Raw genomic sequence first — 115,343 nt, 5'->3', positions numbered from 1 at the left:
CGCGTTACGAATCGCTTCACGTTGCTCGTTATTAATTTGATCGAACTTGCTTGCGATTTTATCTGCTTTTTCTTTTACGATGTTTTCAATTGTATGAACTGTATCTGTTGCATTTAGTTGTAAGCAGTTCCCTTGATTGAGTTCTTCAAATAGAGAAGAGTATGCTCCATATAAATGAACAGGATTGATTAAGTCATCACTTCGATCAGCTGGGTCATTTACGATAAGGCGTAATAGCTTACGAATAGATTCAAAATCAAGTGCTGTTTTTAAATCTTCTACAATGAATAGTAAGGCTGCTTGTTCAATTGAATATTTTTTCCCTTTTTGTGGAGAGCCAATCATTTCTTTTATATCTCGTTTCACCCAGTTTTGCATAGCTGTTACTGAGAAACTTGTATTTTCAATTTGATTTCCAAGCGCAACTATTTCATTTAATGAAAAACCAACGTCTGTATCGTCAATTTTAATTAGTTTTTCAAAAATAGGTGAAAGTGCGGTAGTAATAAAAGCAGTAACGCTTTGTCCGCTTTCAATATCTTTTTTATGTGACTTCGCCCACGCTTCTTGTAAAATACCGAGAGGCTTTTTCGTATTCCATCCTCTTAGTGATAGAAGAAGGGTAGCCATTTCGTTTCGTGTGAGATGAAATGTTTCCATCTTTTCACCTCCATAAATAATAAAAGTTCTTATGAACCTATAATATGTTTTGTTTCATTTAAAGTCAATTCTGTTTTGCTTAATTTTTCCTTATGTCATAAAACTGTCGGAAGTAAATAATACTTGCATATTTCGACAAAAGTTCATATAATAAGTTCATAAGAACCTTTAAAATGTTTTTAAAATAAATCTATCATTCTACATTTACGAGAAAGATAGATTTCACATATATCTATATAAAAGGAGAATGGATATAATATGTTGAAAAAACTTGTAGCAGTCATGACAGCATTCATGGTTATCTTTGGAGCTAGTAGCTTCATGTTTGTAGATCACGCAGCAGCGAAGAGTTACAAATCTGGTAAAAAATCTTACACACCAAGTTCTGGTCAAAAGTCAAAAGTTGATTTGAACAAAAAAGATAATAACGTGAATTCACAAAAAACGACAACAGACTCAAAAACAAAAGCAACAAACACAGCACCAAAAAGTAATAAAGGAAGCTTTATGAAAGGTTTATTACTAGGTGGTCTTGGTGGTTTACTAATGGGTAGCTTATTTGCAAATATGGGAGCTCTTGGTTCTGTATTAGCGTTTATGGTAAATATGTTAGTAATGGCTGGTATCGTAATGTTAGCAGTTCGTGCATTTAAATACTTCAAAGATCAACGTAAGAAAAAGGAAGATGAAGTAGCATGGAAACAATAAAAATTTCTGAACAAGAACTTATCAATGCGCTTTGCGTATATATCGCTGAAAAAAGACAAGTCGGTCCAGAAGAAGTTTTAGTTGAACTAATGTATGACGATGACTATGGTTTCTCTGCTGAAGTAGAGGTAAATGGTCGCAAACAAATTTTAATTCAAGCGAACTTAATCGAAGCATTGCGCTTATTACTTGACAGAGAATATAATGTCAATTCATTTGCAGCAAGATTACAACTTGAATTAGATGATGAAGAAGGCATTTACGCATTAGCGAAATTTAATAATGATGAACAATAAAACTGTTAGAGCCTTATGCTCTAACAGTTTTTTATTTTGATTAATATTATTAGTATGTTTCCTTTTTTGGGATAAAATCCAATTATTAATAAACTAATGAATTGGTAAAAACATGTTATTATAAGCAGGAATATTTTATGTTAATAGGAGGATATAATGAAAAAGAAATTATTAGTAGCATTAGCTGCGGTTTGTTTATCTTTAACTGCTTGTAATTCAACAGAACAAACAAAAGATGTACAAACGAACGAAAAGAAAGATAAGAATGTGGAACAACAAACTGCAACTACTAGCCCAAAAGCTAAAGAAATTACAGAGAAAAGTACAGTAGAAAGATTATCTCAAGATAATAATGTTTCATTAGAAGGTGATGGTGAGAATTCTTCTGACTTTTTCGAATTAAAATCTGGATTTGTCATTGCTGAGGTAGAACATACAGGAGAAAGTAATGCGATTCTTGAGTTGAAAGACGAACAAGGTAATGACGCTGGTTCACTTTCAAATTTTATTGGTAATGGAAAAGAAAAAAGGTTAGTTCTCGTAAAAAAGAGCGGTAAATATTTCATCAATCCTACAGCGGATGGTCATTGGAAAGTCAATATGTCACAGTCTATTCCAATGGATAAAGTAATAACAACTCCGGGAACAATTAGTGGCCATGGATCTGATGCTGTTTTTGTAAAACTTGAAAAAGGCTTGAAAGAGTTACATGGTGTACATATGAACGGTGAAAGTAATTTTATTGTTGAATTAAATGATAGTATAGTATTTAATGAAATTGGTGCAGCTGATACAACGAAAAAAATGCCTGTAAAAGAAAATGGCATACATATTTTCACTATTCAAGCAGATGGTGATTGGACAATTGAAGTGAAATAATTTGAAAAGCTCCCCTTATTATTGGTGATAAGGGGGGCTTTTTGTTATAGAAAGTATATTAAATAATTTCTTGTTGTTTATATGAAGTATCCTTTTTAGAATGAAAATCACGCCAAATCTCATTTATCTTCCGTCTACCAACATCAACCATCGGGTTAAACTGAATGGCAGCTTGTTGACGCACAGTGTGGACATTTTGAATTGCTTGTCGCAAGTGTTGTTCAACCGAATGAGCTTTTTTATTTGCTTGTTTTACGATTGAATAACCAGCAACAGTTCCTTGTGCCATTGCGATTTTCCCGCTTTCAATGCCAGTTATATTACCCGCTACAAATAAACCAGTAAGAGGGGTTTCCATTGTTTCGGAATGGAGAGGTACGTGCCCGCCTAATTCCGGAATGTAACGGAAAGGACAACCAGCTACAGCGGCTAACTCAGCAAGAGGGTATAAGCCGCCGGCAATACAAACGAAGTCTGCCTCATATATTTGTTCCGTTCCAGTTATGATGTTTCCTTTCGTATCAATATTAGCAACACGTACACCTTCAACTTGATCTGTACCGATAATTTCAAGAGCTGCTTTTCGGAGGTGAAGAGGTGTGCCATTTATTTTCATACCGTTATTTGGATAGAAGTTTAATCCAGCTTGTTTCGCCCAATTATATTTCATCAATCGACTACCTATACGTAATAAAGGTGACGGGGCAAGGTGGGCAGCATGTAATAAAGAGTTTAAAACTTCTTCTGGTTCACCAGCCTTTTGACTTAATTCGCTTTTTTCAGGAAGTACGATATGTTCGACTTTAATACCTGCTAATTTTAATTCATTTAAAATAGCGAATGACAAAATGTTAGCACCAATAATTACTCCTTTTCGCCCAACTTGAACGCGATGTACATTTGTCATTACTTGGGCTGCTCCGATTGACATGACTCCTGGAAGTGTCCAACCAGGAAGGGGGATAGAGTACTCAGCAGCACCAGTAGCAAGTAAAACGAAAGGTGCTTCTAACGTACCGATATTCGTATGTACGAACCAAGAACTTTCATCTTTATCTAAATTATAGACGGAAATGCCACATCGAATATCAACTGAAAGTGATTTTGCTTCTTCATGAAGTCGTTTTGATTCTTCTATCCCATTCCACCATTCTCCAGTAGGTTCTTGATGTAATTGTCCTAACAATCTTCCGCCAGGCTTCATAAATTCATCAATAACAAGTACATTCAGTCCAAATCGAGCGCAAGAGATGGAGGCTGATAAACCTGCTGGTCCAGCTCCGATAATAATGACATCATTCATCGCTTTTTCACCATCTCTCTCACGATATTTGGATGCTGTTTACCACTATCAACAACCATGTTGTCTTCTACAACGGTTAAGCATGCGCGTACGTTCGTTTGATTGTTTACTGTGACGCGGCATTCAGAACAATGCCCAATATTACAGTAAATACCTCGCGGTGTTCCGCTATCTTCATGCACTCTTAATGTTCGTATTCCGTTTGCGAGTAAAGCGGCCGCAATCGTTTCATGTTCATAGGCTTCATATTGTTGCCCGTTAAATTGGAAAGTGATGCGCTTACTATTATTTAAACTCCCTAAAATAGGGTGATGGGTAATTCTATTCATTGATTTTCACCTACCGTTCCAAAGGTAACTGCGCGCACAGGTGGTTGATATTTTAATGGGATTTCATTAGTAGTTACGTCAGGATTTGCACTTTCAATCATTCGATCTATCATCATTCTACATGTGCGACCACCGCAAAATCCCATGCCAGCACGTGTTCTTAGTTTTAATTCTCTTGCCGAGCATTTATATTCAGCAATTGTCGATTGAAGTTGACCGTATGTAACTTCTTCACATCGACAAACAATTAAGTGATCTTTATTCATCATATGTATTCCTCCTCTAGTTCGGTTTGCACAAATTATTATGCAAAAACTATGCCAATATAGAGGAGAGAGACGGTTATTGTAATCCAAGCTTTTTTAAACGGTTATATAAAGTGGCTCTCGTTACACCGAGTTGTTTCGCGCACTCTAATTTATTTCCATTTAATATGCGTAAAGCCCTCTCAATGACTTTCTTCTCATGCTCATCCATCTCTTCTTGCAAAGAGAGAATCGTATGATTGTTGCTGAGTAATAGGGAATGTGCCGTAGGATTGTCTAACGTTTCGGTTGTATGAAATGGTAAATATTCTTGTTTTATAATACCGTCAGTCGCAAATACGACAAGTCTTTCAACAACGTTACGAAGCTCGCGAATATTGCCTGGCCAATTGTAATGAAGTAGCTCATGCATAATGCTGGAAGGTAAGTCACGAATTGGTCTGTTGTAATTGATTGAAAAATCGTTTAAGAAAGAATAGGTTAATTCAATAATATCCTCGCGTCGTTCTCGCAGTGGTGGAATATGCAAGCTAACTACATTTAGGCGATAGTATAAATCTTCTCGAAACGTGCCTTTTCTCATTTCCTCTTGTAAATCACGATTTGTAGCAGCGATAATGCGGAAATTAATATGAATTTCTTTTTCTCCACCAACACGGTAATATTTTCGTTCTTGTAGTACACGCAAAAGCTTGACTTGCATATCAAGCGGCATTTCTCCTATTTCATCAAGGAATAATGTACCGCCTTGCGCGAGCTCTATTTTACCTTTCTTACCTTTACTATTTGCACCAGAAAATGCCCCACGTTCATACCCGAATAATTCACTTTCAAATAAAGCTTCTGGAATGGCGCCGCAGTTAATTGAAATGAAAGGTGCCTTAGCTGCTTCGCTTGCTTCATGGATTGCTTTCGCGAATACTTCTTTTCCAACACCACTTTCTCCGAGTATTAAAACGGTTGATTTCACCGAGCAAACCTTTCTAGCTAATTGAATCGTTCTTTGTATTACAGGGCTCTTTCCATTCATCGCAAGGAAAGGGTCTGATTCATCTTTATATTTTGCGACCTCTTGTTCTAATCGGTGCATTTCATGTGACATATTAAATAGCTTTTCATTTAAAGCGACTTGATTTGTAACATCAGTTTCTGAAACGACAGCTCCGATAATTTCATCGTTACAATACACTGGATTTGAATTAATTAATACAAACAAATCTGGACGAGGCTGATGGAACTGAGCGATTATGCTTTTTCCGTCATGCAATGATTGTAAGATTTCTAAATCTTTATAGTCAAAAAAGCGAGTGATAGGTTGTCCAATAATTTCATTATGATTGACTGAAAAAATTTTTTCGGCGCCATCTGTCCAAGTTCGAACGCATTCTTTATCATCGATGACTGTAACGGAAGAATCAGTTGTTTGTATGACGGTGTTATAGAAAGATTGTAGTTCATTGTAAGACTTAACTAGAAACGGAATGATTTGCTGAGCCGTTATATAGCATATAGGCTCTTTATTTTCGTTCATTATGATAACGACTATTTTATTGGAGAATGCGTCAATTAAAGCGGTGAATGAGTCATTTTCATTTATTACTGCACAGTTATATTCTTCTGTAGTAGAAGGGCAGTAATAATACTTTTCGTTAACTTGCTCAATATATTGCATGCTGTTTGTATGATCAATGGATAAAGTTTTTAGAAATTCTTTTATTGTGGGAAATGGGAATGCCATATTGTCCTCCTATTATGTATAAAAATTTTGACAGTGATAAAAAAATAATACACCTATTTACGATAAATTTAAAATATTTTTACAAATAAAAATATTAGTTATAAAAAGTGTATATGTGTAGAGTTGGCACGTCAATTGCATAAAAGAAAGTGAGGGATTAAAAAGAAGGGAGAGGTGCTACGTGAGGCACTGTGACGTTTTAATAATAGGCGGTGGTATTATAGGATGTTCTATCGCTTATTACACATCAAAATATGGAAGAGACGTAACAATCATTGAAAAAGGAGAATTTGTCAGTGGGACGTCTTCACGGTGTGACGGAAATATTTTGGCTATTGATAAAGACCCAGGGTTTGATAGTCAAATGTCATTAGTAAGTCAAAAATTAGTAACTGATTTAAGTGAAGAGTTAGAGCACTCATTTGAATATAGGGCGCCAGGAAGTATTCTCGTATGTGAGTCGGATGAAGAGATTGAAGCAGCGCAGCAATGGGTAAATCGTCAAAAACAAGCTGGATTACCGTTTCGAATGCTTGATAGGCAAGATATAAGAGCAGAATCACAATTTTTCGCGGACGATTTATTAGGCGGGTTAGAATGCGCAACAGATTCAACTGTAAATCCATATCTTCTCGCTTTTTCACTTCTTGCAGAATCGAAGAAATTTGGTACGAAAGCATTTAATCATACGGAAGTAAAAGAAATGAAAAGAGGTATAGACGGTTCCTTTATTGTAGAAACGACAAATGGGACGTTTACTGCGAAGCAAGTGGTAAACGCAGCTGGTGTGTGGGCTCCGAAAATCGGAGAAATGTTGGATGTAAATATCCCAATTGAACCGAGAAAAGGGCATATTATTGTAGCTTCAAGGCAACAACACGTTGGTTGCCGTAAAGTAATGGAATTTGGTTATTTAATTTCTAAATTTGGCGGAAAACGAAAAGTGGATGCTTTAACTGAAAAATATGGGGTAGCTCTTGTATTTGAGCCGACAGAAAGCCAAAATTTTTTAATTGGTAGTAGTAGAGAGTTTGTAGGATTTCATACGAGGATAAATAACGAGGTTATTAAAAGTATTGCGAACAGAGCAATTCGCTTTTATCCGAAAATGGCGGATATGATGGTGATTCGTTCATACGCTGGATTACGCCCATGGACAGAAGATCATTTGCCAATTATTTCACGTGTGGAACATATCCCGAACTACTTTATAGCAGCAGGGCATGAAGGGGATGGCATTAGTCTTGCAGCAGTTACTGGGAAAGTGATTGAAGAGTTATTAAATGAAAAAGAAACAATCATTCCTATTGAACCACTTCGTTTGAGTCGTTTTACAGAAAGGGTGTTAAACGGATGAGGTCACAAAAAGTCTTTACGACCATTGATACACATACGGGCGGGAATCCAACGAGAACATTGATTAGCGGACTGCCTAAGTTAATTGGAGAGACGATGGCAGAGAAGATGTTACATATGAAAAAGGAGTATGACTGGATTCGCAAATTGTTAATGAACGAACCTCGTGGTCATGATGTAATGTCAGGAGCATTATTAACAGATCCATGTCATCCTGAAGCAGATATTGGTGTTATTTACATAGAAACAGGTGGATATTTACCGATGTGTGGTCACGATACAATTGGTGTATGTACAGCTTTAATTGAATCCGGTTTAATACCGGTAGTTGAACCAATTACTTCGTTAAAGTTAGACACGCCAGCTGGATTAGTTGAAGTGGATATCTTTGTTCAAGATGGAAAAGCGAAAGAAGTTTCTTTCTGTAACATACCGGCTTTTTTACTGAAACATATTACTGTACAAGTCGAAGGAATTGGAATTGTTGAAGCAGATATTGCGTATGGAGGAAATTTCTATGCCATTATTGATGCGAAGTCAGTAGGTTTAGAGTTAGTACCGGAAAATGCATCTACAATTATCGATAAGGCAATTCATATTAGAAATATCATAAATGAGAAATTTGAAATCATTCATCCGCAGCATTCGTTTATTAGAGGATTAACTCATGTTGAATTTTATACAGATCCTACTCATGAAAGCGCTCATGTAAAAAATACAGTTGTCGTACCGCCAGGAGGAATTGATCGTTCTCCATGTGGTACAGGAACATCAGCAAAGTTAGCTGTATTATACGCAAATCAAAAAATCGAGATGAATGAAGAGTTTATTCACGAGAGTATCGTTGGCTCTCTATTTAAAGGGTACGTCATAAATACGACAAATGTTGAAAACATTGAAGCTGTCGTAACAAAAATTACAGGTTCAGCTTGGCTTATGGGAATGCATAGATTTTTTTACAATGAAATGGATCCACTTAAAGAAGGCTTTTTGCTAATTCCGCCGATGGAACATGAAACGGAGGATGTAAAATGAACATTCAAAAAATGTATACAACAGTAGACGTACATGTAAATGGTGAAGCATTTCGTGTAATGAAAGATGTACCTTGTAAATACTACTACAGTTTAGATCAATTAAATGAACAATTTTCGGGTGAATTAGCAGAAGAAATGAAGCTTTTATTAAATGAACCGCGTGGTTTTATCGGTTTAAATGGATGTATTGTCGTTCCTTCTATTCATACGGAAGTCGATGCAGCTGTATTATTTTTTAATCATGAAGGATCTATTCCTCTTCATTATGGAGGTATTGTCGCAGTAATAACGATGTTACTAGAAAGTGGTTATTTAAAAAAGAGAGATACGAATCAATACAAAATCGAAACGTTATCTGGCATATTTTCAGTCTATGCGTATGTAGAGAATGATGAAGTTGTATCTGTTTCGTTTGAAAGTAAACTATGTTATATGATTGAGAAAAATTTACAAGTTGGTAATATAAGTTACTCTCTCATACAGGCAGATAAAGTATACGCAGTTGTAGAAAAAGGTGCGTATTCGCCAGAAATTCGTATTGAAAGCATTTCAGAATTGAAAAAATGGGGAGAAGCTACACTTCAAGCTATACAAAAACAGTCACTTATAAAAAGACTTATTTTAGTAGATTCTTCGCAAAAAGAAAAGAACCATATAAAGTCGATTACATTTCATGAAGATAACTTTATTGTACGTTCGCCGGGGTTTGTCTCCACTATTGTGTCTTTTGTTCATACATTATTTAAAAATGATTATATAGCGGATAAACCTTTTATAAATGAAAGTATATTTAATAGCTTTATAACAGTTGAAAAAGTGAAGAAGGAAGAAACGGGTTACATTTTCCGTTTTGAAAGTAGAGGATTTATTACAGGGATGCAGACGTTTCTATTAGACCCTACAGATCCGTTTCCGACAGGGTTTTTATTAAAATAAAATGGTAAAGGGAGAGATAAATATGAAAAAAATTAAAGGGGCATTTCCAGTATTAATCACACCGATGGATGAGTTGCAAGAAATTAATTGGAACGGTGTAAAACAAAACGTAAACTATTTTATTGAGCAAAAAGTAGCTGGCATTATTATTAATGGAAGTACAGGGGAGTTTGTTAGTTTATCAAAAGAAGAACGATTTAAAATGGTAGAAACAGTATTAAAAGAAGTTGATGGACGTATTCCAGTTATTGTTGGAACTGCAGCAGAGACGACGAAAGAAACGATTGAATATACGAAACACGCAGAAGCACATGGGGCAGATTGCGCATTAATTATTAACTCGTACTATTGTAAACCGAAAGAAGAGGAAATTTATTTTCATTTTAAAGAAATCTCAAACGCTGTAAATATACCAATTATGTTATACAATAATCCGTTTACATCCGGTGTTGATATGAGTACAGAGCTCATGCTACGTATTGGAAAAGAATGTGAAAATGTTACACATATTAAAGAATCTAGTGGAGATATTCGAAAAGCAAGAGATTTAGTAAGACAAGGCGAAGGTGCTTTTCAAGTATTCTGCGGATCTGAAGATTTAGTTATGGAATCATATTTAGTTGGTGCAACAGGGTGGGTTTCAGTAGCCGGAAATATCGTACCGGGACTTGTTACGAAAATGTATGAGCATTTCCAAAATGGTGAATTAGAAAAAGCTTGGGAAATTAACGATGCGATTTTACCACTTTGCGAGTTTCTGGAAGGATCAGGAAAGTATGTACAAATCGTTAAACGCTCCATGGAATTACACGGGCAAGCCGGGGGGCCTTCTCGTTATCCGAGACTTGGATTAACTGAAGAAGAAGATCAAAAACTTCAAATGCTTATTTCAAAAATCGCAGCTCATGCAGCTGTTTAACTAAGGAGGAGATCATATATGTTAAAGACAAATTTTGAGCTGAGGCCAAAAGTGAAAGCGTTTTTAAATGAAGAAATTCAAATGTTTATTAATGGTGAATGTGTTCCTTCCATTAGCGGGAAGACATTTGAGACATACAATCCAGCAACAGAAGATGTTCTAGCTGTCGTATGCGAAGCGCAAGAAGAGGATGTTGATACAGCAGTAAAAGCGGCAAGATCTGCATTTGAATCAGGACCTTGGGCAGAAATGACTACCGCTGAAAGAGCGCATCTTATTTATAAATTAGCAGACTTAATTGAAGAGCATGGAGAAGAATTAGCGCAATTAGAAGCATTGGATAACGGGAAACCATATCAAGTAGCACTAGATGATGATATTGCAGCAACTGTAGAAAATTATCGCTATTATGCGGGATGGGCTACAAAAATTATCGGACAAACAATTCCGATTTCAAAAGATTACTTAAATTACACAAGTCATGAGCCTGTTGGCGTTGTAGGTCAAATTATTCCTTGGAATTTCCCACTCGTTATGTCTTCTTGGAAAATGGGAGCTGCACTAGCAACAGGTTGTACGATCGTATTAAAACCGGCAGAACAAACGCCTTTATCATTATTATATACAGCGAAACTCTTTAAAGAAGCTGGTTTTCCAAACGGTGTTGTAAACTTTGTTCCAGGTTTTGGCCCTGTAGCAGGAGCTGCAATCGTAAACCATCATGATATTGATAAGGTAGCCTTCACAGGTTCAACTGTTACAGGGAAATATATTATGCGTCAATCTGCAGAAACAATTAAACATGTAACGTTAGAGCTTGGAGGTAAATCACCAAATATCATTTTAGAAGACGCTGATTTAGAAGAAGCGGTTAACGGCGCATTCCAAGGCATTATGTATAATCACGGCCAAAATTGTAGTGCCGGTTCTCGCGTGTTCGTTCACCGAAAACATTACGAAACAGTCGTAAATGAACTAGTGAAAATGTCGAATAACGTGAAACTTGGAGCAGGTATGGAGAAGGAAACAGAAATGGGTCCACTCGTATCTAAAAAACAACAAGAGCGTGTGCTACATTACATTGAACAAGGAAAAGCGGAAGGCGCTACTGTTGTTGCTGGTGGTGAACGTGCATTTGAAAAAGGTTATTTTGTACAGCCAACAGTATTCACAGATGTAACCGACGATATGACGATAGTTAAGGAAGAAATCTTCGGGCCAGTTGTCGTTGTACTTCCTTTTGATTCAACAGAAGAGGTAATCGAAAGAGCAAATCGTTCTTCATACGGGCTCGCAGCGGGCGTATGGACACAAAATATTAAAACCGGACATCAAGTTGCCAATAAATTAAAGGCAGGAACAGTATGGATAAATGATTATAATTTAGAAAATGCAGCTGCACCATTTGGTGGGTTTAAACAATCTGGTATCGGTCGTGAGTTAGGTTCCTATGCGCTTGATAACTATACAGAAGTGAAAAGTGTTTGGGTGAATATAAAGTAATAGAGAATCTAACTATTAATAAATAGAGTGATGAAATAATAAGAGATGCGGACAACTGGAAGATTTCATAATAGTTGTCCGTTTTCTTATATATAAAATAGCTTTCAAAAGAATGATAAGGGGGATTTGGATGGAGCAATTAGTAGAGTGGTTAGTAGGGCAAGTATGGAGTATTGGTTTAGTTGTTTTTGCATTAGGAGCAGGTGTGTATTTTACAATTGCAACTCGTTTTCTGCAAATTCGTTATTTTAAAGAGATGATTAAATTATTATTTGAAGGGAAGAGCTCGGAGACGGGAATTTCATCCTTTCAAGCATTTTGTTTAGCCTTATCAGGTAGGGTTGGAATAGGTAATATCGCAGGGGTCGCGACAGCTATTGCTTTTGGCGGGCCAGGAGCTGTGTTTTGGATGTGGGTAATGGCTCTTTTAGGAGCAGCTAGTGCATTTGTTGAATCAACATTATCTCAAGTATACAAAAGTAAAGTTGGGAATGAATACCGCGGTGGTACACCATATTTCATTGAAAAAGGCCTGAAAATGAAATGGTTTGCAGTCATTGTAGCGGTCGTTGTAACACTTTCATATGGCGTTTTATTACCAGGTATTCAATCTAGTAGTATCGCAGTTGGATTTGAAAACTCTAATGGTATTAGCAAATATATAACTGGTATATTGTTAGTCATATTATTAGCAGCGATCATTTTTGGTGGTGTAAAGAGAATTGCTGGCGTTTCGCAAATGCTTGTTCCATTTATGGCAATAGGTTATGTAATTGTTACATGTATCGTATTACTTGCGAATGTAACAGAAATTCCAAGCATGTTTGCTTTAATTTTCTCTAGTGCTTTTGGTATAAATGAAATGTTTGGCGGAATCGTCGGTGCAGCAATCGCATGGGGAGTAAAACGCGCTGTATTTTCAAATGTTGCTGGTGTTGGAGAAGCGACGTATAGCTCCGCTGCCGCTGAAGTATCCCATCCTGCAAAACAAGGGTTAGTGCAAGCGTTTTCTGTATATATCGATACAATTGTTGTATGTACAGCGACAGCTCTTATGATTTTAATAACAGGTATGTATAATGTTATACCTGAAGGAAAAAGCGCTATTGTAAAGAATATAGGGAATGTTGATGCTGGTCCAATCTATACACAACAAGCAGTTGAAACTGTTATGACAGGGTTTGGTCCATTATTCATTTCAATCGCAATCTTCTTCTTCGCATTTACAACATTACTCGCATACTACTATATCGCTGAGACGACACTTACTTATTTAGATCGTGATCTTAAACATAGATGGTTAAAACCAGTTTTAAAAATTGGATTTTTAATTATGGTTTACATCGGTAGCGTACAATCAGCTTCGCTTTTATGGAATCTTGGAGATTTAGGAATTGGTAGTATGGCATGGTTAAACTTAATCGCGATTCTACTATTAAGTAAAATCGCATTAAAAGTGTTAAAAGATTATGAAGCACAGAAAAAAGAAGGGAAAGATCCGGTATTTGATCCTAAAAATGTAGGAATTGAAAGTTTAACATTTTGGGAAGAAAGAAGTAAAGAGATTGAAAGGAAAAACTATAAAGAACAATCAGTAGTAGATGACAGCCTAAAATTGTAAATTAAATAAACTGAATATTCTTTTTATTTAAAGGGGTATATTGCCTTCTTTTCATCACATACTACAATAGGTACACATAATTGGAATGGGGGTAATAATAAGATGGAACAAGAACAACATAGTTCAGTAAATGACGTTCTACATCATTATAAAGAAGGTATCGGTAGTTTTACAAACCAAATTCCTGAAATTGCTGAAACATATAATGCATTCACGCAAGCTTGTTTTCAAGAGGGCACTTTAACAAAAAGGGAAAAACAACTTATCGCATTAGGAATTAGTCTAGCAACGCAAGATGAATATTGTACCGTTTATCATACAAAAGGTTGTCTTGATCAAGGATGCTCAGATAAAGAAATTCTGGAAGCGTGTGGGGTATCAGCAGCATTTGCTGGTGGAGCTGCAATGAGTCAAGCGGTAACTTTAGTACAGGAATGTTTAATAGAACTGAAAAATCAAAAGCATTGAATAGAAAAAACGTTTTAAACTTTATGTTTAAAACGTTTTTTTACGTGAGATTAAATTTGAGTATAAAAATTATCTGGTATGTGATGTAATAAAGTAAGAATTTTAAATTTAGTGGGAATGAGAAATCACAACTATTTATTTAGTTTTAAGATTTTCTAAAAAGTTTCAATTGTTTCATATAATCAATAGCGTTTGTTTTGTGCTTTTGTTTACATACATATTCGAATTCATTCTTATCTCTATAATAACTATTCATCATGTCTTCTGTAACAATTCCATCGGAAATAGCTTTTTTAATTGCGCAATGTGGTTCATTTGTGTGGGAGCAGTTAGAAAATTTACATCTCTTACATATCGCCTCGATATCTTCATATCCAAGATCAAAGTTATCCTCTTGATTTATTAAGTCAAAACCTATTTTGCTAATGGTTAATCCCTCCACTTTTCAAAGATTCCTTTAGAAGTACACATACAAATTCTATCGTTTTTAAGTTGTATGTAATTTAATATTCCATATTGTTATAAATCGATTTCTCTACGTCAGGAAGAACTCTATATATACTCTTACCGATTAAAGATTCTAATTCATTCTTAATTGTGTAGAAACCTTTCCAATGTAAAGAAGAATGAGGGGTTGTTCCATGTCGTAAACCAACAGAAACCAATCTTCTTTCAAGCGTAGTAAACCCATCCGCATCAGCGAGAGCGTCGCAAAGAGTAATTACTTTATTGTATAAGTCGTAGTCACTATTTTCATTTAATATTTCAATTAATCGGCTTTTCATATAATCAGGAACAAGGGCCCACTCCGCTGCTATATCTAAATGTTCATTTTTGCACGGGAATGAATGTGTCACGCAAATTATCGCGTTTCCTATATACCCTAAATCATTCATATACATATAACCATCATAGGAATGAATAACAGATTTAGTAAAACCTTTATACCTTCCTATATCATGTAGGAGAGCAGCAATATATGCTATGTCAGCATTTAAGTCATACCCATTATTAATAAGTTCTACAACTATCTTTTCAGTTGCAAGGGCAACATTACATGAATGTTCGAACCACGGACCTGGGTTTTGTTCATATGCCCACTCGAGTAATTCTCTTGCGTATGCCCTATCTAATATATATTTCATATAGATATCCTTTCTTTAAAAAATTGTACCTTAAATTATTTCATCTTAGTAACCTGTTATTCCTTCCTTAAAACTTGGTACAATGAAACAAAAGGGGGATTAGTAATGCAAAATGTAGTAATTGAAGAGATTAAGCAAATAAAAGATGATGTGGAGGAGCTTTCTACACTTTTGAAAACGGTTGTAGATGAGGGGGCGTCAATTGGTTTTTTACCTCCACTGGAACAAAAAGAATCAGCGAAGTATTGGGAAACTGTATTAGCACCAGAAGTGATCTTGTATGTTGCTAAAATAAATAATGAAGTGGTAGGGAGTATTCAATTACATTTAGTTACAAAGCCTAATGGGATTCATAGAGCTGAAATTTGTAAATTAATGACTCATCCAAACTTTAGACGTAATGGGATTGGACGTTTACTTATGCAAAAAGCAGAGGAGCGAGCAAAACAAGAAAAAAGGTCCCTTTTAGTGCTAGATACGAGAGAAGGAGACCCTTCCAATAGATTATATAAATCATTAAACTATCAAGAAGCCGGAAAAATACCAGAATACGCAATATCTCCAAATAGTAATTTAGATGCCACAGTAATTTATTATAAAGTTTTATAAGTTACGATTAAAAAACTATTATGCTCAAAATAATAAACCACGATTTTTAACACCGTCTATATTTATCTAGCGGTGTTATTTGAATTTGTTTAATGGACGAAATGAATTTGAGAAAGTTTTTAGAGGGTTCTTTTCGTTATGCTCCTCGACTTATAATGGATGTAGAGAAGATGACTAGCCAACTATAGTTATTTTCGCTTTATTATGAGAAAGGGGATGACGTGATGAAAACGAAAGGTTTACAGAAGGTGAAGAAAGTTATATTAAGTGGTGGCATATTACTTACGGGATTATTAACTTTCGGTTTTTCAGAAAAAGCTTCAGCTCATGGATATGTTGAATCACCAGCAAGCCGTTCTTATTTATGTAAGCAAGGGGTAAATGTAAATTGCGGACCAATTCAATACGAGCCGCAAAGTGTAGAAGGAATAGGTGGATTCCCGCAATTAGGACCTTCTGATGGACAAATTGCAGGAGCTGGCCATTTTCCTACTTTAGACGTTCAAACAGTAGATAGGTGGAAGAAAGTTACGTTAAACGGCGGGACGAATACATTTAAGTGGAAACTAACCGCACCTCATAGTACGAAAGAATGGAAATACTATATTACGAAAAAAGATTGGAACCCAAATAAGCCTTTAACAAGATCTGATTTAGATTTAGTGCCATTCTATGTGAAAAATGATGGAGGGGCTAGACCAGGAACTTCAGTAACACATGAAGCGAATGTACCTACTGATAGAAATGGATATCACCTTATTTTAGCTGTATGGGAAATTGCAGATACTGGGAATGCATTTTATCAAGTGATAGATGTTAACCTTGTAAATAATGGTTTGGCATCGAATTTCGAGCTAAATCATGTAGTGCAAGTTCCTACACTATTTTAAATAAAATATACATTTTGATCATCTAATTCATTTTAGATGATCTTTTTTACGAAAAACGATGAAAAATATAGAAGAAAGTGCAATTATTTATAAAAAAATGGGCTTTAAATATTGTCATATTTGCTTCTTTAAGATATCCTTTTCATGAAGAGGTGGAAAACATGGAAAAAGTACTAGTTTTCGGGCATAAAAACCCAGATACAGATGCAATTTGTTCTGCAATTGCTTATGCAGAATTGAAAAAAGAATTAGGAATGAATGCTGAGCCTGTACGTTTAGGCGAAATCAGTGGTGAAACTCAATTTGCGTTAGACTATTTTAAAGTAGAAGGACCGCGTTTTGTTGAGACAGTTGCAAGCGAAGTGGACAACGTAATTTTAGTTGATCATAACGAGCGTCAACAAAGTGCTAACGATATCGAATCTGTTCGTGTGTTAGAAGTTATTGACCATCACCGTATTGCTAACTTTGAAACAAGTGATCCTATTTACTACCGTTGTGAGCCAGTTGGTTGTACAGCTACAATCTTAAACAAAATGTACAAAGAAAACGGCGTTACAATTCGTAAAGAAGTTGCAGGTTTAATGTTATCTGCAATCATTTCAGATTCTTTACTATTCAAATCTCCAACTTGCACAGAGCAAGACGTAGCGGCAGCTCGTGAATTAGCGGAAATCGCTGGTGTAGATGCTGATAGCTACGGCTTAGATATGTTAAAAGCTGGTGCTGACTTAAGCGGAAAAACAATGGAGCAATTAATCTCTCTTGATGCTAAAGAATTCCAAATGGGTAATGCGAAAGTTGAAATCGCACAAGTAAACGCTGTTGATACAAACGACGTTCTTGTACACCAAGCGGAACTTGAAAAAGTTATCTCTGCAGTAGTAGAAGAAAAAGGTTTAGACCTATTCTTATTCGTTGTAACTGATATCTTAACTAACGATTCTGTCGGTCTTGCGATCGGTAAAGCAGCAAACGTTGTTGAGAAAGCATACAACGTTTCTCTAGAAAACAACACTGCTACTTTAAAAGGTGTTGTATCTCGTAAAAAACAAATCGTACCAGTATTAACAGAAGCATTCCAAGCTTAATTTTATTGCGTACAGATAAACAGTAAGGACAAGTAGTCGGATTGGCTACTTGTCCTTTTTCATCTATAAAAAACAGAAAATTAAAAACAGGAGGGTTGTGTATGTTTAATGATCTTGAGAGTAAATTACAGTTACTTTTAGAGCGAAATATTGCTTCTGTTTCAGAGTTAGAGCGTTGGCTTTTGGAGGAACTGCGTGTAAACGCTGAGGTAGAAGAGGAGATAACAAGTAGTTTAATCGCCATGTATAGAGATACAAATGACAGAAATATACGTGATTTACATATGTATAATCAAAATACAATTCAACCTCTTTTAAAAAGATACAATGCAAAATTTGACCAGAAATTTAGAGAGTGTATATTTTCTAATTTATTAGATGAGCAGAAATATGGATTTATGAAAAAAGAAAGATTTGTGAAGAGTAAAATGTTTAATGAAAAAAACATTGCTCTTTCCATTAAAGAGCAAGAGCTAATTACGAAATATAGAGAAATAATGTCAAACATATCTATAAATTGGGAAGGAGAGCAAAAGACGTATGCATTTGTAAAAGCAAAGTTAGATAACCCTAATAGAGCTATTCGTGAAAAAGCTTGGTACGCTTTATGTGAAGCAAGAAGTGTAGTGAAAATGGAAATAGATTGTATTATGAATGAGCTCGTACAATTACGGAATGAGATTGCTTTAAATGCAGGATTTAATAATTATAGTGAATATGCTTTTCAACAAAAAAATAGAGATTACAGTATTGAAGATTGCTATAAGCTTCATGAATCTATAGAAAAGTATGTTGTACCAATCTGGGAGCAGTTAGGAAGTCTTTCTAAAAAGAATCTCGGTGTAAAAACGTATCGACCTTGGGATCTTACTCCATGTAATTTACCAAAAGCCCCTTTCCAAAATGTCGTTGATTTATTGGATGGGGTGGAAGAAATGTTTCGGAAGACAGATTTATATTTTCATGAGAAATTTATTCATATAAGGAAAGAAGGATTCAATGACGTAGAAGAACGTGAAAATAAAGCGCCAGGAGCAGCTTGTTTTACCTTGCCTCATAGTAAAGAGGTTTATGTGTATTCTAATTTTAGTCCATCATTTTATGCCATTAATGCACTCATACATGAAGTGGGACATGCATTTCATTTTTATAAACAATTTAACAATGATAGTAGTATGCAGGAAAGGTATCTTCGTGAAGAGGTGGCTGAGCTTTATTCCCTTAGTCTTGAGTTACTAGTAATGGATAAGCTTACTATTTTTTATAAGCAAGAGGATGAATATAAAGAAGTACAGCGCGTACAATTGTATCGTGCTTTGTCTTTATTAATGTCGTCAATTGCAGGAGATGTATTTCAGCACTGGATCTATGCAAATCCAAATCATACATCAGTAGAACGTGATAAGAAATACGCTGAAATATGCAAAAGGTATCAATATTCATCAGTAGATATTGTCGGATTAGAAGATGAAATTAGTTCAAGTTGGTTAGAATCATTTCATTTTATTCAGTTTCCTTTTTATAAAATTGAATATGCAATTGCACAAATAGGAGCAATGCAGTTGTTTCAAATTTATCGAGAAGACCCAGAAAAAGCGATTGCTTTCTTTAAAGAGGGAGCGAGTGCAGATTGGAATTTACCTATACAAGTAATATATGAAAAAACGGGTGTCACGTTTGATTTTTCGGAAAAAAGGATAGAAAGTACTGTAAGTGTAATTTTGGATCTGTTAAATGAATTAAAATAAGGATAGCATTTGCTATCCTTATAACAGTTTGTTCGTAGATTTTTTCTTGTTTATATAAAATGTAATAATAACTGTAATGAGAAAAATTGGTATAGCATAAGCTTGCCCAACAAACAACTTCCAGCCAACATGATTATAGCCTGGAGATGCTGGAGCAAACATAGCGATTATGCAAACAATAATATAGAGTACTAGTGCAGGGATTATATTTTTCATTTGTTCACCCTCTTTTCATAAAATTAGCACATGTATATTTATATAATACATTATAATTTGAGGAAAGATATATGTTTTTCTAACATTTATGTAAATAAAAGGGTTATTTTTAAGTGGAATAGAATAGGTGTATGTAGAATGATATAGGGGTGTTACATATAATGAACAATATATTAAATCGAATAAAGAAAGATGTAAATATAGAATTATTGAATACGCTATGGCCAGGTTTCAATAGGACTGCATTTGCATTATATAATGATGAGCATGTGTATGTATTTCATCATCCATTATTTTTGAAAGATGATGGTGAGTATGCCGTTTTAAAGCGGGATGAACAATTTAAGGCTGATACATTTATCCTATTAAAAGATTATCCGACTGCCATCGTGAATATGAATAGGCATAGAGATTATGAAAGTTTACTTGCAGTTGTGGTGCATGAACTTTTTCATTGCTATCAATATTTGAATAAAGAAAGTAGATTTCCAAATGAATCTTTAGGATTTCAATATACTATAACAGAAGAAAATATAGAATTGCGAAATAAAGAACGAATTTGTTTATATAATGCTGTGCACTGTAAGTCACAAGCTGAGAAAAATAATTATATTAAGCAATTTATCGAATTAAGAGAACAAAGAGCTCGTTTTATAAAAGAAGAGTTTATAACTTATGAGTGTATGGTTGAAAGTATAGAGGGACCTGCTTGGTATGTTGAAATGAACGCCCACATTGCAGTATGTAAAAATAATGAAAGTGAAATATTACAAAAATATAGCGGACTTATTTTAGATACATATGATGCTAATTGTAACATTAGGAGGAGCTGCTATAGCTCAGGAATGCTTTTATGTTTATTATTAGATGAAATCCATCTTGAATGGAGAACGAACTTCTTTAATAGTGATAAATCGTTATATGCTTTTTTAAAACAAAATATTAATGTTGTTTTAAGTTTAAATAATGAATTTGTAATAAGCAAAGAAACGAAGCAAATCATTCATTTTGTTCAAAACGAAAGAGACGGGGATTTTAAACAATTTTATAAGGAAAAAGGATATCATTTGTATATTGTAGGCAATATACAATTAAATTCGTTTAATCCAATGAATGTAAAATTAAACAAAAATAAAGCGTTACATAAAAACTTTTTAAGTGTATGTATACATAATAAAACATATATGATAAATCAACCTGTTTTAGCATCTTTTGAAGAAAATTTTAAAAATATGACACAAGTTCATATTATAATGAATGAAAAGCCAATAGAAACAAATAATGGTTGGAACGTAGTGGGTGTTGGTGATATAGAAGCTGAGTATGAAGAAGAAGAGGATTCTATATTTTTATATTTAAAAAGTTAGAAGTGAGGTAAGAAATAAAGATGAAAAGGTTATGCATAATTCCATGCGGAAAAAAGAAAATTTGGGATAAGTATCCAGATTATGGGCCGATGGAGGCAAAAGATGTATATATTAGCCCGTTTGGAAAAGCATGTCAGGCGTATGCAACTATGTTTTTTGAGAATTGGGTTATATTATCAGCGAAGCATGGATTTTTAAGACCAAATGATATTGTACTAGAAAACTATGATCTTGCCTTTGATTCAAAGAGCGATGAAATTATTAGTATGGAACAATTAAATCGACAGATGATTGAAAAAGATTTGCTTCAGTTTGATGAAATTGTTTTACTTGCAGGCAAGAAGCATAAGAAAGTAGTGACACAATTATATCCAGGAGAAATCATTACGTACCCGTTAGCGGGGTGTAAAGGAATTGGGTATATGTTGCAGAGATTAAAAGGGGCTGTGGGGGAAGGGAAGGAACTATAGTCAACTTTTTGTTTGAGTTTTTCAGTTATATATATTGTGAGCGAGAAGATAGAAAATACATATAAATTTAAGGCCTAAATATTGGGCTTTTTTCTTTGGAGTAATCCCTTTAAATATATTAGGTACAACTAATAGAAAAGTATAACATTTATAATTATACTTATACTTTTAAAAACTAGAATATAGACTAATAAACAAACCTCTTTCTGCTTTTCATCATAGAATATGATGAATTCTATTTAGGAGGATGCATATTTACGGGGAATCATTGTAATTGCAGGCGTTCATTTTGGGACGATTTAATGTTTGGAAGATGTGGTTGTAAATGTAGGGATTATCACGAATGTCGTTGCAAAGAGAAACCAAAATGCGATTGTGAAAAATGTAATTGTAAAGAGAAACCGAAATGCCATTGTAAACATGAAGGGTATTAATAATAAAAAAGAGTACGTTACGTACTCTTTAATTTTATAAGATTAAATTCCATTTTGAACAGATTTTTTTACAATTTCCCACGTGTCTTGTTTTTTAATCTGTATAGCTACATTAGTTCCGGTAGACTCCGTATAAAAGATATATCCATTATTTTCATCCACATATGTCAATGGTTCACCTATGCAATCTCGCGAACAAGATGTATTAATTAACTCGATTAATGATAGTTCGCTCGGATCGGTTTTACTTGTATCTATAATAGTATCTATGTCTGTTTTACGATAACCTTGTAAATTCACATGGAAATTCTGTTCAATTTCACCTGTAATACTAGTATTCATTACTTCAACAGAATGTTTCTTTTCTTGAAGAAATCCGTTCTCATAAAGTAATTTTGTATATCCAAGCCATCCAATTAAAACTAGCATAATAAACATACTAAATATTTTAAGTGTTCGAAGCCGTTTACTAACAATCGTTTCTGAGTATTTCATTCATTTTAATCCTCCATTGTTTTTAATTTAAAGTATGCCTAGATACATACTTTTAGAAGATGGATAGAACTTAACGAATTCTGGATTCAAAAAAGAAAGCATCCGAAGTTAGATGCTTCCATTTTTGTGTATTTTTCACTATCTGTTCGTTACTTGTTTCATAAGTGGTCTAATTTCTTTAACGGGTGGTTTTTTATCATAGGCATCAACGTAAGAGAAATAGTAATTTAAGTTTCTGAGCAGACCTTTTCCTATTTTAGCGCTCAAGAACGGAAATACTTGTCCAGTATAATCATCGAGAGATTTACAATAATATTTTTCATCTAGATAAATACTGTATTTACATGTTAGTTCTACTAATGAGTTTCCTTCATCATCAATTACTTCCTTAGAATCAATAATGTCTATTAATGCGAATTTTTCATTTAGATAAACTTTCTTCTTTTTCTCGTGTTTATTTGTGAGTATAAATACGAGACCAATGGCGTTAATCAAAAGATTTCCTCCTATAAAAAACGGATATTAATAAAATATATCGATATACGTTAAATGTAAAGAGGAGAGGTGAAATTTCATTGATACAAAGTTTAATAAGCCGATTTGTTTTTTCAAATCGGCTTATTATTATTGAAACACTTGCGGGAATTGTTTTACGATTGCGTTTGTTATCATGTCGGACATTTCTAATGCTTCTTTTTCAATTTTATCGTATAGTTTTACGCTTGCTTCAAAATCTTTATTTAGGAAGGCCAGCGCTTCTGCTTTTGTTAATGCTAAATGTTCATAAAACATTTTTCTAAATTCTTCTTTTTCTATATAGGGGTTGATGCTAGTAAGAAATGCCACAATTTCATCACCGTTAGCGTACCATTTTTTCTCTATAGCAGCAGCTGCATTTTGATCACCTGCTTTAGCGGCTTTAACAAGATCCGCAGCAATGACTAAGTGGTCTTTAATTAGTGCACTATATTTTTTTACAGCCTCCTCACCATAGAATGGTTCAAGTGATAGTCCCATATGTGTTGCATTTTGAAGAAGCCGCCCAACTGTAACGTTAACGTCTGGTAAATTAAAGACAATACATATAATAGCTAATCTCGTCCAAGCAACATGTTGTTCCCATAAAGAACGCATATAACCTTTTAAAAAGTTCTCGTTTTTACTAATTCGGTAATTACGTACAGATGTATCAAAGTGTACATAAGGGTTATGATAGGGGGAGTAATACGATTGCCAATAAGAATACATAAACGGTAACACTCCTTTGAACATGTATAACTCAAAGTATGTTGGGAATTTATTTTTAGTTACGTGTCCTAGATTAATTTCAGAAATTGATGTGGAAGATGATGAAGAATTTCATTGTGGTATATATAAATAAAGTGAATATAAAGTAAAAGAGGCTCTGCAAGGGAAGTTGCAGAGCCTCAAAAGGGTATTGCCGAGATGTCGGACTCGACTAAATAATGTTATCATAAAATTCTATTAAAAAAACCTGGTAAATGTGTCCAATTGGAAGTGCATCTTTAATAAAGTAAAAGGGATCCGCTTCCCGCAGCAGATCCCTTTTACTAGATAATGTTGATGAGCAAAAACTCATCTGGAGTACTTTTATAGTAACAAATGAAAATCATTTTGTGTATTGAGAAAAAAAGAATTGGATACTGAAATGTTAAGAATTTATATGTTATCTTTTGTGATTTTCACCATTTGTTGTAAGTGGAGGATGGTTATAAAATGGAGAAAAGATTTACAAATACATCTAAAACTGTACTGAAATATACAATAATCAAAAAAGACCTGCTTTTATAAGCAGGTCAACTTAAGGGGTTTATCCAACAGAATATTTCATATGATATCAATTGTATTGTAGTAAGTCTATAAGGTTTATATTGAGAAAATTATTATGAATGATATATTTGGCACACGTATTAGCGTTTAAAAAGTTGAGAAAGAAAATGAAAAAGTTTTCTATAAGAAAATAATGGCTGGTATTTATAATATGATTCATATTTCCACGCATCATTATTCGAGAATTGGAGTGGATTCGGTACTGTTTTCTGCTTGATGGAACTAATATTCTGCTGCTTCATATAGTAACCTCCTGAATTCATATGTATAAGATTAGTAGTATTCAAGGAGATTGAATAAAATGTGTATTTATTTTGAAATTCGTTTTAATGGCTATCAACTTTTAAAACGTAAAGAAGCATAAAATAATGAAAAAGCAAGCTGTTAGTCATGTAATGATTACTTTCAAGTCACATAAGTGATGATATAATAGTAGTAAATGAAAGATAAAGAAAAGCAGGTGACTCTTTTTTGTTTACAAAAGCACAAGAACTTTTAGCGTCTTACTTCGGTTATTCGTCATTCCGAAGAGGACAAGATGAAACAATTAAAAATGTATTAGATGGGAAAGATACAGTTTGTATTATGCCTACGGGCGGTGGTAAGTCAATTTGTTATCAAATTCCCGCATTAGTATTCGAAGGAACGACGTTAGTTATATCGCCATTAATATCACTTATGAAAGACCAAGTGGATACATTAGTACAAAACGGTATTTCAGCTACTTATATTAATAGTTCTATTTCTATTACAGAAGCGAATCAACGAATCCAATTAGCGAAACAAGGCCATTATAAGTTACTTTATGTAGCACCCGAGCGGCTTGATTCAATGGAGTTTGTTGACCAACTTATCGATATGAAAATCCCGATGATTGCAATTGATGAGGCGCACTGTATTTCGCAGTGGGGACATGATTTCCGTCCGAGTTATTTACATATACACCACATATTAGATTATCTTCCAGAGAAGCCGCTCGTATTAGCATTAACTGCTACGGCTACGCCACAAGTTCGTGATGATATTTGCAACACACTTGGAATTAATCAAGAGAACACGATTATGACAACGTTTGAGCGCGAGAACTTATCATTTTCGGTTATTAAAGGACAAGATCGTCATGCATATTTAGCGGATTATATTCGTCAAAATCAAAAGGAATCTGGGATTATATATGCGGCTACTAGAAAAGTAGTTGATCAATTGTATGAGGATTTAATGAAAGCAGGAGTTTCTGTATCAAAATACCATGCAGGTATGAGTGATAACGATCGAAATGAGCAGCAAGAACTCTTTTTACGTGATGAAGTGAGTGTAATGGTAGCGACATCTGCATTCGGGATGGGGATTGATAAATCAAATATTCGTTACGTTATCCATTATCAACTGCCAAAAAACATGGAAAGTTATTACCAAGAAGCAGGACGTGCTGGACGTGACGGATTAGATAGTGCGTGTATATTGCTATATTCTTCTCAAGATGTGCAAGTACAGCGTTTTTTAATTGATCAATCGACAGGAGAATCTCGTTTTTCAAATGAACTTGAAAAACTGCAAAATATGACTGACTACTGTCATACAGAACAATGTTTACAATCATTTATTTTGCAATACTTTGGAGAAGAGCCGAAAGAAGATTGCGGCCGCTGCGGTAATTGTACGGACGACCGCGAAAGTATCGATGTGACGAGAGAATCACAAATGGTTCTATCTTGTATGATTAGGACGAACCAACGATTTGGAAAACAAATGATTGCACAAGTTTTAACTGGTTCGAAAAATAAGAAAGTTATTGAATTTAATTTTCATACTTTACCAACATACGGTTTACTATCAAATCGTAGCGTAAAAGAAGTTAGTGAATTTATTGAGTTTTTAATTTCGGATGAGTTAATCGCAGTTGAGCATGGTACGTATCCGACATTAAAAGTAACAGAAAAAGGGAAAGAAGTGTTACTAGGTAAAGAGAATGTTTTACGTAAAGAACGAGTAGAGACGAGACAAATTGTTCAAGATCATCCTTTATTTGAAATACTTCGCGAAGTACGTAAAGAAATTGCGCAAGGAGAAGGTGTACCTCCATTCGTTATTTTCTCTGATCAAACGTTGAAAGATATGTGTGCGAAAATGCCGCAAAGTGACTCTGAACTTTTAACTGTAAAAGGGATTGGCGAACATAAACTTGTGAAGTATGGTTCTCAATTCTTACAAGCAGTTCAGCACTTTATTGAGGAAAACCCAAACTATGCTGAAACAGTTAAGACAGAAGTCGTGACAGAGCGGAAAAAGTCAGGGAAAGCTTCAGCAAATTCTCATTTGGAAACGTATGAAATGTATAAACAAGGCATAGATCTAGATGAAATTGCGAAAGAACGTGGCTTATCAAGACAAACGATTGAAAATCATTTAATTCGTTGTTTTGAAGATGGAATGGAAGTAGATTGGAACAGTTTTGTTCCTTCAGAATATGAATCATTGATTGAAACTGCCGTGCAAAATGCAGAGGGTGGATTGAAATCGATTAAGGAACAACTTCCAAATGAAGTGAGTTACTTTATGATTCGTGCTTATTTACAAATTAGAAAGTAGAGACATATAAAGGGGATAGGGATATATGTATCACGTTTTCGTGTATGGCACGTTAAGAAAAGAGCAAGCGAATGCTCATTTTATACAAGGTGCAATATGCATCGCAGACGAAGCATGGACGTATGGCAAATTATTTGATACAAACGAAGGGTATCCGGCGATGATTTGTTCAAATGAAGACAAAGTATATGGAGAAGTTTACGAAGTAAATGATGATGTTCTGCAAAAATTAGATGAACTGGAAGAATACACAGGTAATGCAGAGAGTGACTTATATGACCGAATTACCGAAACGATTTATTTAAGCGATAGGGAAATACGTGCATTTGTGTATGTCGCTCAAGATAAAAAAATGCTAAAGAAAGTTATCATTTCTGGTGATTGGGTGAAGTATCAACAAGGACAATAAAGGCAGCCATAGAAACAGATAGTGGGAACATCCATTATCTGTTTTTTTGTTTTAGTACTTTAAAAATTCTTATTATTTAGATAAAATGTAAATATAGGGAAATTAAAAGGAGGATTTTTCATGGGTATCAGAAATTTAGTTTCTCACCTGTAGCAGAAAAATAATATACAGGAGGAGAATATTAATGAACGAAGTAAATGTAAAAGAATTTTATAAAAAACAATTTGAACTACTAAGCTATGATGTAAATAATGAAAATTGGTTACAGGAAGTTGCTAAAGAAGTACAAGAACAAGTTGGATATACATTTCAGTCTATGTTAGAACTAGGAGCAGGAAATGGTGGATTTGCAAGAGCGATGTCTAATTTGAATGTAAAGATGACTACAGTTGAGCTAGTACGAGAGTTAGTTATGTTTGCGAAAGAACATTCTACTAATGATATTGTTATTCACTGTGCTGACTTTTATAAAATTAATTTTGAAGAAAAGTTTGATGTCGTTACTTATTTGGATGGATTTGGTGTAGGAACGGATGCAGAACAATTATTTTTATTAAAACGCATCCATAGTTGGTTGAAAGATGATGGGTGTGCACTTATTGATATTTATCAACCTTTATATTGGGAAAAAGCAAATGGACAAGAAATGCCGATTTATTCTGCAATGCGAAAATATGAATATGATAGTGAAAATGCTAGAATGCTGGACCATTGGTGGGAAACAGATTCTTCAAATGATATTGTGACACAATCTTTACGTTGCTATACGGTAGATGAGATTAGCAATCTATGTGCTGAAGCTAGTTTAAGTATTGTAGGAATCTTCCCAGGTGGAGCATATGATTTTGAAAAACGGAAATATAAAGAATTGGCAACTTTAAATGAATGTTTGGCGTATCGAATTAAAGTAAAGAAGAGTAGGGATTAATCTCTACTATTTTTTTAATTTAGAAAATTCTTACTAAAACTATTGACTTTATAAATGGATTTTTAATACAATTGTATTTCGACTGAAAAATTAGAACGGACAGGAGGGAATCATCAAATGAACAACATTTTTGAAGAAGAGTTACAAAGGATGAAAGATACATTACGTACGATGGATGATCAATTAGAACAGCTCGAAAACATTCCGGTTTATTATGGAGATGATTTTAAAGAACAAATTCTAGAAAGTATGAGAGAATCTAATAGGCAGAATTTACGTATCGGTGTACAAGAACCGTACTTTGGAAGATTAGATTTTCAAGAGGACGGTAAGGAAGATGTTATGCCGATCTACATCGGTAAAGTAGGTGTTTCACATAAAGACACAATGAAACCAATTGTAATTGATTGGCGGGCACCTGTCGCAAGTATGTTTTATTCATTTACCGGTGGAGAAGAATTAGCATATTATCAATCGCCAGACGGATTAGTTGAAGGTGATGTCTATTTAAAGCGAAACATCTCTATTCGAAAAAGAGAACTAGAACGTGTTGTTGATACATATGTAAAAGGAAATAAAGATGTCTCGCATGCCGATGATTTTCTTCTATATCGATTAGGTGAGAATAAAGATAATAAACTAAAGGATATTGTTTCGACGATACAATCGGAGCAAAATGATATTATACGTGCGGAAAGAAACTTACCACTACTTATTCAAGGGGTTGCAGGGAGCGGAAAAACAACAATCGCTTTACATCGCCTTGCTTTTTTAATTTATGAATATCGTGAGCAGCTAGAAGCTGAGAGAATGATTGTATTCGCTCCAAATAGTCTGTTTTTAGATTATATTTCGAGTGTACTTCCTGAATTAGGTGTAGGGAATATTAGTCAAACAACATTTCCAGATTGGGCATTACGAACGTTAGATGATTCGGTGAAACTAAAGCAGACAGAAGAAAAATTGAAAGAAGCATTTTCTATTAATCGTGATGAAGAAAAGGTTATGCTCGGTAAATTGAAAGGCACGCTGGAATTTAAGTCCTTTATTGAAGAGAGAATGGTTCAATTTGAAAAAGAATTAGTACCAACAAGTGATTTTGAGGCATGGGACAAAGCTATTATTCCAGTGAAAGACATAAAAAAATGGATGCAAGTGGAATATAAACATTATCCATTAAAGAAAAGAAGAGAAAGATTAGTCGGCCGAATGAAGCGCTGGATTGAAATTGAACTAAAAAAGTATGGAGAAACAAACGAGAAGAAATTACTAAAAAAAGAAGCGACAAAGAGATTGAATACTTATATGAAGTTTTGGCCGAAAATGAGCTCACTTTCCATTTATAGTTCAATATTGAAAAGTAAAGAAATATTCGAAGTATTGCCTGAAGAACTTGTGAAAGAAACTGAAAAGAGTTGTCGTAAAAAAGAAGTGTATGTAGAAGATTTACCAGCTTTAATTTACATACATCACCACATAACAGGTATTGAAATCGGACAGAAATTCCATCACGTCGTTATTGATGAAGCGCAAGATTTCTCGCCATTCCAAGTTTATGTATTAAAAGAAATTACACTAGGTAACTCTTTCACTATATTAGGTGATTTATCTCAAGCAATTTATGATTATCAAGGGATTGAAGATTGGGGTGCTTTTAAGGAAGTATTCCAAGAAACAGGTTATTATGAACTGACGAGAAGTTATCGCTCTACAAAAGAAATTATTGAATTTGCGAACGAGATTATTAAAAATGCAGAAATTCCAGTTGGGCTCGCAACACCAGTTTTTCGTAGTGGTGAAGATGTTAAAGCAATCCAAACAGAAGATCAATTTAATGAGATAATGAAGACGTTAAAGCATCTACAAAATGAAGATGTGAAAACAATTGCGGTAATAGGAAGAACAGACGATGAATGCCGCGATATATATGAGAAATTAACAAATGCAGGACTGGCTGTAAACGTCATAGAAGCAGATCAAAGTAAATATGAAGGTGGTATTTCAGTAGTACCTGTATACTTGGCGAAAGGGCTAGAATTTGATGCGGTTCTACTAATTGACGTTGATGAAGAACATTACAAAAATACAAAACACGATGCGAAGTTATTGTACGTCGGATGTACAAGGTCGCTTCATGATTTATGGATTTTCCATAGCGGAGAAGCATCGCCTTTAATTAAAGGATTAAAATAAATACTAAAAACAAGAGGCATTTCTAAAAACAAAAGGAAGAACCTCTTGTTTTTCTATATAAAGACATGGAGAGAAAAAAACTATGATTACAAAGGTAATAATAAAAAGAAATTGGGAAATCGCAAAGGTAAATGGAGAAATTAATGAAGCTTCACTAAAAGAGGAGGGATTTATTCATTGTTCATTTTTAAAACAAGCTTTAAAAGTTGCTGAAAAACATTTTAGTCATGAAGAAGATGTTTTATTACTGACAATTGATCCATCCTTAATAAAAGCAGAAATAAAATATGAACTTGCTTCTAACGGTCAAGAATATCCGCATGTATATGGTGTAATTCATATTGATGCGATTGTAGATGTTACCTCATTGCGATCGAGATAAAATTTTATAAAATACCCCAGAACGAAATTTTGTGCTAACTTGTAACAAAATTTCGTTCTGGGGAGCAACTAATCCTATTACCTGATTTGAAATTAAAAATATAAACCTTTGCCTACTGGCTGAACAGTTTCTAGCACAGTATCAACCATTTCCTCATTAATTAGGGTTCTTATGATCCAAGCTGAGAGATCTTTAGCAGCAAAACAACCCGCAGCAGTCGAGATATTTCCTTCGTTTACGAAACTTTGTTCAATAACATCTACATCAAATTCTTTAAGCTGTTCTACTACGGATGGATATGTAGTTGCTTTTTTTCCAGTTAACAATTTTTTAGCTCCTAGTAGTAGTGACCCAGAACACATAGATCCTATTAATTGTTTTTGAGGGTCTACATGAATGCTATTTATATACTCTTGATTTTTATATAAATCTTGTACACCCTTTCCACTTGCAAATATTACAGCGTCAGCATAAGGGATGTCAGATATACTTCCTGTCATAGGAATATGTAAGCCGGACATGGATATATGAGTTTTTTTCGTTCCTAATAGTTGGACATTCCAATCAGAAATACCGCCAACTAAACGTACACGATTTAATAAATCCCATGGCAGAAAAACATCTATATCAGTAAAGTTATCGAAACAGACTATTGCAATTTTCATTTTCTTCACCCCGTAATTATAATATTTAAAATATTATAATTATAACAATTTCAACTGGCGGTATCGAGAATAAAATTATTAATAAATGGGTATCGCTCCATCGCATCAAGTTAAAAAAATGTATCAGTAAAATGAAAAAAACGCTATTTTTTTGTAGAAATATACAGGAAGGGTAACGTTTTTGATAAGGTTTCATTGATTTCTTAGGAATTACAGCAACATATGCCAGCACACGCCTGAAGTAGTTAGCTAAAAAGCACAAAATATATAGTTTGTGCTTTTTTATTATCTATTTTTTGGTAATTAATTATTGTTTTTATCACATTAATACTGTATGATACATAGTATAAAACACATACTGTATGACATATAGTAATGAAAATGAGGTGAGTGAATGGATGCTTTATTAAATTCGTTAATTACTGAACTAAGAAGAGGAACCTTAACATTAGCAGTTTTAAGCCAGTTAAGAGCGCCGCAGTATGGGTATTCACTTGTCCAATTATTGGAGCAATCAGGGATTACAATCGATCAAAGCACTTTATATCCACTACTTCGCCGATTAGAAAAGCAGGAGCTAGTGACGAGTAGTTGGGATAAAACAGAGAGTAGACCGCGTAAGTATTATGTTTTAAGTGAATACGGATTAGAGATATTTTTGCAGTTGAAAAAGGAATGGATAAAAGATTCTAAGGAACTTTATAACTTATTAAAGGAGGAGGACAAGAATGAATTTGATTGATATTTATGTCGAGGAAGTAGCGAAGAGATTACCTGAAAAAAATCGTGAAGATATTATTCTTGAATTACGGTCAACAATCGAGGATATGTTACCTGATGATTATAATGAAAATGATGAAAAAAGAGTTCTTGAAAAATTGGGGAGTCCAGTTTCATTGGCAAATGGGTACTTGGATAGACCGATGCATTTAATTGGACCACGTTATTTTGATGTATATACGACATTATTAAAAATGATTATACCGATTGCAGCTGTTATCGCACTCATTGCAATGGTTGCAGAAAATTTTGTTGGATATAATGGTGAGCAAGCGGTATTAAATGTTATTTTAAATGTGATAGGTAAAGGAATTGGGGAAATTATCGAAGTAGGCCTCCATGTATTTTTCTGGTTGACACTTGTATTTGCAATTTTAGAAAGAACTGATAAAGACAAAGGTACTCAACCGTTGACGACAAGTTTAAAAAAATGGACGCCTGATGATTTGAAAAATACTTCGTATGTTCCAAAGAAAAAGTCGATCTCAAAGTTCGAAGTATTTGGCGGGTTAATGTGGACGGCAATATGGGCAACACTTTATTTTTATGCGAACCATCTTGTAGGTGTATATCATGGTACAGAAAGCGGATTGAAGTTTGTCGCGCCAACCTTTAATCAAGATGTGTTACTTCAGTATTGGCCAATTGTTGTAATTATGGTTGTGTTTGAAATAGGTATATCTCTTTATAAGTTAGTACAAGGACAATGGACGAAAAAGTTGGCAATCGGGAATGCTATCCTTCAAATAGTTGGAACAATAGTATTCATTGTAATCGTAGTAAATCCGCATTTATTTAATGAAGGATTTATTACGTATGTGGCAAATGTGTTTACTACTTCTCCAGAGGAATTTAAAAATTGGTTAATTAGTGGAGGTATTATCATTTACATTTTGTCTGCTGCGTTAAATATATTTGATGGTTTCCGAAAAGCTCGTATTCGTATATAGGAGTGAAATTAGAGGAAAGGAAGAAAGCGATGATAAGGGAAGCAAGGAAACAAGATGTAACATACATTTTAGATATTTATAATGATGCTATATTGTATACAACGGCCGTATATACGTATAAACCTGTAACCCTTGAAAATAGAATAAACTGGTATGAACAAAAAAAGACTGAAGGTTATCCAATTTTAGTATATGAACTAGATAATAAAATAGTAGGATTTGCGACATTTGGTCCGTTTAGAACTTGGCCTGCCTATAAATATTCAATTGAGCATTCTGTGTACGTTCATAAGGAATATAGAAAGAATGGGATAGGAACTTCTTTAATGAAAGCATTGATTGCAATGGCAAAAGAAAGGGAATATATGACTTTAATTGCTGGAATTGATGCACATAATGAGAAAAGTATTGCCTTACATGAAAACTATGGATTTATTCATGCAGGGACAATCAAAAAGGCTGGTTATAAGTTTAATAGGTGGTTAGATTTAGCTTTTTATCAATTGGAGCTTAATGGTCCTAAAACACCTACGGAAGAGTAGATGTTTGCGTTATGTGTATTATTTATTTTAGAAAGGTAGCATGGGAAAATTTCATGCTATCTTTTTTATTGTATGCATAAATACCTAATAACAAAAAAGGTTTTTAATATTCTATATCGAATTTTGAGAAGATGATAAAACTATATAAAAAGAGGTGCGAATATGCAGACTGTCATTGAAAAAATAAAAGAAATACAATCTGGTCAAGTTGGAGTAATTGTGTACTCAACAAAATATGAAAATATAATTGCCTCCTATAATAATGAACTGCATGTCCCTTTAGCATCAGCAGTAAAAGTGGCAATTGGATTTGCAGTAGCAAACATGGTAAAAGAGAAACAAATTAGTTGGGATCATATACTTCACCAAATTAAATTTGATCCGAAAGAAGATAGTGCACAATTATATCCGCATGTGCAAGGGAGAGATACATTATCACTTAGTAAAGCAGTTGAAGTGATGATAGCGTGTCATGACAGTTTTATTGCAAAGTCGATTGTAATGCACTGTGGAGGATGGAACGCTATTAGAAAGTATGTTTCAACGTACTTCCCTAACATATATGTTCAAGAAAACCCTAGAGATGAACAAAATGTTGGAGAGCTAAATGAAGTACATTCACTTTTAGTACAGGTTTTTCGTGGTTATAAAAGTGAGCCAGAATTATGGGAACCAATAATAAATGGAATGCTAAGGCAGCAAGGAGAATATGAGGGCATACCGCACAATCATTTAGCCCATATGACAGGTGGATTGCCAAAAGCTATAATAAATATTGGTATACTAGGAGTATTTAATGAATTTCCACTTCTTTATGTTATTGGGGGGGAAGATTTACCGAATCGAAGTGAAAATAAAGAAATAGATGAAGTTTTTGCAGTAGCATTGAAATACATATATGAAGAATATAGTAAAAGCATGTAAGGGGTGAGTGATTGAAACATTGGCTTTTCATGCTTTGTTACTTGTGGTGGTTTCGTATTTATTAGTTTATTAAAAAAGAAAAAAAGATAGCTTACTAAGTTGAAAGGAAGAAATATATGAAACAAATAGAGAATGGTACTCGCGCTGAAGGAGAATACATAAAAAATAAAGTAATTCAATATAACATGTCTATTTTATCAGATGAAGTAAAACAGCAGATGGAACAAGTAAGTTTTGTAGTGAAAGATGAGAATGGGAAAATCTTTGGCGGGGTAACAGGAACGATGTATTTTTATCATCTGAATATTGATTTTTTATGGGTTGATGATTCAGTTCGTCATGATGGTTATGGTAGTCAACTGCTACATAAAATCGAAGATATTGCGAAGGAAAAAGGTTGTAGATTAATATTATTAGATTCATTTAGTTTTCAAGCGCCAGAATTTTATAAAAAGCATGGCTATCAAGAATATGGTGTTGTTGAAGATCATCCTAAAGGACATAGTCAACACTTTTTAGAGAAAAGATTATAGGAATCGTCTTTTTGTTCTACAAGAAAAGTGGGTTTTAAAAGCATCACCAACAAGGTGATGCTTTTTTAGTTTATAGTAACTAATCATTTTGATGCAATGTTGGGAATGAAAAGTACGATTCGTATAACAATGATTTTCTTTTTTTATGGAAATGAGTTACTGTCTTTGTAGATGACAATTGTCGTAATTACTATATGAACTAACAATAACTGTTGAATTTTTAGAAGGGGAAGAGCAAGAAGACGAGCTCTGAATATAATAATGATAAAGGAGGTGTTATGCAATGGGTTATATTGTAGATATTTCGAAATGGAACGGTAACATTAATTGGGATGTAGCAGCTCCACAACTAGATTTCGTAATCGCTAGAGTACAGGATGGTTCAAATTATGTAGACCCTTTATATAAAGATTACGCCCAAGCAATGAAAACTAGAAATATTCCTTTCGGTAACTATGCATTTTGCCGCTTTATTTCAATTGCTGATGCGAAGAAGGAAGCACAAGATTTCTGGAATCGTGGTGATAAGAGAGCTACAGTTTGGGTTGCTGATGTAGAAGTGAAAACAATGGATGATATGAAAGCTGGTACACAAGCATTTATCGATGAATTACACCGACTAGGTGCTAAAAAAGTTGGATTATATGTAGGCCATCATATGTATGGACCTTTCGGTATGGCAAACGTAAAAAGTGATTTTGTATGGATTCCTAGATATGGCGGTAATAGACCAGCATATCCTTGTGATATTTGGCAATACACTGAGACAGGTAATGTACCAGGGATCGGTAAATGTGATTTAAACCAATTGATAGGAAATAAGCCACTTTCTTGGTTTACTGAATCGGTACCAAAACAAGAAAATATACAAGCGCAAGTTTCTAAACAAAATATCATTCAAACTGGAGCCTTTTCACCTTATGAAACTCCAGATGTTATGGGGGCGTTAACTTCTTTAAAAATGACTGCTACTTTCATTTTACAATCAGATGGCTTAACGTATTTTATTTCCGATCCAACTAGCGATGCACAATTAAACGGTATGAAAGGTTGGCTTGATCGGAAAGGCTGGTGGTATGAAGTTAAATAATAAAAAATAACTAGCTTATGTATGCAAAAAAAGAGCCATCCAACAGGAGGGCTCTTTTTTCTATTCAAATAGCTTATTCATTAAATCTTGGATTTCATGTCTTCTTTTATCTGTTTCGTTCTTATCAATTGTATACGTATCATCCTCGATTATAAGAACATCACCTTCTTTTGCAGTAGAGGGTAGTTTGGATTTAGGTACATCAATTGTTACGTTATTTACTTCAATAACTGCTAGTTCACCTTCAAAACGGTCAATAATACCTTTTTTCATAATTATCTCTCCGTTCTTACAGAAATGTTTGAACCGTCACTATTAATAACTACAGTTCCATTTAAATCGGTTCTATATACATTAACAGACATTGCATTTAACTTTGCTAAAGTTTCCTGTGTAGGATGACCATAGCGGTTACCTGCACCAGCACTGATCACAGCGATACTTGGTTTCACTGCATCTAAAAATGGCTGAGAAGAAGATGTCTTACTTCCGTGATGGCCAGGTTTTAATACATCAGATTTTAGGTTGGAACCATGTGTTGCAACCATATCTTTCTCACTTTTAGATTCAGCATCACCAGTAAATAAGAAAGATTTGCTTCCATGTGTTACTTTTAATACAGCACTCCACTCATTTAGATCGTTACCGTATTCTTTCACGGGAGCTAAAAATTGTGAGTTTAAACCGTTGATTGGTAAAGTTACTCCAGCTTTTGCTTCTTTAATTGTTAATCCTTTGTTAGCTACTGCAGTTAGGAAGTCTTTAAACGTTTGAGTTGTATGGCTTACTTTAGGTGCATATACGTTTTTTACATTCATAGCATAAAGTACTTCATCTAATCCACCTACATGATCAGCATCAGGGTGAGTAGCGATCATATAATCAATAGATTGGTATCCTAATCCTTTTAGATAATTTGCTACTACTTTACCTTTTCCGTTGTTACCAGCGTCAATAAGGATCGTTTCTCCACTAGGAGATTTAATAAAAGTAGCATCACCTTGTCCAACATCAATATAATGAACCTCTATGTTACCTTTAGGCTTAGGAAGAGCTGGGCGGAAATTTGGTTCTAATACACGAGCTAAGAATGCAGCGAATTGCTCACGAGTTACTTTGACATCTGGACCAAATGTACCATCAGGAAATCCAGCAGTGATATTATTTTGAGCTAAAATTTTGACATAATTGTAACCCCAGTGATTAGATGGAACATCAGGGAAATTCACAGCGGCACCTGTAGGTTTCAAATCAAAAGTTTTAACAAGAACTACTGCCATTTCCGCACGTGATAATGAGCGATCCGGGAAGTAGTTTGTTTCACGTTGTACAATGTTGTTGTGTGCTAACTTATGTACAGAATCGTAATAATAGATACCTTTAGTTACATCAGAAAAAATATGATTATAACTAGATGGCTTTTCTAATCTTAAGGATAAATCTAGCATTAAGGCCATTTGCCCACGCGTTACATTATCACTTGGCTTAAAATATCCTTCTGGCGTACCATTAATAATACCTTTATCCGATAAATAGTTAATTTCTTTAATTGCCCAATGATTAGATTGGACATCAGGAAAAGCTTTAGCACTTGTAAAATTAGGGATGAATAACGATAAGATTATGACAAATGCTGTTAGTAATAAACTAAACTTTTTCAAAAAATCGCCTCACTTTGTGTATTTTTTACCTAATTAACTTTACCAGTTCTTGAAAGAAATTCAAGTTTTCATAGTTAAATAGTATATGAGAAATGTTTTTGGTATTATATTCACTAGTTTTCTTTTATTCTGTATATTTAATATGAGGAATGTAAAGGGAGGAGTAACGATTGCAATTGTAAAATTGATATTATAAATTAATCTTATGAAGGTTTTAATAACAGTTTGAATTCTATAGTTTTTATATTGAAAGAAGTAAAACAAGACAAAATAAATATAATGAGCAATTTGATGGGAGAAAGAAAATGTACACGTATAAATTGCAACATGAACAACCAATCTGCGTAGAAAAAATAAAAAAGCTTTACGACTCTGTCGGTTGGTGGTCAGAAAGAAAAGAAATCGATATGCAAAAAATGTTAAAGAATAGTATAGCGATTGGGGTATGGGAAGAAAATGAATTAATCGGATTTGCTAGAGTTGTTTCTGACGGTGTTTTTCGAGCGTACATAGAAGATGTTGTTGTACATGAAAGTGTAAGAAATAAAGGCATTGGAGAGAAAATGCTAACAATATTACTTCAAGAAATATCTCATGTTCATATTGTTAGTTTATTTTGCGGAGAGAAATTAATAAAGTTTTATGGTGAACAGCAATTTCATGCGACGAAACAAATTGTAATGCATCGTAATCAAATCGTGAAAGAATAAGAGGTGCCAATTAAAATGGATGCAACTAGAACATATTGTTTATCAAAAAGAAAAGCGACTGAAGACTCTCCTGATGGTTGGAATGCAACATGTATGAGGCTTAATAATAAAATATTTGCGATAGTAAACCATGAAGAAGGAGAAAAAGCTGCGATTACATTAAAATGTGATCCAGAACTCGCACTAAGATTAAGAGAAGAGTATTCAGAGACAATCATTCCGGGGTATCATATGAATAAAAAACATTGGAATACAGTGTATATACATAAAGATGTAGAGCAGGAGCAAATTAATAAGATGATTGATTGGTCATATGATTTAGTTCTACAGTCATTTTCAAAGAAAAAGCAGCAAGAGTTATTAGATTAGTATGTATAAGGGGTGGATGATTTGAAAGACAGGGTCAAAGTTACATATGATAAATTAGCGAGTACATATAAAGAAAACCTAGATGTGGCCAATCCATATAACAGCTATTACGAAAGGCCAGCGATGATGGAGATGATTCCAAAGAATTTAGAAGGGAAGAGTATATTAGATGCTGGATGTGCAGCTGGGTGGTATACTTCTCAATTTGTAGAAAGAGGAGCAAACGTTACTGCAATTGACGTAAGTTCTGAAATGGTGAAATATGCAAAGGAAAGTACGGGCAATAAAGCAACGTTTCTTTGTCATGATTTGCAAGAAGTATTACCATTTGAAGATAATACTTTTGATGTTATTGTAAGTTCATTAACGCTGCATTACTTAGAAGATTGGAATAAAGTATTTCAGGAGTTTCATCGAGTATTGAAGCCAGGTGGTGAATTTATTTACTCCATACATCATCCTTTTATGGATTTTACAAAGTTTACTAGTAAAAATTATTTCGAAAAACATTTATTGGTAGATACTTGGGTTAAACCAAATATTACAATAGAGGTTAGCTTTTTTAGAAGGTCACTCCAAGACATAATTAATGAAACAACAAATTATTTTGTGATTGAAAAAATGGTGGAACCGAGGCCAGTTGAAAAGATGAGAGAAGTAAACGAAAAATCATATCATTACCTAAATACAAGTCCACATTTTCTTATTATAAAAGCCATTAAAAAATAGGTAGTAAAAGAATTATATTTTACTACCTATTTACAATTTCAAATTACATATTAGGAGATCTTGTAATGAAAACGAAACGAAATAGATTATTATATGCGCTATTTACTGTAGTTATAATTATGTTAGGTCTTTGTTCTAGGAAATTTGCATTTGCTTTACCTCATTTACTAAATGAGTACTTAGGCGATGCTTTATGGGCACTTATGATTTTTACAGGGTTCGGATTTTTATTTCCTAAAATAGAAACGAAGAGAGTCGCTTTTATTAGTTTGTTATTTTGCTACGGGATTGAAGTGAGCCAATTGTATCATGCTGAATGGATAGATAGCATTCGTGCAACGACTTTAGGTGGACTCGTATTAGGTTACGGATTTTTGTGGAGTGATATAGTGGTTTATACAATTGGTGTTGGGATTGGAATGTTTTGTGAGTTTATGTTACGAAAAAAATAAAAGATTTAAAAAGGGGTATTTATGAAAAAAATAATATTAATAGGTTCTGGTGGTTCAGGAAAATCTACATTAGCAAAACAGTTAGGAAATAAATTAAATATTAAAGTGCATCATCTTGATGCGTTATTTTGGAAACCGAATTGGGAAGGTGTACCGAAAGAAGAGCAAAGAAAGGTTCAAAATGAATTAGTTAAAGAAGATGAGTGGATTATTGATGGGAATTATGGCGGGACAATGGATATAAGAATTAACGCAGCTGATACAATTATCTTTCTTGATATTCATAGAACAATATGTATTTATCGTGCTTTTAAAAGAGTTGTACAATATCGGAATAAAACAAGGCCGGATATGGGGGCTGGATGTGAAGAAAGGTTTGACTTGCAATTTTTCAAATGGATATGGGAATACCCTAAAACGAAACGACCTTCAATTTTAAAGCGGCTAAATCAATTGAGTAAAGATAAAGGTGTTATTATTTTAAAATCTTCAAATGAAGTAAGACTATTTTTAGAGAAGTACGATACTATAAATAGTTAGATTATAAAAAGAAATAACATGGGGGGATAGAATAGATTCATTGACCCGGTTAATTCTATAATGATGAAAAATTTATATTTATAGGTCAGTAATAAATGGAAGATTATACATGAGAAGAGTGTCTATATGAAATGATATAGACACTCTTCTTTTATATGAAGCGGAGAATTCGTTGTTTTAAAATGTTAAATATTCTGTTTTATAAATTCGGACCATAGTTTTACGTGTTACTAATGTTTTCATCATTTCTGCACAACTTCTGCACATGCTTTAATGGTTTCTATGTCATGATATATTCATCAAGTGAAATATTTCACAAGAAATGAAATATATTTTCACTGCGATGTATGCATAATTAACACATACATCGATACAAGTTTGTCTCTTGTTATTCTTTTACATCGAAGCCCACATTGCACTACAAAGTATAACAAGAAGGGGACAGGAATATGAATAATCGATTATTAAAACAACTACAAAACATGAAAATGAACAAAAAAAGTCTAGGAGCTGTTGCATTAACAGCCGGAATTATTGGCTCGACACTTATTCCTCAAAATGCATACGCGCACGGTTTTGTTGAAAAGCCTGGCAGCCGATCTGCTTTATGTAGTCCAACTTATGGCGCACTAAATGTAAACTGCGGAAGTGTTATGTATGAACCGCAAAGCTTAGAAGCACCAAAAGGATTCCCGCAAGGTGGCCCAGTTGATGGACAAATCGCTTCTGCAGGCGGAAAATTTGGTGGTATTTTAGATCAACAAACTGAAAATCGTTGGTTTAAAAATACAATCACAGGCGGAGAAAATAGTTTTACTTGGAAATATACAGCGCCTCACTTAACGAGTAAATGGCATTACTATATTACCAAAAAAGGATGGAACTCAAATACAGCGCTTACAAGAGCGGATTTTGAACCAATTGGAACTGTACAACATGATGGTTCTGCAGCCTCAAATCATTTAACTCACAAAGTTAATGTACCTACTGATAGAAGTGGATACCATGTGATTTTAGCAGTATGGGATGTAGCTGATACAGCAAATGCATTCTATAATGTAATTGATGTTAATCTTATCAATGATGTGAAACCAGATATAGAAGCTCCAAGTAGTCCAAATGGAATTCAGGCACAAAAAGTAACAGCGAATAGTATAGAACTAACATGGAACCCTTCTACGGATAATATAGGGGTAAAAGGATATCAAATCTTCCGTAACGGAGAGATGATTGACACAGTACCAGGAACTCATTTTATTGATAAAAAATTAAAACCAAGTACAGACTATTCATATACTGTAAAAGCAATTGACGCCGCTGGAAATGTTTCGAAAGAAAGTGCAGCGCTTACAGTAAAAACAACAGTTGAGGCTCCTGATACAGAAGCACCAACACAACCAAAAGGATTACATAGTATGGGAACGACAGCGTCAAGTGTAGATTTAATGTGGAGTCCATCTGATGATAATATTGGTGTAGACCATTACGATATTTATAGAGAAACAGAAGGATCAATGAAAAAGATTGCAACATCCAATACGACTTCTTATAAGGATAAAAATTTACTGCCTAATACTACTTATAAATATGTAGTGAAAGCTGTTGATGTAGCTGGAAATGAATCTGTAAAAAGTGATATATTTAAAATTACTACAAAAACTGAAAGCGCTTCATATGAAGAGTGGGATGCAAAGAAAGCATATGAAAAGGGAGATAGAGTTCTACACGAAGGAAAAGTATATGAAGCAGTCCAGAGCTATCAAGGAAATGGGGATCCAAATTGGATTTATGCTTTATCATTATGGAAAACAGTGTAAGCTATACTTAAGTATGAACTGAGAGATAATGGGCTTTGATGCAAAAAGAAATCTTGAGAATTCACTTTTCTATTAATATAAAATGGTAGTATATGAATACATAAAATAGTTTCATATACTACCATTTTTATTATGATAATACTTTCGTCATAAGAACGTGCGGAATACCGTCTTCCATAAATACATTAGAAGAAGTTTGATAACCTAATTTTTTATAAAATCCTTCAGCTTGTGTTTGACCGTGTAGTTTTACTTTTGTAGTTTCTTTGTCACAAGCTATTTCTTCCAACGCTTGAATTATTACTTTTCCTAATCCATATTTACGATAGTCTTTTAAAATACAAATTCGCTCTAATTTTCCTGCGCCGTTAACAAACCGTATACGACCTGTACCTACAGGAAGTTCATTATAATAAACTAAAATATGTTTACATGCCTCACCGATTTCATCGAATGTATCAAATTCATCTTCAAGAGGGACATTTTGTTCTTTTACAAATACTTCTTTTCGAATATGAAAGGCAGTTTCTAAATCTGTAAGTTCTATTATGAGTTTGGAGTGCAAATTGTTCAGCCCTTTCTGGTGTGATATATGCTTTTGTTTACATAGTATATCATAATGATACGCAATAAAGAGAAAATATAAAAAGCTGACTGTAAGAGTCAGCCTTCATTATAATTCCTTTATCCCATTTTTTGTTCCAATAATCGCCTTATTAGTCATATTAATAAACAATCCTGTTTCAACTACACCTGTAATCATTTTTAATTGCGTGTGTACATTGGCAGGATTCGTTATGTTATGAGGGAATACACAATCAATAATTACATTATTGTTATCGGTAATAAACGTTTCATTATTTTTTAAACGTAACGTTGTTTGACAACCTAAAGATTGAATTTTCCTTTTCGTTTGTTTCCATGAAAAAGGTATAATTTCAACAGGTAATGGGAAAGTACCTAAATGTGTTACAAGTTTCGATTCATCAGCAATAATAATTAATTCTTTGGAGGAAGTGGCAACGATTTTTTCACGAAGTAATGCGCCGCCACCACCTTTTATAAGTTGTAAATTTGAATCAATTTCATCTGCACCATCGATTGTGAGATCGAGTATATCAATTTCATTTAAGGAGATTAATGGAATGGATAGTTGTTTAGCTAATACTTCCGTTTCTTTTGACGTTGGTACAGCTTGAAATAATAAGCCTTCTTTTACACGCTCACCTAATTTTTGTATCGTCCAATATACAGTAGAACCTGTACCAAGTCCAACTTTCATCCCATCTTTTACAAAGTTAGCAGCATATTCACCTGCGAGCTGTTTGAAATTCAGCATATTATTCTGCTGGACGTGGGCCTGCATCAAGACCTGAATTTTCTACTGTAAGTATAGGACGAACGACTATATCTTTATGTACGTGCATTTGGCATGATAAACGTAAGTGATCTTCAATTCCTTTTTCCGTAATCGCATTTTTTTCATCAGAATTTGCTTCACAAAACTCACCTGCGATTATTTCAACTCTACAAGTTGTGCAGCGGGCTTTCCCGCCGCAGCGATGGAGAATGTTTATACCGTTATCTTCAATCGCTAATACTAACTTTGTGCCTTCTTTTACATCAAAAGTTCCCGCACCTTCAATTGTTAATTTTGGCAAATTTGTTCCTCCTCACGTAAAATTGTACATAACATATTTATGACCGCGAATTATTGAACATAAACATAATTTTTTTATATGCCCCGTAACTTTTTTGTTTGTTGAATCGTTAATTAAGTAAGCGCTGAAAAGGAGTGGTTATTTTGTGCACAAAAGTAACTCATATTTTCAAGAATCATATCGATATAAATCATTCAAATATAAACTTTTTAATTGAGCAATATGGAGAGTTGAAAAGGTATTGTACATTTTTAACGAAAAATAAATGGGACGGTGAAGATCTCGCCCAAGAAACAATTTGTAAAGTTCTTCAAAAATATAGTAATAAAGATATTTGTATGACGCTTGTATATAAAATAGCTCGAAATCGTTGGATAGATCAGATGAAATCAAAATCAGTTCATGAAAAAATAAAGGAACAAATTACTTTTGAAGAACCACAGGAGAACATTGCAGATTTGCATGAAATGGTAGGGAGAGTATTATCGTCACTCAATGTACAGCAGTCCACAATTTTGTTATTAAAAGATGTTTTTCAATATAGTATCGCTGATATTGCTAAAGTATGTTCCGTATCGGAAGGTGCAGTGAAAGCTTCTTTATTTCGAAGTAGAAATAGGCTAAAAACTGTAAGTGAAGAAGGGATTGAGATAGTCGAATTCACAGATGATATTGAAGTTGTAGTAACGTCTATACGTGAGGAAAAGCCAGAATTGTTAAGAAAGCTTCTTCCGACAATAGATTTTACTAAGTTACCATCTACACAGCCAGTCTTATTATTTAATGCAAAAAATCCTTCTTCCTACAGTTGTATGCTTTGCGTTGCATAACAATTATTGGAGGGATATAAAATGACCGCAATTCCATATGTAGTAGAACAAACGAAATTAGGAGAACGTTCCTATGATATATATTCACGGTTATTAAAAGACCGCATAATTATTATCGGTTCAGAAATTAATGATCAAGTAGCGAGTAGTGTCGTAGCTCAATTATTATTTTTAGAAGCGGAAGATGCAGAGAAAGATATATTTTTATACATTAATAGCCCAGGCGGATCAACGACAGCAGGTTTTGCCATATTAGATACGATGAATCTCATTAAACCAGATGTACAAACGCTATGCATGGGATTTGCAGCATCATTTGGTGCATTGTTATTATTATCAGGTGCAAAAGGAAAACGGTTTGCACTCCCTAACAGTGAAATTATGATTCATCAACCGCTTGGTGGTGCAAAGGGGCAGGCGACGGAAATTGAAATCACAGCCAAAAGGATATTGAAGTTAAAGCATGATATTAATAAAATGATTGCAGAAAAAACGGGGCAACCAATTGACAGAGTAGCACATGATACAGAAAGAGATTATTTTATGACTGCAGCAGAAGCGAAAGAATATGGGATAGTAGATGATGTTGTTACGAAAAAATAAGATAAACAGGCTAGTGGATATGTTAATCCTCTAGCCTGTTTTATTAATCATTTACCCATTCATCAACTAGCGCTTGATTCTTTTTAATCCATTTTCGCGAGGCTTCTTCGGGATCTTTCGTTTTATTTAACTCGACCATTAATGTACCAAGCTGTTCATCGTTCATTTTCCATTTGTCAAAGTATTTTATGATATCCGGATGATCTTTTTCGAAACCTTTACGAACAGAGTAATAAATGTCATCTTTTTCACCATATACTTTCTTAGGGTCTTTTAAATATTTTAAGTCAAATTCTGAAAAGCCCCAATGAGGATTCCAAAGCGTAACAGCGATTGGTTTCTTTTTCGTATATGCTTTCTTTAATTCACTCATCATCGCAGCTTCGGAAGATTGGACAAGTTTTAGTTTAATATCATATTCTTTCATTGCTTTATTCGTTAAATTCATAAGACTACTACCGGGTTCGATACCGACAATTTTATTGTCTAGTTCATCTTTATGGGCATTTAAATCTTCGATACTGTTTATGTTTTTCACATAAGAAGGGACGACTAGGCCAAGTCCAGTACCTTCATACCATTTTGATTTTAAGACAATATCATCTTTATAACGATTGTTTAGTGGTTTATCCGTAACGGGTAGCCACACCTCTAAATTAGCATCAACATCACCGCGAGCAACGCCAGTCCAAATTGCCGCTTTTTCTAAATACATGAGCTCAACTTTATAGCCTTTTTGTTCTAATAGAACTTTCCACATGTTTGCTGTTGCAATATTTTCTTTCCAGCTTGTTACACCAAGTTTAATTTTTCCTTTCGAATTTGCATTTGTTGCATTACATGAAGTGAAAATCATAGTAATAAATAATGCAAGGCATATAAACCAAATTTTCTTTCGCATCGAAAACCTCCTAAGAAGCATTTGCCTCTTTAAATAAATGTATAAGTAAGCATTCTTATTATGAACGGAAACGAGAATTTTAAAGAAAGCTTATGAATGTAATTTTTATGTAATATTTCTTTGCAAAATCGCAACACTAAGTGAATAGATGGGTAGAAAAGGAGTAGTGACATGGATAATACAAAGGTGCGTGTTGAAAACGTAACAAAAGTATTTGGGAAACATCCGCAAAGAGCGCTTACCTTATTAAAAGAAGGAAAAAGCAAATCGGAAATTTTGAAAGAGACAGGAATGAATGTTGGTGTAAAAAAGGCAACATTTGAAGTATACACTGGAGAGATTTTCGTTATTATGGGTTTGTCTGGTAGTGGGAAATCTACGTTAGTTCGTATGTTAAATCAATTAATTAGACCAACAGCGGGACATATATACATAGATGGTGAAGACATCGCAACGATGGGAAAAGAAGAGCTACGAAGAGTGAGAAGAACGAAGATGAGCATGGTCTTTCAGAAATTCGCTCTATTCCCGCATCGTACTGTTTTGCAAAATGTTGCATATGGATTAGAAATACAAGGAGTTCCAGTAGAGGAACGAGAGAGAAAAGCGTTAGAGTCTTTGAAATTAGTTGGATTAGACCATCATAAAGATAATTATCCAAGTCAACTTAGTGGTGGTATGCAGCAGCGTGTCGGCATTGCGAGAGCGCTTACGAATGACCCAGATGTTTTACTTATGGATGAGTCATTTAGTGCATTAGATCCACTGATTCGAAAAGAAATGCAAGATGAGCTGTTAGAGTTACAAGATAAAATGGAAAAAACAATTATTTTTATTACGCATGATTTAGATGAAGCTCTTCGGATTGGTGATCGAATTGCGCTAATGAAAGATGGAGAAGTTGTCCAAATTGGAACGCCGGAAGAAATTATGATGAGTCCTGCCAATGAATTTGTAGAGAAGTTCGTGGCAGATGTGAATTTAGGAAAAGTAATTACGGCGGAATCTATATTAAAACGACCGGAGACTTTATTAATTGATCGTGGACCACGTGTAGCACTTCAAATTATGAGGAACGCCGGCGTTTCAACTGTATATGTTGTTAACAAAAAGTATGAGTTTTTAGGTATATTAACTGCGGATGATGCAAGTAAAGCCGTTCAAAAACAGTGGCCAATTGCCGATTTATTACTTACCGATATCCCGCACGTGTATGTAGACACTTTACTTGAAGAAACGTATGCAAAAATGGCAGAGATGAAATATCCGTTACCAGTAATTGATGAGAAGAAAAGGCTGAGAGGAATTATTAAACGTGAAAGTGTCATTCAAGCTCTTGCAGGTAACATTGAGGAAGAGGTGAAAGACGATGAATAATATACCACGTATTCCTTTAGGGGAATGGGTCGACTCATTTGTTGCAAGTTTATATGAGAACTTTGAAGGCTTATTCCGAGGGTTCTCTTATATTATCGGCGGATTCGTTGATTTACTCACTAATTTTTTAATAATAATACCAGCTATATTGATGATTATTATCCTTTGTTTCCTTATTTGGTACACAACGAGAAAAGTATCTTTAGTTATTTTTACATTAATCGGTTTATTATTTATTTTGAATATTAACTACTGGGCACAAACGATGCAAACATTAGCACTTGTACTTACGTCTGTTATTATTTCAATTATTGTCGGGATTCCAATTGGTATTTTAGCATCTCAAAATGAACGTTTCTCAAAAATTTTAAAACCGACATTAGATTTTATGCAAACAATGCCGGCATTCGTATATCTTATCCCTGCGATTACATTTTTCGGAGTAGGTGTAGTACCTGGGATTATTGCATCAGTAATCTTTGCAATGCCGCCGACAATTCGTTTTACTGACTTAGGAATTAGACAAGTTCCAGAAGATTTAATAGAAGCAGCGAATGCGTTTGGCTCTACCGCATCACAAAAATTATTTAAAGTACAATTACCACTCGCAACTGGAACAATCATGGCTGGTGTGAACCAAAGTATTATGCTTTCTTTATCAATGGTAGTAACGGCATCGCTTGTAGGAGCACCGGGACTTGGCGTCGATGTATATCGTTCTGTAACACAAGTAAATATCGGAATGGGATTTGAAGCTGGACTAGCTATTGTTGTCATTGCAATTATATTAGACCGTATTACACAAGGATTTCATCAAAAAAGAAGATAACAAAAAAACACACTTTATTATACAAAGTGTGTTTTTTTGTTCGAAAAGATTACATACGAACAATAACAGAACCACCAGCTGGTGCACAAATTTGGTTTTGTTGTTGATCCATTGACTTAATTAAATGATTATTTTCTTCGATTAATGAGATTAATTTCGCTAATTGGCTTTCAAGACTTGCGATACGTTGCATCATATATTGTGAATCTTGATGCAACGTATTTCTTACAGGATGGGGGGAATAAACATATTGTTGATTTATATTTGGATTCCAATGAGGATGCATTTAAATCGTTCCTCCTTCAATAAATTACGAAGCTTTCTTATAGTAAATGCCTATGTATAATTAATGGTTACTTGGAATTTTTTTATTATAAAAGGAGTATGTAAAGAAAATGGAAAATATTATATGTGAAGTTAAAATGAATTTTTTGGAAATATTCAAGTGAGATAGTGAATATATTAATACATTCAAGTAAATGTATGTTATTTATGGAGAAACGATGGGAGGCGATGCAATTTTGACTAAAAATAAAAAAAGAAATGATGCATTGGCGATAGGTGTCGCTATAGGGGTTGTAATTGGTGTGTTTCAAGGGGTCTTTACTAGTAATTTAGTAATTGGAATTGTGATAGGGATCGTAATTGGCGTTGCATTTTTGAAGAAATAATGAGTTTGTAAATTTATTTAAAAAATCTCTTTATTAAAAGAATGAATTTTCGGAATATAAATCCTGTTTTTCCTTTTTTTACGATATTATAAATAAAAAGGATGGTGATGGATATGTCAACAAACAATCAAGTAGAACAAAACTGCTTTATTTGCGAAAAACATATAGGAAACATTACAGTTCCAGGTGGAGCTATTTACGAAGATGAACTCGTTTACGTTGGACATGTCCACTGGGATAGTGAAGAAACATACCTTGGTTATGTAATGATAGATATAAAAAGACATGTACCTGGTCTTGCTGAACTAACAGATGAAGAAGCGAAAGCGTTCGGACTTATAACAAGTAGAGCAAGTAAAGCGCTAAAAGAAAGTGAAGGTGCGGAACATATTTACACTTTTGTTTCAGGAAATGGTGTACCACATATGCATATGCACATCATACCGCGTTATGCAAATACACCAAAAGAGTTTTGGTCACCGACTGAAGTAGCGAAATGGACCGGTGCGCCTTATGGTGACGCAGAAAAAATCAAAAAACTATGCGAAAGAATACGAAAGTATATGGTGAGTGAATATGCATACAACAAATAATAGACATTATTCATGGGTTGGAAATACAGAAATGTGTTTAGGAGAAATTTCAGTTAAACAATATGGTGACATTGTACTTGGAAAATACGGCGGGAATATAAGCGCCGGAGCAAAAAAGAACGAAGATGGTGCGTTAGTTTGGTCGAATGGTGATTGGGAATTTGCAGCTATTTTAGATGGACATAATAGTGTGGAAAGTGTTGATTTAGTAGTAAATACAATCCAAAAAGAATATGAAAATATAAAAGTAATGATGAATGAATCGATTGATACAGTATTTCGATCTGTTGAAAATCACATACTGACAATATTTCAATCCTCTTCATTTAAGGAAAAGTGCCAAAGAATTAAAGGGGAAACAGCTTGCTTAATATGTGTAAGAAAAGAAAATTATATATGGTGGTTGTCTATTGGAGATTGCCTCATTTATGTATTTCATGAAGAGTTACATAAGTTAGGACAATATGCATTAAATCAACGTCATTTTTATGAATGGATTGGAAATGTAAACACATTTAATTTACCAGTCCCCTGTTATTCAACAGGCATTCGTGAATTACGTACTGGGAAGAATCGTATTGTAATGGTTACAGATGGAGTATTAGAATGCGGGGAACGTCATTATGAAACACCATTTAATCTATATAATGATATGAATAGAAATAATATAGAACTTGACGAAAGTGTTCATCATGTATTAGAGCACGTTCATCATCAATTCGGACGAGATAGTGCGACAATTATTAGTTGGGACGTTGAAAACAAAGAGAATGCTACATATCCGAGTGATCAACCGGATAAAAGGTAAAGGAGGAGAAATCACTGCTTTTAGTTAAAGGGATTTTATTAGTATTATGGATCATATTATTAGTTGTTTTGGAAAAAGTAGTGAGAAAAAAATTAAATATACCGAAACAAACTGACTGGAATAGTAAATATGTAAACAACGCACATAAATGGGGGACTAGGGGTCTTATCATTTCTTATATAATTGTTACGATGATATGTGCCACTTTAAATCCTATTTATATTAGTAATTTACCCATTTTATTTTTAATAACTTTATACTGTTTTCAATCATATATGGAATGGAAATTTGATAAAGAATCAAGGGAATATGTCATTTCTTTAGGAACGGTGCCATTTTTAATAATAACAGGAATTATGCTTAATCTTTTCTTTTATAGCTATTGGATTTAATCCTATGTGGAATGGACGGGGAAACAAAATGAAAAATCCTAAATTACGTGCTGAAGTAATGATTTTAAATGAAGATCATTCTAAAATACTTGTACAATGTGATTTAAGTGAAATATTTTATCGTTTTCCAGGCGGTTCTATTGAATTTGATGAATCAGCAACAGAAGCAATAATGCGAGAATTAATGGAAGAATACGATTTGAAGATTGACGTTCAAGAGTTAGTTGTTGTAAATGAGGATATTTTCGGGTGGAACAACGGAAAAGGACATCATTGCATATTGATACATAGGGGAACTGTTCAAGAGAGAATTACAAATGAAATAAGACATAAAAAATATGAAGATATTAAATTAACTTGGAAAAGTATAAATGAATTAAAGGAGAAGCCCACATATCCTGAAGGGATTGCAAGTTATTTAGAAGAGGATAACCGTAATATAGCCCACTTTATTTCTAAAAATAAATAAAGTAATAGGAGGTGAAGTAATGGGAACTTCTACTTTTTGGATTATAAGTATTATTTTTTGTATAGCTGTCTATTTTTTTGATAAGTTTTTAAGAAAAAAATTGAATATGCCAAATAGAGTTTTTTTGGGATATAAAAAACATGTAAATAGTTTACACAAAAAATTAGAAATAGGACTATTGTTTATTTATTTAATAACTAGTTTTATTTTCATCGTTAAATTCGAAAGCGTTAATATTGCTTATGTCATTTTTACTTATTTAGGCGGAACGTTAGTATTAAGAGCATTGATGGAATGGAAATTTGATAGAGAATCGAAAGAATATATATTTTCGATAATCGGAGTATTTACATTTGCTTTTATGACTTCGATGCTTTTTTACTTCTTTCCATCTGCCGCATAAAAAAATGATTGTTGGTGGTATAAATAATGAGATGACTTGAAAGGAATGTAAGTTATTTACAAGAAGATAACTGTCATGTGATCCACTTTATTTTAAATAATGCAACGTAGTAGGAGGGGATTGAACATGTGGAATTCTACAGTTTGGATAATAATTATAGGAATTGCTATAGGCGGATATTTTTTAGAGCAGTTTTTAAGAAGAAAGTTGAATATGGAGAAGAGGGGTTTCTTTGGATATAAGCATGTAAATAGCTTGCATGTAAAATTGGAAATTGGATTATTTATTATTTATTTTGTAAGTAGTATAATTTATGTTAATAGCGATGAAAATGCAAACATAGGCTATGCCTTTTTCATTTTTTTTGCAACGTTATGGATGTTACGGGCATGGATGGAGTGGAAATATGATAGGGAATCGAAAGAATACATTCTTTCGATAATCGGCTTATTTGCATTTATGGTTATGATTTCATTGCTACTTTACTTCGATCCGTTATCAGCGTAAAAGCAAGTCTATAGAAATAAATAAAACGAGGGGATGAAAAAGTTTGGAGTTAAATAACATATTAGAACGAATTCAAGTGAAATTTGCAGAGCAATCACTATTAATAATAGGTATTGATGGTTGTGGTGGTGCAGGAAAAAGTACGTTAGCTAATAAAATAAAAAGTAAATTTTCTACTGTAACGATTGTTCATATGGATGATTTTTATTTACCATCTTCACAAATTGTAAATGAACATCCTACGAATAAATCGATTGGTGCAGATTTTGATTGGAAACGCCTTTTACAAGAAGTTTTAGATCCAATCAGTAATAGCATTGAAGGATGTTATAAACGTTACGATTGGGAAACGGATTCTTTAGTAGAATCTCATACTGTCCCTGTAAACGGAATTGTTATTATAGAAGGTGTATATGCAACACGTCAGGAGCTGGCGGAAATGTATGATTTGAAAATATGGGTGAATTGTCCTCGTGAAACACGGATAAAAAGGGGAATTGCTAGAGACGGGGAAGCAGCGCGCGATATGTGGGAAAACAATTGGATGATTGCTGAAGATATGTATGTAGAAAGTCATATGCCACATGAATTTGCAGATTTTATAATTGATGGTACAAATAATGAAATAACTATTAAATAAGAAACCATTTACTACTAAATGGTTTCTTATTTAAATTTATCATTTATTTTAGCTAAAATAGATGTAACGAAATTTGTTTTATCCTCTGCATATCGATGTTTATCATTAGGATTAGCTTGTGAAAGTTGAATTTTTAACTGTTCATACTGTATACGAGAAGTTTTATTGTTTATTAAGTAATCTCTAAATTGTAATTGTTCTATTAAATATGTATTCCTTTGTTCATACATATGAATTTGATGAGTTCGTGGCTCGCCTTTATTAAAATAGTATCGTTCAGGCAGTACATCTTTTCTGTACTTATAATTTAGTAGTTCTAACTTTTTAATACATTTTATACCGTCCTTATAATCTTCTAATTCGATTGCAATATCAATAATTGGTTTTGCACTTAAATGTGGAATAGAGGTACTACCAATATGGTGTATCGCTAAAATATGTTTTCCAATTTGTTCTTCAATGAATTGTTTCTCTTTCATAAATTCAATTTGTCATTGTTCAGTCCATGGAACTAAAAATACTTTTCCATATGGTAAACCTAACATTTAATTCGCACCTCTTTCAAAATGGATTTCAAAAAGTCTATTACATTTTCTTAAAGGTTCTCAATACAAGGTATTCCCACAATCTCCAAGGAAGAATCTTCTTCGCAAAGATCATAAAATTTACACCTTTTCCAATCGGATATCGTAAATTCGTACGCTTAGATTCAGCAATTTTTACGATTTTATTAGCCACATCTATCGGATTACCAAATGTATCACTGCCGCTATTAATATGTTTTTGTATTTTACCCATATATTCTTTGTAAGGAGAAGATGTATCAGATTGGTTTGTAGCTAGTTGTTTACCAACTTCCCATATATTCGTGTTATAAGAACCAGGTTCAATTAAAGCAACATCTATTCCGAACGGTTGTACTTCTAAACGAAGGGATTCACTCCAGCCTTCTAATGCATATTTTGAAGAAACGTAAGGGGATAGACCAGGGAATCCAACTTGACCACTAATGCTGCTTATATTAATGATTTTTCCACTTTTTTGTTCTCTCATATAAGGTAATACAAGTTGAGTAATTGATATAGCTCCAAAAAGGTTCGTTTCCAATTGTTTACGGTATTCCTCGACTGGAATTTCTTCTACAAAGCCCCCAGTTGCATATCCTGCGTTATTAATAAGTAGGTCTACTCTGTTTATTTCTTTTATATATAATTGAAAGTTATGTATAGAGTTTTGATCGGTTACATCTAATTGTTGAACTGTTATGTTCTGCTGCAAGTTGAGTTGAGTAGCTTGAGATATTAAGTTTCCTTGTTTTTCAAGGTTCCTCATTGTAGCGATAACTAAATACTCTTTTTTTGCGAGTTCAAGTGTAGTTAATAGTCCAAATCCGCTTGAGGCTCCTGTAATAATTGCGATTTTTTTATTCATTTTCTGCCAGCTTTCTTTTTCCTTTATCATAACGAGTTATGAAAAGAAAATCTATTATTCTTACATTCGTTTTGAGTGCAATACCGTTAATTCTATTTTAAAAGAGGGAATCATACGGACTCAGCGTATATAAAGAAGTGAGTATAAATACATTAATGAAATGAGGGAATAAAAATGGCGCATGTGAAAGATGTATTAGCAGATCAATTGTTGGCGAATGCAAACGATCCTAGTTGGTATATTCCATTTTCAGATGCAGTGAAAGATCTACCTGAGAGAGAAGCTTTCTGGAAACCGAATGAAGAGAGTAATAGTATAGCTGAAATTGTACAACATTTATTGTATTGGAACTCAACGTGGCAAACTAGGTACAAAGAATCGAATGTGAATGCCGTGCCTGCTATTGGTGATAATAACAAAAGTTTTATGCTTTCAGATAATCAATCTTTCGATGAGTTAAGAGAGAAACTACTAGAGAAACTATTACAATGGCAAAAGCTTATAAATGAAGAAAAGGTTGAAAGTGATGTAGTTGGATTTCCTGTTTCTGCAAAGTGGTGGGAAGTATTAGCAAATGTAACAACTCATAATGCTTATCATATTGGTCAAATTATTTACATCCGGAAGTTACAGAAGAGTTTTGATAATGAATAAGATTATAATTCTCAAATTAGGTGAACAAAAGTGGACAAAACGAGACAAGTGTCTCATTTTGTCCACTTTTTTATTTTGAAAGAATAGAGAAAACCTATGAAATCAAGGATTAGAATTTGGCACAGTATTTGCAATATAAAAGATGAACAAGAAAATGGGAGGGCTGGACATGTTAAAAACAACTGAAAGTAAAGGGAATGAAATTACGAAAGAACAAGCTCGTTGGATGTATGAAAAAATGTTAGAGATTCGTAAGTTTGAAGATAAGGTACATGAATTATTCGCGCAAGGTGTTCTGCCAGGTTTCGTTCATTTATACGCAGGTGAAGAAGCGGTAGCAGTTGGTGTATGTGCCCACTTAACGGATAGTGACAGTATTACAAGTACGCATAGGGGACATGGACATTGTATCGCAAAAGGCTGTGATTTAAATGGTATGATGGCTGAACTTTTTGGGAAAGCGACAGGGTTATGTAAAGGTAAAGGCGGTTCCATGCATATTGCCGATTTAAATAAAGGAATGCTTGGTGCAAATGGGATTGTAGGCGGAGGTTTTCCACTTGCTTGCGGCTCAGCATTAACAGCTAAATATAAAGGTACGAAAGATGTAAGTGTTTGTTTCTTCGGTGACGGAGCAAATAATGAAGGAACATTTCATGAAGGGGTTAATTTAGCGGCGATTTGGAAGTTACCAGTTATTTTTATCGCAGAAAATAACGGTTACGGTGAAGCGACGACATTTGAATATGCTTCAAGTTGTGATTCCATTGCAGATCGAGCGGAAGCTTACAATATTCCAGGTGTTCAGGTAGATGGAAAAGATTTACTTGCAGTGTATAAAGCAGCTGAAGAAGCGGTGGAGCGCGCACGTAATGGCGGTGGGCCAACAATAATTGAATGTATGACATATCGTAATTACGGTCATTTCGAAGGTGAAGCGCAAACATATAAAACTTCAGAAGAAAAAGAAGAACATTTAAATGAAAAAGATGCCATTGTGAATTTCCGTAAGCATTTAATTCATGAAGCTTTATTAACTGAATCTGAGCTTGTGGATATGGAAAAGGCAGTAGATGAAGCAGTACAAAAATCAATTGAATTTAGTGAAAACAGTCCATATCCAGAGGATGAAGAATTATTAAAAGATGTATACGTTTCTTACAAACAAGAGGAGGGTGAAAAATAATGACTAGAACAGTAAGTATGTCAACTGCAATTAATGAAGCGATGAAAATCTCAATGCGTCGTGATGAAAACGTAATTTTAATAGGAGAAGACGTTGCAGGTGGTGCACAAGTGGATCACTTGCAAGATGACGAGGCATGGGGCGGTGTACTCGGTGTTACGAAAGGACTTGTACAAGAATTTGGGCGAAATCGTATTTTAGATACACCAATTTCAGAAGCGGGTTATATGGGAGCGGCGATGGCAGCTGCGGCAACAGGTTTACGTCCGATAGCTGAATTAATGTTTAATGACTTTATTGGTAGTTGTCTTGATCAAGTATTAAACCAAGGTGCAAAGTTCCGCTATATGTTCGGTGGTAAAGCGAAAGTGCCAGTTACAGTACGTACGATGCATGGTGCTGGTTTTAGCGCAGCAGCGCAGCATTCACAGAGTTTATATGCGTTGTTTACGAGCATTCCAGGTATAAAAGTTGTCGTTCCTTCTACTCCGTATGATGCAAAAGGCTTATTATTAGCGGCAATTGAAGATGATGATCCAGTGATCTTCTTTGAAGATAAAACACTCTACAATATGAAAGGTGAAGTGCCGGAAAGGTACTATACAATTCCATTAGGGAAAGCAGATATTAAACGTGAAGGTTCTGATGTAACAATCGTCGCAATTGGAAAACAAGTTCATACAGCACTTGCAGCTGCTGAGCAATTATCGAAAAAAGGACTTGAAGTAGAAGTAATCGATCCACGCTCTTTGTCACCGCTTGATGAAGATACGATTTTAGCATCTGTTGAAAAAACAAATCGTCTTATTGTTATTGATGAAGCAAATCCAAGATGTAGTATTGCAACAGATATTGCGGCAATTGTAGCGGATAAAGGATTCGATTTGTTAGATGCACCTATTAAACGAATTACAGCACCACATACACCAGTTCCGTTCTCGCCACCACTTGAAAAGTTATATTTACCAACGCCGGAGAAAGTAATTGAAACTGTATCAGAAATGATCGGAGACCACTCTTTATTACATGTGTAATGAAACGATGAGAAGGGAGAGAGAAACATGGCTGTAGAAGTTGTAATGCCGAAGTTAGGTATGGCGATGAAAGAAGGTATTATTACGAGCTGGAATATTAAAGCAGGTGATAATGTAGAAAAAGGTGAACTAATTGCTAGTATTAACTCGGAAAAAATCGAAACGGAAATAGAAGCACCAGCGGATGGAACTGTTCTTGATATAGCTGTAAGTGAAGATGAGGGAGTTCCGCCGGGTACTGTAATTTGCTATATTGGTAAACCGAACGAAAAAGTAGACGTAAATGAAAGTACACAAGTTGTAGAAGAAAAAACACCGAATTTAGAGCCGAAAAAGGTCCAACATCCAGAACCATATGCGATAGAGGTGACGAAGCAAAGAATCAAAATTTCACCTGTAGCGAAGAAAATTGCAAAGTCTGAAAATCTGGATATCAAGGCATTAGTTGGTACAGGACCTGGCGGAAGAATCACAAAGGTAGACGTATTAAAGGCGCTAGAAGAAAGAGTAGCAATTCCAGAAGTACTTGAACAAGAAGAAAGTAAAGTCGTTCCTGTTACTGGTATGCGAAAAGCAATTGCGAACCGTATGCATGCAAGTTTACAAAATAGTGCGCAATTAACATTAACAATGAAAGTAGATGTTACAGATTTAGTTGCTTTACATAAAGACATAGCGGAAGTTGTACAAAAACGATACGATAACAAACTAACTATTACGGATTTCGTTTCTCGTGCTGTTGTATTAGCGCTTAGAGAGCATAAAGAAATGAACAGCGCTTATATAGATGATGCCATTCATCAATTTGAACATGTCCATTTAGGCATGGCGGTCGCGTTAGAAAAAGGACTAGTCGTTCCAGCTATTCGCTTTGCTAATAATCTATCTTTAGTAGAGTTATCTCAAGAGATTAAAAACGTTGCACAAAAAGCAAGAGAAGGTAGTTTAAGTAGTGATGATATGCAAGGAACAACCTTTACAATTAGTAATTTAGGTAGCTTTGGGATTGAATATTTTACGCCAGTATTAAATACACCTGAAACTGGTATTTTAGGTTTTGGAGCAATTGAACACGTTCCTGTATATAAAGGAAAAAAATTAAGAAAAGGAAGTATGTTACCTTTAAGTTTAACATTCGATCATCGTGTATTAGATGGTGCACCAGCAGCTGCATTTTTACGCACAATTAAACGTTATTTAGAAGAACCTATAACAATTCTTTTATAAAGAGAAGGTGAGAGAATGAGTAAATTAGTCGTTATTGGAGGCGGACCTGCTGGCTATGTAGCGGCAATTACCGCGGCTCAAAATGGAAAAGATGTCACTCTTATTGATGAAGCGAATCTTGGCGGGACTTGTTTAAATGTTGGTTGCATGCCTACAAAATCATTGTTAGAAAGTGCAGAAGTGCATGACGTTGTGAGAAAAGCGAATCATTATGGAATTACACTTAACAATGGAAGTATATCAATTGATTGGAAGCAAATACAGGCGAGGAAATCACAGATCGTAACGCAGCTCGTCCAAGGAATTCAATATTTAATGAAGAAAAATAAAATAAAAGTTATACAAGGTAAAGCGAAATTTGAAACGGATCACGGTGTGCGAGTTACAAACGGTAATAAAGAAGATGTAGTAGATGGAGATCAGTTCATTATAGCGGCAGGCTCAGAACCGACTGAATTACCTTTTGCTCCATTTGATGGGAAGTGGATTTTAAATAGTAGCCATGCAATGTCCCTAGAAAACATACCGAAATCATTATTAATTGTTGGCGGTGGTATAATAGGGTGCGAGTTTGCAAGTATTTATAGTCGCCTTGGAACAAAAGTTACGATTGTTGAAATGGCACCGCAATTATTACCTGGTGAAGATAAAGATATCGCACAAATATTAAAAGAGAAACTAGAAAATGATGGTGTGGAAATATTTACAGGAGCAGCTTTAAAAGGATTAAATAATTATAAGAAGCAAGCTTTATTTAAATATGAAGGAAGCATCCAAGAAGCCAATCCGGAATATGTTCTCGTTTCTGTCGGCCGAAAACCACGAGTACAAGAATTAGATTTAGAAAAAACAGGTGTTCAATTTTCAAATAAAGGAATTTCAGTGAATGAACATATGCAAACAAATGTATCACATATTTACGCAGCAGGTGATGTGATTGGTGGAATACAACTTGCTCACGTTGCTTTCCACGAAGGAACGACAGCAGCATTACATGCGAGCGGAGAAGATGTGAAAGTAAATTATCATGCTGTACCTCGCTGTATGTATACAGCGCCAGAAATTGCAAGTGTTGGTTTAAACGAAAAAGATGCAAGAGAGCAGTACGGTGACATACAAATTGGAGAATTTCCTTTTACAGCGAACGGAAAAGCACTTATTATTGGAGAACAAACGGGTAAAGTAAAAGTTATTGTGGAACCTAAATATCAAGAAATTATAGGGATTTCAATTATCGGTCCTCATGCCACCGAACTGATTGGACAAGGCACCGTAATGATTCATACGGAAGTTACTGCCGATATTATGAGAGATTATATTGCAGCGCATCCAACTTTATCTGAAGCGATTCATGAAGCGTTATTGCAAGCAATAGGACATGCTGTGCATGTTTAAATGAAAATTAAATAAACGACTATTCTCTAGATTAGAGAATAGTCGTTTGGATATTTTATATTAGTAATAAAATATCCAATTATTTTTTAATTTCGATAGCTGAAGTAATATCATTCCAATCAGCAGCTAAATTAGCAGTTTTACCATACCAATCAGCGTGTTTAAATAGAACACCTTTTCCATATCCTTGTGTTGAAGTATGCTCCCAAAGCGTCGTTGAATAACTTGCAGAAGGTGAAGCTGTACTTACAGAAGAAATTCTGTCGTTCCAGCTAGAAGGTAAGTTTTTAAAACCGCTGCTCCAGTAAATATATTGTCCGCCTTTATTTTTATGTTCATAAAAATCAGTACTACCAGCACCACTGCCTAAAGTATTAATTTGATTTTTAAGTGCTTTTTTATCCTTTTCAACATAAGCATCCAATGTTTCTCTACTAGTAAAACCGTAAGCTAACCAATCTCCATTTTCATTTTGCTCAGGTAATACCATAGTAATTTGGATGTCTTTCTTATCCTGATCATTTAATTTTGCAAATGAACTAACATTTTGTTCATCCACTTTTAAATAATCAAATGATTTAATTGTGTTACTTTTTTCTTCAGCACTTACTGCACCTAGTCCTCCAGTGAATGCAAATCCCGCTACTAATGTCCCTGCTACTAATTTCTTCAACATATAACCATCCCTTTTTGTTTAAATTTTTGTACAAGTAAATCTTTGTACTAGTAAAATGTATTCTAAAAATAAATAATTGTAAATATTCTGAAGTTTTAGAAATAAAAGGCGGAATATTTACAGTTTTGCATTTATTCTTTAGAAAAAATAGTTATTGGAATGATATAATAAATAGATATATCGCTTTTGTTGGATGTTAAAATGTTTTAGGAGGAAAGCTATTGAAATATTTCAATAAAGATTGGTATAAAGAAATGCAAATTATAGAATTTGTAAGTTTTATAGAGTCTATAAAAGAATGGTCAGAAATGGATATACAAAGTTTAATTGAGGAAATAAAGGAAAGGAAAACAGATTTATTAAAATTCCTTCCTGAATCCATACATCCATTTATTCATAGCACCACAATTAATTCAGAGTATCCTTCTAGTGAATTGAAAAAACTTATGAAAGAGTGGATAGGGGATTGTGAGAAAAGAAGGGCTCATTTAGATCGATTCTATTTAGAGCACTTCCATTCAATTAAGAAAAAACTCCCAACAAATGTTATTCAGTTACATGAATACTCACTACATGACAGTGTAGTCAAATCAGTAGAGAGAAGATCAAAAGACACGCTAATCATTACTTTAGATTGCAGTGGTACGTTCAGTGAATTTGATAAACTGCAAGTAACTTTTACAGGGGTAACGAAATGTTCTATTCCGGAAGATTTTGAAGGTGCTTGGTGGTTATGTCATGAAATAGATCTTACGAATGAATGGTTCGAATTGGGTGTTTTATTTGATTGTCCATTTGAAGAAGTGACGATTTGTGCAAAAGATGTATTGCTTGAGATTGGTAACTAGTAAACTTTATTAGTGGACATAAAAAAAGATGGCTCCGATTGAATATCGGAACCATCTTTTAAGCGTTTGATTTTTCAGGGCTTTTTTATTAAACTGTCCATTTTAATTGTGAGTTTTTTATTTTAATATATATCAGATAGAATATATATCCAATCATACAAGATATTTGATTCAATATTACATCGTCTATATCCGCAGATCCTAAATAAGTTATATATTGTGTGATTTCAATTGTAATTATGATAATTAAGCAGACTAGCATAGATTTTAGGGACTTTTTTTAGATGGGAATACAATTGGAATTAAGAACCCTAAAGGGATAAAAGGAATAATATTTCCAATTATATTAATAAAACTAGATCCAATGCCCATAGTAGAACTATAAGAGTTTATAGTTCTAAATGGAATGAAATTAGATATAGATCCACCGAGCCTGTGTACATTCTCATAATTATCATGAGCCATATTTATGACATCTTCCACATTACCAAAAAATTTAAACACAACGAAGTTAATCAATAGTGCAATGTAAATCTAAAAAGTAATCTTCCAAAACCTAGATAAATTCATAATGGAATTCCTTTCGAATAAAAATATATTAATTAATTTTAACGCATTGATATTAGAATGTTATCAGTTGTGAAAAATAATGTACATAACGTTCACAGGATCGTTCTTGTATCTGCTAAGTTATATTTTTTCGCGTTTCTATGAGGGAATATCAATATGGAATGGTAGGATATTTACAGGTCGTGGATGTAAAGCACGTATGACAATCTCTTTATAAGAGACATATACCTTTATCAAATATATATGGGGGTGGGAAAAATATTTGAATTAAATGGTATAAAAAGTGGGAGAAAACTGTATAAAACAGAGTGAATAAGAATTGAAAATATTGTAAAACGGAAGAGACATGCATATAATTAAAATAAAGATGAAATTTCAGAATCTTCAATAACGGCGGTGGGTACATGTTTACTGAAGAGCGTAGAGAGAAAATTTTAGAGTTACTTAAGAAAGATGGAAGGGTAATTGCTAAAGATCTTGCGGAAAGTTTTGATATGTCTATTGATTCAATAAGAAGAGATTTGTCTATTATGGAGAAGGCTGGTTTATTAAAAAGAACGCACGGAGGTGCAGTTGAACTTACGCGAGTGAGAAACTTAGCCGCCGAACCATCTAAACGTTATCGTGATAGTTCACTAGATGAAGAAGCGATTGCGAAAGTTGCTGCATCCTACATACAAGAAGGAGATTCCATTTTTATTGGCGGGGCTTCTATCCATTATGCAATGTTAAAGTATTTACCTGAAACATCATTTACAGTGATTACGAATTCTTTAGAAATTGCTCGTAAGTTACGGGAGTATCAGAATGTAGAAACGTATTTAATTGGTGGAAAAGTAAAACCATCAGGAAATATGACAGATACACTTGCCTCTGAAATGATAAGTAGATTATCTATTGATCTGTATTTCTCTACAGGTGACGGCATTTCATTGAATGGTATAAGTACTGCAACGCCGGAAGTTGCTTATTTTGGAAAAACAGTAAGTAAAATTGCTAGAAGAAATATTTGTTTAGCTCCTCATACTAAACTCGGAATAGACTGCTTTATAAAAGGAGAGTCACTAATAGAAATTGACCTTATAATAACAGATGAAGAGGCTAGTAAAGAAATGATTCAACAATTTGAGAAACAAGGTAAAGAAATTGTAATAGCGTCAATCGACCCCATTTAAAAGGAGTTTGAAATGATTATAAAAGGACAAGAGTTTCATATAAATGGATTAACTTATACAATTCGTTCTGCATCTGAAACGGATGCTGAGCAGTTATCGGAAATTAGAGTTCAGATCGATGGCGAAACTGAAAATATGGATAGAGAAGCTGGAGAGGGATTTATAGATAAGATAGGTTTTCAAAAAATAATAAAAACAGATAGTGAAGAAACGAAAAATCTCTTTTTAGTTGCAGAAGTGCACAACCGAATCGTAGGATTTTCAAGATGTGAAGGATCAAATTTGAAAAGATTATCCCATAAAGTAGAGTTTGGTGTTTGTATTTTAAGAGAGTTTTGGGGATATGGAATGGGTAAGAGTCTATTACAACAATCTATTCAGTGGGCTGATAAAAATGAAGTGAAAAAGATATCATTACAAGTGTTAGAGACAAATGAAAAAGCCATTCAACTTTATAAAAAATTAGGTTTTGAAGTAGAAGGGATTTTAAAAAATGATAAAAGGCTGTCGGATAGGAAGTATTATAATACGGTTGTAATGGGAAGGTGTATTCATACATTTCATAAAAGAGGTGTAGTGGCATGTTCTACAGAAGAAAGTATTATATAGTAAAGAATGAATTTACAGAAATATTTAATGAACATTTCAATAACACGAACTTACCTAATCAATTAAAACATGGCTCCAAGCTAATAGGACGCTGGATGAAAGATAATAATAATGGTACAACTGAAATATTCGCCATATGGGAATATGATAGTTATAAACAGTATAAAGAAATTGAATCGAAAATTAGAAGTGACGAGAAGCATGTTAAAAGAATACATGATTGGTATGAAAAACATGGCGGAAGAGAATATGTTTTACAGAAGTACATAGTAGAGTTGAAAAATGAAGAGTTAGTATGTACTGTAAAGCGATAGAGGAGTGAGGGATAATGAGAATTAAAACAAAATTATATTTTAGTTTAGCATCTACCATTTTATTTGCAATAGCGGTGACAGTTTTCTTTATAAACGGCAATCCACAAAAGTGGTTTTGGTTATGTATTTTCTTTGCGTCCATCATACAAAATATAGTTCTACTAAAAAAGAATAAAGAAGCGCAATAAGATATTCAAATTATTAACATATTTGTGTCGTCTTTCTAGTTTTATTGAAAACGCTTTTATTCAGTTTTATAATATAAGTATGTTTTTACAGATCTCCAAAACAATGAATAGGGAGATGATACAATGTTAGCTTCACCGTTTTACTTACATACGTGGAAAAAGTTTGTTGATGAAGGGGTACTTGATTCGAATCGTATAAATGAAAGAATTTCAGAGTCATGGCATCGATGTAAACAAGCAAATGTGAATCCTCATATGAATAAAGGTCAGAAAATTTTGTCTTCTAATATTTTTCAGGATCAAAAGAAAAAGAGTGAAATCTTCCTTGATATAGCAATACCTCAAATACAAAATATGAGAAAAACCATTGATGAACTGCAAATGATGTCATTATTAATCGATCCAGATGGTTACGTTCTATCGTTAAGTGGAAATCAACAAACGTTGAAACGAGCGAAACATATTAATTTCATTGAAGGTGTGAAATGGACGGAAGCAGCTGTTGGTACAAATGCGATAGGAACCGCGTTACAGATTGAAGAGGCTATTATGATTAGTGGTACAGAGCATTACTCTGTCGCATCTCATAGCTGGAGCTGTGCGGCCGCTCCCATTCATAATGATGATGGGAAATTAATTGGTGTTCTAGATTTCTCCTGTCCAATTGAATTTTCACATCCATATATGCTCGGGATGGTAACTTCAATTGCACATGCGATTGAACGTGAATGTAGTATTCGATTGCATCAAAATGAACTACATTTAATCCATCGTTTTTTAGATGTAATTGACAGTGATGAACAAGTTGTCATTTGTAATCATCGTGATGTTATCGTTTCTGCAAGCAAGAAGGTTCGAGAACGAGTTTCTAATTGGTCACGAATGAAACTTGAAGATTTAATGCAATATGGATTGAAATCTAAATTAGAAGTACCATTATATAGTAATGATAGAATGATTGGGAAATGTATTTATGTAAAGGAAAATAAACAAGGAAATGTATTTTCAACTTCCCCATTTATAAACGGAATTACTTTCCCTGGAGTTATTGGGACAAGCAATGCTTTTCAACATACTTTAGAAGAAATTAAGCTAGTATCCCCAACTGATGCTAGTGTATATGTTTGTGGTGAAACAGGTGTAGGGAAAGAATATGTAGCGAGAGCGATTCATGAAAATAGTCCAAGAAAAAATGGTCCTTTTATAGCTGTTAACTGCGGTTCATTGCCGAAAGAATTAATGGAAAGTGAATTGTTCGGTTATGCTGAAGGAGCGTTTACAGGTGCACGGCGCCAAGGATATAAAGGGAAATTCGAACAAGCAGACGGAGGGACAATATTTTTAGATGAAATTGGTGAAGTACCGCCAGAGATGCAAGTAGCATTGTTACGTGTTTTACAAGAACGAACAGTAACCCCAATTGGCAGTTCAAAAGAGGTACCGGTAAATATTCGTATTATTACTGCGACACATAAAGATTTACTACGATTAGTAGAAGAAGGGAGATTCCGTCAAGATTTATATTATCGTTTACATGTTTATCCGTTATATGTTCCATCGTTAATAGAAAGAAAAGAGGATATTCCCTACTTCATACAAGATTTTTGTGAACGAAAGAATTGGAATGTTGTATTTCCGACGAGTATTTGTAATCAATTTTCACAGCATACATGGCCCGGAAATATTCGAGAGTTATTAAATGTGTTAGAACGTATTTACATTTTGTCGCAAGGTCGAGAAATATGCGAAAAACAAATCGCTTTTTTATTACAAACAATGATGGGAAATCAACATCAACTTGCATTACAAGCAGAAAATAAAACGGAGCATACATTCAATTTTCGTGAAAAAATACAGTGTGATAGCATGATTGAAGCGCTAGAAAAGACGAATGGAAATGTTTCATTAGCTGCAAAACTTTTAGATGTACCTCGAAGTACATTTTATAAACGAATGCAAAAATATAAGCTATAAAGTAGATTTTTGTAATCTACTTTTTCTTTGTGGGCTCATGTTCTGTCGGAATGTGCGCTTGCCAGGGAAATAATAGAATAGTTAGAAAATATTTTCCGGAAGGTGGACTTATGTGAAGTATATTGAAATTGGCATCGGAAATAGGTGGTTCGTTCGAACAGAAACTGAAAATAAAGATGGAGCTGAGTTTGAGAAACGAGGTATTATAAAACCTATTTATTTTGAGTCTTTATATGTACGAATGTGGTTTCGGAAAACGTGTTTAATTTTTGATACGAAAGAAGGGTTTAAAAAGGTTAAGAAGAGGAGGATTGAATATAAATTTTTAGTTGGGATTGTAAGTAGACTAAATAAAGAAAAGGTGTGCTAACATACGTAGTTATACTGGTTAGAAAATTTTTTGAACTTATATCAAATTCATAAAAAGCAATTTTTTAAATATAAATTGTTAATAAAGCCGCTAAGGAAACTTAGCGGCTTCTTTTTGAATAGGAGGGATTTACGTATGAATAGGATCTTAACGATTTTACTTGCAATTATTGTAATCGGGTATTCCATTTATAGTTGGGATGATGCATCGAAACAAAGTGTACTAATTTTACAAACGCTTTTAGGATGTATGTTAGTTAGTATGGGGGTGCAAAATTTAAAAAATAAAGAAAAAGAAAATAGGAGTATAGGAGTTGCTGTACTACTTGTTGCTTTATTTTTAATTATTGTATCGTTTATAAAATATTTTAAATGATTTTCTTATTATAATAAGCATTCTCACAATAAAAGTAAAAATTCTACTTGTATTTCACTATATAAAATATGGCATAATGATTTAGTTAAAATAGAATTGGATAGGGTATTTGAGAGGGGCAGTTTAATGAGTTTCGCACTAGAAATAGTAATAAAAGCACCAATTGATGTAGTATGTGAGTATATAATAGAGGATGAAAAAATAAAAGAATGGAATATGTTTATAATAGAAAATCGTTATCCTTCAAATATGGATAAAGAGAATCCGTGTGTAGGAGATAAATATATATCTGTTCAAAAAGTCGGTAAGAAAATAATTGAGGCAGAAGTAGAAATCATTGAATACGATGCACCACATATTATTTCACTAGGTAGTGAAATGAAGCAAGGTTATTCAGCGATGACTTATATGCTAGAAGAAGATGAGGAAGGTACAGCACTAACATTAATTTCAGAATATGAACCTAGTAATCTTTATTATAAAATTATGTATAAGTTAACAGGCTGGATTTCACGAGGTTTAACTATGGAACAAATGGAGCGTCTAGCAGAGTGTGTAGAAACTGCTTATAATAAAGAAAATTTATATTGAGTACATATTAAGGGAAAAACGTTACTCAAAGGATTGAGTAACGTTTTTATTATTTGAAGATTTTTCATTGAAAATCTTAATAGCTCTTTCATATATTTCTTGATCAATACAAAATCTTTCTGTTATCCAATAAGCAAGTTCAGAAGAGATAAGGTTATGTTCTCTTTTCTTACCTTGGAAATATCGTTTTAAAACATTATCATGAATAGAAGTTGGAATGCCATCGATATAACCGAAGATTTGAATCTTCTTTAAAACAGGAGATGTACGCCAATCATTAGACTTAGTAATGAGTTCTTTCATACTTTCTAAATGTATTGGCTCTGTATATAAAATTTTTGATGGACCTGGAACTCTAGTAATTTTAATACTATTATTTGAGACTTCATAAGTAAAAACCGGTTTTAGCGTTACCATACCCAGATAATATATTTTTATAGATGTAAAAGAGCACACCTTACTTATTGAAGGTGTGCTCTTTATATAACCCAGTCGTATACATATCTGTCAATGTATATACTATCTCTTCTAACTCTAATTTTTTATCATTTTTCACAATCGTCCAAAGAAACATCTCATTCATCGCGAACCAAGCACGTGCTACAATGTCTTTATTTAATTCAGTCTTTGCTAATCCACTCTTTTGAGAGTATGTAATATCCTGCGTAATATTGTTTATAAAGCGTTCCCGTATCTCGTCCCATTTTTGACGTATTTCTTTTGATAATCCGATTGCTTCCTGCACAACTTGCAATATAGCTCGTTCTTTTTCTGCTAGTTGTAGGAATGCTCTAACTTGATTTTGGATCATTTTATGTGCTTCCTCTTTCGTTTGAGGCGAAAAGGAGCGCTCGGCAATATCATAAAATTGATTCATGACATCTTCCATTAAAACAATGAGAAGATCATCTTTGTTTTTAAAGTATACATATGCGGTGCCATAACCGGTTTCTGCATGTTTAATAATTTGTGTAACTGTCGTTTTTTGAAATCCGTTACGTATAAAAATAGTGTAACCAGCGTGTAATAGTTTCTTCTTTGTTTCTAAGGAGCGGTGTTTTCTTGATGAAAGAGTATTGTTTTTCAAAGAATCACCTCTTTATACTGAAATATCTGAAAATATAACTGTATTGTAAAAGAAATTCATATATAAAGTCAACTGACATAATATCATTGACGTTATATCAACTAAGGTGATATATTTCAATTAGTTAGAATAAAAAGAATATTAAAAGAAGGTGACACCATGTATAAAGAACCATTTCAACCAACTTATGAATATGCGCTTGAATGTGATAAACATGATGAACTGAAAGATTTTCAAACTGAATTCTATAAAAAAGAAGGAACGATATATTTAGATGGAAACTCATTAGGGCTACTTTCAAAAAGAGCAGAGAAATCGTTACTCACTTTGCTAGATTCATGGAAAGAGTATGGCATTGACGGCTGGACAGAGGGTGAGCATCCGTGGTTTTTCCTCTCGGAGAAATTAGGTGAGTTGACTGCACCTCTTATTGGAGCTTTACCAGAAGAAGTTATTGTAACCGGTTCCACGACGACAAATATACACCAAGTGATTGCCACATTTTATGAGCCGAAAGGAATACGTACAAAAATTCTTGCGGATGAATTAACATTCCCGTCAGATATATATGCACTTCAAAGTCAAATTCGTTTAAAAGGATTAGATCCAGATGAGCATTTATTACGAGTGAAGAGCCGAGATGGTAGAACACTTTCTGAAGATGATATTATTCAAGCAATGACAGATGATATCGCGTTAATTTTATTGCCTTCTGTACTATATAGAAGCGGCCAAATTCTTGATATGAAACGTTTAACAGCGGAAGCGCATAAACGTGGTATTCATATCGGATTCGATTTATGTCATTCAATCGGTTCTATTCCGCATCATTTCAAAGAATGGGATGTTGATTTCGCTATTTGGTGTAATTATAAATATTTAAATGCAGGACCTGGTGGAGTTGCAGGGCTATATGTAAATAAAGAGCATTTTAATAGACTTCCAGGATTATCAGGTTGGTTTAGTTCTAGAAAAGATAAGCAGTTTGATATGGAACATACATTAACAGCTGCTGATCATGCAGGTGCTTATCAAATTGGTACACCGCACGTATTAAGTACTGCACCTTTAATTGGTTCTCTTGAAATTTTTAAAGATGCTGGTATAGAGCGTTTACGTGAAAAATCTCTACATATTACAAGATATATGCTGAATTTAATTGATCATGAATTAAAAGATTTCGGATTTATAATTGGAAATCCATTAGAGGATGAAAAACGAGGCGGGCACATTTATTTAGAGCATGTAGAAGCAGCACGCATTTGTAAAGCGCTAAAAGCAAATGGAGTTATCCCTGATTTTCGTGCACCTAATGGAGTAAGACTTGCGCCAGTCGCTTTATATAACACATACGAAGAAGTGTGGCATTCTGTTCAAATTTTAAAGAAAATCATGAAAGATGAAGAATATAAGCGGTTTGAAAATAAGCGAGAGGTTGTGGCATAAACATGAAAACACCAGAGTGGATTGATATTTCACAACCGCTAAATAATGAAATTGCGACTTGGCCAGGGGATACACCGTTCTCGTATGAAGTTTCATGGTCAAAAGAAGAAAGCGGGTCGGTAAATGTCGGAAAGTTAACGATGAGTATTCATACAGGTACTCATATTGACGCACCGTTTCATTTTGATAATGATGGTAAGAAAGTACTAGATTTAGATGTTCAAGTTTATGTCGGTCCAGCGCGCATCATAGATGTTTCTAATCTTGAAAGCATCGGAAAAAAGGAATTAGAAACCTTTCATTTAGAAGGCGTAGAACGATTGTTGTTACGCACATCTTCACATGGTAAAGTGAATGAATTCCCAGATGTAATCCCGCATTTACGTGCAGATATAGCACCATTTCTTTCAGAGAGAGGTATCCGTTTAATCGGGGTAGATGTACCTTCAGTTGATCCATTAGATGATAAAGAATTAGCAGCGCATCATCAATTGTTTAAACATGGCATACACATTTTAGAAAATGTCGTACTAGATCATGTAGCAGACGGCGATTATGAATTAATCGCATTACCACTTGCCTTAACAGATGCAGATGGAAGTCCAGTTCGAGCAGTTATTAGACCAATATAAGTAGAATTATATAAAAGGGGCGTTTGGCTAATATGAAAGAAAACGAAAAGGTAATTATGGAAAAAGGAATTCATACGGACTTTAAAGAGAATATGACGTACGGGGAGTATTTACAATTAGATAGTTTACTATCTTCTCAAAAGAGATTATCAGACCATCATGATGAAATGTTATTTATCGTGATTCACCAAGCAAGCGAACTTTGGATGAAGCTTATTTTACATGAGTTAAACGCAGCAATTGAGTCTATTAAACAAGATAAATTACAACCAGCGTTTAAAATGTTAGCACGTGTATCAAAAATCCAGTCGCAAATTATTCAATCTTGGGATATTCTTGCGACATTAACTCCATCAGAGTACATTGAATTCCGTGACTCACTCGGTCAAGCTTCAGGTTTTCAATCGTATCAATATCGTATGATTGAGTATGCGCTTGGTTATAAAACACCGCATGCATTAAAAATTTATGAAAAAGATCCAGAATTACACGCTCGCCTTCATACAGCGCTACACGCACCAAGTTTGTATGATGTGGCAATTCAAGCACTTGTAAAAGAAGGATTCCCTATTCATAAAGATGTGTTAAATCGTGATATTACGCAGCCTTATGAAGAAGATGCAACAGTAGAAGCGGCATGGTTAGAAGTGTATGCCGATGTGAAAAAATATTGGAACTTATATCAGCTTGCTGAAAAATTAATTGATATCGAAGATTGGCTACAACAATGGCGTTTCCGTCATATGAAAACGGTAGAACGTATTATCGGACATAAAATGGGAACAGGTGGCTCTTCTGGTGTGTCTTATTTAAAACGAGTACTTGATCAACGTTTCTTCCCAGAGCTTTGGAATGTTCGTACGAAATTATAAAAAAGAAACCTGTCAGTGCATTAATGACAGGTTTCTTTTTTATTTGATCACAATTATGTTTTAATTGAAGTTACAGGATATAATAAATCAAGTAATGATTTAATTGGAGGTAAAGTTTTGGATTTCAAGCAACTAGAAAATAAATTTGAAAAGAAAAAAGTAAATACATTTCTTGTTTATCAAAAAGGTGAGTTAACAACTGAGTATTATAAAACGTTAGAGTGTGAAAATAATCTTTTTAAAATAAATTCGATTACAAAAAGCATTGTATCTATATTAATTGGTATCGCAATCGATAAAGGATATATAAATGATATACATACATCGATTACAAAATGGATTCCTAATGTACCAGAAGAAAAAAATGAATTAACAATTTACCATCTATTGACGATGACTACAGGTGAAGATTGGAAAGAGTTCGGAAATGGAGTAGTGTTTCCAAATGATTTTGTAGAATCGGAAAACTGGGTCCAATACATATTAGAAAAACCAATAATTGAAGAACCCGAAACAAATATGAATTATAACTCAGGTTCTTCGCATTTGCTTAGCTACATTATCCAAAAAGCTACTGGAATATCGACAGAGCAGTTTGCGAAAAGGTACTTATTTGATCCGTTAGAAATTACCGAATATGAGTGGCAACAAGATCCCAAAGGAATACATGTCGGCGGTTTCGGTATGAAAATGAAATCTAAAGACTTATTAAGGATCGGAATATTATGTTTGCAGAATGGATATTGGCAAGGGAATGAAGTTGTATCCTCGAAATGGTTAGAAGAATCAAGTACAGCTCTATTTGAAACGTATGAACATGTCGGGGCATATGGATATCACTGGTGGGTATTGAATAATGAAAGATTTCACATACCGTATTGTATATATTTTGCTATGGGATATGGCGGGCAATACATCGTTATCATTCCGCAGTTAGAGCTTATTGCTGTAATAAGTAGTCATATGCCAAAACGTGGACTTGTTCCATTGAAATTGTTTATTGAGCATGTACAAGAGAATTATTAGTTTATATAAGAAGAGGAGAGAATGTATGAAAGGTGTAAAAACATTATCTTTATTTAGACTATGTTTAAGTCTTTTAGCATGTAGTGCCATTACTACGCAATTTCTAATAAGAGCACAAATGAAACCATTCAATCCAGTTAATTTTTTTAGTTTCTTCACTATTGAAAGTAATATCTTAGTAGCGGTTATTCTCCTTCTTAGTAGTATAGGAACAGCTACATTTGGTCGATCAGAGCAGTTTGGTATACTCCGTGGTGCGGCAACGGTATATATACTTACGACAGGACTCATTTATTTTTTGCTATTAAAAGGATTAGAAGAATCACTTCAAACTGCAATACCATGGGTAAATACGGTGCTACATTATATCATGCCAATAGCCATGCTTTTAGATTGGATTTTAAATCCATCTAGTAAGAAGATCACTTGGAAACAAGCTTCAAGTTGGCTCTTATTCCCGTTTTTTTACGTTGTGTATAGCTTAATACGTGGTCCACTCGTGAATTGGTATCCATATCCGTTTTTAGATCCGAGAATAGGTGGATATGATAGAGTATTTTTATACAGTATAGGGATAGCAGTTGTAATTGGTGCTATTTGTATATTGGTAAGATTTTTAGGGAATCGAAATTTTAGAAATGAAAGAAACCCCACTGTTTAAAATATAAATAGTGGGGTTTTTATTTTATCTACTCGTCTTTTGAAATGACATCTTTATAAATTTCTCCGTCTTCGTTTCAAATTCTACATCAACAAAAACGCCATATTCTTTTCCATCTTCACGTAGCCACAATTTAAATTTTTCAACTGTTATTTGAACAGTTTTTGGTTTTCTACCTATATGAAGGTAATCGATAATTTCCGCTTTGGGATATTGTTCTTTCGTCTTTTCTACAGCAAGTTTCCCCCATTTAGCATAGGGTGGCTGGGCATGAACAATTGATGGACCGGTATATATATTTGAACTTGTTGTTATGAAAAGAATGACAAGTGCGACACGCATTAACAATTTCTTCATGATTAACTCCTTTTATCTTTTTTTATATTGTTTACATATTTTTTGACGATATGAGTTTGGATTTTTTTGTCTTCTTTACATAAAAGCGAGGCTTTTACAAAACATAACCAAGAAATCATTTCCGTAATTAAGGAGGGAAAATTATGCGTCAAAAAGCTATTTTTAAACTAGCAATTTTGCTTGTATTCATAGGACTATCTTTGATAGTCAGTAGTATACAACTAAAAAATGTAGAGGCATTTTCTAATCAAGTCATTCAAAGAGGAGCATCTGGCGAAGATGTCATTGAACTGCAATCTCGATTGAAATATAACGGATTTTATACAGGAAAAGTAGATGGTGTTTTTGGATGGGGTACATATTGGGCACTTCGAAATTTCCAACAAAAATTTGGATTGCCAGTTGATGGTTTAGCAGGGGCTAAAACAAAGCAAATGCTCGTAAAGGCAACGAAGTATGACAAGTCAACGGCCAATAAAGGGAATAGTGGTGGTACTGCAAAAGAAAATAAACCACCTCAAAATAAAGGGACAAATGTTCCAAATGGCTATTCTCAAAATGACATTCAGCTTATGGCAAACGCAGTATATGGAGAATCTCGTGGTGAACCGTACCTAGGACAAGTTGCAGTAGCTGCGGTTATTATAAATCGTGTTACAAGTGCATCGTTCCCAAATACCGTATCAGGTGTAATATTTGAGCCGAGAGCCTTTACCGCAGTTGCGGATGGACAAATATATTTAACACCAAATGAAACAGCGAAAAAAGCTGTATTAGATGCGCTAAATGGATGGGATCCAACAGGAAACGCATTGTATTATTTCAATCCAGATACAGCAACAAGTAAATGGATTTGGACTCGTCCACAAATTAAAAAGATTGGGAAACATATTTTCTGTAAATAGAGCGGAGGTGGAACTATGTTACGAGGTATTATAATTGTATTATTAACAGTCGGTGTAGTTGGAACAGGTTATTGGGGTTATAAAGAGCATCAAGAGAAGAATGCAGTATTAATTCGAGCAGAAAATAGCTATCAACGTGCGTTTCATGATTTAGCATATGAGGTTGATTTATTGCATGACAAAATTGGAACAACGCTCGCGATGAATTCACGTGCATCTTTATCACCTGCATTAGCAGACGTATGGAGATTAACATCGGAAGCTCGTTCAGATGTAGGACAACTTCCTTTAACATTAATGCCATTTAATAAAACAGAAGAATTTTTAGCAAATATCGGTGATTTTAGTTACCGTGCGGCTATACGTGATTTAGAAAAAGAACCGCTAAACGATCAAGAATATAAAACATTGCAAACGTTATATTCAAACGCAGGTAACATTCAAGATGAGTTACGAAAAGTACAACATCTTGTATTGAAAAATAATTTACGCTGGATGGATGTTGAGATGGCACTCGCATCAAATCGTGATCCTGCAGACAATACAATTATTGATGGATTAAAGACCGTAGAGAAAAATGTAACATCGTATTCATCTACAAACTTCGGGCCTACCTTTACAAGTGCACAAAAAAATAAAAAAGGTGGATTTGAAGCAGAAGGAAAAGCAATTTCTAAAGATGAAGCAGCGAAAATCGCAAAATCATTTTTAAATTTAAAAGGAAATGAAAAAGTAGATGTTGAGAAAAGCGGAAAAGGCGCGAAAGAATCTTTCTATAGTGTGAAAATTAAAGATTCAGCAACGAATAATGAGTTTTATATGGATATTACCGGAAAAGGTGGATATCCAATTTGGGTAATGAATAATCGAGAAATTAAAGAACAGAAAATTAGTTTAAACGATGCAGGAAGTAAAGGTTTGAAATTCTTAAAGGACCATAAGTTTAATAATATGGAGCTTTATGATAGCTCACAATATGATAACGTTGGTGTATTTACGTATGTAGTAAATGAGAATGGCGTACGAATTTATCCAGAAGCAATCCAAATGAAAATTGCTTTAGATGACGGTTCTATCGTTGGATTCTCCGCAAAAGAGTATTTAGCATCACATCAAAAACGAACAGTTCCATCAGCAAAGCTAACTGCAGCAGAAGCAAGAAAGAAAATCAATCCAGATGTTAAAGTGATGGAAGAACGTAAAGCGGTCGTAGTAAATGATTTGCATAACGAAGTACTTTGCTATGAATTTATAGGTACTTTAGGGAAAGATACGTATCAAATTTTCATTAATGCAAATAGCGGCGCAGAGGAAAAAGTGAAGAAAATGCAAGCTGTTGAAAAAATTTATGATTAAACTTTAATAGTAAAGTGGTGAGAATAATGAAGAGCCTAATATACATGTTGATGCTTTGCTTGTTTATAACTGGATGTAGTATTGGAAAAAAGGATAATCCAAACGAAAAACCAGAGCAAAAAAACGTTTCGATGAAAAATGTAAACTATACGAACAAAACAAATAAACCAAATAAACCAAATGAAAAAGCAGCGGACCATTTAGCATCTTTAGCCGCAAGTGTGCCAGGTGTGAATGATGCAACTGCTGTAGTTGTTGGGAAATATGCTATTGTAGGTATTGATGTAAAAGCAAAACTCGATCGAACTCGCGTGGAGTCCATTAAATACTCTGTTGCAGAAAGTTTAAAAAACGATCCGGAGGGTGCTAATGCAGTCGTTGTAGCAGATGTTGATACGTATGAACGACTGAAACAAATTGGAAAGCAAATTAAAAAAGGAAAAACAGGTGAAGGTATACTTGATGAGTTAGCAGCAATTGTTGGCCGGGTAATGCCACAAGTTCCAAATGACATGATTGAAAATCGAGAAACGGATCCAGTTAAAGATAATGATAAACAATTACCAAAAGATGAAGAACGAGAACTGAGAAAAGAACAGAATGACCAATCAAATAATCATTTGAATAAAAAAAGTTAACCTTAACCCTGTACAAAATTGTACAGGGTTTTTTAATATAATATTAAATATTCAGTTTATTTTCAAGGGAATATATGGTTTAATTATGATGGGAGGGACAACTGTTATGATGAAAAAAAGCGCATTAATATTTTTTAGTTTATGCTTAGGTTTCAGTATGACAGCGTGTGAACAGAAGAAAGAAGTGAAAAAACAAACAGCGACTTCTTCTACTGTGATGGAAAGTGAGAAGAAAGAGTCTATTAATATAAATCATTTCTCGAATATAAATGAAGGAATGACTTATACAGAAGTGAAAGATGTAATTGGTTTTGATGGTAATTTACTTATAGAAGAAGGTGTAGAAGATTCTACACAAATTAAGCAAATTTTTGCTTGGAAAGGAAGCGATCCAACTGCATTAGTTGAAATTACCTTTTTAGATGGAAAAGTGCATTCAAAAGAGCAGCAAGGTTTAAGTTAATAAGTTGAAAAATGGGAGAGTTTCGCATGAACATACATACAGGGGAAATTCAATTAGTTCCGTATAAGGAGAAATATAAAGAAGTTATACAAACATTTACTTTACCAAGTGAACAAGTTCAATTTACGTCAGACCCAGGTGAATTATTGGAGAAAGCAAAAAGTGATCGAACAAAAAATGTGATTGTTATTTTAGATTACAACGGGGTACCTGTTGGTCTTTTTGCATTGCAAACAGGGGATAGAGTACAGGAGTTCACAAACAATCAAGATGCTTTACTTTTAACTTCGTTTTCTGTAAATCACAATAGACAAAGAAAAGGATATGCTAAAAAATCATTGGCATTATTACAAGAGTTTGTAAAACGTTATTTCCCGATAAAAAATGAGGTTGTACTTGCTGTGAATGAAAAAAATATTCCGGCACAAAATTTATATGAAAAAGTCGGCTTCCAAGATAAAGGCTTTAGAAGAATGGGACCAATTGGTCAACAAATTATAATGCATTTACCTATCATAAAATAATGAGAAGAAAAACTTACTCTTGAAAAACAAGGTAGTAAGTTTTTTTATTTAGAACGATAAGAGAATATATATGAAAAGGCTGTATTTAAGAGTAAAGAAATTATAGCTAGTTACATAAAAAATAAAGATACTTGAAAAACTTTAAATTTAGTAAGTTCTACAATCATTAAATAATACTTTTTGGGGGCGTAGCTTTATGGAAATTATTCAATTACTAAAGAAGGATGACTTATTTAATAAGGCAATAGATGTTTTTTGGAAAGAATGGGGGGAGGCAGGTGGGCGTGCATTTTATGAAGATTGTATGACTAATGCTTTAACTGATCCAAATGACATACCGAGTTTTTACATTGCAAAAGTAGATGATAAGATTGTCGGAACGTATGCATTAATTCGCAATGATTTAAATAGTCGTCAAGATTTGAGCCCGTGGCTAGCGTGTTTGTTTGTAGATGAAAAATTTAGGGGCAACTCTATAGGAGCAAAATTGTTGAATCATGGACTAATAGAAGCAGCAAAAAGAGGATACAAATTTCTTTATCTTACTTCGGATCTTAACGGATATTATGAAAAATATGGATGGAAAGAAATTGGAGTTGCTTATGGGCCTAGTGGAGGGTACATACCTTTGTTTAAAAAGTCAACGGCTCTATAACGAAAGCACTTTTTATTCAACAAACAGGTGCTTTCGTTAAATGAAATAAAACACCAAGAACCTTACTACAATAAAATGTAGCAAGGTTCTTATAGGTTGTTATATTAAATAACTTTACATCAACTTTGAAACACATTTAAACAAGGAGAAATGATATGACAATTTATATTGCATTACTAAGAGGAATCAATGTAGGCGGGCATAAGGTAATTAAAATGGCCGATTTAAAAGAAATGTTTGAATCCATAGGGTTAAAACAAGTAAAAACATATATTCAAAGCGGTAATATCGTGTTCAAATCTAAGGGAAATATAACATTTCTAAAGGAACGAATACAATCTGAAATTAAAAACGTTTTTGGTTTTGATGTTCCGGTCATGTTAAGAACGCATGCTGAATTTATAAACATTATAAAAAGGTGTCCTTATGAAGTCGATTCATTGCTTGAAGGGGAAAGTATACATGTTGCCTTCTTAGCAAATGAACTTTCTGAAAAAGAAAAGGATCAGCTGCTTATGCAAACAAATGAAACTGAAGATTGTTATATACATGAAAAAGTTGTGTATTTGTTATTCAAAAACAGCATTCGAGATTCTAAATTAATGAATCAGTTTCAGAAGCTACATACACCAGCTACAGTAAGAAATTGGAGAACTGTGAATAAATTAAAAGCGATAGTTGAGGGGATGTAAATATAAAAAGATGAGATTTTCTGTTTATAGAAAACCTCATCTTTTTATTTATATTGTTTAGCAACAACGAATTCAACGATAGGATAAATAAAGAATGAAGAACAAAGTGCGATAAAAAGAGGAAGATTCTTTATTTCATCGAGTACTAGGAATGCAAATCCTTCTGACAATAGTAAAATAAAAAACATAAGACATATAAGTACAAAATAAGCAATTTTAAAGCTTTTATATGTAATTTGCTGTCCCATTTTATCTTGGCTTTCTTCCGATACTCCATTTGGATCTCCCCAAGTAATTTGATTAATTAAATTACCAAGTATTAACGAAAAAGCGAATATTGTTCCTCCCAAAATCGAACCTTCCGTTACATATTTATATGTGCCATGTATAAGAACTCCGATTAGTGATAATACGATAATTATGAAAATAACTTTCTTGTGATTCAATTTAGAAATGACACCCCCTATAATGTAAAAAACTCTTTACAAATACAGTATAAAATTGGGGGAGTTTTATGTCAAATACTTTTTACATAAATGGTGCAAGAATATGATATTTTGTTTTTACGATTAATAAAAAATTACATTACATTTGAATGTAAAAGAATGGGCTAGCATATATTTGGAAGGGATGTCAGATTAATTTAGGGGGTAGTTATGTCTATTCTTTTAAAAGCTGGTGCTGATGCAGGAAATAACGGTTTGAAGTTAATGGTGAAAGGGCAAGATCCTATTTTTATTCCGAGTATATATTCTTTATATATAGGAGAGCCTACTGGATTGTTAGATGAGGGAGATGTTTCATTATCGGAATTAGAAAATCACATTGACGTGACCATTAGTTCTCCATCGTTAATGTTAAATAACGTGCGGTATATCGTTGGAGAAAAAGTCATTCAAGATCAATTAAAAGGTACTGAGGTTGAGAAGAAATCAAATAAGTCAACAGATGAGTTAATGGTTATTACCATTCTATCTGGTTTAGCGGTGAGTGCTATGCGTCAAAGTCCAACTTCTAGTCATATTAATATTCGTTATGATTTATCTGTTGCTCTTCCTATGCAGCTTATTACACAAGAAATAGCTGCGGAAAATGCGAAACGTTATATGGGCAATCATAAGGTTGTGTTCCATTATCCAAACGGACGTGATGTGACAATTAATATTTCAATCGAATATTGTAAATGCCTGCCTGAGGGCGCTTCTGGTACGTGGGGCATTGTATATGATGAAGAAGGAAATGTCGTGAAACATAAAATAGAATGTGAACAAAATCAAGTTTCAGAAATTGATTTTGTTGATAAAACTTTATTGTCTTTTGATATTGGTGCAGGGACGACAGAAGAAGTAGTTTCACTAGGTGTGAACTTTAGACCACAACTAAGTAAGGGCTTATCATACGGTGTGAAAGAAACGTTACTACAAATTATTACAAGATGGAACCGGAAGTATCCAACAAAGACGATTGATAGTATTACAGAATTTAACCAAATTTATTTAAATGAAAAGCACCCAAGAAATGCGTTACTAGTTGAAGAATCACAGCCAGCATTATTAGGTTTAGCAGCACGTGTCGCAACGGATATCATAAACAAAATTGATGATATGAAAGACGATCCATACGTATTTATTTATGGCGGGGGCGCAGTAATTATTAAAAACAGTTTAAAAATGATTTTAAAACAAAAAGGACGACTAACAAATGTAATCTTTGTAGATAATCCGTTATTTACAAATGCACGTGGATTATTAGTCTACACTTGTTCGCCAAAATATAGAGAGCATAAGCAAAAAGAGTTAGGATTTACAAACTTAACGATAAGTTAGTTGGTGGAAGTATGCGATCTAGGCGATATAAACGTGGTGATCGAGTAAAAATCAATATTCATAAATCAGTATCACCTGAAATGATTGCATGGCTGAATAAACAATCAAACCCAACCAATTTCTTTTTCTTTGCAGCGCAGCAACTTTTTAAACAAGTAGGAGATATTGATGTGTCAAAAGCTATACCAAGTAGCCATGTTTTCTCATTATACGTAGAGCCATCTTCCATATTAAAGGTTGAAGTAAACCCTTTTAAAAACGTACCACTAGAAGCAAATAAACCCACCGAAAATATAAAAAAAAAATCATGGGAATCTGTTGATCAATTAGATTGTCCGTTTTTTTAAACATAGAAAAATATAAGAATTGCCCATCACTACACATACGGATACAGTGATGGGCTTTTTTCATGTAACGAATAGAGGGGGCACACCATAATTTGTGCCCCTTCTATTCGTTATTTATTTATATTTTGGCTGTATGTTCAGTAACAGCATGAATTATGTCTGCCCAGTCATCAGGATGATTTTCATGTCCTGCACCTTCAAGGGTTAGTAGGACGGATTTAGGAATTTCATCAATAAGTGCGAGACCATGTTCAAAAGGGAGCGCTGTATCGTCTGTTCCATGAATAACTAATGTAGGTGCTTGTATGGAGTGAAGCACACCTTCATATGCATCATCTCCTTGTAGTAGAGCGTGATTAAACATGCTTAATAAATTGTTAGCTCGTTCTATTTCTTGTATTACTTGTTTATAGACTCTTTTTTCATCAAATGTTCGTTTGGATCCGCATAATAGGCGAGATCCGGAAACTAAATATTCTGCTACAACTTTATCATTTGTCCAATCTAAATGCGTGCCATTTGCGTGATGTGTTAAAATTCTTTCATCCATCGGAGGTAAATCACGCGTGTTATCGTCAGAGCCTATTACACTTGTAGCTAATAATGTTAACGATAAAATTCTTTCGGGATGTTTTACAGCAGAAATTTGAGCGATCATACCACCTAAAGACATACCAAATAGATGTGCTTGATCAATATGATAAGCGTCTAGTACCCCAATTGCATCTTCTGCCATATCTGTCACTGTATAATTGGAAGTTCCAGGTTCATATGTAACAGAGCGTCCCACATCACGGTTATCAAAACGAATAACAAATTTCCCTGTGTTAGCCAACTGTTCACAAAATTCTTCATCCCAATAAACCATTGAACACGTAGCACCCATAATTAATAAAACAGCTGGGTTCTTATCGTTCCCAAAGCTTTCTGTACATATATCAATCCCGTTAATTTTAAATATTTTTTCAGTCATAGCGTTCTCCCCATTTCTTTTGAATTAAATTTAAAATATAGTTTTGAAAGATTCTAAGATGTGTGTAAGTTACGTTTTGGAACTTACAATGCTTCTTACACAATTTACCCCCAAAAATAAGTTTATGATAATTCAAGGCAAAAAAATTTGAGAAATATTTGTATGTTATTAAAATAAACAGCAAGGAGGAGAGGAAATGAAAGCAATTGTAATAGATCGATATGGGAGTGTTGAAGAATTAAAAGAAAGACAAGTATTAAAACCAATCGTTAAAAGTAAAGAGGTATTAATACGTATTTTCGCAACGTCTATTAATCCTGTTGATTGGAAAACAAGAAAAGGAGACTTACAAAAACAGTTACAGTTTTCATTCCCAATCATTTTAGGGTTAGATGTAGCTGGAGTTATTGAAGAAGTTGGGGAAGAGGTAGAGTGTTTCAAAATAGGAGATAAGGTGTATACGAAACCTGAAAATATAGGGAAGGGCTCTTATGCTGAATTCATTACAGTAAAACCGGATTTAGTATCCTATATGCCCACAAATCTAAGTTTTGAAGAGGCAGCTTCTATTCCTCTTACAGGGCTTACAGCGTGGCAAAGCCTTGTAGATTATTCACAAATAAAAGAACATGATCGAGTACTCATTCATGCGGGAGCTGGTGGAGTTGGAAGTTTAGCAATCCAAATCGCAAAATCATTTGGAGCTTTTGTTGCGACAACTGCGAGTAGTAAGAATAAAGAGTTTTTAAAGTCTTTAGGAGCAGATCTTGTTATTGATTATAAAAAAGATAAATTTGAAGAACTACTATCAGATTTTGATATTGTATTAGATACAATAGGTGGGGAAGTACAAGAAAAAAGTTTTCAAATTATAAAGCCTGGTGGTGTTTTCGTTTCGATTGTCCATGAACCAATTCAAAAAGTAAAAGGGATAAAATCAGGATTTTTATGGCTAAAACCAAATGGGAAGCAACTAGAAGAATTAGCTGATTTAATTGCACGTGGAAAAATAAAACCAATCATAAGTAAAGTTGTACCGTTTAATGAAGCAGGGGTTAGAGAAGCTCATATTTTGAGTGAAGGTCAACATGTTAGAGGTAAGATTGTAATGAAAGTGGAATAAAAATGATTAAGTAAATACCCTCAAAAAATATTTTGGGGTATTTACTTTTTAGCTTAAAGATAGTGGACATATGCATTTATAGTTTATAGTTTCGTATTGTATCATGTAATTTCTCTAAACCAATTAACATATCTTTTTCATTTAGCATAGAATAGCTAATCCTTAATTGGTTGTTATTTATATCGTTATTTAATAGACAAGCTGTTCCTGGTAAAAAAGAGACATCTACTTCATTTGCTTTTTGTAATAAGGTAAAGGGATCTATCGAATCAGGAAGTGTAACCCATAAATTAAAGCCACCATTTGGTATTTCAAACCTTATTACTTTAAGAGGTGATAACATATCAATCGTTATATCACGTCTAATTTGTAAAGCAGTACGTAATTTTTCTAAATGATTTTTCATACGTTCTGCACGTAAAAAAGGAAGGAGTGCTTTTTGCGTTAATAAAGGACTACCGATGTCCATTGAACCTTTTACAGCATATAACCATTCAAAAATAGGCCCATCGGCAATAAGAGATGCGATACGCAATCCTGGTGCTAACGTTTTACTAAATCCTTTTATATATATTACATGACCATTCGTATCAAAATTTTTGATAGGAGGGGGAATAGTAGCATCCTCAAAATATATTTCTCCGAAAGAATCATCTTCAATTATAAAAAACTCATATAGCTCTGCTAGTTCTATAAGTTCCATTCTCCGTTCATTACTCATTACTGTACCTGTTGGGTTCTGAAAAGTTGGATTCGTATACAATAATACGGGATTTTTACTTTGACAAATATCATCGATTAAGTCGGAGCGAACTCCATGATTATCAAGAGAAACTGGTATAATTTTAGCACCTTTATTGATGAAAATATCAAGTGCAGCACTGTAACAAGGACTTTCCACTAATACAATATCACCAGGTTTTAATAATGTTTGAGCAATTAAATCAATTCCTTGTTGTGCGCCGCTTGTAATTAATAATTGAGATGGATCGGTCACTAAATTCTGGTGTTCATTTAAGTAATTTGCTATTTCAACTCGCAGTTCATAATCACCCTGTACTGGCCCATAAGTTGCTAGGATCATCTGGTCTTTATTAAGTATTTTATGCATTTCGTCTGCTAAGAATGGATTTGGCAATAAACGAGGATACAAAATCGCTTGTGAAAAATCGTAATATTTTCGGTGCTGATTCATTGCATATTGAGATCGCATAACATTAATCGTTTTTGTTTGTTGCCATCTGTACGGAATTGGTTTGAAATCTTTTTTTACATGTTTATGTATATAAGCACCTTTCCCATGTTCAATGCGTATATATTCTTTCTTTTCTAATTGCTTATATGCCTTACGAACAGTTAATAGGCTAATCTGCAAATCTTCGGCCATAGAGCGTAAAGATGGAAGGGAGTCACCATGCGTAAGCATGCCGCTTTGTACTCTTTCAACAATTTGCATATATATTTGCTGATAATACGGTATGTTGGATTCTTTACGAAGGACAATCTTCATGGTTTCACCTTTTTCGTTTTTATTTTATTAAAGCGAAAAATATTTAGAGAATCAACTATAATTTTAGGTAACTGTTATATACATAGTTACACTGTTATACACCATACCTTCTATACTCATGTTAAGAGTAAAAAGGAGGAAGGGAAATGGTCATTTTCAATTATATTTTAGTATGTATTATTTTCGGAACAACATTTTTAACGATAAAAATCGGAATTGAAGCAGGAGCGCCTCCATTATTTTCAGCAGGAATTCGTTTCTTTTTAGCAGGCGTAATTCTGATGATTATATTTAAGTTAAAGCGAAAAGAAATAATGCCACATCTATTTTCAAAACGTATTATGTATGCTGGTTTTTGCTTAACATTTATGACATTCGCAACATTGTACTGGGCGGAACAATATATTTCTTCAGGGTTAGCTGCTGTGCTTTCTGCTACGGGACCGATGATGATTTTGTTATTACAGGCAAAGAGAAATAAGACAAAATTACAAAAAGAGCAACTCGTAGCATTAATTATTGCACTCATAGGTGTTGTTTTTGTTTCTTTACCAGGAATGCAACAAGAAGTAAGTTTCATATGGAGTATCGCTTGTTTTATTTTAATAATAGGAGAGTTATTTTACGGAATAGGCTCTATTCGCTCAAAAGAAATACTTTCGGATTTACAAAGTGTATCACCATTTCTCATTAATGGTATTCAAATGTTTTACGGAGGGGTTTTATTACTAATCGTATCCGTCATAGTAGAACAACCGAATGTAACTGTATTAGCTTCATGGAGTGTACAGTGGCCTATTTTATATCTTATCTTTATTGGATCAATTGGTGGACACGGATTATATTATTGGCTTTTATCAAAAACAAATCCTGTATTCCCGTCAACTTGGTTATACGTATCACCACTAATTGCTATTATAGTAGGATATATCATATTAGGAGAACCTTTAAACCCTACAATGGGAATAGGTGCTTGTTTTATTTTGGTTGGTGTATTTTTAGCTAATCGATCCACACTCCGGAGCTATTTCAAACAAGGGAAATTATTTGAGAAGGAAATGTAGTTGTATAAAGAAGCAGCTCTGTATAAAATAGGGCTACTTTAATTTTATCCCTTTCGGCAAGAAGACGCCACCTGATTTGTGTTACGGGTGAAACTCAACAAATCAGGTGGCAATGAATTGCCAAAAGAAGGAAGACTGAACTCTTTTGTCTCGTATATAAAAATTTTTTGAGAGCGAATATTTGTTTTTTGTCTTACGATATAATCTGCCGTAGATAAGGAAGGAATATATCGTAAGACAACGAAATTGGATAGTAATAATCATTTTATTACTTGAGCCAAAAGGAATTACGATGAAGAACATGTTCATATTTTGTTCCAAATATTGCTTTGTCAAAAGTAATGAATAATTTTAATGAACGCTCTAAGAAAGGTGGTGAAAACAATGGCTAGAAAGAAAGCCGTGAAAGTATTACGTAAACAAAAGAAAAAAGAAACCATGCAACGATTTACGCAGAAACAAAATATCGGACGAGCTTGCCTCACAGCTAAAGAATTTCGCTTACTTCAGCGTATGTCACATAGTTCAAAAGCATTGCGAAATGTTGGATTGTATACCATTAAACAAAGTTATTTGATCCATAATAAAATGGCTACTGTAAAAGAAGTGGACACTGCCATGCAAGCCGATACGAATTACTGGGGCATTCAATCAAACTCTGTTCAGGCGATTCGTAGAGCCTTATATGCAGAAGTGAATAGCTTTTTTAAAGCCTTGGAACAGTGGAAGAAAAATCCTGAGAAGTTCACAGGGCGTCCTAAATTTCCGAATTATTCTCGTCCAACTGACAAACGAATCATTGAAATCTATCAAGTTCCAAAATTGGATGATAACGGATATTGGATGATTCCGATGAATGTGGCATTCAGGAAAAAATTCGGTTCCATTAAAATACGTATGCCTAAAAACTTAAGAAATAAAAAAATCTCCTACATTGAGATTGTACCGAAGCAAGAAGGTCGGTTCTTTGAGGTGCATTACACATATGAAGTGCACGTTTCTCAAATGAAGAAACAATCTACGACCACAAGTAACGCTTTGAGTTGCGATTTAGGTGTAGATAGATTAGTAAGTTGCGTGACAAATACAGGTGATACTTTCTTAATCGATGGAAAAAAAATGAAATCTATTAACCAGTACTTCAATAAAATGATACGTAATCTCCAACTGAAAAATATGGGAAATGGACTTTCGAAACGAGTTGTAACGAATCAAATGGCTGCACTTTGGCATAAACGCGAAAGACAAATAAATGGTTACATTTCACAAACGGTAGGCCTGTTGTTTAAAAAAGTGAAAGCATTTGGCATAGACACGGTTGTCGTAGGGTATAACGCTGGTTGGAAACAAAAATCTGATATGGGGAAAAAGAATAATCAAACATTTGTTCAAATTCCGTTTCATAAACTGATAGCAGCAATTGAGAATAAATGTGTAAAAGAAGGCGTCCGATTTTTGAAACAAGAAGAAAGCTATACTTCAAAAGCCAGTTTCCTAGACAAAGATCCGGTTCCAGTTTGGTCTAAGGAAGATAGGACGTATCGCTTTAGTGGCAAACGAATCACTCGTGGTCTGTACCAAAGTAAAGCAGGAACATGTATCCATGCTGATATTAATGGTGCATTGAATACATTGCAAAAATCAAGAGTTGTAGAATTGGATGACAATCTCAAAGTGAAAACGCCGATTCTATTAGAAGTGCAAAAACGTAAGGCTGTTGTTTCGCGCATAGCTTAGTGGGTGCGTCAACCATCCATGTGTACTCGACTTGTCGGGGCTTGTAGCACACGCCGGATTCATCTGAGTGGTGGCTTCTTCCATAAGGAAGAATTGCTCTTTTTCGAAAGGGTGGTGCAAGTGGGAAAACAATCGTTCGTTGCCAGTACCAACCAAAAACATACTTGGGGTGTTACCGTAAGGTGGCATGAATGCTAGAGCGTCAACTGTCTAGCGATAGACGAAAAGACCTAACGTTCTAACTCAAGCCCCCACTGAAATGTTTCATCTCAGTGGGGGGAGTTGACTGTCCAAATGAATTTGCTCGTGACTGATTAGAATCTCACTACAAAGAATTAGTATTTCATACATTAAGAGAAATGTTTAATACGACGTTTGAAATTCAGTTTGATCTATGTAATGACGAACCATCAAAGTTGAAAGATGTTCCAAAAAAAGGCTAAATAGCTGGGATGAAGTAAAGAAAGCGTTAAGGCCAAAATTAGCAGAGAAAACATTTATAACCTGGGTTAGAAATACAAATGCTACTATAGAAGATAATACATTAAGAATCTTTTGCGAGGATGCGTTTCATCGTGATTTGCTTGAAGGTGAGTATAAAAATATAATTTCAAGTACCGTACAGAAACTTACTAATGAAGAATATCAAATTTGGTTCGAAATAGAATCAAAAACCACTTCTATCACACATATTCATCATATGCAAAATAATCCACTCACTTCTGGACAAGAGAAATCCAACACGATTTGGGATGAAATAAAAGATAAAATCCAAGTAACAATTTCAAGACCTTCATATGAAACATGGATCAAAGAAACGACAGCCAGAATAAATGGAAATACATATGAACTTCAATTTGAATTAGAATCAAATAAAGATGCAACCAGTAGTGGTGAAAAATCAAAATCACCTACTGAAAATACTATTTTCGAATTATGGGAGCAGTTCAAATCGTCAAATGATGAGTTAAAATATAATAATGTAGAGGATAGCGAAAAACGCATTCAAGCATTAGAAGAAAAATAGTGAACTTAGAAAAAGTGATTGATACATTAGTGGGAAATATTAGAGGTAGTAGAATTAAAAACACAGTTGGAAAAATAACCAACTGTGTTTTTTACTTAATTCGCTTTATTGATAAACCCTTTATAATTGCGTTTTACAAGCTGACTTTCTAAAGTCTTCATTGTTTCAAGTGCTACACCGACGATGATAAGTAAACTTGTACCACCGATTTGTGCAGAAGGTGGTAATGTAGCAATTTTCGTGAATACGAGCGGTAAAATTGAAATTGCCCCTAAGAAAATTGCACCGATAAATGTTAAACGGTATAAAATTTTAGTTACATATTGTTCTGTGGATTTACCAGGGCGAATACCAGGCACATAGCCATTTTGCTTTTTCAAATTCTCAGCCATTTGTTCAGGGTTTACTTGAATAAATGCGTAGAAGTATGTAAAAGCAACGATCAGACCGACATAAAGCGTCATTCCAATTGGATGTGCGAAATCAAGATTTGCAACTAACCATTGCGATACGCTTGAATCAGGGAAGAGCTGCGCAATTGTACGCGGCGTCATTAAAAATGCGGAAGCAAAGATAACTGGAATTACACCAGCACTATTTACTTTAAGAGGTAAATGGGTGTTTTTTGCTCCTTGATATTGATTGTTTCCTGAAACAGCTTTTGCATATTGAATCGGTATTTTACGCACAGCTTGTTGAATGTAAATAACGCCAACAACTATCGCTAAAATTACGAGACCAATTAAGACCATCTTTATGATGTGCATGAATAATTGATCGCCTGCATTTTGAAATTGTTGCAAATAAATTTGATTCGCAACATTTGGAATCGCCGCAACAAGTCCTGCGAAGATAATCATCGAAATACCATTACCTACTCCATTAGCGGTAATTTGTTCACCTAACCAAAGTAAAAATGCAGTACCTGCAGTTAAAACTGTCGCAATAAATAAGTATGTAGTCCAGCTTTGATCTGTTATTAATTGTCCACCTGCTATATTATTAAAGCCATAAGACATCCCAATGGCTTGTATGAATGCGAGAATGATTGTAAAGTATCGAGTAAATTGAGCTGATTTCTTACGGCCCATTTCTCCTTGCTTTGCCCATTCCGAAAATTTAGGTATAACGTCCATTTGTAGTAATTGTACTATGATGGAAGCTGTAATATATGGTGTAATACCTACAGCGAAGATTGAGAAGTGTTGCAATGCTCCTCCGCCAAATACGTTTAGCATACCTAAAACGTTAGCTTGATCTTGTACTTTTAATACCTCTGCGTTAGTATGAGGAACTGGAATAAACGTGCCAATTCGAAAAACAATTAGCATCGCTAGTGTAAAAAGAATTTTGTTTCTTATCTCAGCTACTCTCATGAAATTTGAAATCGTACGAAACATTATGTCGCCTCCTATATTTTTATCAGTTCAAAACTGATTATTATATCCCGATGAAGTAACCACAAACCTCCTTCCGCATTAAATTCATTTGACAAATGGAATTTTATACATTTTGTAGTTTTCTCGGATATAAAAATATAAGGTGTTTTTTAGCGACTAATAAGCTTTTCGTAATCATTCAATACACATAATATATCGAATAAATTAACAAATGTACATACATACGCATGAAAAATGAATGAATAGGGGCATTTTTTACATTTATTTAATGCTAGATTGATAATTAGGAACGTTTTATGTAGTTGTATTGAAAGGATTCCGTGGAAAGTATTATGGTGTAGCTGTAGCACATGATAATCTCAAGAAAATCTTCAAGGATGTTGAGAAAACTCATATATTTAGTCGTGAATTAGAGAAACTATTAAAGCAAGAAAAGATTTGATTGAAATAGTAGTGAAGGAAAATCTTTCTTCTATAGAGAATATTTCTAACGCAGGAATCTAAGTATATAGGTTCTAATAAAAGGAGAATTCACATGAATACATTTGTAAAGGACAAGTTTTATGAAACGCGAAATCAATTATTTGAGGAAATTACTTTGTTAAGTGATGCTCAATTTAATAGAAAATCAGATAAGGATAAATGGAGTATAGCACAAGTTTGTCATCACTTAGTTTTATTAGATGAGAGAGTTATAACGGTTATTTCGTCAGGATTAAAAAAGATGGATAGTTTCCAAAATGAGCGTAATGAAATTCATACTATTGTATTAGATAGATCGATAAAATTTATAGCACCAGAAATGATTGAACCAAGTATAGAACCATTTGAAGTGCTGCAAATGGTTGATTTGTTAAACGACTCTAGAAAAGAATTGATGCGTTTTCTGAGTACAATAGAAGATGAATCTAAATTGGTAAAAAAATCAGTGATGCATCCAGCTCTTGGAGAATTATTTCTTGATCAGTGGATAGAATTAATCTATTTGCATGAACAGCGTCATATAGAACAAATCAAAGAGGTCAAATTACTTTGTGAAGTTGAAAAGTAAAAATTATTATCTATTTATTGAGCGATTTAGGATAGCATCAAGGGTTTGAGTGATAAAATACAAGTCCTGATTAAAATTATGATGAATTTAGTTGAAAGCAACCAATAAGCAGAAGAAAATACGAAACTAGCAGATCTTTCTCTTGAATAGGAAACGAACATTCAAAAAAAACTGAATCCGAATTGCTGTATAAGTGTAACCCCGTCTTAAATGAAGAACGGGGTTATTATTTTTGGGAGTGATCTCAGCATTTTCATTTAGGAGGAAATAAATTAGCAATGAAATCCGAAAATGTAACCAGCATTACACACTATATCTTTAAGTTATAATGATTTCCGGAAATGAGTTATATGTCCATAATTTTAACAGTACATATACATCTACCGTTGGTTTAGCGCTCTTCACACGTTAGAGGAAGAAGTAAACATTATTCTGCTAGGGGGGATATGCATTTTATTCTCTATATTTTCACAGTAGAACCACCTCCAAAATTATCTTTTGCAGTTGAATTTTTCCGAATAATAAGTTACATTTTTAAAGTTCAAGCAACTTTATAGCAGTACAAAAAGGGGAGAAATATTGTTATTATGCAAAAAATGAAATGGAAGACCTATTTATGTTATTTTGTTATCATTATACTTCTTGGAACAGCAGTAATAGTCAAGCCATCTATCTCAAAAGCTGAGGAATCTGATGTTAATATTACATTGTTAGGTACTGCAGATATTCATGGTAGATTTATGCCTTGGGATTATGCACTTGATGGAGCAAATATGAGTGGAAGTTTGACACAGCTTTATACGGTTATAAAGAAGGTACGTCAAGAAAATCCAAATACCATATTAGTAGATGCTGGGGATACAATCCAAGGAAACTCAGTAGAATTATTCAATGATCAACCGCAATCGCCAATGATGGTAGCGATGAATGCAATGGGATATGATGCTTGGGCATTTGGAAATCATGAATTTAACTTTGGATTAGATACATTGAAAAAAGTTAGTGAGCAATATAAGGGAAAGACGTTAGCAGGAAATATTTACAAGGAAAATGGAGAGCGTTTTCTTCCTGCATATACGATTGTTGAAAAAGGTGGAATTAAAGTCGGGATTATTGGTATGAATACACCAATGATTAGTGATTTCGAAAAAGGGACAGATCATTTAGATGGATTGGTAGTGAAAAATCCAGTAGAAGAGACAAAAAAGGCAATTAAAGAATTAGAAGGTAAAGTAGATGTAATGGTAGGAGTTATGCATATGGGACTAGAAAATGAGAATGGAATCCCTGGTACTGGTGTTCAAGATATTGCGAATGCTTGTCCGGAACTAAGTGCTATTTTTGCAGCTCATATGCATAAACTTGTTAAAAAAGAAGTTGTAAATGGCGTTATTATTACAGAACCAGATAAATATGGAACACATATCTCGCGTATTGACCTTACTTTTACAAAGCAAGATGGAAAGCTGGTTCTAAAAGATAAAACTGCTACCGCTATACCTGTAAAAAATACTGATGGAACAACAGTAGTATCTGATCCTACACTTGAAGACACACTGACACCTTTTCATGAGTATGCGAGAGGTGATGCAAATGTTGTAGTCGCTCAATTAAAGGGTAGAAACCTTGTTCCTGAAAATGAAATAAAGGGTATTCCAAATGTGCAGATTCAAGAGACACCTTTATCAGATTTCTTTCATGAAGTCATGCTCTACTACAGCAAAGCAGATGTAGTCGCCCATCAAATTGATAACGATAATGCTCGTTTGAATGTAGGTCCTATTAAGAAAAAAGATATTGCGTATAATTATCAATATGCTTTGGGAGAAATTACAGTATATAAGGTAACTGGGAAAGACTTAAAAGACTATATGGAATGGGCGGCAGGGTACTTTAACTCATCTCGTGCCGGAGATGTAACAGTTAGCTTTGATAAAACCCGTCGTGCTTCTAAATACAGTACGAATGATTTCTTTGGAGGCGTAAAATATGAAATTGACTTAACAAAACCATATGGAAGTAGAATTACAAATTTACGTTCTATTCGTACAAATAAACCAATCAAAACGAACGATGCTATGACACTAGGAATGAATGCGTATAGAATGGAGGCTCTTCAGGCAAAAGGTGGAGCTTTAGAGGGGCGTAAGTTTGAACAAATTTGGTCATCTAAACAAGAGAATGCATTCGGGGAAACTGGTGGAACCATTCGTAACCTTGCTATTACATATTTAAAAGAGGTAAAGAATGGTGTATACACACCAAAAGTGATGCATAATTGGAAAATTACTGGCGTGAATACACATTCTTCAGAGCATAGAGCTGTAGTGGATCTTGTCAATAAAGGAATTTTAGAAATTCCAAAAACTGAAGATGGAAAATATACAAATATAGCATCTATAAATACTAAAGATTCAATTACAAAAGAAGAGATTGTAGCACTCTCACAAAAAGTTAATATTAATCCAAATCAGTTTAATCATGTAAAAAGAAAAGGTGAATTTTACAAAAAACTTAGTAGGATAATTAAATAAATATAAAATAGATAGCTTTCATGCAAAAAACTATTAAACTTGGACATACCATTATCCTAAAAAAGTTTGTGATCGGTATGGAAATATAAAGAATCAACGATAAAAAATCCCCTGGATCATTAAACAAATCCGGGGGATTTTTTATTTGAATAATTTTGGTCTTATTTATTACTATGCATATTTATAATATGCTTTAAAAGAACATACCTTGAGCTAATAACATGCAATAGATGTGTCCTTTACTATATTTAAATGGGAGATAAATTAAAGATATTTTTGACAAAATAAAAAAGCCTGAAACTCATATGAGACTTCAGCTATCTCATGATGTTACAATCCATGCAGCTATAGACATACATAACAACATTATATTAAAAAATCTAAATTGTAGATGCGCTGCCTCACTAAAGTATTTATATACTATATATATATATCATAAAACAAAACACGCACTTTCTTTTTCTTGTTTATCAAGGTCATTAGTATTCATTTGATCCATCTTTATCCTAAATCAACTTCATGTCCAAAATATAAGTTTAAATAAGTAATATAAATTATAAGATGTCCTATAATAATTGTTATTTTAATAGCATTAAACCTACTCTTAAAATAGTAAAGAGTGGGTTTTTATGTTGTTATTTAGATGTAAGGGTACTTTGATTAGAATGAATATAGATAATTAACAACTAACCAATTGGATGAGCGCCTAAAAGAGCTCTTTTTTATTGAAATTAATATACATATATGTGTCGTTCTTTATTTATATCATCGACCATATATGTAATTTTGCATAATGTTACATGAATTTTGTATTTTCTCTTTTTTCCGACAGAAATAGACAGTATACTTTGTACAAGCTTTCTATTTCAAAAATTATACGAGGTGAAAAAAATGAAAAACAAAAAGACATTAACTAAGGTAGCATTAACAACAGGCTTAGCTTTAACAGCTGTAGCACCATACGGAGTAGGTTATGCAGAGGAAACAGATCAACTACAAGTTCAAATTTAGGAAGAATCGTTCCGTTCAGGTGAACTTACACAACCGTCACAAAAGGCACCCGAAAATGTAGTAAAAGATGCTCTTAAGGAGAAAACAGAACAAGCTCTTTCTCCAAAGCAAGTCAATGGAGAAACAGGAGTAGATTATAAAGTTCTTCAAAAACGTGGTTCATATGATGGGACTACACTTGTACGTATACAGCAAACGTACGAAGGAAAAGAAGTATATGGCCATCAATTAACTGCACACGTAGATAATAACGGTGTTATTAAAAGTATTTCAGGCGATAGTGCACAAAATTTAAAACAAGAAGAATTGAAAAAACCTATTAATCTATCAAAAGATGAAGCAAAACAATATATTTATACGCAGTACGGGAACGATATCAATTTTATTTCTGAGCCAGAAGTTAAAGAAGTTATTTTTGTTGATGAAAATAATGGACAAGCTAGCAATGCATACCAGGTTACATTTGAAGCTGCAACACCAAACTATGTTTCCGGAACTTATTTAGTAAATGCACAAAATGGTGATATGTTAAAAAATATGGTACAAGAATCTAACTTAAAAGCAAGTGAAAAACTAGTTGGAGCATTAAAGAAAAGTAAAAAAAGCAATCTTACATCATTAACTGGAACAGGAAAAGATGATTTAGGTATATCACGTACATTTGGAATCTCTCAACAAAGTAATGGCAAATATGCTCTTGCTGATTATACAAGAGGGCAAGGAATTGAAACATATGATGTGAATTATAGAGATATTACTAAAGAAGAAAGCTATTATCCTGGTACATTAGCAACTAGCACTTCAACAACATTTAACGATCCAAAAGCAGTAAGTGCTCATTACTTAGCAACAAAAGTATTTGATTTTTATAAAGATAAATACAAGCGTAATAGCTTTGATAATAAGGGACAAAAGGTAGTTTCAGTTGTACATGCTTGGGATTCTGGAGATACGAATGATCCGAAAAATTGGCAGAATGCATTAAGTGCGAATAATGGAAGTATGCTTGTATACGGAGATCCTATCGTCAAGGCATACGACGTAGCTGGCCATGAATTTACACATGCAGTTACTTCTAGCGAATCTAATCTTGAATATTACGGTGAATCTGGTGCGATTAATGAGGCGCTATCTGATATTATGGGAACATCTATTGAGAAATACGTAAATAATGGAAGCTTTAACTGGACGATGGGAGAACAAACTGGATCTGTTTTCCGTGATATGGAAAATCCAGCTTCTGTTCCATCTTCACTTGGTGTACCTTATCCAGATGATTACAGTGAATTTAATGATTTTAATGGATGGGATCAAGGTGGCGTTCATTTTAATTCAAGTATTATTAATAAAGTTGCGTATCTCATTGCAAAAGGTGGAACTCATAACGGTGTAACTGTTAAAGGGATTGGTGAAGATAAAATGTTTGATATCTTCTATTATGCAAATACAGATGAGTTAAACATGACTTCTAATTTCAAAGAATTGAGATCAGCATGTATTCGAGTGGCAACAAATAAATATGGAGCAAATACTGCTGAAGTTCAAGCAGTTCAAAAGGCATTTGATGCAGCAAAAATTAAGTAAGTTAGAAATATAGTTTTCATTCATATATTATTACATTATGAAAAACAGCTACTGTCATTTTAAAGATAGTAGCTGTTTTTTTATACAGCAATGTATGATTGAAAATACACTTACTAAGCAATAATTAGGTTGTCTATCTTTATGAAGTTAACATATATAAGGTTTAAAGTATATAAAAACTGAAAATTAATAATATATTGACCTCTTGATAGGAAGTGCTATAAAATGAAAGCGATAACAAACGATTGCTTTGAAATGATTTCCTTGATCTTTTAGTATTTATAAATATATGAAGACATAAACAAATCTATTTTTTTGAACATTAATGCAAACGTTTTCGTATTAAAAGATCATTGAAATACATATGTGAAAATAGCCAATATAGGGGGGGAAGTAAAAGAGATTTCTAGATTAATTTAAATAGTGTAATTTAGTACGAGCATAATAAATTGTACGTACTATTTAAAGAAAGGGTGTATGTGGTGCAAATGATAAAAAGATTAATTAACAAATCCGTTGTATTACTGACTATAATCGTTATGTTATCATCTGTTTTCTCTTTTCAAAGTGTAAAGGCAGTTTCAAATTCGAAAACAACTGAAGTTATCATTCATTACAAAGAGGAGTCTGGAAATACAAAAGACTGGAATCTTTGGACATGGGGAGAAAATGCAAATGGTAAATCATATGAATTTACAGGTGAAGATGAATTTGGAAAGTACGCTAAGATTAATATAGACGGTGACTATAATCGTGTAGGATTTATCATTCGTACAAATGAGTGGGAAAAAGATGGTGGCGATCGTTGGATTGAAAATATAAAGGATGGTCGTGCTGAAGTATGGATTCTTTCTGGTGATGATAAAGTATATAACTCTAAGCCTTCTTCAAATCTATCCATTCAAAAAGCAACTATTGATAGTTTCAATGAAATTACTGTAACGACTAACATCCCGTTTCATATTAAGGAACGGAATATTGAAATTGAAGGCATTAATATTAAAAATATTAGTCCTTATGATATAAACAGTGGAAATATTACTAATAAGGTTAAAATAATTACGGAGCAGAAAATTGATTTAAAACAGACATACAAAGTTAAAATCGAAAACGTTGCTGATACGAATACTGAAATCGGTAAAGTCATTCGTAGTGAGGAATTTGATCATTTATATTATTATGGTGGTAACGATTTAGGTAATATATATACACCACAACATACTAAGTTCCGTGTATGGGCTCCTACTGCGAGTGAAGTGAAGTTAGTTACATATAAAAAATGGAATGATAAAATAGGTACTGAAATAAACATGCAACAAGGTGAAAAAGGAACTTGGAAAGCAGAACTTAAAGGGAACCAAAAAGGTCTCTTTTATACGTATAAAGTGAGAATTGGGGATAAGTGGACTGAAGCAGTTGATCCGTATGCGCGTGCTGCTTCTGTAAATGGAGATAAAGGTGCAGTTGTTGATTTAGAAGAAGCGAATCCCAAAAAGTGGAAGGTAAATAAAAAGCCGAAATTTAAAAATCCGGAAGATGCTATTATTTATGAATTGCATATACGTGATCTTTCTATTCAGCCCGAAAGCGGTATTAAACAGAATGGAAAATATTTAGGGGTAACAGAAAAAGGAACAAGAGGTCCTGAAGGTGTGAAAACAGGTCTTGATCATGTGAAAGATCTTGGTGTTACGCACGTTCAGCTTTTACCGATATTTGATTATGCATCAGTAAATGAAGAGAATTTAAACGAACCACAATATAACTGGGGATATGACCCGAAAAACTTCAACGTTCCAGAGGGGTCTTATTCTACAAATCCATATGAGCCAACTGTTCGAATAACTGAATTAAAGCAAATGATTCAAACACTGCATGATAATAATCTTCGTGTTGTAATGGATGTAGTATATAACCACATGTATAACGCTGCTGAATCTAATTTTCATAAGTTAGTTCCAGGTTATTATTATCGTTACAATGAAGACGGAACATTTGCAAATGGAACTGGAGTAGGAAATGATACAGCTTCAGAACGAAAAATGATGAGAAAATTTATGGTGGATTCAGTCACATACTGGGCAAAAGAATATAACTTAGACGGATTCCGTTTTGATTTAATGGGTATTCATGATTATGAAACGATGAATGAAATACGTAAAGCTGTTAATCAAATTGACCCTTCTATCATTTTGCATGGAGAAGGCTGGGATTTAAATACACCTCTTGCAGCGGAGTTGAAAGCAAATCAAAAGAATGCAGAAAAAATGAAAGGGATTGCCCATTTTAACGATAATATACGTGATGGATTGAAAGGTAGTGTATTTGAGGAGAAAGAAAATGGGTTTGTAAATGGAATGGAAAATATGGAAGACCGTATTAAAAAAGGTATTACGGCAGGAATTGACTACGATACAAATTCGTCTACTTATCAAGATCCGGAGCAAGTACTAACTTATGTGGAAGCACATGATAATCATACATTATGGGATAAACTTGAGTTGACTAATCCAGGGGACAGTGAAGAAGTGCGAAAACAAATGCACAAATTGTCTTCTTCGATTTTATTAACATCACAAGGTATTCCATTCTTACATGCAGGGCAAGAGTTTATGCGTACGAAATATGGTGATCATAATAGTTACAAATCTCCCGATTCAATTAACCAAATGGACTGGTTGCGCCGTGCAGCATTTAATAATGAAGTAGATTATATGAAGGGCTTAATAGAATTACGCAAAAAGTACCCAGATTTTCGAATGACATCTGCAGAACAAATTAAAAAACATATAGCTTTTATGGATGCTCCAAAAAATGTTGTGGCTTATTCAATAAAGGGAAATGGGAATAAAAACGAATACTTTATGGTGACTCACAATGCAAATAGAGAAACCATTGACATAACGCTTCCATCGAAAGGTCCGTGGAAAGTACTAGTAGACGGTAAACAGGCAGGTAGTAAAACACTTTATGTTGTCCGTGATAATAAAATTAAAGTTCCTCCATTAAGTTCCATTGTTTTAAAATCAGAAAAACCGATTAAATAAAAGCGAAGAGTGTGGAAATATATAATGAATTGAGCAAAGTTAATAAGGATTGCAAATAAAAAAAAGCGAAGTGAAGGCTATTCTCACTTCGTTTTTAAAGTTAATGTAATATAATTTCACATACTGTAATTATATTACAATTTAATGAAAGAAATAAGCAATAGATTATTGCTATTGTAACAGTAGGGGGAGAAGATATCTTTGAGTTTATTTATAAAATTATCTGAAATACATTCGTAATTCAGATAATGTTTATTATATATTCGAACATATAACGAATTAGATGTTCGAGTTGTATTAATTCCTACAAATCGTTTAAAAATAACAAAGGCGTAAAAAGTATATGGAATTAAAATAGAGAAAAGACACCATTCAAGGTGTCTTTTCTCTATTTTGAATATGAAATGTAAGTAACTCAATTGTATGTAATAGTATGTGATATTTTCACACTAACTGATTAAGAAAAATTTAAAACTCTTTTCTTAATCTATTTGTAATAAATTACATCATAAAATTTTATCAATATAATAAATAAAACTTTCTCAACATTATTTGATTTAATAACTATATTCAACCGCTCTCCAATCCATTACAATAATTTCACATTGGAAATACATGAATATTCTCAATGTTATAAATAGTTTATACCTTATAGGATTACTATGGGAAAGGATGTGAAATATCCAAAGAAAAATCATTTTTTATGATGAAATAAAAAATTTTAATGAAGAAAAAGTTATTTCATTATTTTCAAGTTTCGTTAAAGTGCATGTATTTATAATCACTATGAGACAAGGAGCAGAATCTAAAAAAAAAATTTGTAGATTAGAAAATTGCATTTCAAAAATAAGTTAAACGTTTATGGAGGATTATATGAGCGAGAAAATTTATTACTGGTCTCCGATTAAACATTGGGAGAAGTTGCATAATGAAGTTTTGATAGGGGAAATGAGATTTACAGGCATTCTGTCTGAGTGGTTTCCTGAGTTTTATTTTATGGCTCAAAAAGGTGTAAAAATTAGTGAACTAGTAGAGCGCTTTTCGTTAGGAAATATAGAAGAGACACAAAAAACAATAGAGCTTATGATAAAAAATCGTGTGTTAGTAAGTAACATATTACACCCAAGAGAAGTATTTTCTACACAAGAAAAGATTTTTTCAAATCCATATAGCAACCAGATTCGCTTTTCTAAAGAAGAGTTAGATAAGTATATGAGTGAACAATTAAATCGCACGCACGTTGCTGCACGGTCAACCGAAATTCAACTTGAAACAACAGATGAGCTACCTACTTTAATCAAGGAACGTAGGTCTTGTCGTCAATTTGATATGGAAAACCACATTAGTTTTTCGGAATTTTCCCAATTCTTATCAACTCTAAAACAGGTTAGGGAAGAAAAAATATACTACCATTACGCAAGTGCAGGCGGGCTCTATCCCATTGATATCTTTGTTTATGTAAAACCAAAACGTATAGAGGGTATGAAAGCTGGATTTTATTATTATAACCCATCAAAAAATAGTCTTGTGATTGTAAACAACATTGATCAAGTAATCAAAAGTGATCATGAGTTAATTAACCAGGATTTATTTACTCAATCTGCCTTCTCAGTTTATTTGGTTTATAATGCGAACGCTTCCATCCCGAAATACGGTTCAGATGGATATTTATTTGCTTGTATTGAGTCAGGCATTATCACTGCTACCTTAAATATGGTTGCTGAGACATTAAATTTAGGGGTTTGTTCAGTTGGTCATATGAAATTTGAAGAGATTCAGCAATTTTTATGTTTGGATAACCATCAAGTATTTCTCCATGGGCTTGAAGTTGGCCTGAAAATTTACGAATAGAAGAAATGAATATTAGGGGGATAAAGATAAACATGCACATTAAAGATCGAAGTTCTATTCATGGAAATCAAGGGGTAGAAGCGTTTTGGAAGGAGCAATTATCTTCCGAGGTTCTTGATTTTTCTTTATTTAATAGTGATTACCAACTAAATAAAGAAAATCCTTGTGAGCACGTTCAAATCATAATGAATGTAGAGTTGAGTAAAAGTATACAAAAAGAAAGTAAGTCTCAAGATTTATTATTATTTAGCTGGTTACAGGCCGCGTTAAGGATTTGTTTGGCACACTATACAGATCAAGGAAGAATTACTATTGGTATTCCTGTAATCGAAAAAAATCTTGAACAAAGCGAGAATCTTAATAAATGGATTCCTTTAGGAAGTGAAATCCATCCGCATCATAGCTTTAAACAAGTAGTGAATCAGATTGAAGAAGCGACTTTATTCGGGTATGACAATCAGGGGTATCCACTCTCTGAATTATTAGTGGAACATCCTTTAACTCCTTTTCAAATTGTTATTGGGATGGAAGGGTTACATAATAAAAATTCGATAGAAGAATATGCAGAGAATAATTTAGCGGTTTGGATACAAAGAAAATGGAATGAAATACATAATGAATTTCAAATTTCTTTCAAATCTCATTCGTTTTCTTCTTTGCAACAGTTTGCAAATTCGTATCTTTATATTTTAAAGCAAGTATTAAAAAATCCGAATTTGGCAGTGAAAGATATTTGTATTATTGCAGAAGAAGAAAAAGCGTTGTTAGAAGGATGGAATAACAGTCAGACACGCATAGACTTGTCTCTAACATTTCAAGATTTGTTTGAAGAACAAGTGTTAAAAACCCCAGATCAAATCGCTGTTGTTTGTAATGATCAATATTTAACATATAAAGAATTGAATCAGAAAGCAAATCAATTGGCTTCTATTCTTCAAAGTAAAGGTGTATCCAAGGAAAGTATTATTGGGGTTATGGTAGACCGATCATTAGAAATGATCATTGGCATGATGGGAATTTTTAAAGCAGGTGCAGCATATTTACCAATCGATCCTAACTATCCAAATGAACGAATTGAATATATGTTACAAGATAGTCAAGCAAAATGTTTATTGAGCAAGCGAACGCAAGTAGAGTTACCGCAATTTGCTGGTGAAGTGCTGTATCTTGATGAGGAACATCTCTTCCAAGGTGAAGAAAGTAATTTAATTCGGGATTGCGATCCTAATGATTTGGCTTATGTCATTTACACATCAGGATCAACAGGAAATCCAAAAGGAGTAATGGTGGAACAGAAATCTCTTGTTCATTTTTTAAGTGCAATGAGAGAAAAAGTAAAAGATAATCAATCATTCTTGTTTCTTGCTAGTGTTTCTTTTGATATTTCCTTGTTAGAAATATGTCTTCCTTTAACACAAGGCTCGAAAGTAGTCATTGCTACAGAGGACCAGTTTGCAACAAAAGAATTGGCTCATTTGGTCAAAGTACATAAGGTGGATTTATGGGAATCAACGCCATCGCGAATGGAAGTGATTTTAAGTGATCCAGAAGGGGCAAATTTTCTGAAAGATTTAAAATCTATTTTGTTAGCAGGAGAAGCATTTTCCATTGATTTGGTTGAAAAAATTCGAGGTATCAGTGAAGCAACGATTTTAAATATTTATGGTCCTACGGAAACAACCATTTGTGCAACAGTAAAGAATTTGAGCTCTGCCACAGAAATTACGATTGGAAGTCCCAACACAAACTATCATTCCTATATATTGAATAAGTATGGTCAATTAAAACCATTTGGTGTTCCGGGTGAACTCTGTATTGGTGGCGTGGCGGTAGCACGAGGGTATCTTGGGAAATCTAAACTGACAGATGAAAAGTTTGTACCGAGTCCTTTTACGGCAGGAGAAATGATGTATCATACGGGTGATCTCGTTCGTTGGTTGCCTAATGGAGAACTTGAATATCTAGGTCGAATGGATCATCAAGTAAAAATTCGGGGATTTCGGATTGAATTAAGAGAAATCGAAAGTCAGTTAAGGGAACATCCAGAAATAAACCAAGCTATCGTTGTTGATCAAGTATATGGAAATAGGAAATTATTAGCTGCGTACTATGTATCCGATAATAAGGTCTCTTTTGATGAAATCAGAAAATATTTAAGTGATAAATTACCTGAGTTTATGATTCCTGAAAAAATGATTCAGGTGGAAGAGATTCCGCTGAATCCAAATGGGAAAGTAGATAGGAAAAGGTTATTAGATATAACACAAACGGATTATGTATCAATTCCATATGTTGCCCCGCGCAATGAAATTGAACAAAAATTGGTGCATGCATGGGAAAAAGTTATGGAGATTGAGGGAATCGGTATTCATGATAATTTTTTTGCTTTAAAAGGAGAATCGATTAAAGCACTTCAGGTAATTAATTTATTAAGAAAAGACTGCTTAAAAATAAGTACAACAGATTTTTTTAAGCATCCTACGATTGCTCAACTTAGTTCTTGTGTAAAGGTAGAGCATAAAGAGAAAAACTTTGAAAATAGACCAACTCATGTTAAAGATTTGTCTAAGTCATTTCCATTAACAGAGGTTCAGACAGCGTACATGTTAGGGAGGAATTCGCAGTTTGAATTAAGTGGTATTTCACCTCAAACATATTTTGAATATGAAACAAAATTGGATATTAATCGTCTTTCAAAAAGTTTTCAAAAGGTAATTCATCGTCATCCAATGTTGCGAGCTGTAATGTTACCAGAGGGAGAACAGCAAATATTACAAAGCGTTCCTGATTACGAGATTGAAATAGTTAGTCTCATAGGTTTAGATGATAGGAATCAAAATGCTCGCTTACAAGAAGAACGTTCTCGAATGACTAACCATGTATTCCCTTTGGGGCAATGGCCTTTGTTTGAATTAAAAGCCTTTCTTTTAAAAGAAGAAACGTATTTATTATGTTTTCGATACGATGCTTTATTAATGGACGGAGCAAGCATGAACATAGTTGGACGGGATTTGTTGCATTATTTTTATAAACCAAATCAAAAATTAGAATCTCTATCTTTTGATTTTCAAGATTACATGTTTATCTATGATGAAATGGAACAAAGCGAAGAATATAAAAAAGCAAAAGATTATTGGACAAGTAAGCTTCCTGACTTTCCATTTGCACCTTCTTTGCTGTTAAAAAAGGATCCGGCAGAGATTGCTACTCCTAAATTCCAATCACTTACTAAGATCCTGGACAATGAAAAGTGGACAAAGCTACGAAAGTTAGCACAAGAGAAAGAAGTAACTCCTTCCGCTCTGCTTTGTACAATATATGGTGATGTGTTGGCATATTGGAGTAATCAACGTAAATTGGCAATTAATTTGACTGTATTTAACCGTTATCCTGTTCATGAAGAAGTAGAACAGATTGTGGGAGATTTCACATCGCTTATTTTGTTGGATGTTGATGTAAAACCAGAGCAATCTTTCTTTACTAGAGTAAAAAAAACGCAATCTACTTTATTAGATGGCCTTGAACACCGTCATTACGATGGAGTTAACTTTATTCGAGATTTTACTCGATACCACCAAATGACGCCAAAAGCAGTTATGCCAATTGTTTTCACCTCGATGCTAGCAGGTGCGGGTACGTTTGCTTGGGAACAGCTTGGTTCTCTTCGCCATATTCATGCTCGGACTCCACAAGTGTATTTGGATAATGTAGTAATTGAAAAAAATGGAGAGTTATTAATTAGCTGGAACTATGTTGAAGAGTTGTTTGATGTTGATGTAATAGAAGCAATGTTTTCCCAATTTGTTGACTTATTGGAACAATTGGTGAAACAAAGCGACGTAACATCTTTGCAGATGAAAGAATCGGATCAAACTTTAATTGAGCAATACAATGAAACAACAGAAAAAATACCTTTAACTACTCTGTATCAATTATTTACAGACCAAGTAAAACGTACACCGGATGAAGTAGCAGTGGTATTTGAGCAAGAATGGTTAACATACTCGGAACTTCATAAACGCTCCAATCAAATTGCGCATTTCTTAAAAGAGCAAGGCATTGGTCTAGGTGACAAAGTGGGTCTTTTAGCAAAAAGACGAGTTGACACAATTGCTAATATGATAGGTATTTTAAAAGCAGGTGCCGCTTATGTTCCGATTGATCCCGATCATCCTTTAGATCGCCAAACATATATTTTAAAAAATAGCTCATGCAAACTTTTATTAGAACCTAGTCTTTATGAAGAAAAACATTTGTCATTATATTCAACAGAAGATATGCCCGCTATTGCTGGTCCAGAAGATCTTGCCTATATTATATACACTTCAGGAAGTACAGGGAAACCAAAAGGAGTAATTATTACTCATCAAGCGGTTGCAAATACCATTCAAGACATTAATCAAAAATATCAGGTAAATGAAGATGATCGTATTATTGGTATCTCTTCCATGTGTTTTGACCTATCTGTATACGATATTTTCGGAACGTTAAGCACAGGTGCAATGTTGGTAATGATTCGTGATCCAAGAGACATGCAAGAATTAATCCGTACCGTCGAGCGTAGAGGAATTACAATTTGGAATACAGTGCCTGCAATCATGGATTTGGCATTGGATCAAGTAGGTTCTCATTTTGAACATTCTTCTTTGCGTTTAGTTTTACATAGTGGAGATTGGATTCCACTTTCTTTACCAGAAAAAATAAAACGACATTTTCCGATTGCAGAAGTAGTTTCACTAGGAGGAGCAACAGAAGCATCGATTTGGTCAATTTATTATCCGGTCAAACAGGTGGAATCACATTGGAATAGTATTCCATATGGGATGCCTTTGGCAAATCAAACGTATTATGTGTTGAACTATGAAAAGAAAATGTGCCCTGTTGGTGTAATGGGGGATTTATATATCGGGGGAGTGGGCCTTGCTAAAGGATATTTAAATGATGAACAGAAAACGAATGACGCATTTGTATCACACCCTGATTTTGGTCTTTTATACAAGACAGGAGATTGTGGGAAAATGTATCCTGAGGGATATATTGAATTTTTAGGCCGCCAAGATTATCAAGTGAAAATTCAAGGATATCGAGTAGAGTTAGAAGAAATTGCCCATTGTCTTCTAACTTACAAACAAGTCGAACATGCTGTCGTAATTGATCAAACAGATGAGAATGGAATAAAATTTTTAGTTGCGTATGTGGTAACTGAGCAAAATATTAGTACAACAGAACTACGAAAGCATTTGCGAGATCACTTGCCAGATTACATGATTCCTTCTTATTTTGTTTATTTGGGACAATTACCCTTGACTCCAAACGGGAAATTAGATAGAAAAGCGCTCCCTACTCCAGAGAAACAAAAAAATGAAATATTTATTGCTCCAAAAACTGAAATGGAAAAAATATTAACTAGTGTTTGGCAAGAAGTACTCAAAGTAGATCGAGTTGGGGTAAATGATCATTTCTTTGCCTTAGGTGGAGATTCGATAAAAGCAATTCAAGTATCTGTTAGACTGTATAGACAAGGATTTGAGCTAGAGCCCAAAAATTTATTTTCATTTCCTATATTAGGAGACATGGTTCAATTTGTTAAAAAGCTAGACCATCTTTCAAGTTTACAAACAAATGATGTAAACAACATGAACGATAATAAAGCTACATTACTAAATGTTAAAGATAAACAACTTAATCAACATACACTTACCAAAATACAAGAAAAAATGCCGGATATAAAAATAGAACGTATTTACCCATTAGCACCTTTCCAGGAGGTTATTTATGAACATGCCGCGACTGAACCTGATACAAATGCATATTTTGAACAAATAATTTGGTCACTTGAGGGGGAACTGGATATTGATCTCTTTATTCAGTGTTTCCAACAATTAGTTAATCGTCATGATTCTTTAAGGACGATAATTGTGCAAGATGAACAAGCACAACCTTGGCAAGCTGTTCTACATGATGTTCAAATGATTTCAGAGATAAATAACTTGATTGAGATGACGAAACAAGAACAGCAAGAATTCCTAGACCAGTGGATGAGTGAAAATTTAAGTCAAGGATTCAAAAATGATGAACTCATGAACCGTCTCTGTATATTCCAACTAGGTAATAACGAGCATAAAGTGGTTTGGAGTTCGCATCATCTATTATGTGATGGTTGGAGCGTCAGCATTTTAATAGACGAATTATTCCAGCTCTATGAAACAAAAAATGCCGGAACTACGGCGGAGTTACCTAGGGTAAAACCTTTTGAAACATTCATAAATTGGACTTTAGCACAAGATCATAAGAAAGCACGTCATTTTTGGCGGGATTATTTATCAGGATACAATCGAAAGACTAGTATTCCTAAAAAGAAAGTGCCAACTAAAAGTGAAGGGTTAAACTTCACTTTTATGGATTTAACATTAGATAAGGATTTAACTAGTCAGTTACAGAAATTTGTAACTAAAAACAATATAACTATGAATACGGCATTACTAGCTGTATGGGGAATATTGCTTGGCAAATACAATGGAACGAGAGAAGTAGTATTACCTAATCTCGTATCAATCAGACCTCCTGAAGTTGAAGGAATTGAAAATATGTTCGGTCTGTTCACAAATGTTTTACCTATCAGACTAGCATGGACAGAAACGCAAACTTTTGTAGATTTCCTGCAAAAAGTACAACTAGAGACATTGAAATGTAATGAGTATGCATACTATTCATTTGTTGATATACAAAAGCAAAGTGAATTAAAAAATCAGTTGACTGACCATCTTTGGGTTTTTGAAAACTATCCAACAAACCAAGCTATCTTCTCTTCAAATGAAAACAGAAATTTTGCTATCACAGATTACGAAGTTGTTGATGAGCCGCATGTAAAGTATGGAATTATGTGCTTTCCTGAAGAGAAACTTACAATAAAGTTTGGATATGATCAAACCGTATATGAAGAAGCGAAAATACAAGAAATATTGAATCACATGCATCAGTTAATCAACATGATTCTTCAAAATCCAATACAAGCAATCGGTGATTACAAATTATAAAAAATGAAAAGGCGAGCAAGAACTCGCCTTTTTAAATAGAATAGGAGTAAACTATATGACAAAAAACTTGCAGTTATCAGCCGAAGAGATGCGTCAGTTAGGATATCAAGCGGTTGACTTGATTGTTGATCATATGAATCATTTAAAAAGTAAACCAGTTTCGGAAACAATTGATAGTAATATTTTTAGAGACAAGCTAATTGAAACGATTCCGGAAAAAGGATCTAATCCAAATGAGTTACTTCATTTTCTTAATAACAATGTGTTTAATCAAATTACTCATGTGGATCATCCTCATTTTATGGCTTTTGTGCCAGGTCCTAATAATTATGTTGGTGTAGTAGCAGATTTTTTAGCAAGTGGGTTTAATGTATTTCCTACAGCTTGGATAGTAGGTGCAGGTGCTGAACAAATTGAATTAACGACAATCAACTGGTTAAAATCAATGCTAGGATTCCCTGATTCAGCTGAAGGACTATTTGTCAGTGGCGGTTCTATGGCTAATTTGACTGCACTTACTGTAGCGAGACAGGTCAAGCTGAACAATGACATAGAAAATGCGGTTGTGTATTTCTCTAACCAAACTCATTTTTCTGTAGATCGAGCACTTAAAGTATTAGGGTTTAAACATCATCAAATTTGCCGAATTGAAACAGATGAAGATTTAAGAATTTCAGTTAGTACTTTAAAAAAACAAATAAAAGAAGATCGATTAAAAGGAAAAACCCCATTCTGTGTTATTGCTAATGCAGGGACAACAAATTGCGGAGCGGTGGACTCCCTCGATGAATTGGCTGATCTATGTGGTGATGAAGATGTATGGCTACACGTGGATGGTGCTTATGGGGCTGCAGCAATTCTTAGTGAAAAAGGAAGGGAGTTGTTAAGCGGAATTCATCGTGCTGATTCTTTGACGTTAGACCCGCATAAATGGCTTTTTCAGCCTTATGATGTTGGTTGTGTACTCATTCAAAATAGCCAATATTTAAGTAAAACGTTCCGTATGATCCCGGAGTATATTAAGGATACGGAAACTAATATAGAAGAAACAGTGAATTTTGGGGAGCGTGGAATTGAACTTTCTCGTAGATTTAGAGCATTAAAGGTATGGCTTGCTTTTAAAACATTTGGAGTCACAGCTTTTCGTGAGGCAATAGATCATGGCATTATGTTGGCTGAACAAGTTGAAGAGTTTTTAAGGAAAGAAAAAGATTGGGAGGTAGTAACACCTGCCCAATTAGGAATTGTTACTTTTCGTTACATTCCTTGTAAGCTAACATCTACAGATACAATTCATGAAATAAACAAAAAACTGGTGGAAGAAATTAATCAAAAAGGATTTGCTATGCTAAGTACGACTAGATTGAAAGAAAAAGTAGTAATTCGACTTTGCTCTATCAATCCAAGGACAACAATAGAAGAAATGCTTCAAATCATGATGAACATACAAGCAGTAGCAGAGGAAATAAACACTTCGTCTAAACATCTTATATCTGTTTCTCAGCCTTGATATATTAGGTGGATTTTACATAGCAATAGCCGATTCTTATTTAGAATCGGCTATTGCTAATAGATAATAACACTCACAAATGTATACTATTTATGAGTGTTTCTCTTGTAAAGATATTAAGCCTTAACCTTAGATACTCTTTTGAAACCAGTCTTTACTGCTTGTACCATTTCGTTCACAGCGTAAATAGATACATCGGCATTTGGATTTAATCCTTCAAACCAGTGATAGGCATTTGGATATAAATGAAATTCGACATCAACACCAGCTTGCGCTAGTTTGCTTACATAGGTTAATGTTTCACTGCGGAATGGATCTAATTGACCAACAAATGTGTAGGTATATGGCAAGTCGCTATAATCTTCAGCTCGAGAAGGCGCTGCATAGGCAGGGATTTGATCCGTTCCATACATTTCTCCTAAATACATTTTCCAGCCAGCTTCATTTGCCTTTTGATTCCAAACAAACCCCTCTTTAATTTCATTGGCCGAAGGTGTATTATTTCGCTCATCAATCATTGGATAGAGTGGCATTTGTAAACAAATCGAAGGATATTTTCGATCTCGGGCTAATAATGATAATGCTGCTGTTAGCCCACCTCCAGCGCTTACTCCTGCAACCCCAATTCGATTCGAATCAATGTTTAATGACTCTGCATTATCAGCAATCCATTTTAAAGCTGCATAACAATCCTCGATTGGTGCTGGATAAGGATGTTCAGGAGCTAAGCGATAGTCTACAGATACGACCACACAGCCAGCTTCTTTTGCAAACCTCATACAAGTATCATCGTTATCATCTATAGAACCTAAGATATAACCACCACCATGTATCCATAATAAGACAGGTAAAGATTCATGATTTGATTTTGGACGGTAAATTCTTAATGGTAACGGATTAGCATCTGGTCCAACAATGACTTTATCTGTTAACGAAAGGGAGTCATCAACAACGGTAGGTGGTCTCATTTGGGCTATTCCTTCTCTGATTGATTGCAAGTTTTCCGGGCGTAAATCGAGATCCGGAAACATCTCTAACCCTTGTAATAATTCTGGATTTACTCTATTTTTCATTTTAGCACCTCTATTTGTAATTGTTTTCAAATAAATGAAGTGTATTCTAAGTAGTTTAATTGTGAAAGAACACCACAATTAAATTGTAAATTGAATATGTCATTACAGTCAACAGAATATTCAGAAATTAAAACCTTTCTCAAGAAGGAGTTTCATGCAACCAATAATACAAGTAGTGGATTTAGGAACAAAGTGTTTTCATGTCGTTGTACTTATGTACACTTAGTTTTCTAACTAAACCAAGTGATGATCTTTTTTATTTTAATGGGAAAAAGATTAGCGGAATTAAACAATTTGAAAGTAGGAGACAAAGTTAAAGTGCAATCAGGGGATAAGAAGGAAACCCTTGAAGTTGAAATTATCGGTATTTACGAAACGAATGAGCAAGCAATAGCTCAACATACCCTAAATTAGTGATTTGTTTATATCCTTTTTGAACACCGCTATCTGTGCATGTTCCTGTAAACCACCATACACCGCTGTATAAGGGCTCTTACCAGTATAATAAGCATCAGGATTAAACGCCGCTTTAGATTCTTCAGTAAACATGAAAAATGACAAAACTGTAAGAATGCCCGAATGTTTGTAAGAAAGTTCGATGTTTTCCTTTTTCTTTTTTTATTATAGTGAAAAAGAAGAAAGCGATGTCATAAGAGGTTGATATTTTTAGATGAGTACAATAACCAAAATTATTCATGTAATGAAGGTATGTGGCAATCAATAAAACACCTTACAAAAAAGGAGGTCTTTGAACATGTCTTTTTCTCAATTCAATATTGATATTTTTCGAGCAATTAATGAATTAGGTAAACAATATTCATTCCTAAACTCAACCATGGTGTTTTTGGCAGAATATATGGTATATATTTTTGCTTTAATTATGTTAGCTTATTGGTTTACTGGGTCCAGAAGAACTAGGATGATGGTTATACAAGCGATGGTTGCTTTTGTAATTGCTGAGGTGATTGGAAAAATAGCAGGGAAATTTCATCTGAATTATCAACCGTTTGCAGTATTGCCTGATGTAAATAAACTTGTAGACCATACTGTAGATAATTCATTTCCTAGTGACCATACGATTCTCTTTTTTTCAATTTGTTTTTCGTTTTGGCTTGTTCGTAAAAAAACTGGATTGTTATGGCTTATACTTGCATTTTGTGTAGCGATCTCTCGTATTTGGGTAGGGGTTCATTATCCTTTTGACGTTGCAATAGGGGCTTTAATAGGATGTGTTTCAGCGTTATTTTCGTATTGGTTCGTACCGAAATTTTCTATTATCAATAAATTGCTTACTCTATATGAAAGAGTAGAGAAACATGTTTTACCATCCAAAAACAATTCAAAGGAATTTTGATTATACAAGTATAAAAAAGACGTTATCTTTTCTGTGGAATTATAGGAAAGGATAACGTCTTTTTCGTTTTATCGATATTGCAAAATATTAGATTGATAGTGATGTATCGGGACCCCGTAGTTAAATATAAGTTTCTTCAACCCTATCCAACCATTCAAAACAGCTTATTTTTTGTTTTGGAGTTATAGGTTGAGGGGGATGTGGTACTCCATATAAGAGAACGTTAACTTACTTATATTTTTTTTAAAAGGTGCACCTTTTAAAATGACGTGATTTCTTTGAAAAACATAAAAAATCACATTTATTACCAATATTCAAAACTGATTACATTTTGGGTTGTTTTTTGGTTTTTCAGTTTTTCTTGACTAGGGCAATGAATAACTACACATAAACTCCTTATATCTCTAGTTAAACTACCGATTATCTCCATATTAACTCTAGATAACCTATATAGAATACAAGTTATCAAGGAGGTAAGAAAAAATGAATTTTATGAAACGAGCAATTCTCAGTATGAAAAATAGGGTAGGAACATCATTAATTTTGATGGCAGTTTTTCTGATTGTTACAAATTTGGTTCTTTCAGGTTTCACAATCCAAAATGCGTCAAAAAAAGCAGCGGATGCTGCAAGAAAAAAACTTGGTGCAGATGTTACTTTAGGTCTTGATTTCGACAAATTAGGTCAAAAAGCTAAGGAAGCTGGAGAAATACCAAATCCGCCGCAGCTCGATACAAAAGAAACAGATCAATTAGCGAAGTCCAAGTATGTAAAAGACTATAATTACATAGCTAACACTTTCGGTATTTCTGATGGACTTAAACTAGTAGGAGCTTCAGAAGGAGAAGAGGAAGGTAAAGGTAAAGTGGGAATGGCGGCTGTGCGAGGCGGTTCAAGTTCCGGTACAGAAATAGATATGAATGCTTCTTTTATGATTGAGGGAGTTCGTAAGACTGCATTACAAGAAAGCTTTAAAAACGGAAAAAGTAAAATCATTGATGGGAAACCAATTACAGAACAGATGAAAGATCAGAATGTAGCTTTAATGGAAAAACGATTAGCAGAATTAAACAATTTGAAAGTAGGAGACAAAGTAAAAGTACAATCAGGGGATAAGAAGGAAACCCTCGAGATTGAAATTATCGGTATTTACGAAACAAATGAGCAAGCAATGGGTCAACAGGCCCCTCCTATAATGGATCCAGCTAATAAACTATATATGCCGCATTCAACTATGAAAAAATTAGAAGTAGATCAAGGGATAAGTAGTGTTCAAGTCGTGTATTTCTTGAATGATCCACAATACATTGATGTATTTAAAAAAGAAGCAACAAAATCTGATATTGATTTTAATTATTATAAATTAGATGCACATGATTCATTGTACAAACAAATGATTGGTCCTATCGAAAATATTTCTTCTACTTCTCAAATGATTATTTATATTGTATCAATTGCAGGTGCGATTATATTAGGGTTAATCATTATGCTATCAATTAAAGGACGTCGTAAGGAAATGGGGATTCTGTTATCAATTGGAGAGAAAAAATGGAAACTGATGGCGCAGTTCGTAGTAGAAGTATTATGTGTCGCTATTTTAGCATTTGGATTATCCATAACAACAGGAGCTAAAGTTTCTCAATATATCGGGGATAATTTACTTTCGAGTGAAATTGCTACAGCAAGCGAAGAAACGGACACCACGCGAAATAGTACTGTAATGATGTCTGGACCTGGTGGTACGCTACAAAATCAAAAAGAGGATCCAATTGATAAAATTGATGTAAGTGTAACAGGAGAAGATGTAGGGAAAATGGGGGGGCTGGGACTAGCTATTGCTATAATAGCAACGCTTCTTCCGGCATTATCAATTCTACGTTTAAATCCAAAACAAATTCTTTTAAAAGATGAATAAGGAGGCTTAATATGGAAACGATTTTACAATTTAAAAATTTGGATTATTATTATGAAAGTAATGGGAAAAATGTAGCAATACTAGACAATGTCAACTTTTCTTTTCAAAAAGGGCATTTCTACACGATTTTAGGACCATCTGGATCTGGTAAAACTACAACTCTAAGCTTAGGTTGTGGACTGGATGTCCCTAAAAATGGTTATGTACTGTATAATGGCAAAGATATTCGAAAAATTGGTTTGGATAGATACCGTAATCAAAATGTATCTGTAATTTTCCAATCTTATAATTTAATTACTTATATGACGGCTCTTCAAAATGTCCTAACAGCGATGGAAATTACAGGTGTTAAAGTGAAAAATAAGACGGTAAGGGCATTAGAATTATTAGAGAAAGTAGGACTCACAGAAGTAGAAGCGAAACGAAACGTCTTGCAACTAAGTGGTGGGCAACAACAACGTGTAGCCATCGCTCGAGCGTTATCTTGTAATGTTGATTTACTTATTGCAGATGAACCGACAGGAAACCTCGACGAAGAAACGGCAATGGATATTATAGAACTGTTTCAAGAACTTGCACATAAAGAGAATAAATGTATTATTGTTGTAACGCATTCACAGGAAGTTGCTAAAAAATCCGATCGTGCAGTGTATTTAAGTAAGAAGAAGTTGGTCGTAAACCAAATCTAATACAAATATCTTAGCTTTTTAATTCACAAAATTTTCAAAAACCATCTACTTCAAAAGCTTATATTTGATATATAATAAAATCAAGCCATAATCAAAATGGTCTCCCTGTACTGAATGTTAAAATAGTTTGTTGTTCCCGTTTTAATAATATAATAAAAAGAACTTGTAGGATACTCTACAAGTTCTTTTTATTATAATTGGTTACCTATATCATGGGATAATCACACATAAAAAACGGGACATTACCTAGATATATAATCTAAATGCTGTCCCGTTTAACTGTGTGTCTGTATAGTTATTGCAGAATTAAACCTACAATCATAATTAAACTAAATACTATTATCCAACCAAACGCACAATAGCCAAAAATTCTAATCCATTTAGGTAATTGATTCATGTTAATTTTATTTGAGGGAACTCCCTGCATAGAAAACATCATTTTTTGATCTCTATCTCTATTATTTTGTT

At 33.8% G+C, this 115,343-nt stretch carries 119 protein-coding genes and 3 pseudogenes (2 of these 122 cut by a window edge); 88 read left to right on the top strand and 34 right to left on the bottom strand.

From position 1 onward, the window contains the following. Positions 1–660 carry the 5' portion of a DUF1836 domain-containing protein gene (locus tag F8162_RS02190; RefSeq protein WP_000447227.1) on the bottom strand. The gene continues 105 nt to the left of window position 1, outside the view, so the window shows 660 of its 765 coding nt (coding positions 1–660); it begins with the start codon at positions 658–660; its stop codon lies beyond the left edge, outside the window. A gap of 258 nt (positions 661–918) precedes the next feature. On the opposite strand from F8162_RS02190, the gene F8162_RS02185 reads away from it, so the two are divergent. The 3 genes from F8162_RS02185 to F8162_RS02175 all read left to right on the top strand — a co-directional run bounded on the left by F8162_RS02185 (position 919) and on the right by F8162_RS02175 (position 2,543). Continuing rightward, complete coding sequence (locus F8162_RS02185) at positions 919–1,368, top strand: hypothetical protein (RefSeq protein WP_063259931.1); 450 nt, start codon at positions 919–921, stop codon at positions 1,366–1,368. Next, positions 1,356–1,664 carry a YxcD family protein gene (locus F8162_RS02180; RefSeq protein ID WP_098304834.1) on the top strand — a complete coding sequence of 103 codons (309 nt, stop codon included), beginning with the start codon at positions 1,356–1,358 and terminating at the stop codon, positions 1,662–1,664. The genes F8162_RS02185 and F8162_RS02180 overlap by 13 nt, the downstream gene beginning before the upstream one ends. 156 nt (positions 1,665–1,820) lie before the next feature. After that, positions 1,821–2,543, top strand: a complete 723-nt coding sequence (locus F8162_RS02175; protein ID WP_151635284.1) for a hypothetical protein — start codon at positions 1,821–1,823, stop codon at positions 2,541–2,543. 58 nt (positions 2,544–2,601) lie between these two features. Here the strand turns inward: F8162_RS02175 and F8162_RS02170 are convergent, their stop codons facing one another. The 4 genes from F8162_RS02170 to F8162_RS02155 all read right to left on the bottom strand — a co-directional run bounded on the left by F8162_RS02170 (position 2,602) and on the right by F8162_RS02155 (position 6,179). Further along, a complete protein-coding gene (locus F8162_RS02170; RefSeq protein ID WP_151635285.1) occupies positions 2,602–3,846 on the bottom strand; it encodes an NAD(P)/FAD-dependent oxidoreductase in 1,245 nt (414 codons plus the stop codon). After that, a complete protein-coding gene (locus F8162_RS02165) occupies positions 3,843–4,175 on the bottom strand; it encodes a (2Fe-2S)-binding protein (protein ID WP_151635287.1) in 333 nt (110 codons plus the stop codon). The genes F8162_RS02170 and F8162_RS02165 overlap by 4 nt, the downstream gene beginning before the upstream one ends. Then, positions 4,172–4,444, bottom strand: coding sequence for a (2Fe-2S)-binding protein (locus F8162_RS02160; protein ID WP_151635289.1), 273 nt, complete (start codon positions 4,442–4,444; stop codon positions 4,172–4,174). The genes F8162_RS02165 and F8162_RS02160 overlap by 4 nt, the downstream gene beginning before the upstream one ends. Before the next feature lie 73 nt (positions 4,445–4,517). Continuing rightward, positions 4,518–6,179 (bottom strand): sigma-54 interaction domain-containing protein, encoded by a 1,662-nt coding sequence (locus tag F8162_RS02155; protein WP_151635291.1) that lies wholly within the window; start codon positions 6,177–6,179, stop codon positions 4,518–4,520. Between the two features lie 181 nt (positions 6,180–6,360). Between F8162_RS02155 and F8162_RS02150 the strand changes: the two genes are divergently transcribed. From F8162_RS02150 to F8162_RS02120, 7 genes are all read left to right on the top strand, one after another. Beyond that, the gene (locus F8162_RS02150) at positions 6,361–7,536 is read left to right on the top strand and encodes an NAD(P)/FAD-dependent oxidoreductase (RefSeq protein ID WP_151635293.1); all 1,176 of its coding nucleotides are present in this window, start codon (positions 6,361–6,363) and stop codon (positions 7,534–7,536) included. Next, a complete protein-coding gene (locus tag F8162_RS02145; protein WP_151635295.1) occupies positions 7,533–8,570 on the top strand; it encodes a proline racemase family protein in 1,038 nt (345 codons plus the stop codon). The genes F8162_RS02150 and F8162_RS02145 overlap by 4 nt, the downstream gene beginning before the upstream one ends. Further along, on the top strand, positions 8,567–9,508 hold the full coding sequence (locus F8162_RS02140; protein WP_151635296.1) for a proline racemase family protein: 942 nt from the start codon (positions 8,567–8,569) through the stop codon (positions 9,506–9,508). The genes F8162_RS02145 and F8162_RS02140 overlap by 4 nt, the downstream gene beginning before the upstream one ends. Position 9,509: 1 nt before the next feature. Further along, positions 9,510–10,427, top strand: a complete 918-nt coding sequence (dapA, locus tag F8162_RS02135; protein WP_151635298.1) for a 4-hydroxy-tetrahydrodipicolinate synthase — start codon at positions 9,510–9,512, stop codon at positions 10,425–10,427. Positions 10,428–10,445: 18 nt separating this feature from the next. After that, positions 10,446–11,930, top strand: coding sequence for an aldehyde dehydrogenase family protein (locus tag F8162_RS02130; RefSeq protein WP_151635300.1), 1,485 nt, complete (start codon positions 10,446–10,448; stop codon positions 11,928–11,930). Positions 11,931–12,060: 130 nt separating this feature from the next. Then, complete coding sequence (locus F8162_RS02125) at positions 12,061–13,551, top strand: alanine/glycine:cation symporter family protein (protein ID WP_151635302.1); 1,491 nt, start codon at positions 12,061–12,063, stop codon at positions 13,549–13,551. Between the two features lie 102 nt (positions 13,552–13,653). Then, on the top strand, positions 13,654–14,019 hold the full coding sequence (locus F8162_RS02120) for a carboxymuconolactone decarboxylase family protein (RefSeq protein WP_151635304.1): 366 nt from the start codon (positions 13,654–13,656) through the stop codon (positions 14,017–14,019). A gap of 145 nt (positions 14,020–14,164) precedes the next feature. On the opposite strand, the gene F8162_RS02115 is transcribed toward F8162_RS02120, so the two are convergent. Both F8162_RS02115 and F8162_RS02110 read right to left on the bottom strand, forming a co-directional pair. After that, complete coding sequence (locus tag F8162_RS02115) at positions 14,165–14,461, bottom strand: hypothetical protein (protein WP_151635306.1); 297 nt, start codon at positions 14,459–14,461, stop codon at positions 14,165–14,167. A gap of 61 nt (positions 14,462–14,522) precedes the next feature. Then, entirely contained in the window at positions 14,523–15,164 is a 642-nt protein-coding gene (locus F8162_RS02110; RefSeq protein ID WP_151635308.1) for an HD domain-containing protein, read from the bottom strand. A 105-nt stretch (positions 15,165–15,269) separates the two neighbouring features. On the opposite strand from F8162_RS02110, the gene F8162_RS02105 reads away from it, so the two are divergent. The 4 genes from F8162_RS02105 to F8162_RS02090 all read left to right on the top strand — a co-directional run bounded on the left by F8162_RS02105 (position 15,270) and on the right by F8162_RS02090 (position 19,502). After that, on the top strand, positions 15,270–15,773 hold the full coding sequence (locus F8162_RS02105) for a GNAT family N-acetyltransferase (RefSeq protein ID WP_151635310.1): 504 nt from the start codon (positions 15,270–15,272) through the stop codon (positions 15,771–15,773). Between the two features lie 224 nt (positions 15,774–15,997). Continuing rightward, positions 15,998–16,663 (top strand): lytic polysaccharide monooxygenase, encoded by a 666-nt coding sequence (locus F8162_RS02100; protein WP_151635312.1) that lies wholly within the window; start codon positions 15,998–16,000, stop codon positions 16,661–16,663. Positions 16,664–16,824: 161 nt separating this feature from the next. Next, positions 16,825–17,754, top strand: coding sequence for a manganese-dependent inorganic pyrophosphatase (gene ppaC, locus F8162_RS02095; RefSeq protein ID WP_151635314.1), 930 nt, complete (start codon positions 16,825–16,827; stop codon positions 17,752–17,754). A gap of 101 nt (positions 17,755–17,855) precedes the next feature. Then, positions 17,856–19,502 (top strand): M3 family oligoendopeptidase, encoded by a 1,647-nt coding sequence (locus F8162_RS02090; RefSeq protein ID WP_151635316.1) that lies wholly within the window; start codon positions 17,856–17,858, stop codon positions 19,500–19,502. 18 nt (positions 19,503–19,520) lie between these two features. Here the strand turns inward: F8162_RS02090 and F8162_RS02085 are convergent, their stop codons facing one another. After that, complete coding sequence (locus tag F8162_RS02085; RefSeq protein ID WP_151635318.1) at positions 19,521–19,718, bottom strand: DUF4017 family protein; 198 nt, start codon at positions 19,716–19,718, stop codon at positions 19,521–19,523. 161 nt (positions 19,719–19,879) lie between these two features. Between F8162_RS02085 and F8162_RS02080 the strand changes: the two genes are divergently transcribed. The 3 genes from F8162_RS02080 to F8162_RS28620 all read left to right on the top strand — a co-directional run bounded on the left by F8162_RS02080 (position 19,880) and on the right by F8162_RS28620 (position 22,029). Continuing rightward, a complete protein-coding gene (locus tag F8162_RS02080; RefSeq protein WP_151635320.1) occupies positions 19,880–21,085 on the top strand; it encodes a peptide ABC transporter permease in 1,206 nt (401 codons plus the stop codon). A gap of 20 nt (positions 21,086–21,105) precedes the next feature. Next, entirely contained in the window at positions 21,106–21,555 is a 450-nt protein-coding gene (locus F8162_RS02075) for a DUF6884 domain-containing protein (RefSeq protein WP_151635322.1), read from the top strand. 306 nt (positions 21,556–21,861) lie between these two features. Next, complete coding sequence (locus tag F8162_RS28620) at positions 21,862–22,029, top strand: hypothetical protein (protein WP_192797593.1); 168 nt, start codon at positions 21,862–21,864, stop codon at positions 22,027–22,029. A gap of 2 nt (positions 22,030–22,031) precedes the next feature. On the opposite strand, the gene F8162_RS02070 is transcribed toward F8162_RS28620, so the two are convergent. The 4 genes from F8162_RS02070 to F8162_RS28615 all read right to left on the bottom strand — a co-directional run bounded on the left by F8162_RS02070 (position 22,032) and on the right by F8162_RS28615 (position 24,577). Beyond that, on the bottom strand, positions 22,032–22,484 hold the full coding sequence (locus F8162_RS02070) for a hypothetical protein (protein WP_151635325.1): 453 nt from the start codon (positions 22,482–22,484) through the stop codon (positions 22,032–22,034). A 138-nt stretch (positions 22,485–22,622) separates the two neighbouring features. Beyond that, a complete protein-coding gene (locus F8162_RS02065; RefSeq protein ID WP_000606238.1) occupies positions 22,623–22,979 on the bottom strand; it encodes a hypothetical protein in 357 nt (118 codons plus the stop codon). Between the two features lie 129 nt (positions 22,980–23,108). Further along, positions 23,109–23,732 carry an acetylglutamate kinase gene (locus F8162_RS02060; RefSeq protein WP_151635327.1) on the bottom strand — a complete coding sequence of 208 codons (624 nt, stop codon included), beginning with the start codon at positions 23,730–23,732 and terminating at the stop codon, positions 23,109–23,111. Between the two features lie 683 nt (positions 23,733–24,415). Then, on the bottom strand, positions 24,416–24,577 hold the full coding sequence (locus F8162_RS28615) for a hypothetical protein (protein ID WP_192797592.1): 162 nt from the start codon (positions 24,575–24,577) through the stop codon (positions 24,416–24,418). A gap of 229 nt (positions 24,578–24,806) precedes the next feature. On the opposite strand from F8162_RS28615, the gene recQ reads away from it, so the two are divergent. From recQ to F8162_RS02035, 5 genes are all read left to right on the top strand, one after another. Beyond that, positions 24,807–26,924, top strand: a complete 2,118-nt coding sequence (recQ, locus tag F8162_RS02055; RefSeq protein ID WP_151635329.1) for a DNA helicase RecQ — start codon at positions 24,807–24,809, stop codon at positions 26,922–26,924. Between the two features lie 25 nt (positions 26,925–26,949). Then, positions 26,950–27,333, top strand: coding sequence for a gamma-glutamylcyclotransferase (locus tag F8162_RS02050; protein ID WP_151635331.1), 384 nt, complete (start codon positions 26,950–26,952; stop codon positions 27,331–27,333). A gap of 184 nt (positions 27,334–27,517) precedes the next feature. Continuing rightward, complete coding sequence (locus tag F8162_RS02045; RefSeq protein ID WP_151635333.1) at positions 27,518–28,261, top strand: class I SAM-dependent methyltransferase; 744 nt, start codon at positions 27,518–27,520, stop codon at positions 28,259–28,261. 117 nt (positions 28,262–28,378) lie between these two features. Continuing rightward, a complete protein-coding gene (locus F8162_RS02040; RefSeq protein WP_151635335.1) occupies positions 28,379–30,454 on the top strand; it encodes a HelD family protein in 2,076 nt (691 codons plus the stop codon). A gap of 82 nt (positions 30,455–30,536) precedes the next feature. Then, positions 30,537–30,836 carry a DUF952 domain-containing protein gene (locus tag F8162_RS02035; RefSeq protein WP_151635337.1) on the top strand — a complete coding sequence of 100 codons (300 nt, stop codon included), beginning with the start codon at positions 30,537–30,539 and terminating at the stop codon, positions 30,834–30,836. Positions 30,837–30,928: 92 nt separating this feature from the next. Here the strand turns inward: F8162_RS02035 and F8162_RS02030 are convergent, their stop codons facing one another. Next, entirely contained in the window at positions 30,929–31,501 is a 573-nt protein-coding gene (locus F8162_RS02030; RefSeq protein WP_151635339.1) for a DJ-1/PfpI family protein, read from the bottom strand. Between the two features lie 394 nt (positions 31,502–31,895). Here F8162_RS02030 and F8162_RS02025 point away from each other — a divergent pair, with 394 nt between their 5' ends. The 6 genes from F8162_RS02025 (at position 31,896) to F8162_RS02000 (ending at position 36,320) form a co-directional block, all read left to right on the top strand. Further along, the gene (locus tag F8162_RS02025) at positions 31,896–32,243 is read left to right on the top strand and encodes a PadR family transcriptional regulator (RefSeq protein WP_151635341.1); all 348 of its coding nucleotides are present in this window, start codon (positions 31,896–31,898) and stop codon (positions 32,241–32,243) included. Continuing rightward, positions 32,230–33,231, top strand: a complete 1,002-nt coding sequence (locus tag F8162_RS02020) for an HAAS signaling domain-containing protein (RefSeq protein WP_151635343.1) — start codon at positions 32,230–32,232, stop codon at positions 33,229–33,231. Before F8162_RS02025 ends, F8162_RS02020 begins: the two co-directional genes overlap by 14 nt. Before the next feature lie 29 nt (positions 33,232–33,260). Then, a complete protein-coding gene (locus F8162_RS02015) occupies positions 33,261–33,773 on the top strand; it encodes a GNAT family N-acetyltransferase (protein ID WP_151635345.1) in 513 nt (170 codons plus the stop codon). A gap of 162 nt (positions 33,774–33,935) precedes the next feature. Next, a complete protein-coding gene (locus F8162_RS02010) occupies positions 33,936–34,697 on the top strand; it encodes a serine hydrolase (RefSeq protein ID WP_151635347.1) in 762 nt (253 codons plus the stop codon). 116 nt (positions 34,698–34,813) lie between these two features. Next, complete coding sequence (locus tag F8162_RS02005; RefSeq protein WP_151635349.1) at positions 34,814–35,230, top strand: GNAT family N-acetyltransferase; 417 nt, start codon at positions 34,814–34,816, stop codon at positions 35,228–35,230. Positions 35,231–35,513: 283 nt separating this feature from the next. After that, positions 35,514–36,320, top strand: a complete 807-nt coding sequence (locus F8162_RS02000) for a GH25 family lysozyme (protein ID WP_151635351.1) — start codon at positions 35,514–35,516, stop codon at positions 36,318–36,320. Between the two features lie 60 nt (positions 36,321–36,380). Here the strand turns inward: F8162_RS02000 and F8162_RS01995 are convergent, their stop codons facing one another. Both F8162_RS01995 and F8162_RS01990 read right to left on the bottom strand, forming a co-directional pair. Continuing rightward, the gene (locus F8162_RS01995; RefSeq protein ID WP_151635353.1) at positions 36,381–36,593 is read right to left on the bottom strand and encodes a DUF3006 domain-containing protein; all 213 of its coding nucleotides are present in this window, start codon (positions 36,591–36,593) and stop codon (positions 36,381–36,383) included. A gap of 2 nt (positions 36,594–36,595) precedes the next feature. Then, complete coding sequence (locus tag F8162_RS01990) at positions 36,596–37,981, bottom strand: S-layer homology domain-containing protein (RefSeq protein ID WP_151635355.1); 1,386 nt, start codon at positions 37,979–37,981, stop codon at positions 36,596–36,598. A 305-nt stretch (positions 37,982–38,286) separates the two neighbouring features. On the opposite strand from F8162_RS01990, the gene F8162_RS01985 reads away from it, so the two are divergent. The 6 genes from F8162_RS01985 (at position 38,287) to F8162_RS01960 (ending at position 42,598) form a co-directional block, all read left to right on the top strand. Further along, positions 38,287–38,691, top strand: coding sequence for a GNAT family N-acetyltransferase (locus F8162_RS01985; protein ID WP_151635357.1), 405 nt, complete (start codon positions 38,287–38,289; stop codon positions 38,689–38,691). Between the two features lie 15 nt (positions 38,692–38,706). Beyond that, positions 38,707–39,060 (top strand): MmcQ/YjbR family DNA-binding protein, encoded by a 354-nt coding sequence (locus tag F8162_RS01980; RefSeq protein ID WP_151635359.1) that lies wholly within the window; start codon positions 38,707–38,709, stop codon positions 39,058–39,060. A 21-nt stretch (positions 39,061–39,081) separates the two neighbouring features. Continuing rightward, on the top strand, positions 39,082–39,789 hold the full coding sequence (locus tag F8162_RS01975) for a class I SAM-dependent methyltransferase (RefSeq protein WP_151635361.1): 708 nt from the start codon (positions 39,082–39,084) through the stop codon (positions 39,787–39,789). Between the two features lie 65 nt (positions 39,790–39,854). Then, a complete protein-coding gene (locus F8162_RS01970; protein WP_151635363.1) occupies positions 39,855–40,241 on the top strand; it encodes a DUF2809 domain-containing protein in 387 nt (128 codons plus the stop codon). A 21-nt stretch (positions 40,242–40,262) separates the two neighbouring features. Then, positions 40,263–40,781, top strand: coding sequence for a DNA topology modulation protein (locus F8162_RS01965; RefSeq protein ID WP_151635365.1), 519 nt, complete (start codon positions 40,263–40,265; stop codon positions 40,779–40,781). Between the two features lie 449 nt (positions 40,782–41,230). Beyond that, positions 41,231–42,598 carry a lytic polysaccharide monooxygenase gene (locus tag F8162_RS01960; protein WP_151635367.1) on the top strand — a complete coding sequence of 456 codons (1,368 nt, stop codon included), beginning with the start codon at positions 41,231–41,233 and terminating at the stop codon, positions 42,596–42,598. Positions 42,599–42,728: 130 nt separating this feature from the next. Here the strand turns inward: F8162_RS01960 and F8162_RS01955 are convergent, their stop codons facing one another. From F8162_RS01955 to F8162_RS01945, 3 genes are all read right to left on the bottom strand, one after another. Next, positions 42,729–43,163: a GNAT family N-acetyltransferase gene (locus F8162_RS01955; RefSeq protein ID WP_151635369.1), complete on the bottom strand. Its 435-nt coding sequence runs from the start codon at positions 43,161–43,163 to the stop codon at positions 42,729–42,731. A gap of 108 nt (positions 43,164–43,271) precedes the next feature. Further along, the gene (gene rpiA, locus F8162_RS01950) at positions 43,272–43,934 is read right to left on the bottom strand and encodes a ribose 5-phosphate isomerase A (protein WP_151635409.1); all 663 of its coding nucleotides are present in this window, start codon (positions 43,932–43,934) and stop codon (positions 43,272–43,274) included. A 4-nt stretch (positions 43,935–43,938) separates the two neighbouring features. Next, a complete protein-coding gene (locus tag F8162_RS01945; RefSeq protein ID WP_151635371.1) occupies positions 43,939–44,259 on the bottom strand; it encodes a 2Fe-2S iron-sulfur cluster-binding protein in 321 nt (106 codons plus the stop codon). Positions 44,260–44,402: 143 nt separating this feature from the next. On the opposite strand from F8162_RS01945, the gene F8162_RS01940 reads away from it, so the two are divergent. Together F8162_RS01940 and clpP are read left to right on the top strand one after the other, a co-directional pair. Beyond that, complete coding sequence (locus tag F8162_RS01940; protein WP_151635373.1) at positions 44,403–45,089, top strand: RNA polymerase subunit sigma-70; 687 nt, start codon at positions 44,403–44,405, stop codon at positions 45,087–45,089. 21 nt (positions 45,090–45,110) lie between these two features. Further along, positions 45,111–45,692, top strand: coding sequence for an ATP-dependent Clp endopeptidase proteolytic subunit ClpP (gene clpP, locus F8162_RS01935; protein ID WP_151635375.1), 582 nt, complete (start codon positions 45,111–45,113; stop codon positions 45,690–45,692). A 43-nt stretch (positions 45,693–45,735) separates the two neighbouring features. Here the strand turns inward: clpP and F8162_RS01930 are convergent, their stop codons facing one another. Beyond that, positions 45,736–46,593: a glycine betaine ABC transporter substrate-binding protein gene (locus tag F8162_RS01930; RefSeq protein WP_151635377.1), complete on the bottom strand. Its 858-nt coding sequence runs from the start codon at positions 46,591–46,593 to the stop codon at positions 45,736–45,738. Between the two features lie 171 nt (positions 46,594–46,764). On the opposite strand from F8162_RS01930, the gene F8162_RS01925 reads away from it, so the two are divergent. Then, positions 46,765–47,970: a quaternary amine ABC transporter ATP-binding protein gene (locus F8162_RS01925; protein ID WP_151635379.1), complete on the top strand. Its 1,206-nt coding sequence runs from the start codon at positions 46,765–46,767 to the stop codon at positions 47,968–47,970. Next, positions 47,963–48,799, top strand: coding sequence for an ABC transporter permease (locus F8162_RS01920; RefSeq protein WP_151635381.1), 837 nt, complete (start codon positions 47,963–47,965; stop codon positions 48,797–48,799). The genes F8162_RS01925 and F8162_RS01920 overlap by 8 nt, the downstream gene beginning before the upstream one ends. Before the next feature lie 49 nt (positions 48,800–48,848). Here the strand turns inward: F8162_RS01920 and F8162_RS01915 are convergent, their stop codons facing one another. Continuing rightward, positions 48,849–49,085, bottom strand: a complete 237-nt coding sequence (locus F8162_RS01915; protein ID WP_151583011.1) for a hypothetical protein — start codon at positions 49,083–49,085, stop codon at positions 48,849–48,851. Between the two features lie 217 nt (positions 49,086–49,302). On the opposite strand from F8162_RS01915, the gene F8162_RS01910 reads away from it, so the two are divergent. The 8 genes from F8162_RS01910 (at position 49,303) to F8162_RS01875 (ending at position 53,282) form a co-directional block, all read left to right on the top strand. Continuing rightward, positions 49,303–49,470 (top strand): septum formation initiator, encoded by a 168-nt coding sequence (locus tag F8162_RS01910; protein ID WP_144611597.1) that lies wholly within the window; start codon positions 49,303–49,305, stop codon positions 49,468–49,470. Positions 49,471–49,571: 101 nt separating this feature from the next. Then, complete coding sequence (locus tag F8162_RS01905) at positions 49,572–50,063, top strand: HIT family protein (protein ID WP_318826079.1); 492 nt, start codon at positions 49,572–49,574, stop codon at positions 50,061–50,063. Beyond that, complete coding sequence (locus F8162_RS01900; RefSeq protein ID WP_151583005.1) at positions 50,047–50,871, top strand: PP2C family serine/threonine-protein phosphatase; 825 nt, start codon at positions 50,047–50,049, stop codon at positions 50,869–50,871. Before F8162_RS01905 ends, F8162_RS01900 begins: the two co-directional genes overlap by 17 nt. 68 nt (positions 50,872–50,939) lie before the next feature. Then, positions 50,940–51,263, top strand: coding sequence for a DUF4181 domain-containing protein (locus F8162_RS01895; protein WP_151583002.1), 324 nt, complete (start codon positions 50,940–50,942; stop codon positions 51,261–51,263). A gap of 28 nt (positions 51,264–51,291) precedes the next feature. Continuing rightward, the gene (locus F8162_RS01890) at positions 51,292–51,732 is read left to right on the top strand and encodes an NUDIX domain-containing protein (RefSeq protein ID WP_151582999.1); all 441 of its coding nucleotides are present in this window, start codon (positions 51,292–51,294) and stop codon (positions 51,730–51,732) included. Positions 51,733–51,751: 19 nt separating this feature from the next. After that, positions 51,752–52,135 (top strand): DUF4181 domain-containing protein, encoded by a 384-nt coding sequence (locus tag F8162_RS01885; protein ID WP_151582997.1) that lies wholly within the window; start codon positions 51,752–51,754, stop codon positions 52,133–52,135. Between the two features lie 126 nt (positions 52,136–52,261). Continuing rightward, positions 52,262–52,642, top strand: a complete 381-nt coding sequence (locus F8162_RS01880; RefSeq protein ID WP_151582995.1) for a DUF4181 domain-containing protein — start codon at positions 52,262–52,264, stop codon at positions 52,640–52,642. A gap of 43 nt (positions 52,643–52,685) precedes the next feature. Next, positions 52,686–53,282: a uridine kinase gene (locus tag F8162_RS01875; RefSeq protein WP_151582993.1), complete on the top strand. Its 597-nt coding sequence runs from the start codon at positions 52,686–52,688 to the stop codon at positions 53,280–53,282. A 26-nt stretch (positions 53,283–53,308) separates the two neighbouring features. Here the strand turns inward: F8162_RS01875 and F8162_RS01870 are convergent, their stop codons facing one another. Beyond that, on the bottom strand, positions 53,309–53,770 hold the full coding sequence (locus F8162_RS01870; RefSeq protein ID WP_225990144.1) for a GrpB family protein: 462 nt from the start codon (positions 53,768–53,770) through the stop codon (positions 53,309–53,311). Between the two features lie 97 nt (positions 53,771–53,867). Beyond that, on the bottom strand, positions 53,868–54,713 hold the full coding sequence (locus F8162_RS01865; RefSeq protein WP_225990132.1) for an oxidoreductase: 846 nt from the start codon (positions 54,711–54,713) through the stop codon (positions 53,868–53,870). Positions 54,714–54,887: 174 nt separating this feature from the next. Here F8162_RS01865 and F8162_RS01860 point away from each other — a divergent pair, with 174 nt between their 5' ends. The 5 genes from F8162_RS01860 to lpdA all read left to right on the top strand — a co-directional run bounded on the left by F8162_RS01860 (position 54,888) and on the right by lpdA (position 60,209). Further along, the gene (locus F8162_RS01860) at positions 54,888–55,367 is read left to right on the top strand and encodes a DinB family protein (protein WP_151582989.1); all 480 of its coding nucleotides are present in this window, start codon (positions 54,888–54,890) and stop codon (positions 55,365–55,367) included. Between the two features lie 169 nt (positions 55,368–55,536). Then, a complete protein-coding gene (acoA, locus tag F8162_RS01855) occupies positions 55,537–56,553 on the top strand; it encodes an acetoin:2,6-dichlorophenolindophenol oxidoreductase subunit alpha (protein WP_151582987.1) in 1,017 nt (338 codons plus the stop codon). After that, on the top strand, positions 56,553–57,587 hold the full coding sequence (acoB, locus tag F8162_RS01850) for an acetoin:2,6-dichlorophenolindophenol oxidoreductase subunit beta (protein ID WP_151582985.1): 1,035 nt from the start codon (positions 56,553–56,555) through the stop codon (positions 57,585–57,587). Before acoA ends, acoB begins: the two co-directional genes overlap by 1 nt. A 27-nt stretch (positions 57,588–57,614) precedes the next feature. Then, positions 57,615–58,814: a dihydrolipoamide acetyltransferase family protein gene (locus F8162_RS01845; protein ID WP_151582983.1), complete on the top strand. Its 1,200-nt coding sequence runs from the start codon at positions 57,615–57,617 to the stop codon at positions 58,812–58,814. A gap of 15 nt (positions 58,815–58,829) precedes the next feature. Then, complete coding sequence (gene lpdA, locus F8162_RS01840) at positions 58,830–60,209, top strand: dihydrolipoyl dehydrogenase (protein WP_151582981.1); 1,380 nt, start codon at positions 58,830–58,832, stop codon at positions 60,207–60,209. Positions 60,210–60,288: 79 nt separating this feature from the next. Here the strand turns inward: lpdA and F8162_RS01835 are convergent, their stop codons facing one another. After that, positions 60,289–60,885, bottom strand: coding sequence for a hypothetical protein (locus F8162_RS01835; protein ID WP_151582979.1), 597 nt, complete (start codon positions 60,883–60,885; stop codon positions 60,289–60,291). A 221-nt stretch (positions 60,886–61,106) separates the two neighbouring features. Between F8162_RS01835 and F8162_RS01830 the strand changes: the two genes are divergently transcribed. Continuing rightward, entirely contained in the window at positions 61,107–61,733 is a 627-nt protein-coding gene (locus tag F8162_RS01830; protein WP_151582977.1) for a DUF4085 family protein, read from the top strand. An 88-nt stretch (positions 61,734–61,821) separates the two neighbouring features. On the opposite strand, the gene F8162_RS29400 is transcribed toward F8162_RS01830, so the two are convergent. Next, the gene (locus F8162_RS29400) at positions 61,822–61,995 is read right to left on the bottom strand and encodes a VanZ family protein (RefSeq protein ID WP_151582975.1); all 174 of its coding nucleotides are present in this window, start codon (positions 61,993–61,995) and stop codon (positions 61,822–61,824) included. A gap of 5 nt (positions 61,996–62,000) precedes the next feature. Beyond that, on the bottom strand, positions 62,001–62,261 hold the full coding sequence (locus tag F8162_RS29395; protein WP_413226573.1) for a VanZ family protein: 261 nt from the start codon (positions 62,259–62,261) through the stop codon (positions 62,001–62,003). Between the two features lie 446 nt (positions 62,262–62,707). Here F8162_RS29395 and F8162_RS01810 point away from each other — a divergent pair, with 446 nt between their 5' ends. The 8 genes from F8162_RS01810 (at position 62,708) to F8162_RS01780 (ending at position 67,899) form a co-directional block, all read left to right on the top strand. Next, positions 62,708–63,478 (top strand): DeoR/GlpR family DNA-binding transcription regulator, encoded by a 771-nt coding sequence (locus F8162_RS01810; protein WP_151582971.1) that lies wholly within the window; start codon positions 62,708–62,710, stop codon positions 63,476–63,478. 12 nt (positions 63,479–63,490) lie between these two features. After that, a complete protein-coding gene (locus tag F8162_RS01805) occupies positions 63,491–64,087 on the top strand; it encodes a GNAT family N-acetyltransferase (RefSeq protein ID WP_151582969.1) in 597 nt (198 codons plus the stop codon). Beyond that, the gene (locus tag F8162_RS01800) at positions 64,060–64,401 is read left to right on the top strand and encodes an NIPSNAP family protein (RefSeq protein WP_151582967.1); all 342 of its coding nucleotides are present in this window, start codon (positions 64,060–64,062) and stop codon (positions 64,399–64,401) included. The genes F8162_RS01805 and F8162_RS01800 overlap by 28 nt, the downstream gene beginning before the upstream one ends. Positions 64,402–64,415: 14 nt before the next feature. After that, positions 64,416–64,589: a hypothetical protein gene (locus F8162_RS28610; protein WP_192797589.1), complete on the top strand. Its 174-nt coding sequence runs from the start codon at positions 64,416–64,418 to the stop codon at positions 64,587–64,589. Positions 64,590–64,712: 123 nt separating this feature from the next. Next, entirely contained in the window at positions 64,713–66,563 is a 1,851-nt protein-coding gene (locus F8162_RS01795) for a sigma-54-dependent Fis family transcriptional regulator (RefSeq protein WP_151582965.1), read from the top strand. A gap of 112 nt (positions 66,564–66,675) precedes the next feature. Beyond that, positions 66,676–66,933, top strand: coding sequence for a DUF3977 family protein (locus tag F8162_RS01790; RefSeq protein ID WP_151582963.1), 258 nt, complete (start codon positions 66,676–66,678; stop codon positions 66,931–66,933). A 135-nt stretch (positions 66,934–67,068) separates the two neighbouring features. Beyond that, a complete protein-coding gene (locus tag F8162_RS01785; RefSeq protein WP_151582961.1) occupies positions 67,069–67,308 on the top strand; it encodes a DUF3953 domain-containing protein in 240 nt (79 codons plus the stop codon). A gap of 126 nt (positions 67,309–67,434) precedes the next feature. Continuing rightward, positions 67,435–67,899 (top strand): SRPBCC family protein, encoded by a 465-nt coding sequence (locus F8162_RS01780; protein ID WP_151582959.1) that lies wholly within the window; start codon positions 67,435–67,437, stop codon positions 67,897–67,899. Positions 67,900–67,920: 21 nt separating this feature from the next. On the opposite strand, the pseudogene F8162_RS01775 reads toward F8162_RS01780, so the two are convergent. Together F8162_RS01775 and F8162_RS01770 are read right to left on the bottom strand one after the other, a co-directional pair. After that, positions 67,921–68,307, bottom strand: a pseudogene (locus F8162_RS01775) (hypothetical protein); the annotation flags it as partial. A 49-nt stretch (positions 68,308–68,356) separates the two neighbouring features. Beyond that, the gene (locus F8162_RS01770) at positions 68,357–68,986 is read right to left on the bottom strand and encodes a TetR/AcrR family transcriptional regulator (protein ID WP_151582957.1); all 630 of its coding nucleotides are present in this window, start codon (positions 68,984–68,986) and stop codon (positions 68,357–68,359) included. Between the two features lie 159 nt (positions 68,987–69,145). Here F8162_RS01770 and kynU point away from each other — a divergent pair, with 159 nt between their 5' ends. The 5 genes from kynU (at position 69,146) to F8162_RS01745 (ending at position 73,623) form a co-directional block, all read left to right on the top strand. After that, on the top strand, positions 69,146–70,432 hold the full coding sequence (kynU, locus tag F8162_RS01765; protein WP_151582955.1) for a kynureninase: 1,287 nt from the start codon (positions 69,146–69,148) through the stop codon (positions 70,430–70,432). A 2-nt stretch (positions 70,433–70,434) separates the two neighbouring features. Further along, on the top strand, positions 70,435–71,064 hold the full coding sequence (gene kynB, locus F8162_RS01760) for an arylformamidase (RefSeq protein WP_151582953.1): 630 nt from the start codon (positions 70,435–70,437) through the stop codon (positions 71,062–71,064). 32 nt (positions 71,065–71,096) lie between these two features. After that, on the top strand, positions 71,097–71,936 hold the full coding sequence (gene kynA / locus F8162_RS01755; RefSeq protein WP_000661967.1) for a tryptophan 2,3-dioxygenase: 840 nt from the start codon (positions 71,097–71,099) through the stop codon (positions 71,934–71,936). 117 nt (positions 71,937–72,053) lie between these two features. Continuing rightward, positions 72,054–72,962: a serine hydrolase domain-containing protein gene (locus F8162_RS01750; RefSeq protein WP_151582951.1), complete on the top strand. Its 909-nt coding sequence runs from the start codon at positions 72,054–72,056 to the stop codon at positions 72,960–72,962. Positions 72,963–72,987: 25 nt separating this feature from the next. Next, entirely contained in the window at positions 72,988–73,623 is a 636-nt protein-coding gene (locus F8162_RS01745; protein ID WP_151582949.1) for a Pr6Pr family membrane protein, read from the top strand. 24 nt (positions 73,624–73,647) lie between these two features. Here the strand turns inward: F8162_RS01745 and F8162_RS01740 are convergent, their stop codons facing one another. Next, a complete protein-coding gene (locus tag F8162_RS01740; RefSeq protein WP_151582947.1) occupies positions 73,648–73,980 on the bottom strand; it encodes a DUF3889 domain-containing protein in 333 nt (110 codons plus the stop codon). Positions 73,981–74,123: 143 nt separating this feature from the next. Between F8162_RS01740 and sleB the strand changes: the two genes are divergently transcribed. From sleB to F8162_RS01705, 7 genes are all read left to right on the top strand, one after another. Next, the gene (sleB, locus tag F8162_RS01735; protein WP_151582945.1) at positions 74,124–74,885 is read left to right on the top strand and encodes a spore cortex-lytic enzyme; all 762 of its coding nucleotides are present in this window, start codon (positions 74,124–74,126) and stop codon (positions 74,883–74,885) included. A gap of 15 nt (positions 74,886–74,900) precedes the next feature. Then, the gene (ypeB, locus tag F8162_RS01730) at positions 74,901–76,241 is read left to right on the top strand and encodes a germination protein YpeB (RefSeq protein WP_151582943.1); all 1,341 of its coding nucleotides are present in this window, start codon (positions 74,901–74,903) and stop codon (positions 76,239–76,241) included. Positions 76,242–76,267: 26 nt separating this feature from the next. After that, positions 76,268–76,879, top strand: a complete 612-nt coding sequence (locus F8162_RS01725; protein WP_151582941.1) for a YhcN/YlaJ family sporulation lipoprotein — start codon at positions 76,268–76,270, stop codon at positions 76,877–76,879. Between the two features lie 106 nt (positions 76,880–76,985). Then, positions 76,986–77,342, top strand: coding sequence for a hypothetical protein (locus F8162_RS01720; RefSeq protein ID WP_151582939.1), 357 nt, complete (start codon positions 76,986–76,988; stop codon positions 77,340–77,342). A 26-nt stretch (positions 77,343–77,368) separates the two neighbouring features. Then, positions 77,369–77,866 carry a GNAT family N-acetyltransferase gene (locus tag F8162_RS01715; RefSeq protein ID WP_151582937.1) on the top strand — a complete coding sequence of 166 codons (498 nt, stop codon included), beginning with the start codon at positions 77,369–77,371 and terminating at the stop codon, positions 77,864–77,866. Positions 77,867–78,062: 196 nt separating this feature from the next. Then, on the top strand, positions 78,063–78,521 hold the full coding sequence (locus tag F8162_RS01710; protein ID WP_151582935.1) for a GNAT family N-acetyltransferase: 459 nt from the start codon (positions 78,063–78,065) through the stop codon (positions 78,519–78,521). Between the two features lie 155 nt (positions 78,522–78,676). Continuing rightward, the gene (locus F8162_RS01705; protein ID WP_151582933.1) at positions 78,677–79,213 is read left to right on the top strand and encodes a DUF1697 domain-containing protein; all 537 of its coding nucleotides are present in this window, start codon (positions 78,677–78,679) and stop codon (positions 79,211–79,213) included. A gap of 44 nt (positions 79,214–79,257) precedes the next feature. Here the strand turns inward: F8162_RS01705 and F8162_RS01700 are convergent, their stop codons facing one another. Beyond that, entirely contained in the window at positions 79,258–79,659 is a 402-nt protein-coding gene (locus F8162_RS01700; protein WP_151582931.1) for a hypothetical protein, read from the bottom strand. Between the two features lie 210 nt (positions 79,660–79,869). Between F8162_RS01700 and F8162_RS01695 the strand changes: the two genes are divergently transcribed. Together F8162_RS01695 and F8162_RS01690 are read left to right on the top strand one after the other, a co-directional pair. Further along, positions 79,870–81,039, top strand: a complete 1,170-nt coding sequence (locus tag F8162_RS01695; RefSeq protein ID WP_151582929.1) for a ParM/StbA family protein — start codon at positions 79,870–79,872, stop codon at positions 81,037–81,039. 11 nt (positions 81,040–81,050) lie between these two features. Next, positions 81,051–81,386: a hypothetical protein gene (locus tag F8162_RS01690; protein ID WP_151582927.1), complete on the top strand. Its 336-nt coding sequence runs from the start codon at positions 81,051–81,053 to the stop codon at positions 81,384–81,386. Between the two features lie 118 nt (positions 81,387–81,504). Here F8162_RS01690 and F8162_RS01685 read toward each other — a convergent pair whose 3' ends face one another. Next, entirely contained in the window at positions 81,505–82,359 is an 855-nt protein-coding gene (locus F8162_RS01685) for an alpha/beta fold hydrolase (protein ID WP_151582925.1), read from the bottom strand. A gap of 196 nt (positions 82,360–82,555) precedes the next feature. Here F8162_RS01685 and F8162_RS01680 point away from each other — a divergent pair, with 196 nt between their 5' ends. Beyond that, the gene (locus F8162_RS01680; protein ID WP_151582922.1) at positions 82,556–83,482 is read left to right on the top strand and encodes an NADP-dependent oxidoreductase; all 927 of its coding nucleotides are present in this window, start codon (positions 82,556–82,558) and stop codon (positions 83,480–83,482) included. 76 nt (positions 83,483–83,558) lie between these two features. On the opposite strand, the gene F8162_RS01675 is transcribed toward F8162_RS01680, so the two are convergent. Then, positions 83,559–84,992, bottom strand: a complete 1,434-nt coding sequence (locus F8162_RS01675) for a PLP-dependent aminotransferase family protein (protein WP_151582920.1) — start codon at positions 84,990–84,992, stop codon at positions 83,559–83,561. A 146-nt stretch (positions 84,993–85,138) separates the two neighbouring features. On the opposite strand from F8162_RS01675, the gene F8162_RS01670 reads away from it, so the two are divergent. The 3 genes and pseudogenes from F8162_RS01670 to F8162_RS01650 form a co-directional block, all read left to right on the top strand. Beyond that, the gene (locus F8162_RS01670; protein ID WP_151582918.1) at positions 85,139–86,056 is read left to right on the top strand and encodes a DMT family transporter; all 918 of its coding nucleotides are present in this window, start codon (positions 85,139–85,141) and stop codon (positions 86,054–86,056) included. 384 nt (positions 86,057–86,440) lie between these two features. Further along, on the top strand, positions 86,441–87,793 hold the full coding sequence (locus F8162_RS01660; RefSeq protein ID WP_151582916.1) for an RNA-guided endonuclease TnpB family protein: 1,353 nt from the start codon (positions 86,441–86,443) through the stop codon (positions 87,791–87,793). A gap of 287 nt (positions 87,794–88,080) precedes the next feature. Continuing rightward, positions 88,081–88,898 (top strand): annotated as a pseudogene (locus F8162_RS01650) (DnaA N-terminal domain-containing protein); the annotation flags it as partial. Positions 88,899–88,915: 17 nt separating this feature from the next. On the opposite strand, the gene secY reads toward F8162_RS01650, so the two are convergent. Next, positions 88,916–90,220: a preprotein translocase subunit SecY gene (gene secY / locus F8162_RS01645; protein WP_151582914.1), complete on the bottom strand. Its 1,305-nt coding sequence runs from the start codon at positions 90,218–90,220 to the stop codon at positions 88,916–88,918. A gap of 535 nt (positions 90,221–90,755) precedes the next feature. Here secY and F8162_RS01640 point away from each other — a divergent pair. From F8162_RS01640 to F8162_RS01605, 7 genes and pseudogenes are all read left to right on the top strand, one after another. Beyond that, positions 90,756–91,271 (top strand): DinB family protein, encoded by a 516-nt coding sequence (locus F8162_RS01640; protein ID WP_151582912.1) that lies wholly within the window; start codon positions 90,756–90,758, stop codon positions 91,269–91,271. 587 nt (positions 91,272–91,858) lie between these two features. Continuing rightward, complete coding sequence (locus F8162_RS01635; protein WP_151582910.1) at positions 91,859–93,805, top strand: bifunctional metallophosphatase/5'-nucleotidase; 1,947 nt, start codon at positions 91,859–91,861, stop codon at positions 93,803–93,805. 891 nt (positions 93,806–94,696) lie between these two features. Continuing rightward, a pseudogene (locus F8162_RS01630) lies at positions 94,697–96,400 on the top strand (M4 family metallopeptidase). Positions 96,401–96,888: 488 nt separating this feature from the next. Further along, positions 96,889–99,447 carry a type I pullulanase gene (pulA, locus tag F8162_RS01625; RefSeq protein ID WP_151582908.1) on the top strand — a complete coding sequence of 853 codons (2,559 nt, stop codon included), beginning with the start codon at positions 96,889–96,891 and terminating at the stop codon, positions 99,445–99,447. An 873-nt stretch (positions 99,448–100,320) separates the two neighbouring features. Then, positions 100,321–101,298 (top strand): SagB/ThcOx family dehydrogenase, encoded by a 978-nt coding sequence (locus F8162_RS01615; protein ID WP_151582906.1) that lies wholly within the window; start codon positions 100,321–100,323, stop codon positions 101,296–101,298. A gap of 32 nt (positions 101,299–101,330) precedes the next feature. After that, positions 101,331–108,335 carry a non-ribosomal peptide synthetase gene (locus F8162_RS01610; RefSeq protein ID WP_151582904.1) on the top strand — a complete coding sequence of 2,335 codons (7,005 nt, stop codon included), beginning with the start codon at positions 101,331–101,333 and terminating at the stop codon, positions 108,333–108,335. A gap of 55 nt (positions 108,336–108,390) precedes the next feature. Then, positions 108,391–109,845: a pyridoxal phosphate-dependent decarboxylase family protein gene (locus F8162_RS01605; RefSeq protein WP_151582902.1), complete on the top strand. Its 1,455-nt coding sequence runs from the start codon at positions 108,391–108,393 to the stop codon at positions 109,843–109,845. 116 nt (positions 109,846–109,961) lie between these two features. Here F8162_RS01605 and F8162_RS01600 read toward each other — a convergent pair whose 3' ends face one another. Next, positions 109,962–110,918, bottom strand: a complete 957-nt coding sequence (locus F8162_RS01600; protein WP_048560888.1) for an alpha/beta hydrolase — start codon at positions 110,916–110,918, stop codon at positions 109,962–109,964. Between the two features lie 754 nt (positions 110,919–111,672). Between F8162_RS01600 and F8162_RS01585 the strand changes: the two genes are divergently transcribed. From F8162_RS01585 to F8162_RS01575, 3 genes are all read left to right on the top strand, one after another. Then, positions 111,673–112,272, top strand: coding sequence for an undecaprenyl-diphosphatase (locus F8162_RS01585; protein ID WP_151582900.1), 600 nt, complete (start codon positions 111,673–111,675; stop codon positions 112,270–112,272). A gap of 483 nt (positions 112,273–112,755) precedes the next feature. Next, positions 112,756–114,186, top strand: a complete 1,431-nt coding sequence (locus F8162_RS01580) for an ABC transporter permease (RefSeq protein WP_151582898.1) — start codon at positions 112,756–112,758, stop codon at positions 114,184–114,186. A gap of 11 nt (positions 114,187–114,197) precedes the next feature. Beyond that, entirely contained in the window at positions 114,198–114,875 is a 678-nt protein-coding gene (locus tag F8162_RS01575; protein ID WP_097844834.1) for an ABC transporter ATP-binding protein, read from the top strand. A gap of 295 nt (positions 114,876–115,170) precedes the next feature. On the opposite strand, the gene F8162_RS01570 is transcribed toward F8162_RS01575, so the two are convergent. Then, a protein-coding gene (locus tag F8162_RS01570) for a hypothetical protein (protein ID WP_000273229.1) crosses the window boundary here: on the bottom strand, positions 115,171–115,343 show its 3' portion. The gene runs 10 nt beyond the window's last position; 173 of the gene's 183 nt are visible here — the last part of the coding sequence; the start codon falls outside the window, past its right edge — the gene reads right to left on this strand; the stop codon is at positions 115,171–115,173.

It is taken from the genome of Bacillus sp. CH140a_4T (genome assembly GCF_008923725.1).
Taxonomy (GTDB): domain Bacteria; phylum Bacillota; class Bacilli; order Bacillales; family Bacillaceae_G; genus Bacillus_A.
The sequence above is the reverse complement of the archived record's forward strand: the minus strand, read 5'-3'. Positions and strand labels throughout refer to the sequence as shown.

Excerpts from the sequence above, each read along its gene's own strand:
- kynB (WP_151582953.1), top strand. The coding sequence starts at position 70,435 with ATGAAAACACCAGAGTGGATTGATATTTCACAACCGCTAAATAATGAA.
- F8162_RS01675 (WP_151582920.1), bottom strand. The coding sequence starts at position 84,992 with ATGAAGATTGTCCTTCGTAAAGAATCCAACATACCGTATTATCAGCAA.
- F8162_RS02035 (WP_151635337.1), top strand. The coding sequence starts at position 30,537 with ATGATTACAAAGGTAATAATAAAAAGAAATTGGGAAATCGCAAAGGTA.
- F8162_RS02100 (WP_151635312.1), top strand. The coding sequence starts at position 15,998 with ATGAAAACGAAAGGTTTACAGAAGGTGAAGAAAGTTATATTAAGTGGT.
- F8162_RS01745 (WP_151582949.1), top strand. The coding sequence starts at position 72,988 with ATGAAAGGTGTAAAAACATTATCTTTATTTAGACTATGTTTAAGTCTT.
- F8162_RS02180 (WP_098304834.1), top strand. The coding sequence starts at position 1,356 with ATGGAAACAATAAAAATTTCTGAACAAGAACTTATCAATGCGCTTTGC.
- F8162_RS01970 (WP_151635363.1), top strand. The coding sequence starts at position 39,855 with ATGAAAACGAAACGAAATAGATTATTATATGCGCTATTTACTGTAGTT.
- F8162_RS01695 (WP_151582929.1), top strand. The coding sequence starts at position 79,870 with ATGTCTATTCTTTTAAAAGCTGGTGCTGATGCAGGAAATAACGGTTTG.
- F8162_RS01640 (WP_151582912.1), top strand. The coding sequence starts at position 90,756 with ATGAATACATTTGTAAAGGACAAGTTTTATGAAACGCGAAATCAATTA.
- F8162_RS02085 (WP_151635318.1), bottom strand. The coding sequence starts at position 19,718 with ATGAAAAATATAATCCCTGCACTAGTACTCTATATTATTGTTTGCATA.
- sleB (WP_151582945.1), top strand. The coding sequence starts at position 74,124 with ATGCGTCAAAAAGCTATTTTTAAACTAGCAATTTTGCTTGTATTCATA.
- F8162_RS01905 (WP_318826079.1), top strand. The coding sequence starts at position 49,572 with ATGGTGATGGATATGTCAACAAACAATCAAGTAGAACAAAACTGCTTT.
- F8162_RS01635 (WP_151582910.1), top strand. The coding sequence starts at position 91,859 with ATGCAAAAAATGAAATGGAAGACCTATTTATGTTATTTTGTTATCATT.
- F8162_RS02125 (WP_151635302.1), top strand. The coding sequence starts at position 12,061 with ATGGAGCAATTAGTAGAGTGGTTAGTAGGGCAAGTATGGAGTATTGGT.
- F8162_RS01740 (WP_151582947.1), bottom strand. The coding sequence starts at position 73,980 with ATGAAGAAATTGTTAATGCGTGTCGCACTTGTCATTCTTTTCATAACA.
- F8162_RS01715 (WP_151582937.1), top strand. The coding sequence starts at position 77,369 with ATGAACATACATACAGGGGAAATTCAATTAGTTCCGTATAAGGAGAAA.
- F8162_RS02045 (WP_151635333.1), top strand. The coding sequence starts at position 27,518 with ATGAACGAAGTAAATGTAAAAGAATTTTATAAAAAACAATTTGAACTA.
- F8162_RS02010 (WP_151635347.1), top strand. The coding sequence starts at position 33,936 with ATGCAGACTGTCATTGAAAAAATAAAAGAAATACAATCTGGTCAAGTT.
- F8162_RS02050 (WP_151635331.1), top strand. The coding sequence starts at position 26,950 with ATGTATCACGTTTTCGTGTATGGCACGTTAAGAAAAGAGCAAGCGAAT.
- F8162_RS02130 (WP_151635300.1), top strand. The coding sequence starts at position 10,446 with ATGTTAAAGACAAATTTTGAGCTGAGGCCAAAAGTGAAAGCGTTTTTA.
- F8162_RS02110 (WP_151635308.1), bottom strand. The coding sequence starts at position 15,164 with ATGAAATATATATTAGATAGGGCATACGCAAGAGAATTACTCGAGTGG.
- F8162_RS02090 (WP_151635316.1), top strand. The coding sequence starts at position 17,856 with ATGTTTAATGATCTTGAGAGTAAATTACAGTTACTTTTAGAGCGAAAT.
- F8162_RS01580 (WP_151582898.1), top strand. The coding sequence starts at position 112,756 with ATGAATTTTATGAAACGAGCAATTCTCAGTATGAAAAATAGGGTAGGA.
- secY (WP_151582914.1), bottom strand. The coding sequence starts at position 90,220 with ATGTTTCGTACGATTTCAAATTTCATGAGAGTAGCTGAGATAAGAAAC.
- F8162_RS01920 (WP_151635381.1), top strand. The coding sequence starts at position 47,963 with ATGAATAATATACCACGTATTCCTTTAGGGGAATGGGTCGACTCATTT.
- clpP (WP_151635375.1), top strand. The coding sequence starts at position 45,111 with ATGACCGCAATTCCATATGTAGTAGAACAAACGAAATTAGGAGAACGT.
- F8162_RS01835 (WP_151582979.1), bottom strand. The coding sequence starts at position 60,885 with ATGTTGAAGAAATTAGTAGCAGGGACATTAGTAGCGGGATTTGCATTC.
- F8162_RS01670 (WP_151582918.1), top strand. The coding sequence starts at position 85,139 with ATGGTCATTTTCAATTATATTTTAGTATGTATTATTTTCGGAACAACA.
- lpdA (WP_151582981.1), top strand. The coding sequence starts at position 58,830 with ATGAGTAAATTAGTCGTTATTGGAGGCGGACCTGCTGGCTATGTAGCG.
- F8162_RS01610 (WP_151582904.1), top strand. The coding sequence starts at position 101,331 with ATGCACATTAAAGATCGAAGTTCTATTCATGGAAATCAAGGGGTAGAA.
- F8162_RS01575 (WP_097844834.1), top strand. The coding sequence starts at position 114,198 with ATGGAAACGATTTTACAATTTAAAAATTTGGATTATTATTATGAAAGT.
- acoA (WP_151582987.1), top strand. The coding sequence starts at position 55,537 with ATGTTAAAAACAACTGAAAGTAAAGGGAATGAAATTACGAAAGAACAA.
- F8162_RS01960 (WP_151635367.1), top strand. The coding sequence starts at position 41,231 with ATGAATAATCGATTATTAAAACAACTACAAAACATGAAAATGAACAAA.
- F8162_RS02025 (WP_151635341.1), top strand. The coding sequence starts at position 31,896 with ATGGATGCTTTATTAAATTCGTTAATTACTGAACTAAGAAGAGGAACC.
- F8162_RS01660 (WP_151582916.1), top strand. The coding sequence starts at position 86,441 with ATGGCTAGAAAGAAAGCCGTGAAAGTATTACGTAAACAAAAGAAAAAA.
- F8162_RS01605 (WP_151582902.1), top strand. The coding sequence starts at position 108,391 with ATGACAAAAAACTTGCAGTTATCAGCCGAAGAGATGCGTCAGTTAGGA.
- F8162_RS01910 (WP_144611597.1), top strand. The coding sequence starts at position 49,303 with ATGGGAGGCGATGCAATTTTGACTAAAAATAAAAAAAGAAATGATGCA.
- dapA (WP_151635298.1), top strand. The coding sequence starts at position 9,510 with ATGGTAAAGGGAGAGATAAATATGAAAAAAATTAAAGGGGCATTTCCA.
- pulA (WP_151582908.1), top strand. The coding sequence starts at position 96,889 with ATGATAAAAAGATTAATTAACAAATCCGTTGTATTACTGACTATAATC.
- F8162_RS01685 (WP_151582925.1), bottom strand. The coding sequence starts at position 82,359 with ATGACTGAAAAAATATTTAAAATTAACGGGATTGATATATGTACAGAA.
- F8162_RS01600 (WP_048560888.1), bottom strand. The coding sequence starts at position 110,918 with ATGAAAAATAGAGTAAATCCAGAATTATTACAAGGGTTAGAGATGTTT.
- F8162_RS02080 (WP_151635320.1), top strand. The coding sequence starts at position 19,880 with ATGAACAATATATTAAATCGAATAAAGAAAGATGTAAATATAGAATTA.
- F8162_RS28610 (WP_192797589.1), top strand. The coding sequence starts at position 64,416 with ATGAGAATTAAAACAAAATTATATTTTAGTTTAGCATCTACCATTTTA.
- ppaC (WP_151635314.1), top strand. The coding sequence starts at position 16,825 with ATGGAAAAAGTACTAGTTTTCGGGCATAAAAACCCAGATACAGATGCA.
- F8162_RS02105 (WP_151635310.1), top strand. The coding sequence starts at position 15,270 with ATGCAAAATGTAGTAATTGAAGAGATTAAGCAAATAAAAGATGATGTG.
- F8162_RS02170 (WP_151635285.1), bottom strand. The coding sequence starts at position 3,846 with ATGAATGATGTCATTATTATCGGAGCTGGACCAGCAGGTTTATCAGCC.
- F8162_RS01925 (WP_151635379.1), top strand. The coding sequence starts at position 46,765 with ATGGATAATACAAAGGTGCGTGTTGAAAACGTAACAAAAGTATTTGGG.
- F8162_RS01725 (WP_151582941.1), top strand. The coding sequence starts at position 76,268 with ATGAAGAGCCTAATATACATGTTGATGCTTTGCTTGTTTATAACTGGA.
- F8162_RS02000 (WP_151635351.1), top strand. The coding sequence starts at position 35,514 with ATGGGTTATATTGTAGATATTTCGAAATGGAACGGTAACATTAATTGG.
- F8162_RS02145 (WP_151635295.1), top strand. The coding sequence starts at position 7,533 with ATGAGGTCACAAAAAGTCTTTACGACCATTGATACACATACGGGCGGG.
- F8162_RS01800 (WP_151582967.1), top strand. The coding sequence starts at position 64,060 with ATGTTCTACAGAAGAAAGTATTATATAGTAAAGAATGAATTTACAGAA.
- kynA (WP_000661967.1), top strand. The coding sequence starts at position 71,097 with ATGAAAGAAAACGAAAAGGTAATTATGGAAAAAGGAATTCATACGGAC.
- ypeB (WP_151582943.1), top strand. The coding sequence starts at position 74,901 with ATGTTACGAGGTATTATAATTGTATTATTAACAGTCGGTGTAGTTGGA.
- F8162_RS02185 (WP_063259931.1), top strand. The coding sequence starts at position 919 with ATGTTGAAAAAACTTGTAGCAGTCATGACAGCATTCATGGTTATCTTT.
- F8162_RS02155 (WP_151635291.1), bottom strand. The coding sequence starts at position 6,179 with ATGGCATTCCCATTTCCCACAATAAAAGAATTTCTAAAAACTTTATCC.
- F8162_RS01985 (WP_151635357.1), top strand. The coding sequence starts at position 38,287 with ATGTACACGTATAAATTGCAACATGAACAACCAATCTGCGTAGAAAAA.
- acoB (WP_151582985.1), top strand. The coding sequence starts at position 56,553 with ATGACTAGAACAGTAAGTATGTCAACTGCAATTAATGAAGCGATGAAA.
- F8162_RS28615 (WP_192797592.1), bottom strand. The coding sequence starts at position 24,577 with ATGAAGCAGCAGAATATTAGTTCCATCAAGCAGAAAACAGTACCGAAT.
- F8162_RS01680 (WP_151582922.1), top strand. The coding sequence starts at position 82,556 with ATGAAAGCAATTGTAATAGATCGATATGGGAGTGTTGAAGAATTAAAA.
- F8162_RS01615 (WP_151582906.1), top strand. The coding sequence starts at position 100,321 with ATGAGCGAGAAAATTTATTACTGGTCTCCGATTAAACATTGGGAGAAG.
- F8162_RS01585 (WP_151582900.1), top strand. The coding sequence starts at position 111,673 with ATGTCTTTTTCTCAATTCAATATTGATATTTTTCGAGCAATTAATGAA.
- F8162_RS01980 (WP_151635359.1), top strand. The coding sequence starts at position 38,707 with ATGGATGCAACTAGAACATATTGTTTATCAAAAAGAAAAGCGACTGAA.
- F8162_RS01900 (WP_151583005.1), top strand. The coding sequence starts at position 50,047 with ATGCATACAACAAATAATAGACATTATTCATGGGTTGGAAATACAGAA.
- F8162_RS01690 (WP_151582927.1), top strand. The coding sequence starts at position 81,051 with ATGCGATCTAGGCGATATAAACGTGGTGATCGAGTAAAAATCAATATT.
- kynU (WP_151582955.1), top strand. The coding sequence starts at position 69,146 with ATGTATAAAGAACCATTTCAACCAACTTATGAATATGCGCTTGAATGT.
- F8162_RS01810 (WP_151582971.1), top strand. The coding sequence starts at position 62,708 with ATGTTTACTGAAGAGCGTAGAGAGAAAATTTTAGAGTTACTTAAGAAA.
- F8162_RS02175 (WP_151635284.1), top strand. The coding sequence starts at position 1,821 with ATGAAAAAGAAATTATTAGTAGCATTAGCTGCGGTTTGTTTATCTTTA.
- F8162_RS02040 (WP_151635335.1), top strand. The coding sequence starts at position 28,379 with ATGAACAACATTTTTGAAGAAGAGTTACAAAGGATGAAAGATACATTA.
- F8162_RS01930 (WP_151635377.1), bottom strand. The coding sequence starts at position 46,593 with ATGCGAAAGAAAATTTGGTTTATATGCCTTGCATTATTTATTACTATG.
- F8162_RS01785 (WP_151582961.1), top strand. The coding sequence starts at position 67,069 with ATGAATAGGATCTTAACGATTTTACTTGCAATTATTGTAATCGGGTAT.
- F8162_RS01805 (WP_151582969.1), top strand. The coding sequence starts at position 63,491 with ATGATTATAAAAGGACAAGAGTTTCATATAAATGGATTAACTTATACA.
- F8162_RS01860 (WP_151582989.1), top strand. The coding sequence starts at position 54,888 with ATGGCGCATGTGAAAGATGTATTAGCAGATCAATTGTTGGCGAATGCA.
- F8162_RS29400 (WP_151582975.1), bottom strand. The coding sequence starts at position 61,995 with ATGCTAGTCTGCTTAATTATCATAATTACAATTGAAATCACACAATAT.
- F8162_RS01915 (WP_151583011.1), bottom strand. The coding sequence starts at position 49,085 with ATGCATCCTCATTGGAATCCAAATATAAATCAACAATATGTTTATTCC.
- F8162_RS02005 (WP_151635349.1), top strand. The coding sequence starts at position 34,814 with ATGAAACAAATAGAGAATGGTACTCGCGCTGAAGGAGAATACATAAAA.
- F8162_RS01720 (WP_151582939.1), top strand. The coding sequence starts at position 76,986 with ATGATGAAAAAAAGCGCATTAATATTTTTTAGTTTATGCTTAGGTTTC.
- F8162_RS01710 (WP_151582935.1), top strand. The coding sequence starts at position 78,063 with ATGGAAATTATTCAATTACTAAAGAAGGATGACTTATTTAATAAGGCA.
- F8162_RS02075 (WP_151635322.1), top strand. The coding sequence starts at position 21,106 with ATGAAAAGGTTATGCATAATTCCATGCGGAAAAAAGAAAATTTGGGAT.
- F8162_RS01795 (WP_151582965.1), top strand. The coding sequence starts at position 64,713 with ATGTTAGCTTCACCGTTTTACTTACATACGTGGAAAAAGTTTGTTGAT.
- F8162_RS01965 (WP_151635365.1), top strand. The coding sequence starts at position 40,263 with ATGAAAAAAATAATATTAATAGGTTCTGGTGGTTCAGGAAAATCTACA.
- F8162_RS01995 (WP_151635353.1), bottom strand. The coding sequence starts at position 36,593 with ATGAAAAAAGGTATTATTGACCGTTTTGAAGGTGAACTAGCAGTTATT.
- F8162_RS01865 (WP_225990132.1), bottom strand. The coding sequence starts at position 54,713 with ATGAATAAAAAAATCGCAATTATTACAGGAGCCTCAAGCGGATTTGGA.
- F8162_RS01705 (WP_151582933.1), top strand. The coding sequence starts at position 78,677 with ATGACAATTTATATTGCATTACTAAGAGGAATCAATGTAGGCGGGCAT.
- F8162_RS01890 (WP_151582999.1), top strand. The coding sequence starts at position 51,292 with ATGAAAAATCCTAAATTACGTGCTGAAGTAATGATTTTAAATGAAGAT.
- F8162_RS01780 (WP_151582959.1), top strand. The coding sequence starts at position 67,435 with ATGAGTTTCGCACTAGAAATAGTAATAAAAGCACCAATTGATGTAGTA.
- F8162_RS02165 (WP_151635287.1), bottom strand. The coding sequence starts at position 4,175 with ATGAATAGAATTACCCATCACCCTATTTTAGGGAGTTTAAATAATAGT.
- F8162_RS01880 (WP_151582995.1), top strand. The coding sequence starts at position 52,262 with ATGTGGAATTCTACAGTTTGGATAATAATTATAGGAATTGCTATAGGC.
- F8162_RS01885 (WP_151582997.1), top strand. The coding sequence starts at position 51,752 with ATGGGAACTTCTACTTTTTGGATTATAAGTATTATTTTTTGTATAGCT.
- F8162_RS02030 (WP_151635339.1), bottom strand. The coding sequence starts at position 31,501 with ATGAAAATTGCAATAGTCTGTTTCGATAACTTTACTGATATAGATGTT.
- F8162_RS02140 (WP_151635296.1), top strand. The coding sequence starts at position 8,567 with ATGAACATTCAAAAAATGTATACAACAGTAGACGTACATGTAAATGGT.
- F8162_RS02120 (WP_151635304.1), top strand. The coding sequence starts at position 13,654 with ATGGAACAAGAACAACATAGTTCAGTAAATGACGTTCTACATCATTAT.
- F8162_RS02015 (WP_151635345.1), top strand. The coding sequence starts at position 33,261 with ATGATAAGGGAAGCAAGGAAACAAGATGTAACATACATTTTAGATATT.
- F8162_RS01845 (WP_151582983.1), top strand. The coding sequence starts at position 57,615 with ATGGCTGTAGAAGTTGTAATGCCGAAGTTAGGTATGGCGATGAAAGAA.
- F8162_RS02160 (WP_151635289.1), bottom strand. The coding sequence starts at position 4,444 with ATGATGAATAAAGATCACTTAATTGTTTGTCGATGTGAAGAAGTTACA.
- F8162_RS02020 (WP_151635343.1), top strand. The coding sequence starts at position 32,230 with ATGAATTTGATTGATATTTATGTCGAGGAAGTAGCGAAGAGATTACCT.
- F8162_RS02070 (WP_151635325.1), bottom strand. The coding sequence starts at position 22,484 with ATGAAATACTCAGAAACGATTGTTAGTAAACGGCTTCGAACACTTAAA.
- F8162_RS02060 (WP_151635327.1), bottom strand. The coding sequence starts at position 23,732 with ATGTATTCTTATTGGCAATCGTATTACTCCCCCTATCATAACCCTTAT.